85 protein-coding genes and 4 pseudogenes (2 of these 89 only partly in view) are annotated in these 115,343 nt (G+C 47.1%); 64 read left to right on the plus strand and 25 right to left on the minus strand.

Features of this window, described 5'->3' with window-relative positions:
* From C0638_RS11355 to C0638_RS11375, 5 genes are all read left to right on the plus strand, one after another.
* Nucleotides 1-939, plus strand: the end of a protein-coding gene (locus C0638_RS11355; protein ID WP_058711373.1) for a non-ribosomal peptide synthetase. Its footprint begins 2,370 nt before the window's first position; the window shows 939 of its 3,309 coding nt (coding positions 2,371-3,309); its start codon lies beyond the left edge, outside the window; it ends in the stop codon at nt 937-939.
* Nucleotides 929-2,755: an ABC transporter ATP-binding protein gene (locus tag C0638_RS11360; RefSeq protein ID WP_058711374.1), complete on the plus strand. Its 1,827-nt coding sequence runs from the start codon at nt 929-931 to the stop codon at nt 2,753-2,755. The genes C0638_RS11355 and C0638_RS11360 overlap by 11 nt, the downstream gene beginning before the upstream one ends.
* Complete coding sequence (locus tag C0638_RS11365; RefSeq protein ID WP_013373222.1) at nt 2,752-4,485, plus strand: ABC transporter ATP-binding protein; 1,734 nt, start codon at nt 2,752-2,754, stop codon at nt 4,483-4,485. Before C0638_RS11360 ends, C0638_RS11365 begins: the two co-directional genes overlap by 4 nt.
* Nucleotides 4,486-4,715: 230 nt before the next feature.
* The gene (locus C0638_RS11370; protein ID WP_058711375.1) at nt 4,716-23,654 is read left to right on the plus strand and encodes a non-ribosomal peptide synthetase; all 18,939 of its coding nucleotides are present in this window, start codon (nt 4,716-4,718) and stop codon (nt 23,652-23,654) included.
* Nucleotides 23,655-24,087: 433 nt separating this feature from the next.
* The gene (locus tag C0638_RS11375) at nt 24,088-24,480 is read left to right on the plus strand and encodes a DUF1216 domain-containing protein (RefSeq protein ID WP_153008822.1); all 393 of its coding nucleotides are present in this window, start codon (nt 24,088-24,090) and stop codon (nt 24,478-24,480) included.
* A gap of 612 nt (nt 24,481-25,092) precedes the next feature.
* Here the strand turns inward: C0638_RS11375 and C0638_RS11380 are convergent.
* Complete coding sequence (locus C0638_RS11380) at nt 25,093-26,136, minus strand: LacI family DNA-binding transcriptional regulator (protein ID WP_102163493.1); 1,044 nt, start codon at nt 26,134-26,136, stop codon at nt 25,093-25,095.
* A gap of 393 nt (nt 26,137-26,529) precedes the next feature.
* Here C0638_RS11380 and leuB point away from each other — a divergent pair, with 393 nt between their 5' ends.
* From leuB to C0638_RS11410, 6 genes are all read left to right on the plus strand, one after another.
* Complete coding sequence (gene leuB, locus C0638_RS11385; protein WP_058712446.1) at nt 26,530-27,630, plus strand: 3-isopropylmalate dehydrogenase; 1,101 nt, start codon at nt 26,530-26,532, stop codon at nt 27,628-27,630.
* A 1-nt stretch (nt 27,631) separates the two neighbouring features.
* The gene (locus C0638_RS11390) at nt 27,632-28,774 is read left to right on the plus strand and encodes an aconitase family protein (protein WP_058712447.1); all 1,143 of its coding nucleotides are present in this window, start codon (nt 27,632-27,634) and stop codon (nt 28,772-28,774) included.
* Between the two features lie 10 nt (nt 28,775-28,784).
* Complete coding sequence (locus tag C0638_RS11395) at nt 28,785-29,294, plus strand: LeuD/DmdB family oxidoreductase small subunit (protein WP_058712448.1); 510 nt, start codon at nt 28,785-28,787, stop codon at nt 29,292-29,294.
* A gap of 7 nt (nt 29,295-29,301) precedes the next feature.
* On the plus strand, nt 29,302-30,570 hold the full coding sequence (locus tag C0638_RS11400; protein WP_058712449.1) for an aconitase/3-isopropylmalate dehydratase large subunit family protein: 1,269 nt from the start codon (nt 29,302-29,304) through the stop codon (nt 30,568-30,570).
* 17 nt (nt 30,571-30,587) lie between these two features.
* Entirely contained in the window at nt 30,588-31,934 is a 1,347-nt protein-coding gene (locus C0638_RS11405) for a 2-hydroxycarboxylate transporter family protein (RefSeq protein ID WP_058712450.1), read from the plus strand.
* Between the two features lie 144 nt (nt 31,935-32,078).
* The gene (locus C0638_RS11410; RefSeq protein ID WP_058712590.1) at nt 32,079-33,068 is read left to right on the plus strand and encodes a D-isomer specific 2-hydroxyacid dehydrogenase family protein; all 990 of its coding nucleotides are present in this window, start codon (nt 32,079-32,081) and stop codon (nt 33,066-33,068) included.
* A 165-nt stretch (nt 33,069-33,233) separates the two neighbouring features.
* Here the strand turns inward: C0638_RS11410 and C0638_RS11415 are convergent.
* The 4 genes and pseudogenes from C0638_RS11415 to C0638_RS11430 form a co-directional block, all read right to left on the minus strand.
* A pseudogene (locus C0638_RS11415) lies at nt 33,234-33,421 on the minus strand (family 16 glycosylhydrolase); the annotation flags it as partial.
* A gap of 153 nt (nt 33,422-33,574) precedes the next feature.
* Nucleotides 33,575-34,675, minus strand: coding sequence for a sensor histidine kinase (locus tag C0638_RS11420; RefSeq protein WP_058712591.1), 1,101 nt, complete (start codon nt 34,673-34,675; stop codon nt 33,575-33,577).
* Entirely contained in the window at nt 34,668-35,348 is a 681-nt protein-coding gene (locus tag C0638_RS11425) for a response regulator transcription factor (protein ID WP_058712592.1), read from the minus strand. The genes C0638_RS11420 and C0638_RS11425 overlap by 8 nt, the downstream gene beginning before the upstream one ends.
* Before the next feature lie 72 nt (nt 35,349-35,420).
* Nucleotides 35,421-35,987: a class I SAM-dependent methyltransferase gene (locus C0638_RS11430; RefSeq protein WP_082689695.1), complete on the minus strand. Its 567-nt coding sequence runs from the start codon at nt 35,985-35,987 to the stop codon at nt 35,421-35,423.
* A 220-nt stretch (nt 35,988-36,207) separates the two neighbouring features.
* Here C0638_RS11430 and C0638_RS11435 point away from each other — a divergent pair, with 220 nt between their 5' ends.
* The 3 genes from C0638_RS11435 to C0638_RS11445 are packed head-to-tail and all read left to right on the plus strand — an operon-like array spanning nt 36,208 to nt 38,737.
* A complete protein-coding gene (locus C0638_RS11435) occupies nt 36,208-36,789 on the plus strand; it encodes a DedA family protein (protein ID WP_058712430.1) in 582 nt (193 codons plus the stop codon).
* Between the two features lie 39 nt (nt 36,790-36,828).
* Complete coding sequence (locus tag C0638_RS11440; RefSeq protein ID WP_058712429.1) at nt 36,829-37,998, plus strand: MGDG synthase family glycosyltransferase; 1,170 nt, start codon at nt 36,829-36,831, stop codon at nt 37,996-37,998.
* Nucleotides 37,999-38,044: 46 nt separating this feature from the next.
* Nucleotides 38,045-38,737, plus strand: a complete 693-nt coding sequence (locus tag C0638_RS11445; protein ID WP_058712428.1) for a polysaccharide deacetylase family protein — start codon at nt 38,045-38,047, stop codon at nt 38,735-38,737.
* Nucleotides 38,738-38,846: 109 nt separating this feature from the next.
* Here the strand turns inward: C0638_RS11445 and C0638_RS11450 are convergent, their stop codons facing one another.
* Together C0638_RS11450 and C0638_RS11455 are read right to left on the minus strand one after the other, a co-directional pair.
* Nucleotides 38,847-39,173 carry a response regulator gene (locus tag C0638_RS11450; RefSeq protein ID WP_102163496.1) on the minus strand — a complete coding sequence of 109 codons (327 nt, stop codon included), beginning with the start codon at nt 39,171-39,173 and terminating at the stop codon, nt 38,847-38,849.
* Nucleotides 39,148-39,741 (minus strand): class I SAM-dependent methyltransferase, encoded by a 594-nt coding sequence (locus C0638_RS11455; protein WP_102163498.1) that lies wholly within the window; start codon nt 39,739-39,741, stop codon nt 39,148-39,150. The genes C0638_RS11450 and C0638_RS11455 overlap by 26 nt, the downstream gene beginning before the upstream one ends.
* 361 nt (nt 39,742-40,102) lie before the next feature.
* Here C0638_RS11455 and C0638_RS11460 point away from each other — a divergent pair, with 361 nt between their 5' ends.
* From C0638_RS11460 to C0638_RS11485, 6 genes are all read left to right on the plus strand, one after another.
* On the plus strand, nt 40,103-40,741 hold the full coding sequence (locus C0638_RS11460; RefSeq protein WP_013373220.1) for a glycoside hydrolase family 11 protein: 639 nt from the start codon (nt 40,103-40,105) through the stop codon (nt 40,739-40,741).
* Between the two features lie 350 nt (nt 40,742-41,091).
* Nucleotides 41,092-42,096, plus strand: coding sequence for a LacI family DNA-binding transcriptional regulator (locus tag C0638_RS11465; RefSeq protein WP_081275952.1), 1,005 nt, complete (start codon nt 41,092-41,094; stop codon nt 42,094-42,096).
* Nucleotides 42,097-42,260: 164 nt separating this feature from the next.
* Nucleotides 42,261-43,586: an ABC transporter substrate-binding protein gene (locus tag C0638_RS11470; RefSeq protein ID WP_058712288.1), complete on the plus strand. Its 1,326-nt coding sequence runs from the start codon at nt 42,261-42,263 to the stop codon at nt 43,584-43,586.
* 61 nt (nt 43,587-43,647) lie between these two features.
* Nucleotides 43,648-44,532, plus strand: coding sequence for a carbohydrate ABC transporter permease (locus C0638_RS11475; protein WP_013373216.1), 885 nt, complete (start codon nt 43,648-43,650; stop codon nt 44,530-44,532).
* Nucleotides 44,532-45,359, plus strand: a complete 828-nt coding sequence (locus C0638_RS11480; protein ID WP_025674651.1) for a carbohydrate ABC transporter permease — start codon at nt 44,532-44,534, stop codon at nt 45,357-45,359. The genes C0638_RS11475 and C0638_RS11480 overlap by 1 nt, the downstream gene beginning before the upstream one ends.
* A gap of 83 nt (nt 45,360-45,442) precedes the next feature.
* The gene (locus C0638_RS11485; protein ID WP_058712289.1) at nt 45,443-46,858 is read left to right on the plus strand and encodes a glycoside hydrolase family 32 protein; all 1,416 of its coding nucleotides are present in this window, start codon (nt 45,443-45,445) and stop codon (nt 46,856-46,858) included.
* A 76-nt stretch (nt 46,859-46,934) separates the two neighbouring features.
* On the opposite strand, the gene C0638_RS11490 is transcribed toward C0638_RS11485, so the two are convergent.
* Nucleotides 46,935-48,134 carry a macrolide family glycosyltransferase gene (locus tag C0638_RS11490; protein ID WP_058712290.1) on the minus strand — a complete coding sequence of 400 codons (1,200 nt, stop codon included), beginning with the start codon at nt 48,132-48,134 and terminating at the stop codon, nt 46,935-46,937.
* Nucleotides 48,135-48,374: 240 nt separating this feature from the next.
* On the opposite strand from C0638_RS11490, the gene C0638_RS11495 reads away from it, so the two are divergent.
* The 8 genes from C0638_RS11495 to C0638_RS11525 all read left to right on the plus strand — a co-directional run bounded on the left by C0638_RS11495 (nt 48,375) and on the right by C0638_RS11525 (nt 57,241).
* Nucleotides 48,375-48,569, plus strand: coding sequence for an H-type small acid-soluble spore protein (locus tag C0638_RS11495; RefSeq protein ID WP_058712291.1), 195 nt, complete (start codon nt 48,375-48,377; stop codon nt 48,567-48,569).
* An 18-nt stretch (nt 48,570-48,587) separates the two neighbouring features.
* Nucleotides 48,588-48,758, plus strand: a complete 171-nt coding sequence (locus C0638_RS25350) for a hypothetical protein (protein ID WP_013373210.1) — start codon at nt 48,588-48,590, stop codon at nt 48,756-48,758.
* A gap of 249 nt (nt 48,759-49,007) precedes the next feature.
* The gene (locus tag C0638_RS11500) at nt 49,008-50,252 is read left to right on the plus strand and encodes a sensor histidine kinase (protein WP_058712292.1); all 1,245 of its coding nucleotides are present in this window, start codon (nt 49,008-49,010) and stop codon (nt 50,250-50,252) included.
* Entirely contained in the window at nt 50,249-50,899 is a 651-nt protein-coding gene (locus tag C0638_RS11505) for a response regulator (RefSeq protein WP_025674660.1), read from the plus strand. The genes C0638_RS11500 and C0638_RS11505 overlap by 4 nt, the downstream gene beginning before the upstream one ends.
* A gap of 173 nt (nt 50,900-51,072) precedes the next feature.
* Complete coding sequence (locus C0638_RS11510; RefSeq protein WP_043886145.1) at nt 51,073-52,494, plus strand: efflux RND transporter periplasmic adaptor subunit; 1,422 nt, start codon at nt 51,073-51,075, stop codon at nt 52,492-52,494.
* Nucleotides 52,491-55,601, plus strand: coding sequence for an efflux RND transporter permease subunit (locus tag C0638_RS11515; RefSeq protein WP_058712293.1), 3,111 nt, complete (start codon nt 52,491-52,493; stop codon nt 55,599-55,601). The genes C0638_RS11510 and C0638_RS11515 overlap by 4 nt, the downstream gene beginning before the upstream one ends.
* 154 nt (nt 55,602-55,755) lie before the next feature.
* The gene (locus C0638_RS11520; RefSeq protein ID WP_013373204.1) at nt 55,756-56,217 is read left to right on the plus strand and encodes a MarR family winged helix-turn-helix transcriptional regulator; all 462 of its coding nucleotides are present in this window, start codon (nt 55,756-55,758) and stop codon (nt 56,215-56,217) included.
* Nucleotides 56,204-57,241: a threonine aldolase family protein gene (locus C0638_RS11525; protein ID WP_040102809.1), complete on the plus strand. Its 1,038-nt coding sequence runs from the start codon at nt 56,204-56,206 to the stop codon at nt 57,239-57,241. Before C0638_RS11520 ends, C0638_RS11525 begins: the two co-directional genes overlap by 14 nt.
* A gap of 227 nt (nt 57,242-57,468) precedes the next feature.
* Here the strand turns inward: C0638_RS11525 and C0638_RS11530 are convergent, their stop codons facing one another.
* Nucleotides 57,469-58,308: a helix-turn-helix transcriptional regulator gene (locus C0638_RS11530; RefSeq protein ID WP_013373202.1), complete on the minus strand. Its 840-nt coding sequence runs from the start codon at nt 58,306-58,308 to the stop codon at nt 57,469-57,471.
* A gap of 187 nt (nt 58,309-58,495) precedes the next feature.
* Between C0638_RS11530 and C0638_RS11535 the strand changes: the two genes are divergently transcribed.
* Both C0638_RS11535 and C0638_RS11540 read left to right on the plus strand, forming a co-directional pair.
* Nucleotides 58,496-61,804: a pectinesterase family protein gene (locus tag C0638_RS11535; protein WP_058712294.1), complete on the plus strand. Its 3,309-nt coding sequence runs from the start codon at nt 58,496-58,498 to the stop codon at nt 61,802-61,804.
* A 276-nt stretch (nt 61,805-62,080) separates the two neighbouring features.
* Nucleotides 62,081-63,298, plus strand: coding sequence for a macrolide family glycosyltransferase (locus C0638_RS11540; RefSeq protein ID WP_058712295.1), 1,218 nt, complete (start codon nt 62,081-62,083; stop codon nt 63,296-63,298).
* Nucleotides 63,299-63,444: 146 nt separating this feature from the next.
* Here the strand turns inward: C0638_RS11540 and C0638_RS11545 are convergent, their stop codons facing one another.
* The 3 genes from C0638_RS11545 to C0638_RS11555 all read right to left on the minus strand — a co-directional run bounded on the left by C0638_RS11545 (nt 63,445) and on the right by C0638_RS11555 (nt 66,088).
* Nucleotides 63,445-64,671 (minus strand): sugar efflux transporter, encoded by a 1,227-nt coding sequence (locus C0638_RS11545; protein ID WP_040102812.1) that lies wholly within the window; start codon nt 64,669-64,671, stop codon nt 63,445-63,447.
* A 105-nt stretch (nt 64,672-64,776) separates the two neighbouring features.
* Complete coding sequence (locus tag C0638_RS11550; RefSeq protein ID WP_058712373.1) at nt 64,777-65,559, minus strand: alpha/beta fold hydrolase; 783 nt, start codon at nt 65,557-65,559, stop codon at nt 64,777-64,779.
* Nucleotides 65,516-66,088: a class I SAM-dependent methyltransferase gene (locus tag C0638_RS11555; RefSeq protein ID WP_233902310.1), complete on the minus strand. Its 573-nt coding sequence runs from the start codon at nt 66,086-66,088 to the stop codon at nt 65,516-65,518. Before C0638_RS11555 ends, C0638_RS11550 begins: the two co-directional genes overlap by 44 nt.
* Nucleotides 66,089-66,318: 230 nt before the next feature.
* On the opposite strand from C0638_RS11555, the gene C0638_RS11560 reads away from it, so the two are divergent.
* The 3 genes from C0638_RS11560 (at nt 66,319) to C0638_RS11570 (ending at nt 70,772) form a co-directional block, all read left to right on the plus strand.
* Nucleotides 66,319-67,908, plus strand: a complete 1,590-nt coding sequence (locus C0638_RS11560; RefSeq protein WP_058712371.1) for an alkaline phosphatase family protein — start codon at nt 66,319-66,321, stop codon at nt 67,906-67,908.
* A gap of 232 nt (nt 67,909-68,140) precedes the next feature.
* A complete protein-coding gene (locus tag C0638_RS11565) occupies nt 68,141-69,430 on the plus strand; it encodes an arsenical efflux pump membrane protein ArsB (RefSeq protein WP_043886059.1) in 1,290 nt (429 codons plus the stop codon).
* Between the two features lie 166 nt (nt 69,431-69,596).
* Entirely contained in the window at nt 69,597-70,772 is a 1,176-nt protein-coding gene (locus tag C0638_RS11570; RefSeq protein WP_058712460.1) for an alanyl-tRNA editing protein, read from the plus strand.
* Between the two features lie 12 nt (nt 70,773-70,784).
* Here C0638_RS11570 and C0638_RS11575 read toward each other — a convergent pair whose 3' ends face one another.
* A complete protein-coding gene (locus tag C0638_RS11575) occupies nt 70,785-71,486 on the minus strand; it encodes a YoaK family protein (protein WP_058712459.1) in 702 nt (233 codons plus the stop codon).
* A gap of 192 nt (nt 71,487-71,678) precedes the next feature.
* On the minus strand, nt 71,679-72,197 hold the full coding sequence (locus C0638_RS11580; protein WP_058712458.1) for a DJ-1/PfpI family protein: 519 nt from the start codon (nt 72,195-72,197) through the stop codon (nt 71,679-71,681).
* 149 nt (nt 72,198-72,346) lie between these two features.
* Here C0638_RS11580 and C0638_RS11585 point away from each other — a divergent pair, with 149 nt between their 5' ends.
* Entirely contained in the window at nt 72,347-72,739 is a 393-nt protein-coding gene (locus C0638_RS11585) for a winged helix-turn-helix transcriptional regulator (protein ID WP_058712457.1), read from the plus strand.
* Between the two features lie 116 nt (nt 72,740-72,855).
* Here C0638_RS11585 and C0638_RS11590 read toward each other — a convergent pair whose 3' ends face one another.
* Nucleotides 72,856-73,191, minus strand: coding sequence for a winged helix-turn-helix transcriptional regulator (locus C0638_RS11590; protein WP_013312049.1), 336 nt, complete (start codon nt 73,189-73,191; stop codon nt 72,856-72,858).
* Between the two features lie 256 nt (nt 73,192-73,447).
* Between C0638_RS11590 and C0638_RS11595 the strand changes: the two genes are divergently transcribed.
* The 3 genes from C0638_RS11595 (at nt 73,448) to ribD (ending at nt 76,490) form a co-directional block, all read left to right on the plus strand.
* Nucleotides 73,448-74,545, plus strand: coding sequence for an FAD-dependent monooxygenase (locus C0638_RS11595; RefSeq protein WP_058712456.1), 1,098 nt, complete (start codon nt 73,448-73,450; stop codon nt 74,543-74,545).
* Between the two features lie 83 nt (nt 74,546-74,628).
* Nucleotides 74,629-75,393 (plus strand): GTP cyclohydrolase II, encoded by a 765-nt coding sequence (locus tag C0638_RS11600; protein WP_040102821.1) that lies wholly within the window; start codon nt 74,629-74,631, stop codon nt 75,391-75,393.
* Entirely contained in the window at nt 75,390-76,490 is a 1,101-nt protein-coding gene (ribD, locus tag C0638_RS11605) for a bifunctional diaminohydroxyphosphoribosylaminopyrimidine deaminase/5-amino-6-(5-phosphoribosylamino)uracil reductase RibD (protein WP_058712455.1), read from the plus strand. The genes C0638_RS11600 and ribD overlap by 4 nt, the downstream gene beginning before the upstream one ends.
* Nucleotides 76,491-77,526: 1,036 nt before the next feature.
* Here ribD and C0638_RS11610 read toward each other — a convergent pair.
* On the minus strand, nt 77,527-77,976 hold the full coding sequence (locus C0638_RS11610; RefSeq protein ID WP_058712605.1) for an Lrp/AsnC family transcriptional regulator: 450 nt from the start codon (nt 77,974-77,976) through the stop codon (nt 77,527-77,529).
* A 122-nt stretch (nt 77,977-78,098) separates the two neighbouring features.
* Between C0638_RS11610 and C0638_RS11615 the strand changes: the two genes are divergently transcribed.
* From C0638_RS11615 to C0638_RS11630, 4 genes are all read left to right on the plus strand, one after another.
* Nucleotides 78,099-78,506 (plus strand): carboxymuconolactone decarboxylase family protein, encoded by a 408-nt coding sequence (locus C0638_RS11615; RefSeq protein WP_058712606.1) that lies wholly within the window; start codon nt 78,099-78,101, stop codon nt 78,504-78,506.
* 622 nt (nt 78,507-79,128) lie between these two features.
* Entirely contained in the window at nt 79,129-79,689 is a 561-nt protein-coding gene (locus tag C0638_RS11620; RefSeq protein ID WP_233902311.1) for a sigma-70 family RNA polymerase sigma factor, read from the plus strand.
* Nucleotides 79,680-81,833 (plus strand): YcdB/YcdC domain-containing protein, encoded by a 2,154-nt coding sequence (locus tag C0638_RS11625; RefSeq protein WP_058711527.1) that lies wholly within the window; start codon nt 79,680-79,682, stop codon nt 81,831-81,833. The genes C0638_RS11620 and C0638_RS11625 overlap by 10 nt, the downstream gene beginning before the upstream one ends.
* 69 nt (nt 81,834-81,902) lie before the next feature.
* A complete protein-coding gene (locus C0638_RS11630; protein WP_058711526.1) occupies nt 81,903-82,532 on the plus strand; it encodes a class I SAM-dependent methyltransferase in 630 nt (209 codons plus the stop codon).
* A gap of 192 nt (nt 82,533-82,724) precedes the next feature.
* On the opposite strand, the gene C0638_RS25185 is transcribed toward C0638_RS11630, so the two are convergent.
* Nucleotides 82,725-83,096, minus strand: a complete 372-nt coding sequence (locus C0638_RS25185) for a hypothetical protein (RefSeq protein WP_058711525.1) — start codon at nt 83,094-83,096, stop codon at nt 82,725-82,727.
* Between the two features lie 120 nt (nt 83,097-83,216).
* Between C0638_RS25185 and C0638_RS11640 the strand changes: the two genes are divergently transcribed.
* Nucleotides 83,217-84,335 (plus strand): slipin family protein, encoded by a 1,119-nt coding sequence (locus C0638_RS11640; RefSeq protein WP_058711524.1) that lies wholly within the window; start codon nt 83,217-83,219, stop codon nt 84,333-84,335.
* A gap of 60 nt (nt 84,336-84,395) precedes the next feature.
* Here the strand turns inward: C0638_RS11640 and C0638_RS11645 are convergent, their stop codons facing one another.
* Nucleotides 84,396-84,809, minus strand: a complete 414-nt coding sequence (locus C0638_RS11645; protein ID WP_040102825.1) for a chemotaxis protein CheW — start codon at nt 84,807-84,809, stop codon at nt 84,396-84,398.
* Nucleotides 84,810-85,084: 275 nt separating this feature from the next.
* On the opposite strand from C0638_RS11645, the gene C0638_RS11650 reads away from it, so the two are divergent.
* The 15 genes from C0638_RS11650 (at nt 85,085) to C0638_RS11715 (ending at nt 99,013) form a co-directional block, all read left to right on the plus strand.
* The gene (locus C0638_RS11650; RefSeq protein ID WP_025674699.1) at nt 85,085-86,020 is read left to right on the plus strand and encodes a DNA-binding transcriptional repressor DeoR; all 936 of its coding nucleotides are present in this window, start codon (nt 85,085-85,087) and stop codon (nt 86,018-86,020) included.
* Between the two features lie 209 nt (nt 86,021-86,229).
* Nucleotides 86,230-86,892, plus strand: coding sequence for a deoxyribose-phosphate aldolase (deoC, locus tag C0638_RS11655; RefSeq protein WP_013373177.1), 663 nt, complete (start codon nt 86,230-86,232; stop codon nt 86,890-86,892).
* 30 nt (nt 86,893-86,922) lie between these two features.
* Nucleotides 86,923-87,318: a cytidine deaminase gene (locus C0638_RS11660; protein WP_058711523.1), complete on the plus strand. Its 396-nt coding sequence runs from the start codon at nt 86,923-86,925 to the stop codon at nt 87,316-87,318.
* A gap of 75 nt (nt 87,319-87,393) precedes the next feature.
* Nucleotides 87,394-88,572 (plus strand): NupC/NupG family nucleoside CNT transporter, encoded by a 1,179-nt coding sequence (locus tag C0638_RS11665; RefSeq protein WP_025674702.1) that lies wholly within the window; start codon nt 87,394-87,396, stop codon nt 88,570-88,572.
* 32 nt (nt 88,573-88,604) lie between these two features.
* Nucleotides 88,605-89,786 carry a phosphopentomutase gene (deoB, locus tag C0638_RS11670; protein ID WP_058711522.1) on the plus strand — a complete coding sequence of 394 codons (1,182 nt, stop codon included), beginning with the start codon at nt 88,605-88,607 and terminating at the stop codon, nt 89,784-89,786.
* Nucleotides 89,787-89,878: 92 nt separating this feature from the next.
* Nucleotides 89,879-90,586 carry a purine-nucleoside phosphorylase gene (gene deoD, locus C0638_RS11675; RefSeq protein WP_013373173.1) on the plus strand — a complete coding sequence of 236 codons (708 nt, stop codon included), beginning with the start codon at nt 89,879-89,881 and terminating at the stop codon, nt 90,584-90,586.
* 32 nt (nt 90,587-90,618) lie between these two features.
* Nucleotides 90,619-91,920 carry a pyrimidine-nucleoside phosphorylase gene (locus C0638_RS11680; protein ID WP_058711521.1) on the plus strand — a complete coding sequence of 434 codons (1,302 nt, stop codon included), beginning with the start codon at nt 90,619-90,621 and terminating at the stop codon, nt 91,918-91,920.
* A 154-nt stretch (nt 91,921-92,074) separates the two neighbouring features.
* Nucleotides 92,075-92,269 carry a hypothetical protein gene (locus C0638_RS25675; RefSeq protein ID WP_233902312.1) on the plus strand — a complete coding sequence of 65 codons (195 nt, stop codon included), beginning with the start codon at nt 92,075-92,077 and terminating at the stop codon, nt 92,267-92,269.
* 142 nt (nt 92,270-92,411) lie between these two features.
* Nucleotides 92,412-93,050 (plus strand): leucine-rich repeat domain-containing protein, encoded by a 639-nt coding sequence (locus C0638_RS11685; RefSeq protein ID WP_233902313.1) that lies wholly within the window; start codon nt 92,412-92,414, stop codon nt 93,048-93,050.
* 47 nt (nt 93,051-93,097) lie between these two features.
* The gene (locus tag C0638_RS11690) at nt 93,098-93,595 is read left to right on the plus strand and encodes a hypothetical protein (protein WP_058711520.1); all 498 of its coding nucleotides are present in this window, start codon (nt 93,098-93,100) and stop codon (nt 93,593-93,595) included.
* 116 nt (nt 93,596-93,711) lie between these two features.
* Nucleotides 93,712-94,392 carry a hypothetical protein gene (locus tag C0638_RS11695; RefSeq protein ID WP_013373169.1) on the plus strand — a complete coding sequence of 227 codons (681 nt, stop codon included), beginning with the start codon at nt 93,712-93,714 and terminating at the stop codon, nt 94,390-94,392.
* Nucleotides 94,393-94,779: 387 nt separating this feature from the next.
* A complete protein-coding gene (locus C0638_RS11700; RefSeq protein ID WP_058711519.1) occupies nt 94,780-95,844 on the plus strand; it encodes a sulfate ABC transporter substrate-binding protein in 1,065 nt (354 codons plus the stop codon).
* Between the two features lie 79 nt (nt 95,845-95,923).
* Nucleotides 95,924-96,757, plus strand: a complete 834-nt coding sequence (cysT, locus tag C0638_RS11705) for a sulfate ABC transporter permease subunit CysT (protein WP_058711518.1) — start codon at nt 95,924-95,926, stop codon at nt 96,755-96,757.
* 87 nt (nt 96,758-96,844) lie between these two features.
* The gene (cysW, locus tag C0638_RS11710) at nt 96,845-97,720 is read left to right on the plus strand and encodes a sulfate ABC transporter permease subunit CysW (RefSeq protein ID WP_040102832.1); all 876 of its coding nucleotides are present in this window, start codon (nt 96,845-96,847) and stop codon (nt 97,718-97,720) included.
* 162 nt (nt 97,721-97,882) lie between these two features.
* Complete coding sequence (locus C0638_RS11715; protein ID WP_040102833.1) at nt 97,883-99,013, plus strand: aminotransferase class V-fold PLP-dependent enzyme; 1,131 nt, start codon at nt 97,883-97,885, stop codon at nt 99,011-99,013.
* A gap of 85 nt (nt 99,014-99,098) precedes the next feature.
* On the opposite strand, the gene phnE (C0638_RS11720) is transcribed toward C0638_RS11715, so the two are convergent.
* The 4 genes from phnE (C0638_RS11720) to C0638_RS11735 all read right to left on the minus strand — a co-directional run bounded on the left by phnE (C0638_RS11720) (nt 99,099) and on the right by C0638_RS11735 (nt 102,584).
* The gene (gene phnE, locus C0638_RS11720) at nt 99,099-99,896 is read right to left on the minus strand and encodes a phosphonate ABC transporter, permease protein PhnE (RefSeq protein WP_025674718.1); all 798 of its coding nucleotides are present in this window, start codon (nt 99,894-99,896) and stop codon (nt 99,099-99,101) included.
* Nucleotides 99,893-100,747, minus strand: a complete 855-nt coding sequence (phnE, locus tag C0638_RS11725) for a phosphonate ABC transporter, permease protein PhnE (protein WP_040102834.1) — start codon at nt 100,745-100,747, stop codon at nt 99,893-99,895. The genes phnE (C0638_RS11720) and phnE (C0638_RS11725) overlap by 4 nt, the downstream gene beginning before the upstream one ends.
* Nucleotides 100,744-101,514: a phosphonate ABC transporter ATP-binding protein gene (phnC, locus tag C0638_RS11730; protein ID WP_029514360.1), complete on the minus strand. Its 771-nt coding sequence runs from the start codon at nt 101,512-101,514 to the stop codon at nt 100,744-100,746. The genes phnE (C0638_RS11725) and phnC overlap by 4 nt, the downstream gene beginning before the upstream one ends.
* A gap of 101 nt (nt 101,515-101,615) precedes the next feature.
* Nucleotides 101,616-102,584, minus strand: coding sequence for a phosphate/phosphite/phosphonate ABC transporter substrate-binding protein (locus C0638_RS11735; RefSeq protein WP_013373161.1), 969 nt, complete (start codon nt 102,582-102,584; stop codon nt 101,616-101,618).
* A 254-nt stretch (nt 102,585-102,838) separates the two neighbouring features.
* Between C0638_RS11735 and C0638_RS11740 the strand changes: the two genes are divergently transcribed.
* The 4 genes from C0638_RS11740 (at nt 102,839) to C0638_RS11755 (ending at nt 109,319) form a co-directional block, all read left to right on the plus strand.
* Nucleotides 102,839-104,740: a bifunctional 2',3'-cyclic-nucleotide 2'-phosphodiesterase/3'-nucleotidase gene (locus tag C0638_RS11740; protein WP_040102835.1), complete on the plus strand. Its 1,902-nt coding sequence runs from the start codon at nt 102,839-102,841 to the stop codon at nt 104,738-104,740.
* Nucleotides 104,741-104,992: 252 nt separating this feature from the next.
* A complete protein-coding gene (locus tag C0638_RS11745) occupies nt 104,993-106,399 on the plus strand; it encodes a hypothetical protein (RefSeq protein WP_058711516.1) in 1,407 nt (468 codons plus the stop codon).
* A 197-nt stretch (nt 106,400-106,596) separates the two neighbouring features.
* On the plus strand, nt 106,597-107,406 hold the full coding sequence (thiD, locus tag C0638_RS11750; protein WP_058711515.1) for a bifunctional hydroxymethylpyrimidine kinase/phosphomethylpyrimidine kinase: 810 nt from the start codon (nt 106,597-106,599) through the stop codon (nt 107,404-107,406).
* A gap of 215 nt (nt 107,407-107,621) precedes the next feature.
* Nucleotides 107,622-109,319 (plus strand): M3 family oligoendopeptidase, encoded by a 1,698-nt coding sequence (locus tag C0638_RS11755; protein WP_058711514.1) that lies wholly within the window; start codon nt 107,622-107,624, stop codon nt 109,317-109,319.
* A 159-nt stretch (nt 109,320-109,478) separates the two neighbouring features.
* Here C0638_RS11755 and C0638_RS11760 read toward each other — a convergent pair whose 3' ends face one another.
* Complete coding sequence (locus tag C0638_RS11760; RefSeq protein WP_013373156.1) at nt 109,479-110,453, minus strand: ring-cleaving dioxygenase; 975 nt, start codon at nt 110,451-110,453, stop codon at nt 109,479-109,481.
* A 262-nt stretch (nt 110,454-110,715) separates the two neighbouring features.
* Between C0638_RS11760 and C0638_RS11765 the strand changes: the two are divergent.
* The 3 pseudogenes from C0638_RS11765 to C0638_RS11775 form a co-directional block, all read left to right on the plus strand.
* Nucleotides 110,716-111,081: pseudogene (locus C0638_RS11765) on the plus strand (GNAT family N-acetyltransferase); the annotation flags it as partial.
* A 51-nt stretch (nt 111,082-111,132) separates the two neighbouring features.
* Nucleotides 111,133-111,896: pseudogene (locus C0638_RS11770) on the plus strand (IS5 family transposase).
* 15 nt (nt 111,897-111,911) lie between these two features.
* Nucleotides 111,912-112,079, plus strand: a pseudogene (locus C0638_RS11775) (GNAT family N-acetyltransferase); the annotation flags it as partial.
* A 109-nt stretch (nt 112,080-112,188) separates the two neighbouring features.
* Here the strand turns inward: C0638_RS11775 and C0638_RS11780 are convergent.
* Nucleotides 112,189-114,732: an ABC transporter permease gene (locus C0638_RS11780; RefSeq protein ID WP_058711513.1), complete on the minus strand. Its 2,544-nt coding sequence runs from the start codon at nt 114,730-114,732 to the stop codon at nt 112,189-112,191.
* Nucleotides 114,729-115,343 carry the 3' portion of an ABC transporter ATP-binding protein gene (locus C0638_RS11785; RefSeq protein ID WP_058711512.1) on the minus strand. The gene runs 63 nt beyond the window's last position, so the window shows 615 of its 678 coding nt (coding positions 64-678); its start codon lies off the right edge, out of view; its stop codon occupies nt 114,729-114,731. Before C0638_RS11785 ends, C0638_RS11780 begins: the two co-directional genes overlap by 4 nt.

Genomic DNA, 115,343 nt, shown 5'->3' on the forward strand with positions numbered 1-115,343 from the left:
TGGCAGGATACGCTTGGCGTTCCGCAGGTCGGCGTAAAGGATAACTTTTTTGAGTTGGGTGGCAATTCGTTAAGTCTGATGAGGCTCGTTCAAGCCGTTTACGATGAAACGGGCATCGAGATACCTTTGAACCGCCAATTCCACAATGTAACAGTTGAAGCCATGGCTTTCGGCGAGTCGGATCTCGGCCTGGATAAAGGGGGAGACTCCTTCATTAAGCTGAATAAAGCAGGAGATCTGAACGTGTTCTGCTTCCCTCCGGGCAGCGGTTTCGGCATCGGTTACCGAGAGCTCGCAAGCAGGCTTGACGGCCGGTTCGTGCTCTACGGCATTGATTTTATCGACGATGCCGTCGATTACGAGGCCATGCTGAACCGTTATGTGGACGAGATCGTCCACATCCAGCCGGAAGGACCTTACGTGCTGCTCGGCTACTGCTTCGGAGGCAACCTGACGTTCGAGGTAGCCAAAACGATGGAGAAAAGAGGGTATTCCGTAACGGACGTGCTCATGGTGGACTCGTGGATTAAGGACACGCTGACGCCTTCCGAAACGTCAGAGAAAGAGCTTGAAGAAATGCTTGCGGATTTCGACGAAGAAGAGAAGGAATTAATGAGCAACCCGCTCGTGCGGGAGCGGGTTCATCGGAAGGTCAAAGCGACCTTGGCGTACGAAGCGCAGCTTATTAATTCCGGTACGATCCCGGCCAGGATTTACGAACTGATTGCGAAGGACAGCGAAGCGTTCCGCCTGGAGCACCAATTGCCTTCCTGGCGGGGGGCAACGACGCAAGCTTACGCCGATTACCGGCTGGAGGGTGCGCACGAGGAATTGCTGGAACTCGCGCGCGTGGAAGAAACGGCCGTCGTCATCCGGGACATCTTAGAGCAAGTCAAGCGGCAGATCGAAGCGGAGGCCGGGGTACTGCATGGAAGCTGACCGCCAGCCGTCTGTTCTAGAACAAGGCACAGCGGCGCCTTCCAAACGCCAAACCGCTTACGCCGCCTGGAAAGCGTTCCGCTGGCTGATGTCCTATGTAAGCCGTCACAAAGGCTGGATGATCGTCGGTGTCTTGTCCGCGATTGCCGCCGCCGTTATTGAGATATGGACGGGAAGTTTGATCGAGCAGCTGACCACCCAGGCCGAGAAGGGGGCAGGGCCAATCGTTCTGCAAATCGTGTACGCGGTCTTTGTGGTCATCTTGATCGGTGTGCCGGCGAAGTTTTTCATGAGCTTCGGCGTGGAGCGAAGCAGCGCCTCTGCGGTGCAGGATATCCGCAACCATGTCATGCGTCATATCGGCAAACTCCCGGTCTCCTATTTGGAAAAGCAGCACTCTGGCGACGTATTGTCGCGGATCAGCAACGACCTGCAGCTCATCCAGCAGTTTATGATTCGGGACCTCGCCCAGTGGTTTTATCATCCGCTGTTGTTCATCGGCTGTTTCGCTTATTTGATCTACCTCCAATGGGAGCTGATGCTGTACAGCCTGCTGTTATTTCCTGTAGCGCTGCTGGTTTCCCAATGGATCGGCAAGCAGTTGGAGCGGTTGACGGAGGAAGCCCAGGCGAACATGGGGCGAATGAACGTCAACCTCCAGGATACGCTTGGGGGTATGCCTATTGTAAAAAGCTACCTGCTATCCGGCATGTTATCTCGCTCCTACCAAGTGCTGCTGCAATTGACGGCCCAAAAAAAGTTGGCCGTGAAAAAGCGGGAAGCTTGGGTCAACCCGCTGCTTTCGACGCTGATGATCAGCCCGATCATTTTCGCCGTGAGTTACGGAAGCTATTTGATCTACAAAGGGCAGCTAGGCGCGGGAGAGCTGATCGCCTTCCTGTACTTGCTGAATCTGTGTCTGGAGCCGCTGGAGCATATTCCCGAGCTCATCACGCGGACGTTCGAAATGGCCGGTGCCCTGAGAAGGGTCTCTGAAATCGTCGAGCAGCCGACCGAAACGGAAAATGGCCGTTCGCTTCCGAAAGCGAGCGCCGCCCCCATCGAGTTTCAGAACGTAACCTTCGGGTATGAGGAGAGCTCCCCGATCCTACGGAATGTTAGCTTCTCGGTGCCGGAAGGGAAGACGATCGCGCTTGTCGGAGCGAGCGGCGGAGGGAAGAGCACGGTGTTTAAGCTTGTATGCGGCTTTTATCCGCTTCCGGAGGACCAGGGCGAGATCCGCGTGTTCGGCAGCCTGATCCACGGCGCCGATCCGGAGCAGCTTCGGTCGCATTTTTCCGTGGTAACCCAGGATTCATATTTGTTTAGCGGCACGATCGCTGAAAATATCGGCTACGGGCGGGAAGGAGCGTCGATGGACGAGATTATCGAAGCCGCCAAAGCCGCTCAGGCGCATTCCTTCATTATGCAGCTTCCCGACGGCTACCAGACATATGTCGGAGAGCGCGGAGGCTTTTTGTCCGGCGGGCAGCGCCAGCGCATTGCAATGGCCCGGGCTTTTCTGAAAGATGCTCCCGTTCTGCTGCTGGACGAGCCAACGTCGGCTCTTGATCCGGAGTCGGAAAGCGCGGTTCAGGAAGCGCTGGGCGTATTGATGAAGCAGAGAACGACGATGGTTATTGCCCACCGGCTTTCTACAGTACAAAACGCCGATGAAATTTGGGTCATGGAACAGGGGAGTATTGTTGAAAAGGGCACTCATGAACAATTGCTGAAGATGAAGGGACTGTACGCCCAGTCGTACTATCAGGAATTTACCGAGTCTGCCGAACGTAGGGAGGTGGCGTACACATGAAAAAGGGCGGATGGCTCTCGCAAGTGAAAGAACTCGGCTACTTGCTGATGTTTATGAACCGAAAGCGCAAAACCCAGTACGCCATTGGCCTGGCCGTGACGGCGCTCACCCAGACATTGTTCCTGATCGCCTTCAGCTTGGTCGTACATAACTTGGTTGATTTCGCCGTGTCCCGAGATACGTCCCTGATGGTGGAAGCCTTTATTATTTTGGGCGCGGCCTTGTTCCTGGAAAATGTGATTTCTCCCTGGTTCATTTACTTATACCAGCGCAGTGTCGAGCTGACTGTGCTGAATATCCGCGAGCGTCTTTATGACAAGCTGTGCCGGGTGCGGCCGAGATTCCTGGAGCAGACGCACCATGGGGACTTGCTGTCGCGGGTGAACAACGACGTAACGACCGTTGAGTTTACATTCTCGCAGGTTTACTTCGTTTTGCTGCTTCAAGTTGTCTTTTGCATCGGCTCCATTGTCTCCATGGTGTTGATCGATTGGCGGTTTGCCGGCGTATCCTGCGTCATTCTGCTGCTGTCCTCCGTGGTCAGTCTGAAATTTGCGCGGGATATTCGCGCTTTGTCCGAACAAGGCTTGCAAACGCTCGGTAAAATGACCGAAAAATTCAAAGATTTTATGGGCGGCATTCAAATTGTGAAGCTGTTCCGCATCCGCACGATTTACGGCCAGTACGAGGCGTTGAACGAACAAATGACGCAGACGCTTCGGCAAACCGCGCAGAAGAACGGCATGCAGGCTGCGGTGAATCATTTTATCAGCTACGTCACGTTCTGCGGCATCATCGTCATCGGCAGTCTTCTTTATGCCTACGGACTGATGGGAATGGGAAGTGTCGCCGCCCTGGCGGTTCTGCAAGTGAATCTGACGCACGCCTTGTTGAACTTGGGGATGGTTCTGTCGATGACCCAAAATTCGCTCGCGGGCGCTCACCGGATTCAAGAGGTACTAAGAGAGGAAGAGGAACCGGATCGTTTGGGATCTCCTCACAGCGAGCTCGTGTCGGAGGCTGCGGTGGAGTTTCGCGATGTGGAATTTTCCTATCAGGCGGATAAAAAGGTGCTTGTCGACATCTCCATGCAGGTGTTTCCCGGCCAGGTCGCCGCTATCGTGGGGGCCAGCGGCAGCGGCAAAAGTACGCTGATCAAGCTGCTGCTCGGCTTTTATCCTGTGGACAGCGGAGAAATCCTGCTCCAAGGCAAACCGTTCGGCCATTACACGCTGGACGAAATCCGCAGGCAGATTGCATACGTTCCGCAGGAGCCGTTCTTGTTTACCGGCACGATTGAGGAAAACATCCGCTACGGCAACCCGGATGCAACGGATGAAGAAGTGATCGAAGCGGCCAAAGCGGCGTACGCTCACCATTTCATTCAGGAACTTCCTGAACAGTATAAAACGCCGGTGGGAGAGAGAGGAGCGTCGTTGTCGGGCGGACAAAGGCAGCGAATTGCGATCGCCCGGGCGATTCTCAAAAACGCCCCGATTCTGCTTCTGGACGAAGCGACTTCCGCACTGGATAACGAATCCCAGCATTGGGTACAGCAAGCCCTGAACGTATTGATGAAGGGGCGCACCACCATTCTGATCGCCCACCGCCTCAGCACCGTGGAACATGCGGATTTAATTACCGTCATGAACCAAGGGACGGTCGTCGAGCGGGGCCGCCATCAGGACCTGCTGGCGCTCGGGGGTTATTACGCCCGGCTGTACGGCTAGACCCGCTTTACGGCGGGCGGCTTCCTGCTTGCGAATGCGACAGAGTCTTTTAGTAATCCAAGGTATGACTTTATAACCGGTAGTTACCAGAAAACGTAGACACGAAAAAGGAGGAAGAGTCCGAAGGAGCCGTTCCGGGAGTGGCCTGCGCGGTTCTTCTAAGAGTGACTAAGTGACATCTAGGTACAAAGCCTATCTATAAAGAATCTCTAAACCGGGAGTGTGTCGATGTGAGAGAGAATACCAACGAGAAATATGGATTAACGCAAGCCCAGCGCCGAATATGGTTCATGGAAATTATGAATCCGGGAACGTCCATCACGATGCTTTCCGCGACCTACCAGATTACGGGCGAGATCAACACACAGCTTCTGGAGCAAGCGGCGGCAGAGATCGTCAAAACCTATGACGTTTTCCGAATCCGCATTAGCGGGGATTTGCAAAATCCAACGCAGTGGTTCGAAGAGCCGGAGAATGTCCAAGCTAGGATAAGCCGCCTCGAAATAGGCACAACCGAACAATTCTATGCTTGGGTGAAAGAAGTAAGCGAAAAACCGGCCAGCGTGTTCGACGAACACCTCCACCAATTTACGATTATCCATTTTGCGAACGGCCAAGTATGGCTCAATTTGACGGTAAATCATATTATCGCCGACGGCTTGTCCGTCAATGCTTTGCTGCATGCGGTGATGGAAAAATACCTGGAACTGCGCAAAGGCACCTACAGCAGTTACCAGGCCCCTTCCTATCTGGATTATATTTCTGCGGAGCGTGAATATGAGCAATCGCAGCGTTATCAAAAAGGCAAGGAATACTGGCTGACGAAGTATAACACTTTGCCTGAAACGACCGGCATTAAATCGTATCCGCCATTCTCGATCGGCAGCGAATCCAATAAACTGGCCATCACTTTGGACGGTTCCCGGTATGAACGCATTCTGGCCTTCAGCGAACAATATCAGGTCAGCTTATATACGTTATTTCTGTCTGCCATGTACGTCTTATTGTACAAGCTGACTGACAGCACCGATGTTCCGGTCGGCACGGTTTTCGCCAATCGCACCAGCAAGAAGGAAAAAGAAACGATCGGCATGTTCGTCAGCACCGTGGCTACGCGGATTCGTCTGAATCCGGACAGGCACGTGCTTTCCTTGATCCAAACGGTTTCCAAGGAGAATACGGCGGATCTGCGGTATCAGAAATACCCTTATAACCAATTGATCCAGGATTTACGCGAACAACACGGCCGCAACGATCTTTCGGGGCTGTTCCGTACGTCTCTGGAATATCTGCCTTTAAAAATCGTGGAGTACGAAGAAATCAAGGTACGCCTGGAGGCTCACTTCGCTAGGCACGAGATGGACGATTTGCTGCTGCGCTTCGACCATATGCTGAATGAAGGCCATGTAATTCTCCATGCTTCCTATCGTACCGGCCTGTTCGAGACGGCCGAGATTGATCGGATTATGGAACAGTATGTAACCGTTCTGGACCAGTTTCTTCAGACTCCCGAACTGCCGGTACGCGAGATTTCTCTGCTGAGCGATGAGGAGAGACACCGCATTCTCAACGTTTTTAACCCGCCGGTTGCAGGGCTTAGCGAGGGAGAAGCGTTTCATCGGTATGTTGAGAAGTTTGCCCGGGAAATTCCAGATCATCCGGCAGTCGTCTACATGGACAAACAGCTGACCTACGGCGAATTGAACGAACGCGCCGAGCGGCTGGCTTCTCTCCTTCGCGAACAGGGCGTGGGAAGGGAGACGATTACGGGGATCTGGGCGGAGCGTTCGGTGGAACTGCTGGTCGGAGTGCTCGCCGTTTGGAAAGCCGGCGGAGCCTATGTACCGCTGGATCCCGATTATCCGGCGGAGCGGATTGAGTACATGCTCAGCGATAGCGATGCATCGGTGCTGCTTACGCAGCGTCATCTGTTGGAGCGGGCCAGAGGTTGGTTGGCCGATGACCGGCTGAAGCTTCAAGCTGTCTATGCCATGGACGATGAACAGATTTATAACGGGGATGCCTTAGCCGTGGAATTTGAGTCTGTCGGCAGCGCCCCGCAAGACTTGGCTTATGTGATTTACACCTCGGGTACGACGGGACGCCCGAAAGGCGTCATGATCGAGCACGGTAGTCTCGTGAATACGGCGGATGCGTACCGTCGCGAGTACCGGTTGGATCAGTTTCCGGTGCGGCTGCTGCAGCTGGCCAGCTTCTCGTTTGACGTGTTCGTCGGAGACATCGCGCGGACGCTGTATAACGGAGGCACGATGGTGATTGTGCCGAAGGATGACCGGATTGATCCGAACCTCTTATACGGCTGGATTCGGGACCAAAACATTACGGTATTCGAATCGACGCCTGCGCTCATCCTGCCGTTCATGCAGCATATTTATGAAGAAGGGCTGGACATTAGCTCCATGCAGTTGCTGATTACCAGCTCGGATGCTTGCAGTGTCACCGATTACCGACTGCTGCAGGAAAGATTCGGCGGACAATTCCGCATCATCAACAGCTATGGCGTTACCGAAGCGGCCATTGACAGCAGTTTTTACGGTGAGCCTCTGGATAAGCTGCCGCCGTCAGGTCATGTGCCGATCGGCAAAGCTTGGCTGAACGCCCGGTTTTACATTGTCGATGCCGCATTAAAGCCGGTTCCTGTAGGGGTTCCGGGCGAGCTTGTCATCGGCGGCGCCGGGGTGGCGCGCGGGTACTGGAACCGTCCGGACCTAACCGCCGAGAAGTTTGTGGACAGCCCGTTTGTGCCGGGCGAACGTCTGTACCGGACAGGCGATTTGGCCCGCTGGCTGGAAGACGGCAACGTCGACTTCATCGGCCGGATCGACTATCAGGTGAAAATTCGCGGGTTCCGGATCGAACTCGGCGAAATTGAAACGGCCCTGCTGCGTTTCCCGGGCGTCAAGCAGGCTGTGGTGACCGACCGTACAGATGAGCAGGGGCAAAAGTATTTGTGCGGCTACGTGGCGGCGGATGCTTCCTTGCAGCTGAGCGATCTGCTGTCCCAATTGAAGCAAGAGCTGCCGGCCCATATGGTCCCGGCCCGGTTGGTGTCTCTTGATAAGCTTCCGCTCACGCCGAACGGCAAAATTGACCGTAAAGCGCTGCCTGAACCGACCGGAGAGGTAGAAGCAGGCCGTGAGTATGTGGCTCCTCGCACAACGCTTGAAACAAGACTTGCTCTCATTTGGCAGCAGGTGCTGGGTATTGCGCGAGTTGGAGTCCAAGACGATTTCTTTGACTTGGGTGGTCATTCCTTGAGGGCCTCCACGCTGGTTTCCAAGATTCGGAAAGAGCTACAAGTCGAGGTTCCGCTGCGGGAAGTTTTCCGCTACACCACGATCGAACAGCTGGCCCAAAGAATCGGCGGTTTAAGGCAGCAGGAGACGTATGAGATTACAAAGGCGGCTGAGGCTGAGTACTATCCGGTTTCATCCGAGCAAAAGCGTCTGTACATCCTACGCCAGCTTGACGGGGCCGAGCGCAGCTACAATATGTCGGCGGCGCTTCTTCTCGAAGGCAAGCTGGACCGCACGCGCGTCGAGCACGCGTTCCGGGCGCTGATTCAGCGCCATGAGACGCTGCGTACCGGGATCGAGCAGGTTCAAGGCGAGCTTGTTCAGCGCATCTATGATGAGGTGGAGTTTGCTGTCGATTATTTCCAGGCGAGCGAGCGGGAAGTGGACCAAGTGGTGGAAGCTTACTATCACCCGTTTGATGTAACCAAGCCGCCACTTCTCCGTATCGGCCTGATCGAAGTCGCCGAGGATCGCCACATTCTGCTGTTCGATATGCACCATATCGTCTCGGACGGCATTTCGACAGCGCTGCTCTTCGATGAGTTCAGCCGCCTGTATCGGGGCGAGGAGCTGGCCCCGATACGCATTCAATACAAAGATTATGCCGTTTGGCAGCATTCCGAAGCTTACGGGCAGATGCTCCAGCCGCAGAAGGAATACTGGCTGGAACAGCTGTCGGGCGAGCTGCCGGTCTTGGAGCTGCCGACGGACTTCCCGCGGCCTGCGGTACAAAGCTTTGACGGCCGGACCGTGAAGTTTTATATCGGGAAAGAGCGGACGGAGAAGCTGAAAGAGCTGGCGGCGCGGACGGGGACGACCCTGTACATGGTGCTACTGTCAGCTTACTCCATCCTTATGCATAAATATTCGGGTCAGGAAGATCTGATTGTCGGAACGCCGATTGCCGGAAGAACGCAGGAAGAAGTGCAGCCGATCGTGGGGATGTTTGTCAACACGCTGGCCATTCGCAGCCGTCCGGAGCGTTCCAAGCCGTACCTTTCGTACCTGGAAGAAATCAAGGACATCACGCTCGGGGCTTTCGAACACCCAAATTATTTGTTCGAAGACTTGGTGGAAAGTCTTCACATTCCACGCGCGACCGGCCGGAATCCGCTCTTTGATACGTTCTTCGCCCTGCAAAATACGGAAAACGAGCAAATTGTCATCGAGGGGCTGGAGCAATCGTTTTATCCGCTGGAAAACCGAACATCCAAGTTCGAGCTGCTCCTGGACATTTCGGAGCTGGACGGTCAGCTCGAATGCCGGTTGGATTACGCTACGGCTTTGTATAAACAGGAGACCGCGGAGCGGTTCACCAGACATTATGACAAGCTGCTGGAAACCATCGCAGCAGCGCCGGACGGGGATATTGCCTCGCTGGAAATGCTCAAGGAGGAGGAAATCCGCGAGCTGGTGCGCGGTTTCAACGATTCGGAGGCGGACTACCCGCGGCAGCAGACGATTCACGGCTTGTTCGAAGAGCAGGCGGAGCTTTACCCGGACAACGTGGCCGCCGTCATGAACGAGCGGCAGCTGACATACCGCGAGCTGAACGAGCGATCCAACCGCCTTGCACGGAAGCTGCGGGAGACGGGAGTAGAAGCGGACCAGCTGGTAGCGATTCTGGCTGAACGCTCGCTTGATATGGTTGTCGGCATTCTGGCGATTCTCAAAGCGGGCGGAGCATACGTGCCTGTCGATCCCGACTACCCGGAGGAGCGCATCCGCTTCATGATCGAGGATTCGGGCGCGTCGTTATTGCTGATTCAAAAGCATCTGCACGAGAAGACCGACTTCGCAGGAACGCGCCTCGAATTGGACGATTACGTTTGGGGCGACAGAGGGGCGGACTCCGCCGATGCGCTGGACGCTTCGAACCTGGAGCCGATTTCCGGGCCGGGCAACCTGGCCTATGTCATCTACACGTCGGGAACGACCGGCAGACCGAAAGGAACGCTGATCGAGCATAAGAACGTCGTGCGGCTCCTGTTCAACGACAAGAACCTGTTCGACTTCGGGCCGTCCGACACGTGGACGCTGTTCCACTCGTTCTGCTTCGATTTCTCCGTCTGGGAAATGTATGGAGCGCTGCTGAACGGAGGCAAGCTGGTCATCGTACCGCCGCTCACGGCGAAAAATCCGGCCGATTTCCTGGCGCTGCTGGGCCGCGAACAGGTCACGATTTTGAACCAGACACCAACGTACTTCTATCAGCTGCTGCGTGAGGTCTTGGCGGACCATCCGTACGATCTGCGGATTCGCAACGTCATCTTCGGGGGCGAAGCGCTGAGTCCGCTGCAGCTCAAGGGCTTCAAGACGAAGTACCCGGAGACAAAGCTGATCAATATGTACGGCATTACCGAGACGACGGTTCACGTGACGTATAAGGAAATCACGTGGGTCGAAATGGAGGCGGCGAAGAGCAATATCGGCAAGCCGATCCCGACGCTGAGGGTGTACATCCTTGATGAAAACCGCCGCCCTGTGCCGATCGGTGTAGCGGGCGAAATGTACGTGGCCGGGGAAGGCCTTGCGAGAGGATACCTGAACCGTCCGGATCTGACGGCGGAGAAGTTCGTCGATTCCCCGTTTGCGGAGGGGGAGAAGCTGTACCGCTCGGGCGACTTGGCAGCTTGGCTGCCGGACGGCAACATCGAATACCTGGGCCGGATCGACCACCAGGTCAAAATCCGCGGCTACCGGATCGAGTTGGACGAAATCGAGACGCAGCTTCTGAACGTCGAGGGCGTGGAAGAAACGGTGGTGCTCGCCCGTCAGGACGGCGGGGGCGAGAAGGCGCTTGTCGCCTACTTTGTGGCGGACCGGACGCTGACGGTCAGTGAAATGAGAACCTCGCTGGCCCAGGGAATGCCGGGGTACATGATCCCGTCGTACTTTGTGCAGTTGGAGCGCATGCCGCTGACGACCAACGGCAAAGTGGACCGCAAAGCGCTGCCGGAGCCGCAAGGTGGCTTACAAACGGGCGTCGAATACGTAGCGCCGCGTAACCGGACGGAGTCCCAGCTTGTGAAGATCTGGGAGGAAGTGCTGGGCTACTCCGGCATTGGAGTCTTGGACAATTTCTTCGAGCTCGGCGGCCACTCCTTGCGGGCGACGAACCTTGTCAGCAAGATTCGGAAGGAAATGAACGTCGAACTTCCGTTGCACGATGTGTTCCGCTGTATGACGGTAGAGTCGATGGCCGGGGCTATTGCCAGCTTGGAAGAAACGCGGCACAGCTCGATTCCGAAAGCGGAAGAGAAAGCGTACTATCCGGTTTCCTCCGCGCAAAAAAGGCTGTACGTCCTGCACCAGCTGGATGGCTCGGAGCTGAATTACAACCTCCCAAGCGCCTTGCAATTGGAAGGGGCTTTGAACGAGGCCAAAGTGGAAAAGGCGCTGACTACTTTGGTGGCCCGGCACGATATGCTGCGCACCGGTTTTGAAATCGTGAATGGGGAGCCGGTTCAGCGTATTCATTCGCTCGTAGCTTTCAAAGTCGAGAAGCTTCAAGCAAGCGAAGATCAGGTTGCGGCCATTCTTGAAGGCTTCATTCAGCCTTTTGACTTGACCCAGCCGCCTTTGCTGCGCGCCCTGCTGATCGAACTGGAGAAAGAGAAATTTCTGCTCGCGCTGGATATTCATCATATTGGTTCCGACGGCCTTTCCATGGACGTGCTGCTGCGCGAATTCGTGCGGCTTTACAATGGGGAGGAATTGCCGGAGCTGCGGATTCAATACAAGGATTACGCCGTTTGGCAGCAATCCGAGGAGCAGCGCCAGCGCATCAAACGGCAGGAGGAATACTGGCGTGGGGTATTCAGCTCCGAGCTTCCGGTTCTTGAGCTGCCTCTCGACTTCTCCCGCCCGGCCGTTCAGCAGTTTGACGGTCAAACGCTCACGTTTACGCTGGATGCGGAGAAAAGCGAAGCTCTCAAACGGCTTGCCGGCGATTCGGGGGCGACGCTGTACATGCTTCTGCTAGCTGCGTACTCCGTATTGCTTCATAAATACGCGGGACAGGAAGATATAGTGGTTGGCACTCCGATTGCCGCCCGTTCTCACGCCGACCTGCAGCCGATTATCGGCATGTTCGTCAATACGCTGGCCCTTCGCTTGGCTCCGGTGGCGGAGCGGACGTTCCTGGATTACTTGCAGGAAGTGAAGGAAACGACGCTTGGAGCCTACGAGCACCAGGACTATCCGTTCGAGGAGCTGGTGGAAGCTCTTCAGGTGAGCCGGGATTTAAGCCGGAATCCTCTGTTTGACACCATGTTTTCTTTGCAAAAGCACGAAAGCTTGGATTTAACCCTGGAAGGTTTGCAATGGTCGCTGTTCGACATCGAGGAAAAGACGGCAAAGTTTGATCTTAGCTTTGATATCGTGGAAGCCGATAACGAGCTGGTTTGCAAGATCGAGTACGCTACCTCGTTGTTTAGACAGGAAACGATGGTACGGCTGGCGGGTCATTACGAGCAGCTTTTGGCGTCGATCCTGGCTCAGCCGGATGCGCGGATTTCGGATTTGGATATCTTGACGGACAGCGAAAAGCATGATTTGCTGGTCGGGTTTGACGTGTCGTCTTCGGCTTTTGCGAAGCAACCCGCCGCAGAGGGTACAGGTTTGGAAGCGGATGAGTCGTGGAGAGAGAGAACGTTCCACGAGCTGTTCGAGGAGCAGGCGGAGCGCACTCCGGGAGCGCTGGCGGTTGTCTACGAAGACAGCAAGCTGACGTATGCGGAGCTGAACGCCAAAGCGAATCGTCTGGCGTATGCACTGCGGGCGCGCGGGGTGAAGCCGGAGCAGGTGGTCGGCATTCTGGCCAGCCGTTCGGCGGAGCTGTTGATCGGGGTGCTCGCCGTATGGAAAGCGGGTGGCGCTTATGTGCCGCTCGACCCGGACTATCCGGCGGAGCGGATCGAGTATATGCTCGCGGACAGCGGGGCGTCGGTGCTGCTCACGCAGACCCGCCTGCTGGAGCAGGCGGAAGCTTGGTGCAGCGACGGAGCTCTAGTGCTGCAAACGGTGCTTGCGCTTGACGACGCCGCGACGTACAGCCTCGGAGCGGCGGAAGCGGCTGTGGGCGTACAAGCTTTGGGCGAAGCAGGCGCAGAGGCGGAGGCTTTGGCGCAAGCGGAAACGGCTGCTGCCGAAAAGTCCGCCACGGCAGAAGCCGAGAAGAACGTACTAGCGGCGGATCTCGCATCGAATCCGGCGAATGTGAACAAGCCGCGCGATTTGGCTTACGTGATCTATACGTCGGGAACGACGGGCAAGCCGAAGGGCGTGATGATCGAGCACCGCAGCCTGGTGAACACGGCGGCGGGCTACCGACGGGAATACCGCCTGGATCAGTTCCCGATCCGGCTGCTGCAGCTCGCCAGCTTCTCGTTCGACGTGTTCGTCGGCGACATTGCGCGGACGCTGTACAACGGCGGCACCATGGTCATCGTGCCGAAGGACGACCGGATTGATCCAACCCGCCTCTACGGCTGGATTCGCGACTACGCTGTGACGGTGTTCGAATCGACTCCGGCGCTGATCGTGCCGTTCATGGAGCATGTGCATGCCGAGGATCTGGACCTCAGCTCGATGCAGCTGCTGATCACAAGCTCGGATACGTGCAGCGTAGCGGATTACCGCACCTTGCAGGAGCGCTTCGGCTCGCAGTTCCGTATTATTAACAGCTACGGCGTAACGGAAGCGGCGATTGACTCCAGCTTCTATGACGAGCCGCTGAAGAAGCTGCCGAAGACGGGTAGCGTGCCGATCGGCAAAGCGTGGCTGAACGCCAAGTTCTACATCGTGGATGCGAATCTGAAGCCGGTGCCGATCGGGGTGTTGGGCGAGCTGGTTATCGGCGGAGCGGGTGTGGCCCGCGGTTACTTGAACCGCCCGGATTTGACGGCGGAGAAATTCGTAGACAGCCCGTTCGCCGCTGGGGAGCGGCTGTACCGGACGGGCGACCTGGCGCGCTGGATGCCGGACGGCAACGTGGACTTCATCGGCCGGATCGACAACCAGGTGAAAATTCGCGGCTATCGGATCGAGCTTGGTGAAATTGAAGCAGCCATGAAAAATTTTGCCGGCGTGCGTCAAGCGCTTGTCATCGACCGGACGGACGAGCGGGGGCAGAAATATTTGTGCGGGTATGTCGTAGCGGATTCCAGCTTCGATCTGGAAGGGCTTGTGGCCCATCTGGACGCCGCGCTGCCTTCCCATATGGTGCCTTCGCGCATCATGCGCCTGGATCAATTGCCGCTTACGCCGAACGGGAAGATCGACCGTAAAGCGCTGCCTGTACCGGAAGGAAGCATTCGTGCCGAGGCTGCATACACGGCACCTCGTACTCCTGCCGAGCAAGCACTTGCGTCGGTCTGGCAGTCGGTGCTGGGCGTAGATCAGGTCGGCACGATGGACAATTTCTTTGCGCTCGGCGGCGATTCGATCAAGGCCTTGCAGGTATCGTCCCGTCTTTTGCAAACGGGGTACAAGCTGGTCATGAAAGATTTGTTCCATTACCCGACGATTTCCGCCCTTAGTTTGCAGCTGCAAACGGCGGAGAGAACGGCAAGCCAGGCCGAAGTGGCGGGAGAGGTCATGTTGACCCCGATTCAGCGCTGGTTCTTTGAACAAAATCCGGCTGACGTGCATCACAGCAACCAGGCGTTCATGCAGTTCTCCAAGCAAGGCTTTGATGAAGAAGCTTTACGCCAAGCGGTGCGTCAGCTTGTCGTGCATCACGATGCTCTCCGTACGGTTTACCGCCAAACCGAGAACGGCTATACCGCCTGGAACCGCGGCGCCGGGGAGAACGAAGCGCTGTTCGATCTGGAAGTTGTCGATTTCAAGGGAGTCGGCGACGTGAAAGAAGCGGTAGAGGCTAAGGCAAATGACATTCAAGCGAGCATCGATCTGGAAAACGGTCCGCTGGTGAAGCTCGGCTTGTTCCGCTGCGACGACGGCGACCACCTGCTCATCGCGATCCATCACTTGGTCGTAGACGGCGTATCCTGGCGGATTCTGCTTGAGGATTTTGCTGCCGGCTATGAGCAGGCGCTGCAAGGGCAGCCGATCCGTCTGCCGCTCAAAACGGATTCATTCCAAACGTGGGCGAAACAGCTCGCTGATTATGCGAACGGTCCGGCGATGGAAAGCGAGAGAGAGTATTGGCAGCATATCGAGCAATTGACCTATGAGCCGCTTCCGAAAGATTTTGAACAAGGCAGATCCAAGCTGAAGGACAGCGGGCTCGTGACCGTTCGCTGGACGGCGGAGGAAACCGAACAGCTGCTGAAGCAGGCACACCGTGCTTACCATACGGAAATGAATGATTTGCTGCTTGCCGCGCTTGGCCTCGCGATACAAGCTTGGAGCGGCCGGGAACGCGTGCTGGTGAATCTCGAAGGCCACGGCCGGGAAGATATTTTGCCGGATGTGGACATTACGCGCACGGTAGGCTGGTTTACAAGCCAATTCCCTGTCGTTCTGGAGCCGGGTCACGCTCAGGCGCTCGGTCATCAGGTGAAACAGGTTAAAGAAAGCTTGCGCCGCATTCCGAACAAAGGAATCGGCTACGGCATCCTGCGTTATTTGTCGGCGCCGCGTGACGGCGAGCGCTTCGCTTTGGAGCCGGAGATCAGCTTTAACTATTTGGGTCAGTTCGACCAGGATTACGAAAGCAGCGGCTCGCGGCCGTCTCCGTTCAGCCCGGGCTCCGATTCAAGTCCGAATGCAGTGATGGATTATGTCCTCGATATCAACGGTATGGTGTCGGAAGGAGTGCAGGAACTCACGATCCGTTATGGGGAAACCCAGTATAAACGGGAAACGGTAGAGCGCCTGGGCACCCTGCTTCATTCGAGCTTGCGTGAAGTCATCAGCCATTGCGTATCGAAAGAGCGGTCGGAGCTTACGCCTAGCGACGTACTGCTTCAAGATGTGACGGTGGAGGAACTGGAGCGGCTGGCCGAACATACGGCGGCGCTCGGCGAACTGGAGAATGTATACACCCTGACTCCGCTGCAAAAAGGGATGTTGTTCCACAGCCTGCTGGATGCCGATTCGGAAGCTTACTTCGAACAGGTGACCTTCGATCTGTACGGAAGCCTGAATGTCGAAGCCTTCACCCAAGGATTGGATACGCTGGTGCAGCGGAATGAGGCGCTACGGACCAACTTTATTACCGGCTGGAGAGACGAGCCGATTCAAGTGGTATTCCGCGAGCGAAAGTGTGAAGTGTACTTCGAAGATATTCGCTCGGTAAGCGATGAAGACCCGGAGAAGACGATAGCCGATTTCGTCAGCGCGGATAAAGCGAACAAGTTCGATTTGGCCCGAGGCTCTCTTATGCGCGTGACAGTTTTGCGCACGGGCGACGAGTCCTACCATGTGATCTGGAGTCACCATCACATTTTGATGGACGGCTGGTGCATGTCCTTCATGATCAAGGAAGTGTTCGACACCTACTTCGCGTTCCAGGAGAAGCAGACGCTGGAGCTTCCTCCGGCTACCTCGTATTCCCGGTATATCGAATGGCTGGAAGCTCAAGATGCCGCGAAAGCTTCGCGTTACTGGTCCGAGTATTTGGCGGGTTACGATCAGCAGACCAAGCTGCCCCAGAAGAAAACGCAGCTGAAGCAGGGCCATTTTGAAGCGGCTGAAATCGATGTGGAACTCAGCAAGGAACTGACCGGGCAAATCGAGCGGGTGGCGCGCCAGCAGCAGGTGACGCTCAATACGTTCATGCAGACCGTATGGGGACTGGTTTTGCAGGTATACAACAACAGCGAGGATGTCGTATTCGGCTCCGTCGTATCCGGGCGTCCAGCGGAAATTCCGGGCATCGAAAGCATGATCGGCCTGTTTATTAATACGATCCCGGTCCGTATTCAAGGCAAAGCCGAGGAGACGGTAGCCGATATCTTGAGAAAAACCCAGGATCAAGCGCTGGCATCGGGAGCTTACGAAACGTTCCCGCTGTTCGAAATTCAGTCGCTGAGCGAGCAAAAGCGAGACTTGATCAACCATATTATGGTCTTTGAAAATTATCCGATGGAAGAACAGATTGAGCAGGTCGTCGGCGGAGACCAAGAAGCGCTGAAAATCGCTAATATCCAGTCGCCGGAGCAAACGAACTACGACCTGGATATTACCGTCATTCCGGAAGAGCATATTTTGCTGCGGTTTACGTACAATGCGCTGACGTTCAGAGAGGAAGACATCAGGCTGATCCACGGTCATTTTGCCCAAGCACTGGAGAAGGTTGCGGCTAACCCGAACATCCGCGTGAATCAGTTGGAGCTTTTGACGGCGGCGGAAAAAGAGCAAATTCTTGGCGCGTTTAATCCGGCGCAGCCGGAAGCGGCTCCTGCGGCCGCGTTCCACCGGCTGTTCGAGGAACAGGCGGAGCGCACGCCGGAAGAGGCGGCCGTCGTGTACGAGAACGACCGGCTGACGTATGCGGAGCTGAACGAGCGGGCGAACCGCTTGGCGGCTACGCTGCGCGCAAGCGGCATCGGCCGGGAGAAGATCGTCGGCATTCTCGCCGAGCGTTCGGTGGACTTGCTGGTGGCCGTGCTGGCCGTCTGGAAAGCGGGCGGGGCGTATGTGCCGCTCGATCCGGATTATCCGGCGGAGCGCGTGCGGTTCATGCTCGAAGACAGCGGAGCGAAGGTACTGCTGACGCAAACGGCGCTGCGAGAGCGTGCTGAAGCCTGGCTTGGCGAAGAGGAGCTGGCGCTGGCGGCGGTGCTGTACCTGGACGACGAAGCGTCGTACAGCGAGGAGCGGGCGAATGCGCCGATTGGCTCGGGCATGGTCTCCGGCAAGCTGACGGATGCTGTGGACGACGGCGATGAGAGCCATCAGAATATTGGCACCGACAGCTTCCATGAAGCCCGTCCGGAGGATCTGGCGTACGTGATCTATACGTCGGGAACGACGGGCAAGCCGAAGGGCGTGATGATCGAGCACCGCAGCCTGGTGAACACGGCGGCGGGCTACCGGAGGGAATACCGGTTGGATCAGTTCCCGGTGCGGCTACTGCAGCTGGCAAGCTTCTCGTTTGACGTGTTCGTGGGAGATATCGCGCGGACGCTGTACAACGGAGGCACGATGGTGATTGTGCCGAAGGACGACCGGATCGATCCGTCTCGTCTGCACCACTGGATTGAGCGGGAACGGGTCACCATCTTCGAATCGACGCCGGCGCTGATCGTGCCGTTCCTGCAGTACGTGCACGAGCAGCAACTGGATATGAGTCGGTTGGAGCTGTTGATCACGAGCTCGGACAGCTGCAGCGTGGCGGATTACCGGACCTTGCAGGAACGCTTCGGCTCGTTGTTCCGGATCATCAACGCTTACGGCGTGACGGAAGCGGCGATCGACTCCAGCTTCTACGACGAGGAGCTGGCGAAGCTGCCGCAGACAGGCAATGTGCCGATCGGCAAAGCGTGGCTGAATGCGAAATTCTACATCGTGGATGCGCACCTGAATCCGGTGCCGGTCGGGGTGCTGGGCGAGCTGGTTATCGGCGGAGTCGGAGTGGCGCGCGGGTACTTGAACCGTCCGGAGCTGACGGAAGAGAAGTTCGTAGACAGCCCGTTCGCCGCGGGCGAGCGGTTGTACCGCACGGGAGACTTGGCGCGGTGGATGGAGGACGGGAACGTGGACTTCATCGGTCGGATCGACAACCAGGCGAAAATCCGGGGGTACCGGATTGAGACGGGCGAAGTCGAAGCGAAGCTGCTGAGTGTAGGTGGCGTGAAGGAAGCGGTCGTCGTCGTCAGGGAAGATCAAGAAGGTCAGAAAGCTTTGTGCGCTTATTATACAGCGGAAGAAGGCTTGACGGCGTTGGACCTGAAGCGGGCGATTGCCAGCGAGCTGCCGGGGTACATGATCCCGTCGTACTTCGTGGAGCTGGAGCGCCTGCCTCTGACGCCGAACGGAAAGATCGACCGGAAGGCGCTGCCGGCACCGGAAGGGGGAGCAGACGGAGGCCGCGAATACGTGGCGCCGCGCACCGAACTGGAGGCGAAGCTGGTCGCCATTTGGCAGGATGTGCTTGTTCGGGAGAAGGCGGTAGGCGTAACGGACAACTTCTTCGACCTCGGCGGACACTCCCTGCGGGCGACGACGCTTGTCAGCAAAATGCATAAGGAGCTAGGCGTTGAATTCCCGCTTCGCGACGTATTCCGCTACTCGACGGTTGGGGAAATGGCCGCGGCTATGGAACGGCTGGAGATCGGCTCGTTCACGGCTATTCCGGCTGCGGAACCTAGCGAGTATTATCCGCTCTCTTCCGCTCAGAAACGTCTCTATATCTTGAACCAGTTGGAAGGAGCCGAGCTGAGCTACAACATACCGGGAGCTATGCTGCTCGAAGGGGAGCTCGACCGGCAGCGGTTTGAAGAAGCGTTCCGTGGGCTCGTAGCTCGTCATGAAACGCTGCGTACCGGCTTTGAGATGGTAAAAGGCGAAGCGGTTCAGCGAATTTACGAAGAAGCCGCCTTCCAGGTGGAATATGTGCAGATCAGCGGGGAGCAGGCGGAAGAAACGGTGCGCCAATTCGTTCGTCCGTTTGATCTAGCGAAGCCGCCACTTTTGCGGGTAGGCCTTGCCGAACTGGCGCCGGACCGGCACATTCTAATGTTCGATACGCATCATATCGTATCTGACGGCGTTTCGATTGACGTACTGATCGAAGAGTTCGTCCGCTTGTACAGCGGGGAACAGTTGGAGCCGCTCCGCATTCAATACAAAGATTATGCGGTATGGCAGCAATCAGACGAGCAGAAAGCTCAGCTTGCCAAGCAGGAAGCCTACTGGCTCGACATGTTCCGCGGAGAGCTGCCGGTTTTGGAATTGCCGACGGACTATCCGCGCCCGTCTATGCAGAGCTACGAGGGCCGCACGCTGCAATTGTTTATGGATAGCGAGAAAAGCGAGGGTCTGAAACGGCTTGCAGCCGAGAACGGCGCAACGCTTTACATGGTTCTGCTTGCTGGTTATACAATATTATTGCATAAGTATACAGGGCAAGAAGACGTGGTGGTCGGTACGCCGATTGCGGGAAGAAATCACAGCGACGTTCAGCCGCTGATCGGGATGTTCGTCAATACCCTGGCCATCCGCAGTTATCCGGCTGCCGGTAAGACATTCCTTGACTACTTGAAGGAAATTAAGGAGACGACGCTGGGCGCATTTGAACATCAGAATTATCCGTTTGAGGAACTGGTGGATAAAGTGAACGTGGCTCGAGATTTACGCCGCAATCCGCTGTTCGATACGATGTTTGCTTTGCAGAATACAGAGAATTTGGAAATCCAGCTTCCCGGACTCCATTTGTCGACGTATGCCAGCGAAGAAATTGTTTCTAAATTCGATCTCAGCTTGGACGTCACGGAGATCGAGGAAGGCTTGGAATATCTGTTTGAATACGCCACTGCTCTTTATAAAACCGAAACGGTGGAGAAATTGGCCGCTCACTACTTGCAGCTGCTTGAATCCATTCTCCGCAACCCGTCGGCGACTATTGCCGAGCTGGGCATTTTGACACCGGCGGAAAAAGAGCAAATTCTCTGCGCGTTTAACCCGGCGCAGCCGGAAGCGGCTCCTGCGGCCGCGTTCCACCGACTGTTTGAGGAACAGGCAGAGCGCACGCCGGAAGAGGCGGCCGTCGTGTACGAGAACGACCGGCTGACGTATGCGGAGCTGAACGAGCGGGCGAACCGCTTGGCGGCTACGCTGCGCGCAAGCGGCATCGGCCGGGAGAAGATCGTCGGCATTCTCGCCGAGCGTTCGGTGGACTTGCTGGTGGCCGTGCTGGCCGTCTGGAAAGCGGGCGGGGCGTATGTGCCGCTGGACCCGGATTATCCGGCGGAGCGCGTGCGGTTCATGCTCGAAGACAGCGGAGCGAAGGTGCTGCTGACGCAAACGCCGCTGCGAGAGCGCGCCGAAGCCTGGCTCGGCGAAGAGGAGCTGGCGCTGGCGGCGGTGCTGTACCTGGACGACGAAGCGTCGTACAGCGAGGAGCGGGCGAATGCGCCGATTGGCTCGGGCATGGTCTCCGGCAAGCTGACGGATGCTGTGGACGACGGCGATGAGAGCCATCAGCATGTTGGCACCGACAGCTTCCATGAAGCCCGTCCGGAGGGTCTGGCTTACGTGATCTATACGTCGGGAACGACGGGCAAGCCGAAGGGCGTGATGATCGAGCACCGCAGCTTGGTGAACACGGCGGCGGGTTACCGGCGGGAATACCGGTTGGATCAGTTCCCGGTACGGCTGCTGCAGCTTGCAAGCTTCTCATTCGACGTGTTCGTGGGAGATATCGCGCGGACGCTGTACAACGGAGGCACGATGGTGATTGTGCCGAAGGACGACCGGATCGATCCGTCTCGTCTGCACCACTGGATTGAGCGGGAGCAGGTCACCATCTTCGAATCGACGCCGGCGCTGATCGTGCCGTTCCTGGAGTACGTGCACGAGCAGGGGCTGGATATGAGTCGGTTGGAGCTGTTGATCACGAGCTCGGACAGCTGCAGCGTGGCGGATTACCGGACCTTGCAGGAACGCTTTGGCTCGTGGTTCCGGATCATCAACGCATACGGCGTGACGGAAGCGGCGATCGACTCCAGTTTCTACGACGAGGAGCTGGCGAAGCTGCCGCAGACAGGCAATGTGCCGATCGGCAAAGCGTGGCTGAATGCGAAATTCTACATCGTGGACGCGCACCTGAATCCGGTGCCGGTCGGGGTGCTGGGCGAGCTGGTTATCGGCGGAGTCGGGGTAGCTCGCGGGTACTTGAACCGTCCGGAGCTGACAGAAGAGAAGTTCGTAGACAGCCCGTTCACCGCGGGCGAGCGGCTGTACCGCACGGGAGACTTGGCGCGGTGGATGGAGGACGGCAACGTGGACTTCATCGGCCGGATCGACAACCAGGCGAAAATCCGGGGGTACCGGATCGAGACGGGCGAAGTCGAGGCGAAGCTGCTGAGTGTAGGTGGCGTGAAGGAAGCGGTCGTCGTCGTCAGGGAAGATCAAGAAGGTCAGAAAGCTTTGTGCGCTTATTATACAGCGGAAGAAGGCTTGACGGCGTTGGACCTGAAGCGGGCGATTGCCAGCGAGCTGCCGGGGTACATGATCCCGTCGTACTTCGTGGAGATGGAGCGCCTGCCTCTGACGCCGAACGGAAAGATCGACCGGAAGGCGCTGCCGGCGCCGGAAAGGGGAGCAAGCGCAGGCCGCGAATATGTGGCGCCGCGCACCGAACTGGAGGCGAAACTGGTCGCCATCTGGCAGGACGTGCTCGGGTCGGTCACGATTGGCGTGACGGACAACTTCTTCGACCTCGGCGGGCACTCCCTGCGGGCGACGACGCTGGTCAGCAAGGTGCACAAGGAGCTGAGCGTGGACCTGCCGCTGCGCGATGTGTTCCGGCACTCGACCATCGAAGCGATGGCCGAAGCGATCAGCCAATTGGAGCGGCAGGAACACCTCTCCATTCCGGTTCTGGATAAGAGGGATTACTATCCGCTTTCCTCCGTGCAAAAACGGCTGTACATCCAGCAGCAGATGGAAGGCGCCGAGCTTAGCTACAACATGTCCGGCATGACGGTTCTCGTCGGGCGCTTGGAACGGAATCAATTCGAGGGGGCGCTCAAAGGATTGATAGCTCGTCACGAAATTTTGCGAACTGGCTTCGAAATGGTCGACGGCGAACCGGTACAACGGATTTATCCGGACTTGAAGTTTGCCGTCGAGTATACGAAAGCGACGGAAAGTGAAACGAAGAGCATCGTAGACGGCTTTGTGCGCGTCTTTGATTTGGAGCGGCCGCCGCTGCTACGTGTGGGCTTAGTCGAATGGGAAGCGGAACGGCATCTGCTCATGCTGGACATTCATCATATCGTCACGGATGGCATGTCGATGGGCATCTTCGTCGAAGAGCTGCTGCGCCTGTATAACGGCGAGACTCTGGAACCGCTTCGGATTCAATACAAGGAATTCGCCGCTTGGCAGCAGTCCGAACCTGTAAAAGAGCGGCTGAAACGTCAGGAAGCCTACTGGCTGGACGTGCTGGAAGGCGAACTGCCGACGCTTGAACTGCCTACGGATTTTGTCAGACCTGCCGCTCGTAGCTTTGAGGGAGATGTGCTGCCTTTCAGCATCGACAAGCAGATGACCGACAGCTTGCAGCGCATCGCCGATGAGAACGGTGCCACCCTTTATATGGTGTTATTGGCGGCCTATTCAATCCTGCTCAGCAAGTACTCGGGACAAGAAGACTTCATTGTAGGCACGCCGGCTTCGGGCCGCACACATGCCGACCTGGAGCCGCTCATCGGAATGTTTGTCAACACTTTGGCGATTCGCCATTATCCGTCCGGGGAGAAGACGTTCCTCGCTTACTTGAACGAAGTCAAAGAAACGATGCTGGGGGCCTACGACCACCAGGATTATCCGTTCGAGGAGCTTGTGAAAAAGCTGCAGGCGCCGCGAGATCAAAGCCGCAATCCTGTATTCGATGTCATGTTTGTTCTGGAAACCAAGGAAGATAACGTTCAAAGCTTTGGGGATATCAAGATCGAATCTTATCCGGAAACTCATACGGTTTCCCAATTTGATCTTACCTTGGTCATTTCGTTGCTGGATGAGGGAATGAACGGGCAGTTTGAATATGCAACCAAGTTGTTTACGTGCAATCTGATCGACAATTTCGCTCAGGACCTGCTCGTGATCATCACCCAAATTTGCGAACAGCCTTCGGTGCTGTTGAAGGATATTTCCCTGAACGGGCAATCCGAACAGGAGCAAGATGTGCTAGAGGCCATTGATATTATTTTCTAATCCCTTACCCGGTTTGGGTGTATGCCGTATTTCTATCGGTACACATCCTGCCGGGTGTTTTTTTCCAAATGAAAGGGGAAATCCACCACAGGAATCTCAACAGAAATCGTAGTTTACCTTTGGCATACTAAGAATCAAACCATTTAAACAGAGATAATTCCACCATAGAATCCGAATACCCGAAAAACGAAAAGAAGTAATTGCCGATCGTTGCAGACGAGTTTAATCTTTTGACTATGACACCAGAACAACAAAAGGCACACGAAGACTACAGGAAGAAATACAGATGCTTAAAACGTGCGCCGCGGCTACGTTTACTACTACCTCTTAGGGGAAGAGTTCCGAAATAAAATGGCTGAAATAGGCCGCAGGAAGGGCTGAGAGAGATAGCCGACGACGTTCTAAGTAAGGAATTTTAACAGGAATGCTAGGCTTGAATCGAGCTCACCGGCACAATTATGCCGTAAGCATATTCATACCGAAACGTTTTTTTTCAGTATTAGAATCAGGAGGCTGGAATAGTAATCTACCTTCCATAAGTTCACTATTTAAAGAATTAAGTAAAATCAAGCTATCATTCGAACAAAAAAAGAGAATTAATAAACTAGCTAGAGATATAATGGCTTCATTGAAAGAAGTGAATAATGAATTAGTAAGAGATTTGATAGAAGAATTTAAAAAAATAAAAATACATAATAACCTAACTTTAGTTCAAAAAGAGCATCTGAAGACAGCACTTCTTGAACTCTCACGAACTACAGGGCGGTTAGTTCAAATATATGGACAAAGGACTAAAGATGGACAGTTATCAGAGATAATTCTTTGAAAATAAAATTGATCATTTAAGCACGTTATATGCGACATTCAGTATATTGAGGAAATGGTTATGAAAATTATATTATCGCAATAGTACAAGTTTCCAACTTCCTCTTTGTGGTAATTTGTGGGAGTTGCAGACTTTTTATTTTTTATGTTTATCACGTGCTCTGGCAAACGCAGTAAAATCAACAAAATTGGTTCACGACTTTTTTATCACCTGACACAAAGCCCGATGAGCAAGTATCATCGGGCTTTTAAGTTAGGCATTTCAGACGATGGGTTGGATCAACAAGGAAGTTTTTTAGCCGGATACGACGCGACACAAGCCGTTATAGCCGTCGTCAAAAGCGGGATACAAAGTTGTAGACGGTGTAATTGTCTGCTTACAGACTTCTTTCTAAGCATTACTCTAACCATTGTGTTGTATATGGATTAATAGATAGGCTTACCACGAAAAAAACACTTCCAAGGATATGCCATATCTTACGACATGGTTGCATTCTTGAAGGTGTTCTTCAGTCTCATTATATGGGGACAGTTCTGTATTTCTTAAATGTAAAGTGGAAATCGCCAAAATCTAGGAACGGGCATATGATCAGCCTTTCATCTCCTCGGAAAGTTACAGATTATCATCCGGCGGTAAAGGAAATGATGCTCGAATGTAAGTTGTTGGAGCTATTTTTTGATGAACAGGCAACAACCTGTCATGTAGGTTCTTCTGGGATAACGATTTAGAAAGTATAGATATAGCTGCAGCGGCTATTTGCTCGGATGGTATATCGATGGCCGTAATAGGCGGTGTAGAATATTGGGTAGCATCCGGTCCGGTCATCCCGATCGATATGATAGCAACTTCCTCAGGGATTTTAATTTTCAAACGGTTTAATTCATGGATCATTCCCATAACGATAGTATCCGATTCACAGAATATCGTTTTAGGTCTATCCGTCAATTGAAGATATCTCCCTGCGGCTGTGACTCCTCCAGCAAGCGAATTCGGTGCTGTTATAATGTGTGATTGATCAACCACAATATGCTGCTTTCTGCATTCTTCAAGAAAAGCGTTTATACGCTGGTTGGAAGCCACATAAGGACTTTCTACTGCCACTACTCCGATTTGTTGTACCGATTGTTTAGTAAGCAAAGAAACCGCCTCTATTGCAACTTCGCTGGAGTCAACATAAACTGTGGAGAATTTTTTAGACTGGCGATTAATCAAAACGATTGGCATGCGGGGCGACAATGACTCCAAATACGCCAGATCTGCCTCGGAAGTAGCACCAATAATAATTCCATTATACGTATTATTCATGATCTCTTTAGCGTCTTTAGCGATTTGATCATTCGTATAAATACGTATAACAAGCTCGAAATCGAATTGTTTTTTTTCTATTTCAGATTGAATCCCCGCCAACAGTGCCGTCAGCATATTCGTCCGGGTATCTAAAGTCCAATATAAGGCGATGATTGGCTTGGCCCGATCTAAATTGCGTAAACGTCTTGCACTTACATTCGGCTGATACCCTAATTCATCTATGGCTTTCATGACTTTATTGTAAGTTTTCGAGGGAATATTCCGTTCCTTAGTTTTGCCGTTAATGACAATGGAAACCGTCGAAACAGATACCTCAGCTAATTTAGCAACATCCTTCAGTGTAACCATTTTAAGGTCTCCAATCTAATTATTAATTGGTCATACTTTCCTTAAATATAATCATAATCTAATTTTCTGTAAATGTGAACAATTGTGAAAAATAGAACATGCTCTTGATTTGCTTATTTTATTGATATAAAATAAATTTGTCAATTAGTACAACGTTCTACTAAAACGTTGTACTAAAACTTAATTCCAACATGCGCCGAAGCTTTAAAAGGAGGATAGTGAGTGCCTTGTGTGTAATGGATAGTTAATGATGTTGTTTTTTAGTACAACGTTGTACTCAATTGCGTAATCGTAATTATTTTTATGTTTCGGCAAATCCAAGGAATATAACGGTGATCCCCTTGGATGATTACAAATATTATTCCGTAATATTAAAAAGAGAAGATGAGGTAGATGGCATACAATATCTCGGTAATTTATGGAGATGGTATCGGAAAAGAAATCGTTGACCAAGCGATCAAAGTGATGAATGAAGTCGGCAACGTATTTCATCATACCTTTCATTTTGAACGATGTGAAGCTGGAACCGAGGCTGTTCAAAAGTACGGCGAACCCCTTCCTGATAAGAGCCTAAAGCAATGTCAAGAAAGCGACGCGATATTACTCGGAAGCCTGTGGCTCGACAAATATCCGGAATTGCCACAAGAGAAGCGTCCAAGCTATGTTCTTTCTCTACTTAGGAAAAAGCTAGAGCTTACGATAAACCTGCGGCCGATCTCCGTGTATAAATCATTGGCGGAATTGAGCCCATTGAAAAACAGTATCATTGGCGAGGGGTTTAATATTCTTATGCTTCGTGATCTGGCGGGCGGCATGCTCATGTCCAAAAGATACCGGGGATTCGGAGATCACGGCAAAGAAGCACTCGATAAAGAGTACTATAACGAAGAAATGATCAAAACGAATGCTTGCGCCGCGTTTGAAATTGCTCGTGGGCGCAGCAAGAAGGTCACAAGTTTGGATAAGGCGGTTATCTTGGAGAGTTCGAAGTTGTGGCGTGAAGTTGTCCAGGAGGTTAGTACAGATTATCGGGATGTAACTCTGGTGAATCAGTACATTGATGATGCCGCTGCACAGGTCATTACCAATCCTCATAACTATGACGTCATTCTAACGTCTGGTATGTTCGGAGATATTCTTTCGGATGAAATATCCGCATTGGCAGGAACACCGAATGTACTTCCGTCAGCGGAGCTCAATCGTCAGGGCAAAGGTCTGTTTACACCTAACCAAATACACAATAAAGATTACTCCATTGTAGGCAAGGATATCGCCAATCCAATCGGATCTATTTTATCCGGTGCGATGATGCTACGTTTTGCTTTTGGTCTGGAAGAAGAAAGCCAAGCCATCGAGGAAGCGGTTAGACGGGTACTAGATGAAAATTACGCAACAAAGGACATCTACTTACCAGGAAGTAAACGGATTGGGACAAGCGAGATGGGGGCTATCATATCCGAAAAGATAAGAGAAATTGGGAAGGAGCTAGTTTGATATGACGATAATCGAATCCATGTTGAACGAAAAGTCTGGAGTTGCCACAGTTATTGAACCGAACTATATCGTTTTAAGTGACAGTTTACCATTGGAAATTGTAAATGAATTAGAAAATATAAAGCGGCTTGAAGCGCCTGAGCGGGTGATCGTAATGCTCTATTTCGATACTCCTGCTGGGAATTTCATATCGGCTGAAATACAGAAGAAACTCATCCAATTTGCTCGCAAGCACGAACTGAAATTTGTCCAATCCCAAGGCATCGGATATCACGTTCTGCTGAACCAATATGTAAAACCTGGTGACATTATTGTTTCGCCAGGCAAGCATAACAGCATTTTCGGTGTAGAGCAGGCTCTTGGGTTGCATGTGAATCCATCCGAATTGCTTCATGTGTGTGCAAGCGGCAAGATGAATTTAGTGGTTCCGGAAACCGTGTACATGGAACTTACGGGTCAACTAAAACCAGAAGCGTCCATCAAAGATTTCGCAATTTCTTTTTTAGCATCGGAAGAACTTAAATACGCTGGCAAAGCTATCGAGTTTTATGGCAAGGGCTTAAATTCCTTATCTCCGAAAGAAACAACAGATCTTTGCCAATTGGCTTCGAGAAGCGGCGCTGTGACAGCTTTTCTCCATACAGATTATCAAGGACCGGGCCAAGAAAGCTATGATCTAGGAGATGTGCAACCAATGGTTGCTCTGCCGGGGTCGATCCATCAATCCCAACCTGCAGCTGAATTGGAAGGCACTCCACTGTCGGCATGTTTCATTGGCGGATGCACAGGCGGCAGTATTGAGGATTTGAGAACAGCAGCAGTGATTCTGAAAGGAAAACGGATTCCCATTACTATGCGGTTATCGATTGGACCACAAACTAATGAAGTTTACAAGCAGGCTATTTCCGAAGGATTAATTCAGACCTTTATCGATAGTGGTGCGCAAATCCTGAGCACAGGCTGTGCCAGCTGTGTGACAACCTCAAAAGGTGTAATTGCTGAAGGTGAAACGATGCTATCGGCTAGTTGCTGGAATTATAAGGGATGCAACGGCTCAAAGGACTCGCTGGTTTACCTCGCTTCCGCAGAATCCGTTGCCAACTCCGCGTTGAAGGGCTGTATTACATTAAATTCGAAGGGATGAGAAGATTTTTATGGAAAAGAAATTTAGCGGCAAGATATGGAAACTCCCGGACGATGTCGATACAGATACTATTATTGCAGGCCGGCACGGAGTTATTCTCGATAAAAAGGAAATGGGTTCGCACTGCCTTGAAACCCTTCGCCCCGAATTTGCATCTCAGGTACAACCGGGAGACATTATTGTAGCTGGCAAAAATTTTGGCTGCGGATCATCACGGGAAATGGCCGCCGAAGCGATCAATGTACATGGTGTTTACTGCATCATCGCTAAATCCTTTGCCCGCATTTTCTTTAGAAATGCGATCAATAACGGCATGCTGCTGATTGAAAATGCAGAAATATCTGAGCACTGCGAAGAAGGAGATATCCTGACCGTCGAAGTGAACCAGTCAGTTACAGTCAACGGCAAGAGCTTCAGCATTCCCAAGGTGTCCAATAATTTGTTTGAAATTATTCAAGATGGCGGACTAATCCCCAACATCATTAAACGAATGGAAAAAGCCGAGGCAGAAGGGAGATAACAAAACAATGGGACATACACTGGCTGAAAAACTATTAATGAAGAATACGGGAGAACAAAGTCTGGCCCCTGGTGACATGGTAATCGCTCGGCCCGATCGATATATGATCCATGATATTTACACCTCGTTCCTAAAGCGCGCGTTAAAGGACATGCATGTAACCAAAGCGATCTATCCGGACCGCGGAGTAATCATCTTTGACCATCTGATGCCGACCAACCAGGCGGATACCGACCCTGCCCATTTTGTGGATGGACTTGAGTTGGCTGAAAAATTTCAAATTAAAAATGTTCATAAGGGCGAGGGAATCTGCCACTCTCTGATGCATGAACTGAGATACGCAAGACCAGGTGAAATCGTCGTAGCGACAGATAGCCATACAACGACTTATGGCGGGGCAGGCTGTTTCTGTACTGGCATTGGACATACCGAGATGGCAGCAGTTGTGGCAACGGGCGAGATCTGGCTCAAAGTTCCTTCGGCCATCAAGATTGTGCTTGATGGTGAGTTTCCGAAAGGTGTCGGAGCAAAAGATATTATTTTAAGAATCCTTGGTGACATCAAATCGGACGGCGGCCAGTACAAGTCGATGGAATTTACAGGAGCTGCTGTGCGCAGCATGAGTATGCAGTCACGATTCACCATCGCCAACATGGCCCTGGAAGCCGGTGCAAAAGTAGGATTATTCGAAGCGGATGAAAAAACAGCCGAGTATTACGACATGGACTACAATGATATTTCCTGGCTGAAAGTAGACGAAGACGCCAAGTATGAACAAGTTCTTCATTACGATGTCAGTAAGCTTGAGCCCCAATTGTCATGTCCGCAAGGCGTTGATAATGTTCATCCTATTTCCGAAATAGAAGGAACGAAACTGAATCAGGTTTATATTGGTTCTTGCACCAACGGTAGCATTGAAGATATGGAGACGGCAGCCAAAATTCTTGAAGGTAAAAAAATTGCTCCTTTCCTGAAAATGATCGTGATTCCGGCAACCATCAATGTTTACAAAGAAGCGATGGAACGCGGTTATATTCAAACCTTCATCGATGCCGGCGCCAGTGTATCGCACTCTTGCTGCGGATTATGTTGCGGGCAACCATATGGTCTAATGAGTGACGATGAGGTGGTATTAGGTACTAACAACCGCAACTTTATTGGCAGAATGGGAACCAAGAAGTCGCTGATTTATTTGTCTTCCCCGGCAGTGGCCGCGGCATCCGCATTAACGGGGGTCATCACTCATCCAGCTAAACAATTTGCGCTACAACAATAATTAGATGGGAGTTTACTATGGATAAGCAAATTGGGGTTACCGCCATTCCTCCGGAATCGAATTTCATAGCTCAATTTAAAAAAATAAAGATTTCAGGATTGTCGCTAAAATACTATATTCCCTTTTCTATCATCATATTGCTTGCAGTCTATACGGGAAATTTGAATAAAGATATTATCGGTTCGATTGCATTTCTCTTGATGGCTGGTGGTTTATTCTCATATCTTGGAGGCGTCATTCCCATTTTCGGCAGTTGGATGGGAGGGGCGATCCTCCTGCCGTTATTCGGTGGTTCCGCACTCGTGTATTTTGGTCTGATCCCGGATTACGTGCAGACGAATATTTCTGGTTTGATCGGATCGGGTTTTGTCAATTTATTTTTGGCGGCAATTATCATCGGTTCGATCCTTAGTATGGATCGGAAGGTGCTCGTCTCCATTTCATTACGGCTATTACCGTGTATTATTGGTGCTCTGGCCTTTGTATTCATCTTCTTAATTCTTGGATCGCTCCTAACGGGTTCAACGCTGCTGGAAGGTCTATTTATGATCGGTTTGCCGAATTATTCCGGAGGCTCTTCTGGTGCAATCGCCGTTGTTCCGTCCATTTACAGTCCGATTTTTCACAAGCCAGCAGGGACTTTTTCGGGGCAGTTCCTTGTATACATGAACATTTCGAATCTGATTTGCGTCATTTTCGCTGGTTTGCTGCATAAACTTGGCAAGCGCTATCCTTCGCTAACAGGTAACGGCGAATTACTAAAGAATGTGCGCAAAAATGCAGACCAACCCGCAGAAGAAAAAGCTAAAGCCTCGAGTGATTTGAAGAAAGATATTACAAAGTTAGGTACAGGTTTGTTTGTTTCGGTTATTTTTATAATCGCCGGTAACATTTTGCAGAGTCTTATACCACAGCTTAACTTTATAGCTTGGGCTGTAATTTTGGTTATTATTGTGAAAGCAACTGGATTCTTGGATGATACCTTGTGCCAATCTAGTGACTACTGGCAAGGGTTTATGGTTCGAAACTTTTTACCGTTCTTAATCACGGGGATTGGGATTGCATCGCTTGATTTGAGCCAAGTGTCCTCCTATTTTACAGTTTCAAATTTTATCATTATCATTTTTGGGGTTATCGGTTCTGTGGTAGGTTCATTAATTGTCGGCAAGCTTATGAAATTCCACCCCATTGATTCGATGATCGCCGTAGGTCTTAATTTAGGAAATCTGGGAGGAACCGGTGCTATCGGGGTATTGTCAACTTCGGAGCGGATGGGGATGATGCCATTTGCAACGATCGCCAACCGGATCGGCGGAGCTATAATGGTTATTGTTATCAGTTTGTTGTTGCCATACTTCTTATAATACACCACTTTAAAATGCTTACACTATTCGGCTGACGCTGGATGATATACGAGCAGCACAATGTGAATATATTCACATTGTGCTGCCCGGTAACGTATTTCCATTTTCCATGTGAAGCCGTATCACCGAAAGGGGTTTTCAACCTTGAATAAAATCGTAGTTTACCAAGCGCGTCCAGATGAAGCGATATACTTTGATAAATTTAGGAAAGAGTTTGATTTGGATATCAAATACGTGGTCCAAGAATTAAACGCGGAGACTGCAATTCAGGCGCAAGATGCTGAGGCTGTAACGATACAAGGGAGCAATAAAGTGGACCGGGCAACTTTGCAAGCCTTAAGTAAGGTTGGGGTCAAGTATCTCGCATTAAGAAGCGCCGGATACAATTATGTAGATAGAGCTGCAGCTAAAGAGTATGGCATTCGCTTTTCCAATGTTACCTACTCGCCCAATAGTGTCGCGGATTTTACCACGATGTTAATTCTAATGTGTGAACGTAAAGCACAACAGATTTTAGCGCGAGGCACCGTACAGGATTACACTTTGGCAGGTATTCAAGGTAGAGAAATCAGAAACTTAACTGTGGGAATTATAGGTACCGGTCAAATTGGAGCTACTGTTGCCAGAAATCTTTCTGGATTTGGATGCAACATTATAGGTTACGATATTTACGAAAATGATAATCTAAGGGATTTGATAGAGTATGTTTCGCTGGAAAAGCTAATCTCCACTAGTGATGTGATCAGCCTGCATGCACCATTATTCGATAGCAACTACCATATGATCAATCGCGAAAGCATTGCTAAAATGAAGGATGGTGTCTGCATCGTGAATTGTGGGCGGGGACCACTAATCGATACCGAAGCGTTGATTTATGGCATCGAGACAGGCAAAGTAGGGGCTGCAGGACTGGATGTCATTGAAGATGAATTGGGTATATTTCATGAGGATCACCGTTTGAATGTTTTGAACAATCACCAACTGGCCATTTTAAAGGCATTCCCCAATGTAATTGTAACGCCGCATATGGCATTTTATACTGATCAAGCGGTGAGTGATATGGTAGAAATTGCGCTAAAATCGCTCAATTCTTTTATGAATAATGGCACGAGTCCGTGGGAAATACAATCCTAACGTATGTGTTAAACCGGAGACTTATTGACCACCTGATTATATTCAAGCTGGACATTGGTAGTTGCCAGCTTTGAATAGGCTTCAGCGATTTTCCTTACGATCGGAACATAGCTGAATCAATGCATTCAAAAAAGCAGCCACTACAGGCTGCTTTTATACTACAGGCTAATTACTCGTATATCTTCCCAATTGTATTCGGCGTATAGCGGATTCGCTCCGTTATATGGATCTAGTCAGTCGTCGACACCAGTGCCATTCCATAAATTCATCATAATCTTGCCTGGCGTGCTTGGGATGTTTGTAGTTGCTCTATGCTTTAGAACCCCGTCAACATACCACTTAATGAATTCTGGATAAATATAAATGAATCCCATATTTGGCATTTTCATTGTGACCTGAATTTGAGGCGTACATCATGAAGGTGCCTTTTGATGGTTTACAGGTAGAGACATGAAAAAAGCGACTTCAATGATGGCAGTCGCTTTTTTCATGCTTTTTAGCGCTTATTAACTGGAGCTTTTCTCTGTAGGCAAGTTCAGCTGAAATATAAAGGTGTTATTGGTATGATTGAGTGTTAAGGTGCCTTGATGTAACTCAGCAATATTTCTTGCTATGGAAAGCCCCAGTCCTGCTCCTGTTTGGATACCTTCGCTGCTTCTTGAATGGTCAACCTTATAAAAACGATCAAACAGCTTCTCTTTTTGATCTTGCGTGAGAGGAGCTCCTTTGTTTTCGACCTCAATCGTAATTTGCTCAGGAGTCGTTTTTAGTCGAATGCAAATGCCTCCCGGCTTTACGGAATACTTTAAGGCGTTCATAAGGAGATTATCGATTGCTCTGGCCATTTTATCGCTGTCAACGGAGGTAAAGATCGGGGAGTCACTGATTTCCTTCACGATATATACACCGTTTTCCTGAGCAATGGTTTCGAACTCGAATAGCAATTGATCCAAAAGTTGAAATAAATTGATCCTTCTCAGATTTAAGTGGGTATCGACCGAAGTGAGCCGTGTATATTCAAACAAGTCATCCAGCAACTTCTTCAAATGAATCGCTTTGTTATAGGTGTTCTGAACAAAGCGCGTATATTCATCTTTATCTTGATAGGATTCTGTTCTTAACAGCTCGATATAGCCAATAATGCTGGTCAGAGGCGTACGCAAGTCATGTGAAATACCAGTGATCAGCTCCATCTTGGATTTTTCTATTTCACGTTCTCTTACAATCTGTTGCTCTAAACGTTCTGTCATTCGGTTGATGTTGAGCGCGACCCGTCCAAGTTCATCTTGTCGAACAACAGGTACCCGATAATTTAGATTGCCTTCGGAAATAATCTGAAGCCCTTGCTCCAATGTAATTAAGTCTCTTACAATTCGTCGTGTCAAAACTAAAAAAGTGAAAATAAACGTTACCATAAACAAGGGGGTAAGAAGATAAGGAAAAAAATTGCGAAACCAATGCCATTCCATAACACTGCTAATTTTCAAGAAAAGTAGAATGAGAATATTATTTATAGCAGTGGCGATAATAAAGCTCAGCACCATTCTAAATAAAATGTTGACCTGAATGCGTTTTTTTCGTTTTGGCTTTTGTATATGTTCATTCAATTTTGTAGCCAACTCCCCACACTGTTTTAATATATTGTGGATCTCTTGGGAATTGCTCTAATTTTTCTCGTAAATTACGAATATGAACCATCACCGTATTGTCAGAGAACCCGTATGGCGCTTTCCATACATTTTCGTAAATGTGCTCTGAACTAAAAACCTGTCCAGGGTGGCTGGCAAGTAAGATCAGGATAGAAAACTCTAGAGGAGTCAGCGAAATTTCATTCCCCTTTAACTTTACGGAATGTTTACTCTTATCAATCACCAGGTCTTTAATAAGAATAAGGGAATTAAATTCTTCTTTTCCTATTAATGATTGACGCCGGAGCTGTGCTTTTACGCGAGCAAGCAATTCTAACGGATTAAACGGTTTGATCATGTAGTCATCGGCTCCAGTAGTCAGCCCATTGATTTTATCAATATCTTCTTCTTTGGCTGACAGCATGATAATCGGAATATTCGAGATTTCCCTTATTTTAAGACATGCTTTGATCCCGTCCATTCGTGGCATCATGACGTCTAGAATAACCAGATGAATTGATGTTGTCTTTATAGCATTCAGAGCTTCCTCCCCGTCAGCCGCTTCAATCACCTGGTATCCTTCATTGCGTAGATATACATGAATAACATCTCGAATCTCGGAATCATCATCCACAACAAGGATTGTATTCATTACCGATGCTCCTTTTTTTTGACTTGGTAGAATTAAGGTATTTAAGGTGCCTAATTAAAGTGTCATCAACATCTACATGGTTTCCTTTTTGCGACAGACGTAAACGAAAGCAGGAGGGATATTGAGAGGCACCCAATTAATTTTTTCGATGATAAATCTTTCGGAAAGCTGCTTTTTCATTTGAAGCGAATATTGAAAGGCGATAAATAAGCCTCCAGGTTTGAGTGCTTTATAAATTTGTTCAACCAAGGTATCTCTCAATTCTCGCTCAAAATTAAAAAAAGGTAGCCCGCTAAAAATACAATCCAACTGTTGAATGTTCTCTTGTTTCATCGCTTCTACTAAGCGTGCAGCGTTCGGATGACAGGAGAAGTCTGGATATTCTGTCTGTAAATTATCCCTCATCGTCTCATCCATCTCAAATAATAACACTTTCGTTGCCTCACTTACCTGGGTGTTGATAAAACGTGTGATGGCACCAGTACCCGAACCGAGCTCTGCGACTGCCTTAACCTCGTTCCAAGGCGCTTGTTTAACCATTTTGGTCGCCAGAAACCGGGAGCTTGGTATAACACTTCCCACATTTTTCGGACTGTGAATAAAGCTCCGCAAAAATAAAAGATTTTCATTGAGTTTCAACTGATTATCCTCCATTACGGTTTATGTACACAAATCATAATGAAAAAAACTAAGGAATTTATGAGTATATTTCTAAAGAAAATCTAAAGAATTCATCTATGGAAGGCTCAAAGTCTAGGTCATTCATTCCATACTTCAGAATTTCTTTAGAAATATCCCTATAATCTCCTAAGATTTTTATACTAATATACTCTCATCGACATAACGAGGAGGTTAGAACATGATTAGCGATATCGTCTTACAGCTAGTCGATCATTATGGATATTTGTTTTTTTTCCTAGCCTTCTGCCTAGGTCCATTCGGGATCCCCGTTCCTAATGAGTTAACCATACTAACAGGTGGAATTTTGAGTAACAACGGAGTTTTAAACCCGTGGATTGTATACATGGTTATTCTCGCTGGTTTGTTTATAGCAATTACATTTGCTTATTTTGCGGGCAAAGTCTTTGGAGAAAAATTCAAACCAAGGTTTCAAAACAACTGTCATTTCCGGAAAGCAGAGAAACTTTTTGAACAACACGGAGATACTGCAATGTGTCTTGGAATGTTAATTCCAGTCGTTCGGTATATTCTGCCTGTATTTGTTGGTCTAAACGGTGTCTCGTACAAGAAGTTTGCTTTGATTTCGTATTCGGGCGCGTTTGTTTGGACCACTACGTTCTTTGCTTTTGGCAAGTTCTTTGGACATCATATATTACATTTGCTAGATATAATCGATCCTAAATTAGCCGTGGCTACCCTAATAATAGCCGTTGGCACTTTTATCATAACGAAGTGGTTCAAGTTGATCTTTACTGCATGAGGCGATTTTTTGAAACGATATAAAGGAGAACTGTAATCAATGAAAAAAGTAAACAAAGAAAAAATATTGATTCTTACCGGAAATTATGGAGATGGCCATATTCAAGTAGCCCAAGCCCTACAAGATGCAATGCAAATTCGATTTCCTCATATGGAACCTGTCGTTATTGATTTTATGGAATGGATTCATCCCTATGTGAATCATTTGAGTCGATTTGTTTATCTGCAAGCCGTAAAAAAATTCCCTCAGGTGTATGGATATCTATATCAGAAAACACGAAGACAAAACGCTCTATCCCCTATCATAAAGACTGTTTTTTCTACAGGAATCGGACGAATGATGAAATTAATTAGTAAAGTACAACCTGCTATTGTAGTAAGTACATTCCCTTTGGCAGCAGGCGTGATGTCGAAGCTGAAATCATATGGTTTAATCGATATTCCTACTGTTACTACCATTACCGATCATACCGATCATAGCTCATGGATTTATCCCTATACCGATCAATATATCGTTGGGTCCACAATTGTTCGTGATTCTTTGATTCAACTAGGCGTTGAAGAGGTGCGGATTGCGGATACTGGAATCCCCATTCGTCCGCAATTTTCTCAGTCTATGGAAAGAGAGGAAACAGCCAAGAAGTATGGTTTAGATCCTCATATGCCTACTGTACTTGTGATGGGAGGAGGGGGCGGCATGATTGGCGATGGAAGCTCTACTGTTCAGGAACTTGATCAATTGCCACAACCTGCACAATTCATCATTGTGTGTGGGCATAATGGAAAACTTCGAATGGAATTGAGTGAGAAGCTGAAAAGTTCCAAACATCGCATCTATTTAACAGGTTATATTCATGATGTTCATGAGTTAATGGCTGTATCTGATCTTATGATTACCAAACCTGGAGGAGTCACGACTTTTGAGGCGATTGCTATGGAACTGCCGATGCTACTTTGTAAGCCAATCCCTGGTCAAGAACAAGATAATGCCGAATTTTTAGTTCGTTCTGGGGTAGCCATTCATGCAGAGACATCTCGGGGTCTAACAGAGCGTCTATCGCAATTACTAGATGATACAAAACTTCTTCAGAGTATGAAAGAAAATACTAAACGGTTCCATCCTAAAGAGTCCGCGTTTGCATCCTTAGAAGTTATTTTTGCAACCTTTGAAATGAATAATAGAACCAGTGGACTAAATATATGCTCCTAGAAGACAGGCAAGTATTGATTCCCTACTGTTAAAAAGGAGCAGGACCATGGAGCAGACATTAATAATTATCATCAGTGTATTACTCGTTTACACGATTATTCCGACCCTTATGGTTCGACTATTTGGAATAGGGGTTTATAAAAAAGGAACAGGCGACCAGCCCATTGCCTTGACTTTTGATGACGGTCCAGACCCAGAATATACGCCTCTTTTGCTTGATTTATTAAAGAAGCACAACATAAAGGGGACCTTTTTTGTCCTTGGTCGAAAAGCAGAGAAATATCCCGATCTAATCCAACGAATGCACAATGAGGGACATCTTGTTGGGATCCACAATTACGTGCATTGGTCAAATGCTTTGATGAGTCCTAAGAGGGTCCGCGAGCAGGTTAACAAAACGGCCAAGGTTATTGATCGTATTATTGGAGAAAAAACTTTCTACTATCGCCCCCCATGGGGGGTTATCAACCTATTTGACTTTTTTTTGATGAAGAAATTTCGTATGATTCTTTGGTCTGTTATTGTAGGTGACTGGAAAAGCTCCGGCGGCAAGCAAAAAATTAAGCAAAGGCTGCTGTCCAAGCTAAAGGGCGGAGCTGTTATTGTTCTTCATGATAGTGGGCAAACCTTCGGAGCAGACAGGGGGGCACCTGCATATATGTTGGAGGCACTAAATGAATTTATCACTGAAGCATTATATACAGGGTATTCCTTTCATAGAGTGGACGCTGATCGATGAACAAGTTAAATATATGGGTTCGGGGAAATTTGAATTAGAAGGTTCTAAGATAAAACTTAAGCCAGGAGCGCACTTTGTCCGGGCTTAAGCTTTTTTATTTATACATCATTTATAAAAGACCGAAGAGTTTATTTTCTTGTTCTTGCGTTAGGGGGCCCTTCAGTATAACGGAATATTTAGTCTTATCCAGAACAAGATCTTTGATAAGGATCATCGGGGTGTTAAACAATTCCCATATTTTAATGCATGCTTGGATACTATCCGTTCGTAGCATCCTATCATCTAGAATGACCAGTTCGAAAGAGATTGATTTCACTAGGCCTAGCGCTTCCAGACCATCTGTAACTTCTACGACAAAGTATCCCTCATTGCGCAAATATGCGTGAAAAATGTCTTGGATCTCTGAATCGTCAGCTACAACAAGTATTGAGTCCATTACATGGCACCCCTTTTTTGCGGCAGATATATACAAAAGCTGGAGGGAAATTGAAGGGCACGAACTCAATTTTTTCAATAGTTAAGTTTTCGGCAAATTTTTTTTTCATTTGGAGTGAGTACTGAAAAGCGATAAAGATTCCTCCTGGTTTTAGTGCCTGAATAATCTGATTAAGTAAATTCCCTCGCATTTCACTCGTAAAATTAAAAAATGGTAATGCGCTAATAATACAGTCCAACTGGCCGATGTCATCTTGATTTAATTTTTTAACTAATTGGCAAGCATTTGAATGGCACGCGAAATCCGGGTATTTTGTCTTCAGATTCTCTCTCATTTTCCTATCTCTTTCGAACAATAACACTTTTGTTGATCCAGTTAATTGTGTCTTCATGAAACGTGTGATAGCACCTGTACCTGATCCAAGCTCTGCGACTGCCTTTACCTCATCCCAGGCTACAGACTCAACTACTTTAGCTGCCAGAAATCGAGAGCTAGGTATAAGGCTTCCCACTCGTTGTGGATTTGTGAGGAATCCTTGCAAAAAAAGTAGATATTCATTGAAATTCAACTGTTTTTCCCCCGTGATTTATTTTTTCCTGCTTTATTGTTTCAATATAAAAATAGTAACGAAAAAATCTAAGGATTTTACGAGGATATATCTAAAGAAAATCTGAAGATATGTAGACTAGTTCGAGTTCGAAATAAACCCTCGATGGGCTCTATAAAACTCAGGGAAATCTAAACATAGTAAAGTTTAATATTTAATTTGCCAAGTGGTTGTGTGATCACTATTATTATATAATTTTACATATAAAGGAGGTGAAAGTAAGAAAACACGGAATATGGTTCACATGAGTGATGCACTGCAACAGAGAATCGACCGACAAGCAGGTGTAGAATGCAAATATAAAAATTGTAGGAGGTAAAGTATGTTTAAGTTTAGTAAGAAAATGTTAACGGTAGTTCTTGCAGCTTCCATGAGTTTTGGAGTGTTTGCAACAACCTCAAGTGCAGCGACAGACTACTGGCAAAATTGGACCGATGGCGGCGGGACCGTCAATGCTGTTAATGGATCAGGCGGTAATTACAGCGTAACATGGAAGGATACCGGGAATTTTGTTGTCGGCAAAGGCTGGACTACTGGATCGCCCAACAGAACGATTAACTACAATGCCGGTGTCTGGGCGCCGTCCGGTAATGGATATTTGGCTCTCTACGGGTGGACGAGAAACGCACTCATCGAATATTACGTCGTTGATAGCTGGGGTACTTATCGACCTACCGGAACGTATAAAGGTACAGTGACCAGTGATGGGGGCACATATGACATCTACACAACAATGCGATACGACGCACCTTCCATTGAAGGCCAAAAAACGACGTTTATTCAGTACTGGAGTGTTCGACAGACGAAGAGACCGACCGGGGGCAACTCCACGATCACTTTCAGCAATCACGTGAAGGCATGGGCGAGCAAAGGAATGCATCTGGGGAACAACTGGTCTTACCAGGTGTTAGCAACAGAAGGATATCAGAGTAGTGGGAGCTCTAACGTAACGGTGTGGTAACCACTCAACTGCAAACTGTTCAACGAACGGGAGCGATTGGCATTTCTTCACGGGGAAAGCAGGATGAGGGCTTAAAACCGTATTACAACATAAACAAGGAAATAACGCCGGAGACAAATACTTATCTGGAAACTGTATACGAAAACCCAACGAGTTAGGAATTTACGATATGTCTGGCAATATAAGAGAATGATGCTGGGGATTGTTACGGAGACTAAAGGGATACGGTAGTTAATGAAACAGCGACAGTTGAGGACGAGTTCTCGTCTACGGCTGTCGCTGTTTTATGTATGGGTTAACATAATACCCAAGGTTGTCGAAATGGTGAGGAGAGGGTATAGTTTATATGTATGTATTTTGTTCGGGAAGAGGTTCATATGGCAACAATTCACGATGTGGCGTTAAAAGCGGGCGTGTCGGTCACTACAGTATCCCGTGTAATGAATAACCGGGGCTATATCAGCGAAACTACACGCAAAAAAGTATTCGATGCAATGGAAGAGCTTAATTATCAACCGAATGAAATAGCACGATCCCTGCTACGCAAGCAGTCCAATATTATCGGCCTTATTATTCCCAATGTCTCGCATCCTTTCTTTAGTGAGCTTGCTAATCAGGTGGAGTACTATGCCTATCAGCAGGGGTGCAAGGTTCTACTCTGCAATTCACATATGGATCCCGTGAAGGAAAAAGTGTATATCGATATGTTGAAACGAAACCGAGTAGACGGCATCATTATGGGGAGTCATACCCTGGAGGTAGAAGAGTACCGACATTTGAATTCACCGATTGTGACATTTGACAGGCAGATTGACCCGTATATTCCGTACATATCTTCGGACAATTATCGCGGAGGCGAGCTGGCCACGGAGCTGCTCATTCGCAAAGGGTGCCGGAAAATTGCACATATATGTGGAAATCTGGAGCTGAACATGCTGTCCAATGAGCGGACTAAAGCATTCAAAGATGTTGTGGACAGGCATAGTATCGAGCATGTGATCGTTCAAACGGACTTGAATGTGTTCGACCAAAAGGAGTACGAGCGAATGATCTCCAAACTCGTTCATGAACATCCGGATGTGGATGGGGTGTTTGCTACAAGCGATATTATTGCCGCTTTTGCATTGAAAGAATATATCCGCGCCGGACGGCATGTGCCGGAGAATGTGCGTATTGTAGGCTTTGATGACGTAAGCGCTGCTTCCTGGCTGACGCCTGAACTTACATCGGTAAGACAGCCGATTGCTGAGATAGGCAGGCTGGCGGTCGAGCTGATTCGTAAGCAGGCAGAGGGCGAGCAGGTACAGCCTGTCAATCTGCTGCCTGTTGAATTGATTGAGCGTGCAACGACCTGAATGAAATCTGTTCCTCTAACAAGGGGAACAGATTTTTTTTAGTAAATGTTAAAGGTTTAACATGTCAAACGATTGACATAAGTTGAATCTTTGACATATAATCCGTTTGTAAGCGTTTTATTTAAGTGTACAGCAGCCATTATAGAAATAGGGGGATGACAACAGTGAGGAAATTCAAAAGAGTTCAATGGATGGTAATGCTGCTTCTTTTGGTTATGGTGGTGTCTGCATGCGGCGGCTCCGGAGGAGAAGGTAATTCGGCTTCTGGAGGGGGATCAGCGGATGCGGGAAATGTGAAAGTTACACTTTTGAACTCCAAAGGTGAAATCCTTTCACAGCTGGAGGATGCCGCTAAGGCGTTCCAGAAAGACAATCCCGGCATCACTGTTGAAATCCAGCCGGTTCCGACCGGTGGCTCGCCTTTTGAGCGTGCCTCTGCATTGTATGCATCTGGGAACCCGCCAACCATGACCATGCTAGATACAGGTGATGTGGAGAAATTCAAGGACCGTATCCTCGACTTAAGCGGAGAGAAGTGGAATAAGGACATTGTTGAAAACGCTACCACAGCTACGACGGTTGACGGTAAAAATTACGCGTTTCCGCTGGCTGTTGAAGGCTACGGATTCATTTATAACAAAGCGGTTGTTGATAAAGCGGTAGGCGGAAGCTTCGATCCCACCACAATTAAAACTCGAAATGACCTTGAAAAACTGTTTCAACAAATCGAGGCATCCGGGAAGAAAGCATTGGTGATTTCGCCAATGGACTGGTCCCTAGGTGCTCATTATTTGCCACTTGCTTATGCAGGCCAGAACAAGGACATGGCTGAAGTGGACAAATTCATAGCATCACTGAAAGCGGGCCAGGCTAACTTGGCTACCAATCCAGTATTTAACGGACTTATGGATACATTCGACGTCATGATGAAATACAATATCGATCAGGCTTCCCCACTGGCAGGTGCTTATGAGCGTGGACCGGAGTTGCTCGGCAAAGGCGAGGTTGGCATTTGGTTCATGGGCAACTGGGCATGGCCGCAAATCAGCGGTTTTGATACCGCTAACAAAGAATATGGTTTCTTGCCTGTACCCATCAGCAACAATGCCGATGACTATGGCAATCAGGAAATTTCATCTGCTGTTTCCAAACGTATTGTCATTGACAAGGAGAAGAGTACGCCGGAACAGCAAGAGGCAGCGAAGAAGTTCCTGAACTGGATCGTCTATGATGCGAAAGGTCAGGATTTCCTCGTGAACAAAGCGAACATTATCCCGGCGTTCAAAAATATTACACTGCCTGCGGCCGATCCACTTGGCAAATCCATTCAGGATTATATTGCAAAAGGCAAGTCAGAGCAGTCGATGAGCTTGCTGCCTGCCGACCACTGGTCTAAGCTAGGATCTTCCATGCAAAAATATCTGGCGAAGCAGGGCGATCGCGCAACACTGGCTAAGGAAATCGAAGACTACTGGAAAACCGTAAAATAAGACTTATTGTCAAATTACCCGGAAATAGAGAGAGAAATCCGAAACAAAGAGAGGGATCACCATGATTGCGGAAAAAGGAGTATGGAACCGGCTACGGACACGGCTGCTGTTCACCGGGCCAACCTTGTTTGCCTTCATAACGGTAATGATCATTCCATTCTTGTACGGCATTTATTTGACGTTCACAAACTGGGATGGTATTTCCACGACACTATCGCTGGTTGGCATCCAAAACTATCTGGCCGTTTTTCGGGATATTGAGTTTTGGAAATCGTTCGCCTTGACGCTCAAATATGTATTTTATACCGTTGTTCTTATCAATGTTATCGCTTTTATGCTGGCTTATGTGCTGACTAAAGGGTTAAAAGGACAGAGCATTTTCCGGGCAGGATTTTTCCTGCCCAACCTTGTCGGCGGCATTGTACTCGGTTTTATATGGCAGTTTATCTTCAACAACGTGCTTGTCTATTTGGGACAACATGCCGACATTCAGGCGCTCAGCACGACTTGGCTGGCTGATCCTGACAAAGCGTTCTGGACACTCGTGATTGTAACCGTGTGGCAGAACGCGGGTTACATGATGGTCATTTATATTGCAGGATTGACGGGTGTACCGAATGATATTATGGAGGCTGCAAGCATTGATGGGGCGAACAGCTGGACCAGACTGCGAAAAATGGTGCTGCCCTTGATGGTTCCTTCTTTCATCGTATGTATATTTTTGTCCCTGCAGCGTGGGTTTATGGTCTATGACGTCAACCTCGCGCTCACGAAAGGCGGACCGTTCAGTAGTACTCAAATGGTGTCGATGCATGTGTATGAAAAGGCATTCCTTTCCCGTGATTATGGTGTGGGACAGGCAGAAGCATTCGTGCTGTTCCTGATGGTTGCTCTCATCACTCTGCTTCAGGTTTATTTTAGCAAGAAGTTGGAGGTGGAGGCGTAATGGCAAGCAAAAGAATCGCTTCCTCCATGATCAAATTCATTGTGCTGACCGTTATACTCATATTGTTCATCGTACCGTTCGTCTTTCTGCTGATCAATTCGTTCAAGGAAAATATGGCCATCACTTCGAATCCGTTATCGCTTCCAGAGAGTTTTGATATGAGCAACTATATGAATGCATTCGATAAAATGAATTATATCGCTGCTTTCACCAACTCATTGGTTATAACGGTGTTAAGTGTCTTGTTCATCTCACTGTTCGCGGCGATGACGGCTCATTATTTTGTCAGAAACAACACCAAGTTCAACCAATATACATTTATGCTGATGGTAGCTTCCATGATCATCCCATTCCAGGCCATCATGATTCCATTGGTGAAAATTTACGGCTCACTTGATCTACTGAACAGCAAGTGGTCGCTGATTTACATGTATATCGGTTTTGGCAGCTCGCTGGCTGTTTTCATTTATCATGGATTCGTAAAGAGTATTCCGAAGGAACTGGAGGAAGCGGCGCTAATTGACGGCTGCACACGGATTCAGACATTCTTCAGGATCGTGTTTCCGGTATTGATGCCCACGACTGCCACTATTTCTATTCTCAATGTACTGTGGATCTGGAATGATTTTCTGCTGCCTTCCCTCATTCTGGTTGATCCTGAGCAGAGGACACTTCCGTTGTCCACGTACAACTTTTATGGGACCTATACAGTGGACTATGGTCCATTGATGGCAAGTTTGGTACTGACGATATTTCCGATCATTATCATCTATTTGTTCGCCCAAAAATATATTATTCAGGGTGTTATGCAAGGTTCGATTAAATAACTGTAGGAGTAGGATGCCTTATCAAACATACTAGAGTATATACGAGAGAGAATGCAGATCAATTTATTTCCCAATCCAGGCATATGCTGCGGCCGGATTATCGGCTGAACTACCATTTAATGGCTGAATTTGGCTGGATGAATGACCCGAACGGTTTCATTCAATATAACGGGCAGTATCACTTGTTCTATCAACATTACCCGTATAAATCGGTGTGGGGACCGATGCACTGGGGACACGCAGTCAGCCGCGATCTTATGAAGTGGGACTATCTGCCGGTCGCTTTGGCTCCGGACGGTGAGTTCGACCGGGACGGCTGCTTCTCCGGCAGTGCGGTTGAGCAGGACGGTAAGCTTGTCCTGATGTATACCGGACATGTTGTAACCGGGCCTGACAAGGATCAGGATTACAAGCAGTCACAGGGAATTGCAGTATCGGAAGACGGGGTGACATTCGAAAAGTGGGAGGGCAATCCGGTCATCGGTTATGACGCCATACCGGACAGGGTCAGCCGCAAAGATTTCCGTGATCCTAAGGTGTTCAGGCACGAAGATCAATACTACGTCGTTCTTGGCTCTAATGATGCCCAAGGGAACGGGCTTGTACTGCTTTACAGATCTGAAGACCTGAGAAACTGGACGTATGTCAATGTGCTGGCTGTGAGTGACGGACGCTACGGCGATAATTGGGAGTGTCCGGATTTGTTCCCGCTTGGCGGTCGGCACGTATTCATGCTGTCTCCACAGCGCATGCCTGCTCAGGGAGAAGCATACCGTAATCTGCATTCCACCATGTACGGTATAGGTGATTTCAATGCGGAGGCTGGAACATTTAGGGCAGAGCAGTATGCTCAGGTAGATCACGGATTCGATTTCTATGCCCCGCAGTCAACCTTGGACGATAAAGGGCGGCGTATCATCATCGGATGGATGGATATGTGGGAGTCGGAGATGCCAACCCAGCAGGGACACCACTGGGCTGGTGCGATGAGTCTTCCGCGGGAAGCGGTGATCGACCACGACAGATTGCTGTTCCGTCCGCTTGAAGAGGTGGAAAATTACCGATCCAATCTGTTCGAACAGCGGGATATCTTGCTGACAGGCGAGCAGATCATGGAGACGTTCGGAGATAGCTACGAACTGAAGGCGGTATTTGAGTTCGAGGCTGGTAACACTGATGAATTCGGCTTGAAGCTGCGGGTGGGCGGCGAAGAGGAGACTGTACTCTCGTATCGTCCCGATGACGGTCTGTTCCGTTTTAACCGTGAGCGTGCAGGTATCGGACCGGGCGGAGAGAGAAGAGTGCCCTTAGGCTTACAAGAGGGACGTCTAGAGCTGCGGATCTTCGTCGATAAGAGCTCTGTGGAAATATTCATCGGCGACGGTGAATATGTTCTCACCGGAAGAGTGTATCCCGGAATGGAATCAACAGGTATTCATGCGTTTGCGAGCGGAAAATGTACGATTGTCTCGTTCCAGAAGTGGGATATCCTCGCATAGAATCGCACCACAAACAGGAACCTGACCGTGGATGGTCAGATTCCTGTTTTTTTGTGGCCATTTTGCTCGTGTGATTTTAGGCGCGCTTATGTTGCAGATAAGCATCAAGATAAGCATCAATTTTTGCGAGAGCTTCTTTGGTACCGCCGGATTGCTGGAAGCTGTCATTTATTTTTTGTACGCCCTCTTTATACGCTGCGTTTGACATGACCTCATGTACGCCATCTCTTAACGTTTGTGTATTGATTTGATCCTTAGTTATTCGATAGCCAGCTTGAAGTTCCGTTAACCGTTGCGCGACCATGGGCTGATCCTTGTCCTGAGGCAGCACGACCAAGGGTACATTAAAGTGAATTCCTTCATTCACGCTGTTCATTCCACCATGAGTAATAAATACATCTGAATGACGTAATACCTCCAATTGAGGTACATAGGGTGAGATGATAAAGTGCTCAGGGGCCGGGTTAATTTTCGTAAAGTCAGCTTTCTCGCCAGCTGCAATCACGACGATGCCTTCAAAATCGGAAAAAGCCTCAATGCAGGTGTTAAAAAAGTCTTCAGTGTGGTCCAGAACAGTTCCCATCGAAATATACAAAACCTTTTTATCCTGTAGTCTGTCCAGCGGGAATGAATTTTCTCCTTTACGCTCCGGAAAGCTGGGACCAATAAAAAGATGCTCATCCCCAAATTGTTCACCATTCGGTTGAAAATATCTGCTCGTATACACAACATTCAAAGCCCCTGAATTGTTCATAAATTGAACCATTTCTTTGGGAGCAACACCGAATCTTTCTTTCATGAGATGCAGTGAAGTCGTGACTTGTTCATCAGGCTGAAACGGTACTTTAGCGTCGGAGCGGAAGAGATTGGCAGCCATCAGATGATTTGAAATGAGAAAAGATGGGGATGAAGAAATGCCTGGAATATTCAAATAATCTCTTACTAATTCACCAGCTCCGAATCGATCATAGAACACCAAGTCAAATTGAATACGCTCGGACAGCTCCTGGGTGATGGCTAAGATGTCCATCGAAGTCTGGATATGAATATTCAAAAATGCGTTCAGTCCTGCCGGAGTGTTGGTATCAATGGAAGCAGTCCTGACCAGATCAGGATGCAGGTGAACCTTCGCTCCAACTGCTTCGAGTCTATTCTTGTATTTCTCAGTTGTAATGTAATGAACCTGGTCCCCTCGTGCTGCAAAGGCTTGCGTGATCCCAAGCGTGGGGTTTACATGTCCTTCTGCCGGAAAATTAATCATTAATACGTTTAACATCCATCCTTGCTCCTTTCCTTCTCTTTCATTTAAGATGCAGTTTTAACTGAATCTCTCAATCCATAATAACAATAATATTTATTTTTTCAAATGATATCCTTTCATGATTGTGTTTTAAAACTCGGTCAACATCATTCTAAAGAATAACGTAAGGACATGTTGGCATGAAATGTGTATAACAAATATTTACCTCGTGCATAGTAAAGACGAACGCTATTTAGCAAGGGAGGTTTTTTCTAAATGAATGTTCAAAGAGCACAAGAAATAGCGTCCTCTCCCATCATGGCAAATGTGTTGTGCGATGGGTTGCCCATCTATATTCAGCATGTGAACGAACAACGTGAGACGGCACGGATCTATGCGCTGAACAACCCGGAAGAGGAACGGGAAGTGCCTTTGTACACGTTGACAGAACGTGATCTGACCCTTGAATAGAAAGGAGCGACCTGGAAAATGAAACCCAACCAACAGAAAGAAATCGAGGCAGATCGTTTGAATTTTCGTGATCAGACGGATGATGTGGTCAGAGAAGTACCGGCTACCACGGATGCCAGCGAAGCTGTCGCAGCAATGACCTCGCATATCAATAAATATGATGTGCCAGATGAGTTGGAAGAAGAATAGAGAGTGGTCAAGCGCGCACAGGATAACCTGCTGCGTGCTTTTTATATGACGCCATAATGGATAGTATCGAACAAAAGTACTCAATGCCCAAACGTACAAGTGAAACTGCCCATGTGTACGTTTTTTTTCTTTCGTTTTTTTGTAAAATGATATATAAATGATTTTTGTTCAAACGAAATAGACCAGGCTGTCATAGCGGCATGTCTCTAATAAGTTGAAAAGCTGAATTCAGAATTGCAGGAGGGAATTATGAACGATGAATACAATGTACAGGTTCAAAATCTAGATCCGGAAATAAGTGAAAGTGAAGTTGAAGGTGAAGTAGAGACCAAGGACATTTCGAAAGTGCTGACCATAATATGGATTTTTATAATCTATAGTGAGTCTGTCATTCTTCAACATTTGTTCGATGGTTTATACCTGATGCAAAGTTCCTTATTCACTGTAATCATCATATTGCATATCCTCTTGTACTTGCATGCTCATAGAGTAGCAAAACACTTTTCATGGGCTTATTTTGTTGTACAAGGGGGCTTGATCTTTGCAAGTGCATTTCTTCTACCTGAAAGTTTCTCCATAGTACTAGTGGGTTTAATGCCCGTTTTGGTGGGTCAGAGTATAGGTATTTATTATAAGCCGCTGAAGGTCATTCTTGTATTTTTGATCTCCTACGTTCTTTTTTGTGTGGCTGTGGTCTCTCACAATGACGGCAGGCAATTTGTGCTGTTCATCCCGCTATTTTTTCTAATTGTCGTTGTTATAGTAGCCTATGCGGTTCTTTTTCTCAAACAAGTCAAAGCACGAATCCGCACGCAAAACGTTTTGAAAGAACTTGAAATCGCACATCAAAAGGTAGAAGAACTTACAATTGCTAACGAACGGCAACGCATGGCCCGTGATCTGCATGATACGCTGGCTCAAGGGCTCGCTGGGTTAATCATGCAGCTGGAAGCGATTGATGCTCATCTGACCAAAGGAAGTACGCAAAGAGCTCAGGAGATTGTCCAACAATCGATGTCACAAGTACGGAGGACACTGTCTGATTCGAGGCGAGCCATAGACAATTTGCGTTCAAAAACCATCTCGGAAGTTGATTTTGCAGAAGCGGTGGAGGAAGAAATACAGCGATTTACAATGGCTACGAGCATTCGTGTCATACGCAACATCAAAATTAAAGCTTCAGTCCCCAGACTGCTGTTCGAGCATGGACTATTTATTATAAGCGAATGTTTAACCAATGTAGCGAAGCATTCACATGCGAATACCGTATGGATTAATATCTTAGATAACGAAGGCAAGATTAAAATTGAGATTCGTGATGATGGAAAAGGATTTGATACGAATATTATTGCCAAGCAAACAGGACATTACGGAATAATAGGGATCCATGAACGTGTACGGATGCTGGGTGGAAACATAAATATCAACAGTATATTGCAAGCAGGTACAGCTATAAAAATAGAGGCGCCTCTTACTAAAGGAGACCTATCATGAAATACAAGATTTTAATCGTCGACGATCATTGGGTCGTTAGAGAAGGGTTAAAACTGGTGTTGGAGACCAATGACAGCTATGAAGTTATTGGTGAGGCCGGAGAAGGTGCAACTGCTCTTAAACTGATCGAGGAGCTTCAACCGGATGTCATATTGCTAGATTTATATATGCCACAAATGAGTGGTTTGGAAACAATGAAAGCCCTCAGAGAAAAACAAAATGAAACGCCTGTCATTATCCTGACTACCTATAACGAAGATGATTTAATGATTAAGGGACTTTCTTTGGGGGCAAAAGGATATTTATTGAAAGATACCAGCCGGGAAAACCTGTTTCGCACGATTGAGTCAGCGCTAAGGGGTGAAACGTTGCTTCAGCCAGAAATAACAGCAAGGGTGTTCGCTGCAACGAATAAGAAAGAAGCCAAGCTAGAATCCCGCGAGAGCAGCTTAGTTCTTACGGATAAGGAAAGGCATATATTAAAGTCTGTTGCACACGGTTTTAAAAGCAAGGAAATAGCATTTGATATGGGGATTTCCGAGCGTACCGTCAAAGCGCATTTAACGAATATTTATAATAAGCTTGGTGTTGATTCTAGATCTGAAGCCGTTGCTGTTTCGTTGGAACGTGGGATTTTACAGCTTTAGAGATGTTAACTGAATAGATGTTTTTCATTGCCCAGTCGTACATAAGGTGCTTGCCCCTTTGTACGATTTTTTTGTGTGTTCATTGTTATAACATGAAAAAAGCAATGAAAAAAGTTTACATGACCCACGGGTTGCTGATAGCACCTTTAGAAGAGAGAATCAGGGAGGATGACATGAAGTTGAAGAAAAAAGGAATCAGGATCATGATTACGGGGATTGCATTAGCTATAGTAGCTTCCGGTTGCTCCAGTGCAACGGAGAACTCTGTAACACAGGCAAGTCATCCGGTAAAAGTAGAGAAGCTTGTAATGAAACCTTTGGCCAATGATTTTAATCTGGCGGGAACATTGCAGGCAAGTAATGAAGCTAGTGTTTCCTTTGAAGCGGATGGACGTATATTGAACACTATGGTTGAGGTAGGGGACTCCGTAGAAAAAGGGAGCGTCCTTGCGAAGTTAGATACATCTGTCTACCAGCTGCAGCTGGATCGGGCGAAGGCAACCATGGAAAAGGCAAAAGCCGGTCTTAGCCAAGCGGAGGCTTCTGTTCAATCGGCACAGGCGGGTATTCATAGTTCACAATCCCAGGTCGATGCGGCCCAATCGAAATTGCAGGAATTGAACAATGGCGCCAAAAAGCAGGAAATTGCACAGTCACAAAATGCGGTTACTGCAGCCACCAATGCTTACAATAAGAAAAAAGCGGATGCCGCACGGACGCAAAGTCTGTTCCAGGCAGGTGCAGCATCATTGTCGGAAAATGAGAATGCACAGCTGGAATTAACGAATGCACAAAAAAGTTTAAGTGACGCACAAGAGCAGTTGTCTCTCTTGCTTGCGGGAGCCTCACAGGAACAACGTGCCCAGGCTTCAGCTGGTGTAGAGCAGGCCAGAGCAGGGCTGGAGACCGCTATGGCTACGAAGCAGCAAGGGCTAGCCAGTAAAGCTCAGGCGCAGGCTACCTACGAGGATGCATTGGCTGCTTATGAACAGTCATCCTTGTCACTTAAAAAAGCTACTTTAACCTCCCCGATCGCTGGCGTAGTCATTGAAAAAAAGGTGTCTGATGGTCAACTGGGCTCCAGTGGGAGTGAGGCATTTGTCGTCGGGAATATTAAGACCTTAAAAGTACTTCTTCCCGTACCGGACAGCGAAATCTTATCATGGAAGAAAAACCAAAAAGTAAATATATCACTCTACAATGAGATTAGAATAGGGACCGTTACTCAGATCTACCCATCAACGAATGCGAAAACGGGCAGTATTAATGTGGAAGTCAGCCTGCCTAACCCTGAACTGGATTGGAAACCTGGACAAGTCATCAGCGCATCTAAAAGTGTGAATCAAGCGGAAGCCCTGTTAGTGCCTGTAGAATCCGTGATTAGCACGGGAAGTGACCCTTATATTTTTAAAGCTGTGAATGGTAAGGCCGTTAAAACCACAATTAAAGTGGGAAAAGTAACGAATAATCAATTCGAAGTTCTCTCCGGACTACAGGCAGGCGATCAAATTGTTACACAAGGAGCAGGAACCTTGTTTAATGGCGATTTAATTGGGAATGATGTGCTTGGGAAATCGGAGGAGTCATCCGAATGATTAAATATATCGTTAAAAAACAGAAAATTACGCTCATTTTCTTTGGTATGTGCATACTGCTAGGGCTCTTTAATTTTACATCGTTGCCCAAACAGGAGCAGCCTGATGTTATTCCTATGTCAGCCAGTGTTACAACCATCTATCCGGGTGCCTCACCTGAAAGAATCGAGCAAACCATTACTAAGGTCATGGAACAGAAAATTAAAGCTATACAAGGTGTCAAAACGATTTCCTCTACTTCATCGAAAGGCCAATCCAGTATTATCATAGAAGCTTTGAATGATGCGGATCCGACAAAAGTATGGGCTGATCTTCGTACGAAGGTGCAGGATGCACAATCCGAGCTTCCAGACGATGCGATGCAGCCTATAATCAATGATAGCATGACTAGCTCTTTCATTGGTTCATATGCGATCACCTCTGATAAGGTTGAGGATTTATACTCATTAAATGAATTAATGAACAAATGGAAAGATCAATTAAAAACAGTCCACGGTATTTCGCAGGTTAATATTCAAGGAATACCTGAGCAAGAGGTACGAGTTAGCTTAGACACGCAAAAGATGCAACAATATAACATCTCCTGGGAGCAGGTTGTTCAAGCGATCAAGGATGAGAATGACAGAGTGCCTACAGGAAGTATGGATTTCAATGAGCGTACTTATCAGCTGACGGTGAATGCCTCAACGGATCCATCGATTCTAAATAACGTCCAGATTTCAAGCAATGACGATGGATTTCCGATATCTCTGAAGGATATAGGTACTGCCTCACTTGTTTTTAAAAAAGCAGCTAGTTATACGTATGTGAATACCAAGCCTGCTATTTCGATCAGTGTAAGCGGAGATATAGGAACAGATGTGCCAACGGTATCCAAAGCAACAACAGCCAAAATCAATCAACTTGCGAGCAGTTTGCCGAAGAATGTACATTTTGAGCTGCTTTTTGCACAAAATGATCGAGTGAGTGAAATATTTGGAAACCTGACCAAAGAGATGATTATCGCTATTTTATCGGTTATTGTGATATGTACTTTAGGCTTGAATTTGCTAACTTCTGCATTTGTGGCGTTGGCCATTCCTGTTTCCATCGCCATCGGCTTTATTTTCTTGCCCATGACAGGAACTACGCTGAATCAAATTTCAGTCATCGGACTCATCATCGTGCTAGGGATATTGGTTGATGATGCCGTCGTGGTCAATGACAACATTGAACGCCGACGCTCTGAATTTGGGGAAAATGCTACGGAGGCAGCTATTAAAGGAACCAAAGAGGTATCCTTATCGATCATTACAGCTACGCTAGCTACGGTTGCAGCATTTGCTCCGTTGTTATTCCTGCCGGGTAATATCGGAGACTTTATTAAACCGATCCCTACCGTTATTTCGTTAACGATGCTAGCTTCCATGATTATGTCGTTAACAATTATTCCTATTTTTCGTCAATGGTATGATCAACGCCGTAAAGGGAAACAGAGTAACCAAGCGGTTAAGCCGCCCGGGCTTCTGGGTCATCAAATCCAGTCTCTATCCAATGTGTACTCTAAAAACTGGATGCCAAGAATACTGCAACGCCCGCTTTTAACAGCGCTGATTGGTCTTATGATTGGTACGGCAGCTTATGGATTACTTGCGGTTGTTCCCATTCAATTATTCCCAGAATCCGACCAGGCGGATGCCACGATCAACGTAACGATGCCGGAAGGAACATCGTTACAGGCAACCAATCGGGTAATTAACGAGATTGGGCTGTGGGTCAAAAAACAACCAGAAACAGAGCGGCTGTCGGCAACGGCGGGTGGAGGAGCGCCTCAGATGTACAGCGATGTTGCAGGCGGTCACGGCTCTGGGGGAGCGGTCAACGGTCAACTTGCTGTCGTTGGAAACGAGGGACTATTCGATCTCCAGAAAACAGTGGATAGCTGGACTCATACGTTGCAAGCCAAATATCCATCTGCATTGATCAGCATTCGGGTTCCTCAATTAGGTATTCCGGTCGGCAGTGCGGTGTCTATCCGGATGAAGGGAGAAGACATTGATAAACTGCAAAACATGACAGCTAAAGTCAAAGAAATGGTTGCGGGTACCCCCGGAGCTGTAGACGTGACCGATAATATGGGGATGCAAAGCTATAATCTGAATTTCCAAGTCAACCCACAAGCCTTGGATAAATATCGGGTTAGCTATTCCAATTTGACGCGTACTCTGCTGTTAATGGGTGACGGGGTCAATGTAACGGATTTTGATACAGGTAAGGAATTGCTGGATATAAATATATACATGAATAAACCAAACGATGATCCTGAGGTATTATTCCAACAATTAAGTGTAACCAATGCGGCAAAAGAGCAAATTCCATTATCCCAGTTAGTCACGATGAAACCGGACTTTTCCATTCAGCAAATCCACCGTTATGATTTGGAACGAACGGTAACGATTTCAGCCAATGCGAATGGGCGTACAGCTACAGAACTCACTAATGACATCCGTAGCAAACTAACCCATACACAATTTGAACCAGGCTACACCTGGGAGATGGGAGGAGAAACATCCGCGCAATCTGATATTTTTACAGATTTGGGCAAACTAGCCATTATCGTTGTTTTTCTCATCCTGCTCTTGATCACGATGCAGTTTTACTCCGTCTCCACACCGCTTATTATTATGACCACTGTGTATCTGGCAGCGGCAGGCGGAATTCTTGGAAGCTTTATTTCAGGCATGCCAATTGGATTCATGAGTATTATGGGGATCATTTCACTGGCTGGTATCGTTGTGCGTAACGGTATTGTATTGATAGAATTTATTGAAGATGCGCGGCGTGAAGGAGCTGAACTGACAGACGCGATCCTTATGGCATGTTCTGCCCGTTTCCGTCCGATCTTGCTTACTTCGTTAACTGCGATTGTGGGGATGATCCCTATCGCCACCATAGGAGAAATTCTCTTCAAACCGTTGGCAACGACCATTATCTTTGGCCTGATCTTTTCGACCATTTTAACCTTGTTTGTCGTTCCGACGCTGTATATGGTCGTAGCTCATCTGAAGCTGAAGCGGAAGCAGAAGCAGGAAAAGACTATAAACACCGATAGCTCATTGACCTTGTAGGTAAATACAGAAAAACAATATACTTCAATATTTCTTTTAGAATACGGATTGTACATGAGGCGAAGGTCTTCATGTACGATCTTTTTATTTGTTGACATAGTCAACAAATATCATTACTATAATTGTTGCAAAAGTCCACTAAATAGGGGGAGTTATGGTCAATATAGATGCTAATATCATAGCGGATATGAGGCGTTTTAACCGGTTCTATACGAATTTACTTGGTGTTTTAGATAGACATGTGCTGGATAGCGGATATTCCTTTACCGAGGCACGTGTCATTATAGAGATCGGGTTGATCGAGCCATGTATTGCGAATACGCTGGTCGAATCTCTTAAAATTGATCGCAGCTATATGAGCAGGATCATTGCTAAATTTTGCAAAGAGGGCTTTCTTGTTAAGGAAAATTCAACGGTGGATAATAGAACAAATCTAATTCGTCTGACACCTAAAGGAAAAACGTTCTACAACCAATTGAATGAAAGGTCTGATGAGCAAATTCTAAGATTAGTTCAAGGACTTTCAGAAATAGAGATTGAAGAATTACATGCTTCTATGTTGTTAATTCAGAAGAAATTGGATATTTCGGAGAGGATACAGAATGATACGATTTGAATGCGACTATACCGAAGGTGCCCATGAACGTATATTACAGCGACTACTGGAAACGAATGAGGAACAAACGCCAGGCTATGGTATGGACGATCATTGTGAAAAAGCCAGAGCTTATATTAAAAAGGCGTGTGACTCCGAAAATGCGGATGTACACTTTTTGGTTGGAGGTACACAGACCAATACAACGGTCATTTCTTCGATTTTGCGTCCGCATCAAGGTGTGATTGCGGCAACTTCTGGACATATTGCTGTGCATGAGACCGGAGCAATTGAGGCTATTGGACATAAAGTACTGACATTGCCAAGCGAGGATGGGAAAATCCGGGGTGAGCAGGTAAAGGAACTATACGACGCTCACTGGAGTGATTCTGCTCCTGAGCACTGTGTACAACCCGGGATGGTTTATATTTCTCAACCGACCGAGAATGGAACGATCTATAGCCGATCGGAGCTGGAAGTGTTAAGTAAAGTCTGTCGTGAATATGGTTTACCGCTGTTTATAGATGGAGCCCGCTTAGGCTATGGTTTGGTTGCAGAGGATAGCGATGTATCATTAGCAGATATAGCAATGCTGTGCGATGTGTTTTATATTGGCGGCACTAAAATTGGAGCAATGATGGGAGAAGCCGTCGTTATCCTAAATGATGCTTTGAAAAAAGACTTTAGATATATGATCAAGCAAAAAGGAGGACTGCTGGCTAAGGGCAGAATGCTGGGCATTCAGTTTGAAACGCTGTTTGAGGACGGTTTATACTTTGAGATTTCCAAACACGCCATAGATATGGCCATGTTGCTGCAAAAAGGATTATCCGAGCAAGGATTTTCTTTCCTATATCATTCTACAACCAATCAGCAGTTTCCGATTATATCGGATCGTATATTACAGGCGTTGAGTGAAAAATATACTTACTCCTTTTGGGAAAAGGTTGATGATACACATACTGCTGTTCGATTCTGCACCAGTTGGGCCACAAAGAAAGAAAATATTGAAATGCTGCTTCAGGATATCAAAGCATTACAATAGAGGTCACGGATAAACGATGAGTATCATCTTGAAGAGGTAAAATGAATACTGGAATAGGCCATACCTCGTTGCACACATTGCAGCGAAGTATGGCTTTTTTGTCGTGTAAATTACCTAATCCAGGCGGCTCGTCTTTAGTTCCATGAAAGAGCAAGTAGATATAAAAATGGAAAAACAAGACAAGAGCGAATGTATAAAATTAGCGCCTAATTATTTACACTGAATACCTATCGAACCTGTTTACGGTATTGAAGAGGGGAGAGCCCGGTTATTTTTTTAAAGATTTTATTAAAATGGGAGGCATGACCGAAGCCGACATCCTCCGCAATGCTCTGGATTTTGTCTTTGGTGGTTCGCAGTCTGGTTTGAGCCGCCCTAACCCTCACGACGCGGATGTATTCGCTGAAATGAAAGCCAGTCAATTTTAGAAAGATGCGGCTTAGGTAGGCTGGACTAATAAAAAAGCAGGCGGCCACTTGTTCGAGAGTTAACGGCTCATTGAAATGATCCTGAATAAAAGACGAAATTTCTGTGATTTTCTGATGCATGGGATGAGATGAAATAAGTTCACTACGCTCGGCCGCTTCCGATCGGTGCACCAGGATAAGCATTTCCAGCAGCAAATGCTGTACACAACGGTCATGCAGAGGCTGCTTGTTCCTACATTCGCTATTCATTTGCAGGAACAGTCGTTCAACTTCGACTTGTTCTCTAGCCGGTAAGCGAAGCAACGCGGATTGCTGATACGGCGGTAGATCCAGAATGTCACGATCCTGCGGTGGGAGAAACGTCGGAGAAAAATGAATCAAAATGCGTTCTGTTTCCTCCAATTGCGTGCTGGCGGTAGAGTGTAAGTCATGAGGGAGGATGAATATCAGATCGCCCTTGCGAGCGGTGTATACCTTGCCGTTCATAAAGTAGATGCGTTCGCCCTGCAGCAAAAAATACAGCTCATAGTTCTCATGAACATGAGGTCTGGGCATAACTGTGAAGCCGGTACGGTAGATGTGATGAATGGAGAATTGTTGTTCTCCGATGATATATTTGTCTTCCTTCATTTCATTCATGTGCTTCTTCCTTTGCAAATTAAGATAAGTAAGCGCATTCATATATCTATAGTATATATGACACCTGCCCACGGTAAAAGCAGAAAAGATTGATGAAAGGAGGTGAAAACACTTCTGAACGTCTCGGATCATTCTTTTATAAAAGTATGCGCTGGTGTGAAAGAAAATCTTAGGGAGGAAACAGAATATGAGCAAGCAGCGTACATGGAGAAAGGTGCTATGTAATGTGGTTGTGGGTTCATTGTTGTTGACCTTGTGCCCACCACTGATTCAAGCAGAGACTGCGGTCGGGACAGAGATGGCAAAAGTCGAAAAAATAGCGACGAATATTCCGGCGTTTCCGGGGGCTGAAGGTGGCGGTAAATATGTTACCGGTGGACGCGGAGGTGAAGTTTACGAAGTTACCACGCTGGAGGATTACGGCATAGGTGAGCAGGTGATCCCCGGATCTCTTCGTGCAGCGGTCAGCTCCGATAATCGGACGGTCGTATTCCGGGTGGGTGGAACCATTCATCTTAAGGAGCCACTTAAAATCCTGGGCAACAACCTGACGGTTGCGGGTCAGACAGCTCCTGGCGATGGTATAACTGTAAGCGATTACACGACAGGGATTGATGCAGATAACGTCATTCTCCGTTACCTGCGTTTTCGATTAACCGACCGTTACCCCAGTGAGGATGACGCATTAGGATCCAGATATCATAAAAACATTATGATTGATCACTGTTCCTTTAGCTGGTCTGTGGATGAGGTACTGAGTCTGTACGATAACGTAAATACGACGGTACAATGGTCCATTGCGTCCGAAAGTATGCTAATGACCACGCACCAAAAAGGTCGCCACGGCTATGGCGGCATATGGGGTGGTCGAAATTCCACCTATCATCATAACTTGTTGGCACACAATGCAAGCCGCAACCCGCGTTTCCCAACCGATAAAAAACAAATCGACGCTGTGGAAATGACCAATAATGTCATTTATAACTGGGGATTTTTCTCTTCATACGGTGGTGGTGAAGGATCGTATAATGTGCTGAATAACTATTATAAGTATGGCCCCAACACATATAAGGATGTTCGCGGTCAAATCTTTGTAGACGTGGGTAGTAAAAAATATAAAACACGCATGTTTATTGGTGGCAACTACATGTACGGCAACGAATCGGTTACTAAGGACAACTGGCAGCTTGGAACATCGATTGGATCGATTATTGACCCTTCCACTCGTTTGGCAGAGCCGATTGAAGTCAGAGGGGAATACGACAACGGGATTTCACAGGATGCGTATGGTCCATATCAAGCGACAGATGCACAGACCGCATACACTGAGGTGCTTGCCGGTTCAGGAGCCACGCTGCCAAGAAGAGATGCGGTGGACGCCCGCATTATGAATGATGTGAAGAATGGAACGGGTGCGTTTATCAACTCCCCGCGTGAGGCAGGATGGATTTACGATGATTATAGCGTAACCAACACGGAACTTACTGACAGTGATCATGATGGCATGCCGGATGAATGGGAACGTGCCCATGGGCTGGACCCCAAAAATGCAGACGACCGCAACGGTCAGGAGCTTGCCGGCACAGGCGAGTATGCTCATTTTGCCAAGGGCTATACGAATCTGGAAGTCTATTTAAATGATCTCATTGAGAAGCTGTCCAATGGAAGTGAGGTAGATAATCCGGAGGCCGTCGTTCAGGTGTCGGATGAAGGCGGACGTTCACTGAAGCATAACGATATTTTGGAAGCCGGACGTGATGCGACCATAACTGCAACGGCCAAGGACCAAGATGGCATTGCCCACGTTGAATTTATCATTGACGGCAAACTTGCTGGAAAAGTAGAGAATGCGCCTTATCAAATCAGCTGGAATCATGTGACGGACGGCACCCATTACATTATTGCACGGGTGACAGACCGCAAGGGAACTGCTGCATTTTCCAATCCTGTCACTATCCACGTCAACACGACTGTACCAACGGGAAGCTGGCTCAGCGAAGAGGTTGGCTCTGAGGGCAACGATGGCCATATCAAAGGGCATACTCAGGTATTAAAAGAAGATGCAAACGGCAGCAGCATACGACTAAAATCGGCGGGGGACATTGACGGTCAGGCTGACCTTTTCCATTATGCTTATCAGAAATGGGAGGGAGACGGTGAAATTACAGCCCGTGTGGAGAAGATTACTCCTGTGGATGATAATGCCGAAGCAGGTGTAATGATTCGTGAATCACTGAAGCCTGGATCAAAAATGGTCTTTATGTCTTTAGCATTTGTTAAATATGGTAAACAGGGGACTCTTATTAGTCGTGATCAAACAGATGGTAAAACCAAGCGCGCGTCAATGGAAACATTTATTACAACGCCATATTCGGTTCGTCTGGTGAGACAAGGGCAAAAGCTGACCGGATGGATATCCGCCGATGGTCTAACAAATTGGGACAAAGTGGGTGAAGCAGTCGTGGACTTTCCAGAGAATCAACCCTTACTGTTCGGGCTAGCTACCGATGCATCCAAACAACAAAACGATGTATGGAATTACAATACGTCGGAATTCAGCAATGTTAAGGTCCGCAAGCTAACAGACTCAGGAGGAACCTCTCCCACTAGTGTGGTTGTATCGACCTATGGCCCTGCTGACTATACATCTCTCCAGGCAGCTATTGATGCAGTCCCTGACAACAGCAACACAAGGACTATGATCCATCTCAAAAACGGTACCTACCGTGAAAAAATAAAGGTGAATTCCTCCAAAAAAAATCTGAGCATTATCGGAGAAGATCGGGACAAAACGATCATTGCTTTTGATGATACAGCCAAGACCATAGTGGACGGGAAAGAATTAGGAACGAGCAACAGCTATACCATGCGTGTGCAAAGTCCTGACTTTGTGATGGAAAATGTGACGGTCGCCAACACAGAAGGGACCGGGCAGGTGCAGGCTGTAGCGTTATATGCCGAAGGTGATCGTGGCAAGTATCATAATGTCAAAATTACCGGCCTACAGGATACTTTGCTCGTAAACCGTGGCAGACAGTATTTTAAGGACAGCTACATCAGTGGCAGTGTGGATTTTATATTTGGCAATGCACCTGCTGTGTTTGATAATTCGATCATACACAGCCTGCGTGCCGGATACGTAACCGCAGCTTCAACAGAAGAGAACCAGCCAGGTTTTGTATTTACTCAGTGTCGTTTGACAACCGAAGCTGGCTTGACAGGCAAGGTGGATCTTGGGCGACCATGGCGTCCTTACGCTCATGTTACTTTTTTGAAGACCTATATGGATGACCATATCAAGCCGGGTGGTTGGAACAATTGGGGTAAGGAATCCAATGAGCAGACCGCAAGATTTGGAGAGTTCGACAACTTTGGACCAGGTGCAGGAAGTAGCGGGCGTGTACCTTGGGCCAAACAGCTTACAGCTGACGAAGCAAACCAGTACACTGTTGAAGCTGTTCTGAGCGGGACAGATCATTGGAATTGGCGTCTATAAATTTGATGTTCAATCGATAAGCGGGGGGATACGCTTTAAGCGTTTCCTCCGCTTATGTGCGTGTTTGTGAGCAAACTTGGATGTGGTACATACATAATCTAAAATTGAAACCATTTGTTATTATGGTAAATATTTTATATATTGAATATGAGATGTATTTTTAGGCGCATAACAGGTGGTAATAAACTCGAGGCTAATGTATATCTTGTTCGTAATCATCATGAAAAACCCTACAATTATTTTGAGTTGAACATATTATTATGTTGGAGGTGTAGGATGGCACGTGTGTTGGTTATGATCACGCCTGCTGAAGGCCATGTTAATCCGTCCTTAGGATTAGTGAAGCAGCTGGTTGACAGAGGTGAAGAAGTGGATTATGTGTGTTCAGAGGAATTTGGTACGAGAATTCAACAAACAGGAGCAAAACTGATCACCTATCCATTTAGTGTGGATGCATTTATTCACAATCCTGTATTAAAGCCGGCTGAATATAAACATCATTATCAATTCGTGAATATGATCGTTAAAGGTTTGATTGAACCGATTATTCCAAAGGTTATGAAAGAAATTGAAAATAAGGAGTATGATTATTTGATTTATGACTATTTGATGGGTTGGGGAGGCAAAATTATAGCAGAGAGGCTGGGAATACCTGCGGTATGCACGATCTGTTCGTTTGCTTTCGTAGAGCCTCTGGGATCTGATCAAGGCTGGGATGATGATGACATAAAAGTGAGAGAGCTTTATGATGACACCATGAAAGTAGTACATCAATTAGCTGAGGAGTTTCAGGTTTCCGTTCCCGCTATTGATGAACTCGATTCACATTCCCACATCCTAAAGGTCGTGTATACAAGCCGTTATTTTCAACCGCAAGCTGAAAAGCTGGATGATAGTTATATTTTTGCAGGTCCATCTATTGTACCTCGTAAAGATGCACCCTCTTTTCCGTTCGAACAGCTTCGTGCTTTGTATCCGCAGGTTGTTTATATATCATTGGGAACTATTCTTAATAGAGATTTGGAGTTTTACAAGCTTTGCTTTGAAGCATTTCGCGATTTGCCTGTGCAATTTGTACTTTCATCAGGCCAATATGCGGAGATGGAGTTATTGGCAGACAATATCCCGGACAATTTTATGATCAAGCCCTATATTCCGCAGCTGGAAATGCTTCAGCGTGTAGATGCCTTTATTACACATGGGGGAATGAACAGTGCAAGCGAAGCCTTGTATTACAACGTGCCAATGGTTCTGGTTCCCATGACATCGGATCAACCGATCGTGGCCAATCGGGTACAAGAGCTGGGAGCGGGTATTGCTGTGAATAAAAATGAGCTTACAGCCGCTATCTTAAAAGCTGCTTTGGTAGAGGTTTTAAATCAAGCCATCTATAAACAACAGGCGCATGTAATTGGCCAATCACTACGTCAGGCTGGCGGTTATACGTATGCGACTGATGCAATTATGAGTCGTTTCTCTACTATAAGAAAATAGGATGCGAGAAAAATAGGGTGCGTGTGCGGAGGCTTACGATGTAACCAATCTGGACCATGCATGGCATGATAGCATAACAAAGCAGCACGTAAACGGACTTCAGGTTCTCGTCCAGATTACGTGCTGCTTTTTGTATTGGTGCTGTCCTATAGACTGTGATTTCTTTCTTGTAGAGCAGCCGAGTTGTGAAACTCTAATTTTTTTGAAATCGCGAGCAGACCAAGGCAACAGAGGATCAGGAATAAGCATACCCAATAGGAGTTTCGATAACCCATCCATTGAGCGAACAATCCGCCCATCAAGCTCCCCGCCAGTCTTCCGATTGTTGTCGCATTGGAATACAGTGTCGAGGCATATCCGGGCAGAGATGGCAATAAATCCTGCATGTAGCTGATACCAATGGCTGATATCACTGCAACAAAGAAGGCTAGAAGAAGCTGTCCCACGAATAGCTGCCACATCTCCGTAGACATAAGGACGAGGAGATAATAGACAACGCCTGTTAGAGCCCCTAAAAATATAAGCAAACGGTTGGAGTATTTGGCCGCTAGTACGCCCAGCATGAGCATCAAGGGTATCTCTAAGATTGCGCAAATACTGGATACTAGGGCAACGTCATTCGTGTCACCTTTTAAATTGTGGATGATGAACAAGGAAATGTTCAAACTATTCATCCAGTGAGACGTATAAAGCAGAGTAAGAACTAGAAAAGGAATCAGAATTTTAATATTTTTATGTAATGTAATGTGATGAAGTGAAAGTTGATCCTTATTTTTAGCTTGAACAGGAGGCTGCTTGATAAAAAAGAATAGAAGAACGGCAATAAGTACAAAAATAGAGGTCGTACCGACAAAAATACCTTTAAAGCTCGTATGTGCAATCAAGAAGGAACCAAAGAGCGGTCCGGTAATAAAGCCAAGAGAAAACATAGAACGAAGCGTTGAATTCGCAAAGGCATGATCCGCAGATTTACTGCGATCTACCGCCTCACGTGCACTGGCAAATAACTGTGGCATCCCAGGGGCGCCAATCGCCGTAAAGACAGTCATATAAATAAAAAGCACATAAAAATTTTGGATTACAAGATATCCAGCAAAGGCTACAGCATTAAATAACGTACAAATCACTAAAATTTGTTTGCGATCTAACCCGGTATCGGAGCGTTTGGCAATAAGGGAGCTTATCCATATACCACAAATCAAAGTCACCGCTGTAAACACACCAAAGGTTCCAACAGATACGCCAAGTGTACTTGTAAAATATACAGCTAAAAAAGGTGCACTTATAGAAATAGCCATGCCTTGCAATAACATACAGATCATAAATAGCGGGTAGTTAGGGATAAAGAAAAGATTTTGAATACGCTTTAGCATTTCATTTTTACACCCCTTTAGGTTTAGAAGCAGAACTTACATACCTATCCAACCTAAACTATATATGACTTTAGCATAATTTGTATATTTACATTGTATAAAATATTATAAATTATTTTCACTGAAGCGTTCTATGAACTGCTTGATCAGTTCATTCAATGTTCCAGCGGCCTTCGTAGGGAGGCGGTGATCGGCTTTTTTAATGAAAACAAGCTCACTCTTCGGTATTTGCTGATGCAATATGTTGGCATAAGGATGAAAGTGTTTATCCTCTTCACCATAAACGAGCAGGACAGGAAGATGGATTTCCCCGAGCCGTGAGGTACAGTTATACTTCAAGCTGTAACGATAATATTGTTCGACATTCCCGGGATGGCTCTGCTTCGCATCGTTGAATAACTTACGGAACAAAGATAGCTGTTTCGTTTGTGACCAAGCAATCGAAAGCGCAATCGTACCGACTGCGCCGATTTTGGAAAGAGCAGTGCCCCAAGAAATTTTGTTTCTTAGGCGCCAATCGTTTACTTCCGACATTCCACTAATAACAATGCCTCCCCATGCCCGATCTGGATAAGTCAGGAGGAATTCAAGTACTATCGAGCCACCGGTAGAATATCCACACAAAAATACTTTATCTAAGCTCAACCGATCCATCAAATGCTTAATATCCTGGGCGATGAGAGGGTAAGTAACCGTTTGTTCGGAAGGCTGACTTTTACCGTGTCCTCTGATATCAAAAGCTACAGTTCGAAAATCGGGCGATAGTCCTTGGATTTGGTATGTGAAATTTAAACTTGTGAGTACTGGAGGGTGGATAAATAGGATGGCCATTCCTTCACCGGAATCAATATAGTGCATCGAGTATCCGTTTATGCTTGTAGTAGTCATTGTTATTTTCCCCTCCCATTGAAGATATTGGTTTTACTGAAAAAAACAACTCGTGATATAAAAAACATTTTCGGAATCGTTTTAAGACCCTACATTCATAATCCTGATCTCTAAACAATTGAATATATTCTTTTTCATTACGAATATACTCTCCGTTGTCGTACCATTTCATAAACCAGTTACATAGCGGTTTTTTCTTGGATAAACATGGTTCCATAACGACAATGGTTCCGTTAGGCTTTAGGATTCTTTGGAATTCCTTCATGTAGCTAGATATTTCATCCGAAGAAATGTGGTGTAATACAGCGATAATAAGTATGTAGTCGAACGACTCATTATCAAATGGCAAATTATTACTATTAAATACTTGAAATGCATGGTGGCTATATAATCGCTTTGCATAATCAATTCGTTGGGCGTCAGGATCAATTCCAACATAATACAACGGGTTAAACATGGAGCAATTTGCCCCAGTACCACAGCCAAAATCCAGTACAGTTTGGCTATCAAAGGAAAAATGGGAATGCACATGATCATGGATATATTTTTTAGTAAACCACTTTGGACGGACAAACCAATGATACAGTCTAGGTGAGAACGGGATGTTAATGGGAGTTCACCAGCTTTCTAATTATTCGAGTCACTAGAAGTAATTTGGCATATTAGATTAAAAAAATTCATTTCGGAATAATTTTTTTTAGTGTAAGCAAAAATAAAAAAATCAAGGGAATTGTGTTTTTCAAAGAAAGGGATACACAAATGGGAATAAAGTATAAAATCACGATTGTACTAGTGCTAAGTTTAAGTTTACTAATCGTCGGTTGCAGGGCGGACTCCAGTCAACAGCTAAATCAACAAAGCATCAAGTCTCATATCCCAGTGAATAATAAGGCCAAACCGGTCATATTCATCATGATTGATTCTTTAATGGATAAGCCTTTGCAGGATGCGATTCAAGAAGGCCGTGCTCCGGCAATGCAATATCTCCTTCATCAAGGGCAATATTTCCCACATGTAGTGAGTTCATTTCCCACGATGTCTGTGACCATCGACAGTACCTTATTAACGGGGACGTATGCAGACCAACATCATGTGCCCGGACTTGTGTGGTACAGCGACTCAAGGAAACGCATGATTTTCTACGGAAATGGTGCCAAGGAAGCCCTAAAGATAGACCAACTGCAAGTATTTTTAGATGCCATTTACCAATTAAACCAAGTTCATCTGAACAAAAAAACGAAAACCATCCATGAGGAATTGGCTGACAAAGGGAAAGAATCCGCGTCCATCAATGCTATTGTTTTTAGAGGAAGAACGAAACATGCCCTCAAAGTACCTGACTTCATAGCGAATAGCAGTAGAGTACCAGAAAAAATGATAGTCACAGGACCTAAATGGTTATCCTATGCAGCTCTGGCACAATTGAATCCGAAAAATAGCTGGAACACTCCTGTGTGGAAAAAATTTGGGATGAACAACGAATTTTCCGCAAAGGATACCGCTTTTTTAATCAGCCAGAAAAAACTTCCAGATGTAACTATCGCCTACTTCCCAGAGAATGATAATTTGGCGCATAGAAAGGGTCCCACTCAACTAAAGGGAATTGAAAAAGCGGACCAAGCACTGCAAACTGTGTTGAACGCATACGGTTCGTGGGAAGAGGCTGTAAACAGTGCGATATGGATTGTCATGGGCGACAGTGCGCAAAGCGCTGTATATGATGATCGACAGGCAGCGACTGTTGATTTAAGGTCTCTTTTAAGCCATTACCGTATTGCAAAATTAAATCAACCCGTAAGAAGTGATGACCAGATCGTGATTGCCGCTAATGAACGGATGGCCTATATCTATGCAATAAACGATAACGTAGAGTTATCCGATGTGGTGAAGTCTTTACAAAAGGAGAACAAGCTCGACATTATCGCTATGAAAGATGGTACAAACCATATTCATGTTACAAAAGGCAAAAAGGGTAAATTGTTTTCTTATCGTCCCGGTGGAAAATATATGGATGAATATGGACAATCGTGGACATTATCGGGCGAAGAGGACCTTGTGGATATTACGGTAAATAATAACCGGATCAAATATGGAAAATATCCAGATATTTTGGCGAGGCTACACGGGGCAATGAATTCGCATGAGGGAAGATATGTTGTCGTCACGGTCCAACCGGGATACGAACTCGTCAGCGAAAGTTCCCCTACCCACATCGGAGGGGGAGCCCATGGATCGCTGCACGAAAAAGATTCCCTTGTTCCACTAATTATTTCTGGAACGAATACACGGCCCAAAACTCTGCGAATTGTAGATATAAAAGATTGGATTCTGCAATTGGTGAACAAATAAGGATTGAGCGTTCTTGATATTAAAATTGAGCACTATTAGTATGTAAGCATTAGTTATATAATCGAAAGGGGTCACACCTTGGATCAACTAGGTTTGTAGCCGATTGCATTTTGTGGGCCGGATTCCTCAGCCTGTTCATGCTAAAGACTGTTCCGTTTATCTTTCTCAAGGGATAAACGGTTTTTATATAAGTATATATTTATAAGGTAATGTAATGGAGGTTTTTAGAACATTGATTTTTTTGGCATGCATTATATTCTTAGTCACTTTAGTATTGGTCATCTGGCAGCCTAAACATCTGTCCATTGGGTGGTCTGCGTGCGGCGGTGCCATACTCGCCTTGCTGGTGGGGGTAGTGGATTTGCATGATGTTTGGGAAGTTACTCGAATGGTCTGGAATGCAACACTAGCTTTTGTCGCCATTATACTGATTTCATTAGTCCTTGATAAAATTGGTTTCTTCGAATGGGCAGCACTTCACATGGCACGGCTAGCCCGTGGAAGCGGAACCCGGATGTTTGTCTATGTGAGCCTGCTGGGTGCCGTAGTTGCTGCCTTTTTTGCCAATGACGGCGCGGCTTTAATTTTGACACCAATTGTACTGGCGATGGTTCGGGCACTGAAATTGGATGAGAAAATGGTATTTCCTTTTATCATAGCGAGCGGATTTATTGCAGATACGACATCGCTTCCGCTTGTAGTCAGCAACCTCGTTAATATTGTGTCAGCCGATTTCTTTGGAATCAGTTTTATGGAATATGCGAGTCGTATGATTGTACCAAATCTGTTTTCCTTAGCGGCTAGTATCGTGGTACTGTATCTCTTTTTTCGCAAAAAAATTCCTAAAACGTTTGATGCGACACAGTTAATCACGCCTGCAAATGCGATAAAAGATCCAAAGATGTTCCGTATGTCCTGGGTCGTTCTCACAATATTGTTGGTTGGCTACTTTGCATGCGAATTTTTTGACATTCCCGTCTCGGTGGTGGCTGGTATCATTGCCATCCTTTTCTTGCTGATGGCTAGAAGAAGCCCTGTGGTACCCATGAAAGAAGTCATCAAGGGAGCTCCATGGGCCATCGTATTTTTCTCTATAGGGATGTATGTGGTGGTGTATGGTCTGCGTAATGCCGGTTTGACGGATTTGCTGTCCCATGTGATTCAAGCGGCTGCTGATCAAGGTATGTTTGTAGCCACCATGGCCATGGGTTTTATTGCGGCGATTATCTCGTCGAGTATGAATAACTTGCCCACGGTCATGATTGATGCACTTGCCATTAATGCCACTCATGCAACCAGTATGGTCAAAGAGGCACTGATTTATGCTAACGTTATTGGGTCGGATCTTGGACCAAAAATAACTCCAATCGGTTCATTAGCCACATTGTTGTGGCTACATGTACTTCGTTCCAAAAACGTAAAAATTTCTTGGGGCACTTATTTCAAAACAGGCATCGTCTTAACTATTCCTACACTTTTTATTACCCTGCTGGGCTTATACCTATGGTTAATCATTTCATAATAGAGCATTAAAGAATTTATATATCTATGCGAGGGGAAAGAGATCACCGATTTGTATCGCTAAAGGTTCAAGCTATTCACTACATTGATATTTAGAATGATGTGCTTGATAATAAGTGATTATCGGACGAGACAAGACAAAGATACCCAAAAGTGAGGGACCTGAAATGGCGACAAAATTATATTACACCGCTCCAAATTTGACGGAGTGGGACACTCATATTACACAGAGCATGGAAAGAGACGGAGCATTTTTTGTTATGCTTGAGGAAACGGCCTTTTATCCGCATGGCGGAGGTCAGCCGTGTGATACAGGAACGATTCAGGGCATCCGTGTATTAGATGTTGTTCTGGAGGATGGGGACATTTGGCATCAGGTAGAACGTTTGCCGGACGAGGAAAAAGTGGCCTGCCAATTGGATTGGGAGCGCAGATTTGATCATATGCAGCAGCATAGCGGACAGCATTTGCTGTCAGCAGTTTGCCTGGAGCTGTTGGGTGCGCGTACAGAAAGCTTTCATTTGGGACAAGAGTACGCCACAATTGATGTCAACTGTTCGGAAGTAACATCTGCGCAGCTATTGGCAATCGAACAGGAAGTAAATCAGCAAATCTACAATAACCGCAGTATAAAAAGTTATTTTGTTACCCATGAGCAATTGAAGGACATTCCGCTTGTGAAAATGCCTAAAGTGACGGAAAATATTCGGATTGTTGAGATCGAAGGCATTGAATATAATGCTTGCGGTGGTACACATGTGGCTCAGACCGGGGAAATTGGAATGATTAAATGCTTGAAATGGGAAAAGCAAAAAGGGATGGCGAGAATCCATTTCAAATGTGGTGCTCGCGCACTCCACGACTTTAATGATAGTGTTCGGATTTTGGACGTGTTATCTGCGAAGTTCAATACTGGGCGAAAGGATATTTTGACTCGATTCGAAAAGTGGGAGCAGGAGCATAAGCAGCTCAAGGCGCAAGTAGAGCTCCTACAAGAGGAAAATGCATCGTACCAGGCGAAAGAGTTGCTGTCTGCTGTACAAGGGCATGTTCTTGCTCATGTGTTTGAACAAAAATCCATTCAGGAGATGCAGCAATTGGCTACCAAGTTGACCGCTGAGCATGATTTGCTTGTTTTATTTGCCACAACGGCCGAAAATAAAATCATTCTGGCACATAACGGTACCCAATCTGTTAGCTGCGGAGCGTTTTTGAAAGAGAATCTGGGCGCGTTTCAGGGCAAGGGGGGCGGTAGCAACCAATCTGCTCAGGCAGCATTTTCGTCCCGCGAGAACCTCTTGAATTTCTTTGAAACGGCCCAGCGGCAGTTCATTCAGGGATGATGTAATGGAGGATTAGTGACGCAGCGGCAGCTTCCACTTTTCCTCTTCTGTAAATAAAATAAAAGAAAAAATAAGTGCAACAACAGCGCCCCAAACGGCTTTATCCCCAATCGTCAAAGTCAGAAATCCCCCCAGCAAGGCTCCTAGCAAGAAGGCTGCCAGGATGACACCATAACGCATCGCTCGAATGGCAGCGTTCGTGTCCTTGGTCGTTATGGCGACATACATAGCCTCTGTAGCTGATCGGAGATTACCGGTGCTGACCGTGGAGGTGTACGGCACATCAATGAGCTTGCGGAAGGAAGTCATTTGCACGGAAGCGACGAACGAGACGATCACCACCACTACCGTATTGGGAACTCCTTGCGGAATCAATCCCACGATGAAAAAAATCGCAATTTCCAGTAAAAGAATTGCGCGGGTCCAGTCCGGAGTTAAACGGTGGGTTGATTTTCGTTTAATCCCTTCGGCAACAAAAACCCCCAGTGAAAAGGCGATCAGGGGCGGGATATAGGATAACGCCTGAATCCAGTGCCCCTGAATGACCTTGACAGCCAGCAGCACGATATTGCCTGTCTGTGCGTTGGCGAAAACACCGCCTCTTCCAACAAAGGTATATGTGTCCAAAAAGCCCCCTACTAATGATAGTAAGGCGCCCAGTCGCAACGATTCGGACGTTACCTGATGTAAATGGATTTTGCCTTTCATAAACACGGCATATAAGCCTCCTATGCTAAACGTCGGTTCTTTAAAGCTAACACGAAAATCCAGGACCATACAATTAAATTAATCACTTAAGCATGAAAATGACACAAAAAAGCCACATCAGGTCCCATACAATAGAAAGGACGTGATGCGGCTTGTTGGAGTGCTGTTTAAAGTGCCATCTGAACTTCGAGAATATGCTTATTGCAGAGCTTGAACGAGGACTTTACCAAACTCCTGAGCTCCATCTGGGCCATCGGCTGTAATAATATCGCTATGCGCAACGACATGCTGAGCGACATATTCGGCTTGATGCGCTTGGAGCTGATCCTTTTGTACATCCACTGGATAGCATGTAGCTGTTCTTCCAGAGAGTAGTCCGGTTTGAGCCACGGCCACAGAGCCTGCACAAATGCCGCCCACTAAAGTCTTTTGCTTATGAGCTTGTTTCAGCAGAGCTTGGAGATCTGCATTATTCCACAGATGATCATTCGTTCCTGATCCGCCGATTACAGATACCAGATCATAGTCAGCCAGTACAGCGTCTGTAAAAACAAGATCAGCCGTCGCTTTACCATTGTAGTCACCCACGATTTCGCCTGTTTTTGTACTCGCTAGTGTCACGGTAACACCTGCTTGCTCTAGCGCTTCCTTTGGTTTAAACAATTCATCCTCATTAAAGCGCTCTGGGGGTATAATAAAAAGAGCCTTTTTACTCATACTCTATTCCTCCTTGAATGTGTAACGTTATTTACTATTGTAGGGTGGCTTCGTCAGGCTGTGAAGAATGCACTTTCAAGTACGGAGGTTACCTGCAGGTTACTGTTAATGTGAAAGATCATGATGATTTAGAAGGAGTTAATTGATATATGTCTGATACGCTGAGAGACGAAATACGGGAGAAAATTATAAATGGAGACTACAACTGCGAAAAGGAACTAACGCTATCTGTGCTAAGCGGGAAATGGAAGGTCGTTATTTTATGGCATTTGGGTGTGGAAGGGCCGCACCGGTTCAGTGACCTGCAAAGGTTGTTTCCGAAGCTGTCGCATAAAGTGCTGACCAACCAACTGCGGGAGTTGATGGAGGACGGTATTGTGCACCGGGAAGTGTATCCCGAAGTGCCCCCAAAGGTGGAGTATTCGATGACTGCGCTGGGGATGACGATTTTACCGATTGTGGAAATGATGTATGAGTGGGGGAAAAAACGGGTGCAATCGATCCGTGAGGAAATGCAACGCAGCAGTGAGGGAAACGTTTAAATTCTGAAAGCGATCTAAGAAGGACCTTTAACGCTCCGTCATATGAAAAATAGAACGCCTTGCACGATAAGTACGAATTGTACCTAGGGCAAAGGCGTTCTTTGCTTCAATATGAATCATTGCTGTTCAAGTGCTGGTAGAACCTCAATCCAGCGTGTAGCCCAAGTACCGATATGGTCAAATAAAGGAGCTAAATCGCGTCCCTTATCCGTAAGGGAGTATTCAATCCGTACAGGCTTCTCAGGATAAACCATACGTTGTATGATTCCTTCTTCCTCCAGCTCTTTCAAACGGTCCGAAAGGACCTTTCCACTTAAATTAGGAATTGAATTCTCAATAGCGACGAAACGTTGCGGACCATTCGTTAATTGAAATACGATCAACACCGTCCAACGCTTGCTCAGTAGCTCCATAGCCTTTTCAAACCGTGGGCACATCTGCGGAATGTTCATGTGATCACCTCATACTCCTATTATTAACGATTCACTGTTAAAAGTAAATGATTTTACTTTACATAAATTTATTACTTGACGAAATGGTATGATATAAATATACTTTGTTACATAAAGTAACTTATTGGTTTTGCTACGGAGCTTAAGATATTAATACTTAAAATTTGAACTTAATTTGATATTATTAAAGACGTAATTAAATGAACAGATACGAACTAATCGTTGAGGTTATGGTTTGGGCGCAGGGGGAAGTCGGATGAAGCTGGAATGTGAAGTATGCGTAGTTGGAGGGGGACCCGCAGGGACTTTGTTATCCTGTCTACTGGCGGAGCAGGGTGTTTCGACGATATTGGTTGAGCGGCAGAGTGTGCCCGGAGAGGCTTTCCGCGGTGAAATTTTAAACGATGAGGGTCAGGAAGTGATCCAAAAGCATAAGCTGCTCGAACAAATTCATGAGGATCATATTCTCGCCTCCACAAGAATCGAATATTGGCAGCATCAGCAGCAGATCAAAACGGTCGAGCCAGCTTCAATCCATGGTAATGTGGGAGTGCATATTCCACAACCTCGATTTTTAGAGGCGCTGCTCAAGCAGGCGTCCACCTACGAGTCCTTCCGTTACCTGGCAGGTACAACTGTGACTGCGTTGGAAAGTGACAGCGAGCAGGGATACACGGGCTTGACCGCCCGCGATAAGAACGGTCATGAGATTACGATTCACAGTTCTTTGATTGTGGGAGCAGACGGACGCTATTCGACCGTACGCAAGCTGGCCGAGATGCCTGTGACGAACATTCGCCACGGCTATGATCTGCTATGGGCTAAAATCGCGGCACCTGCCGGGTGGGAGCCCGTCACTCGTCTGGCACTGGTCAACGGAGGCCAGTTGGCTTTATTTTCACAGGCTGAGGGTTATATTCAAATTGGCTGGAATGTGGAGGAGGGCAGTTTTCTCACCCTGTTTAAGCAATCTTTTGAACCATTTATACAATTGTTTACGGAGGCTTTTCCGGATTTGAAGCATAGTGTGCATGATCACATTCGTTCATGGAAGGACTTCGTACCGTTGGATATTTTCAGCAGCCGCAGTGACACATGGGCACAGAACGGACTGGTCCTGATTGGAGATGCAGCGCATACCATGACACCCACGGGAGCTTTTGGCTTGAACGCTGCTTTGAAGGATGCCGATGTGCTGGCCAGTGAGCTTCTTCGTTTACGCCAGCAGGTATATACCGCAGAAGACCTAAAGGTTTTCGAAGACGGACGACGACAGGCTGTCACCGAGCTTCAGGAGCGTCAACTGACCATGGAATCCACGTTTCATGAACATTTCTTACACATAGTTCAATGATGTAACACCCTGACAACAACGATTAGCCTGAGAAATACAGGATATTTCATATATAAAGTTTATATAAAGGATGGTGCAGAGGGATGAACCAAAAAGATGTAGCTACGCTACTTAACGATAAAATTCAAACTATTCGTGGAAAGCAATCTTCGACGATTTTGGTAGGACCGATCAAGCTGCCAGTTAATTTGGAAGGGGAAACGATTGTTTTTCAATGGTATTGCTGGTTGCCTGTACGGGATGAGGAAGATCGTCAGGACTTACTGAATGCCAATGCTGAGACGATTGTGAAGCGATTGTCCACACTGAATTTGGCGGAGGGACAACAATCAAGTGTATTGGTGTACGGTGATCTCGAGCAGTCAGAAAATGCATTAGTTCGCATGCATAGTATTTGCCATACTGGAGATATTTTTGGTAGCAAGCGCTGTGACTGCGGATTTCAACTCCACCAGTCGATGAAAATGATTGTGGAACATGGAACAGGTGCATTGTTCTATCTAGCAAATCATGAAGGTCGCGGGATCGGTTTGTTTAGTAAAGCCATGGCTTATATTCTGCAAGAAGAAGGTATGGATACCGTCGAAGCCAACCATCAGTTGGGTTTTGAAGATGATACACGCAATTATGCGGATGCCATTAGTGTGCTTCAGCACTTGAGACAAAAACCAGTAACTCTGATTACAAATAACCCTAAAAAGCTGGATGCCTTGAAGAAGTCAGGTATGAATGTGGCGGGACGTATGCCGCTCTGGGGCGATGTGTCGCAATATAATGAACGGTATTTGAATACAAAAGTAGAACGATCCGGCCATTTGCGGGATTCCGATCTCAGGGAGGTTCTATGAACACTCACGAAAAATATATGCGTCTGGCACTGGAAAATGCCAGAAGTGCCAAAGGGCAAACAGAGCCGAATCCGCTGGTTGGATCAGTCATTGTCAATAATGGCCGTATCGTTGGGATCGGCGCTCATTTGAAGCCTGGCGAGCCCCATGCCGAGATTCATGCATTGCGTATGGCAGGGGAACATGCTCAGGGAGCGACGATTTATGTAACGCTGGAGCCATGTTCCCATCACGGCCGGACAGGCCCGTGTGCGGAAGCGATTGTGAAGGCTGGCATTCGTCGGGTGGTGATTGCAGCACTGGACCCGAACCCGCTGGTTTCTGGCAGAGGGGTACAAATTTTGAAAGATGCAGGCATTGAGGTCATAGTCGGAGTATGTGAGCAGGAATCCATCCGTATGAATGAAGTGTTCAATCAATATATCGTGAACAAGCGTCCTTTTATTACGATCAAATCGGCAGTAACGCTGGACGGTAAAATTGCAACGCGAACCTCTGAAAGCAAGTGGATCACATCTGAGGCTGCACGGGAGGATGTGCATCGTCTTCGTCACGAGCATGTAGGCATCCTGGTCGGTGTACAGACCGTGATTCATGATAATCCTCAGCTTACGACTCGTCTACCAGAAGGACGGAATCCGATTCGTATCATTCTGGATAGTAAGCTTCGTATTCCATTGGATGCTCGTGTTATTACAGATGGAGAGGCGCCTACCTGGATATTCACAGGGCGGACTTACGATGAAGGCAAGCGAAGCCAGCTAGAACAGCTTGGTGTGAAGGTATATCCGACACAGGATGAATATAGTGATCGGGTCAACCTACCGCAAATGCTGGACATTCTGGGGGCGGCGGAGGTCTCATCGGTATTCGTGGAAGGCGGGGCCGAGGTGAACGCTTCGTTCGTGCAGCAAGGATTGGCAGACAAGCTGGTGTTGTATATAGCGCCGAAGCTGGTTGGAGGGAGCTCCGCCCCGGGCTTTCTCGGGGGAGAGGGCGTGTCTGCGATGAGCGACGCGGTGGCATTGCAGGACTTGAGCGTGACGCAGGTTGGCGTGGACTGGAAAATAGAAGGGTATTTTGGGCGAGGGAAATGAGTGAGTTGTTTCGGGTGGAGAAGGAGGCTCCGCGAAGGGGTTGATCTTCCGATCGCTGTTGCAGTAGGATTCATCGGATTGTATTAGAGATTTAAAGGTAAGAATCCCACAGCAAAGGCGAACGCTACCGCTTCTCCAGATTCAACCCCTCCGCTCCGCTGCTACCCACCGCAAAGTCACTCATTTTTCGAAATGGTGTGTGGAGCATGGGAAGGGCAAAAGGACTTGAAAACTCAAAAGCTAAAATACTTAAAGAACAGAGGATCTGAAGGGCTAAAAGGCCTGGAGGGTCTTTTTTTATAGACTAAATGTTTATTAGGGTGAATGGTTAATGGGGTGAATAACTCATACGGTGAACGTCTTATGGGATGAAATCAAAATAGCATCATTACATAATACTTGGGTTTTTCGTCCTGGTTCCTTGTATATTATTTGGATATTTTCACCTTTTAAACGAAAAAATCTATTTTACAGTGGCTGCCTTGTCTGACAATACAACGACCCTTTCGTATCCAAATCGATATCTAGAAGGGTAATGTTTGTACTTCATTTATATGAAGTCCTTATCCTAGTATGTGACTTACAATGGTAGTGTCCCGTTCCTGGTTATCTTCGTAGCAGGATAGGTGCCTTTTACTGGTTCAGGTTGCCTGCCATAATCGTAACATATCTTAAGACCTGCTAACTTTTAGCAGGTCTTTTTTTGCTAGGTCTTAACTTCATAAGTCACGTATGGCTAAAATTCTCTAACCCAAGTTCACGGCTATTTCTCCTAAATATTACTACGAATGACCTTGTTTTTTTCGTAATTCACGGACACGTTGTCCTACTAATCGTAGTACAGGTTCGTGCTACACCTCTAATTTAGTCTAACCAATGCGAAACCCTCGAAACACAATTGTAAGATAACAAGAACTAACCGCGTATCTGCGGTCTTTTTTTGTTTTAATGATATATGCTCTTGACATATGAATTATCAATAACGAGGTTCGCTTATATCATTACTACATTGTTAATTAAGCTATGATTTCTCATTCTATTTAGTCAGCTGCTGCTTGGTACTTGTAAGATTGTTTACCTCGGAAAAAATGATATGGGTCAAAGGGGATGCGTATGAGGCAATACTGTCTACAAAGTCCTGAATCTCCTCTAAGCTGGCAGCACAAAGCTTGACAAAATAACAGGCCTGGCCGGCAGTTCTCCAGCAACCCAGAACGCGTGGATGGTTCTGCACAAACGTTTTTAGCTTTTTGTAGTCTCCATTTCTAACCGTGATTTCCATGATACATTCCAATCCGAAGCCGAGTTTTTTTCGATCAATCCCGATCGTATACCCGGTGATTATCCCTTCATTTTCAAGCTTCCGGACACGTTCTGTTACAGATGGGGGGGACAGGTTTATAATTTTCCCCAATTCTCTCATGGACAATCGAGAATCTCGTGCCAGTTCATCAATAATAAGCAGATCTATGCTATCAAATTTCATATTGAACCTCCAATTTAAAAATAAATATTATATGTTAATGAATAGTACATATTTCTTTTCGAATGTAAAGGACTATCATGAAATTTAAACTTATAATTTTGGATAAGGAAGGAGAGGATTGTGTGGTTAGATTACCGTATTCGAACATAGGGAACACGAAGTTTCAACGGCTGCTCGGGCACAACGAGGAAATTTTAAAGCATTGGAGTAATCTGGAGGATGCTTTCTATGAGCATGGAAATTTAAGTGCTGAGCTGAAAGAACAGGTTCGTCGTACGCTCGCTTTTGGTAATAAGTGCAAATACTGTCAGGCTAAAGGAAAGCCGGAACAGAATATAGAGGATTCGAGAGTCAGTCTGGCTGTTGCCTTCGCTGATTTATTTCTGAAAAGTCGCGATTCCATTAATCAGGGGACATTCGATATGTTGCGAAGGGAATTTACAGATGCTGAAATCGCAGAGTTATGCTCTTATATATGTTTTACCACAGGGAATCAAATGTTTGGTGCTTTGATGGATTTAGAGCCTTAGTGAAGGATATCAATTGTACGATTTTGCCGGAATCCTCCAGCGTTTTTTTCGTTTCGTTCAGCCTTAGAGGACTCTGCGTATCTAAAAGGTGTATCAATGAACGACATGCATGAATACGGTCAAAGGACGCCCTGTTTACCAATCGTGATTACAGTGTTAGCGCATGGTCAATGGGGAGATCGTCGATTATTCCTGGCACGACCATGACGGCGATGAATATGGACATGGACCCGTTCGAGCGGATGCCCATACCAATCATAATCAAGCCGTACCTCATTTCGCATGAAACGCGTCAGAGGATGTTTATTCCTGAGTTGGAGATGATAGTGCTGGTCAATCAATAACGAGGTTATTCATTTTTCTTTCACGTTTTATTTATTCACCATCTATCCAAATTTTTAAATAAAAAGTATTTGAAAACTTTTTACATGTTGAAACCGCGCATTTCGCGGTTTTTTTACTTCGATAGCCTAATTATTGGAGGAGCATAAACTAAATGCTGAAATATATCGTGAAATGGTTGCTACTGAAAATGAGGAACGTTAGGAATTTACTGTGACGATTTGCCTTCACATGGATCAAATACATATCTGCAGCTTATTGGGTAAGGGGGATTTACATTGTGTATGCGGAGATGAAGAAAAATAGCCAGCTCTCACATATGACTAGGAATACCGCTCTGGAAATTATGATGAATGACTACGGTGACAGTGTGTTGTCACTCGTTTTCCTGATTGTTAAGGACCGGACGATGGCCGAAGATATTACGCAGGAGGTATTTTTAAAGGCATTTCGCGGCTGGGACTCCTTTCGGCAAGAGAGCAGCATGAAAACATGGTTATACCGGATAGCGATTAATGAATCCAAAAAGTATTTGCGTTCATGGTCGTTCCGTAAAATTTTCTCTACCTTGAAGAAAGAGACGCCCATTGAAACACCCAGGGAACCATCCGCTGAAGATGCTCTAATGGGGAAAATTGCAAAAGAGGACGTTGCTCGCCAATTGATGGCGGCTTCCGTTCGCTACAGGGAAATTCTTATACTTCACTATTATGAGGATTTGAGCATCAAGGAAGTATCTCAGGTGCTCGGGATATCCGTGAAGGCGGTACGAACTCGTCTATACCGGGCAAGACAGCATTTTAAAGCGATACTGAAGAGGGAGGGTATACCATGGACGTAGATCAACAGCTGCGTGAAACTGTCCGTAAGATCAGCCGCCAATCAGCTAACCATATATCATTTCATTATCCTTTGGAGGAGCGGATACGCCAAAAAGCAGCCCGTTATACACAACGGCGTATGCGGCGCTCTTGGATGGCCGTGGTATCGGTAACCGCAGCGGTAATCATAGGATTTTTGGTATGGCAATCAGCCCTGATGAATTCAGTTCCCACTACCATGTCTTCGAACTCCGAGGCTGTAGAACAGCCACTTATGAAGCGGGTAGAGCAAGCCCTAACGCCAATGTTTCAGGCTGTTCCGGAGCTTAAGACTTACCAATTAAGCATCAAAAACAGCCCAGATGACTGGGTCCTGGCTGAACTTACAGGCCAAGGAAACACCAGGGCAACCGTCTATGTGAACGAAGAGAGCGGTGAGTTGGAGCAATTTAACTGGTTTACCGCAGAGGACCGTGATCATGCTCCCTCCTTACGTGTAGCGAAGGAGAAGGCGGAGAATTTTGTTCACATACTGGCTGGGGATAATTACATGCTCTCCGACGCGCACGAAATCCGTAAGCCTGAATTTGGTTTCATGAAGCTTGATATTACAGGTATTAATGTGACGTTTCGAGAGCAATCATCCTCACCGCAGAGGCATACTGACCTTTCTGTGTGGGTGGATGGCTCGGGACGGATTGTGGCTTATAACAGACTCATTCCCGCTGAGCAGGCACTCATAGACCAGTTGGGTGGCTTTATTCCACAGATGGACTCCAGCCTTGTATTGGAGAATAAAAATATCTCTGCAAACGAGCGTTCCTTGACGTTCAGCAGCAAGGAGTCCCCTGGAAAGATCATGATGGTGGCTTCCCAAGAAAAGGGCACAGCTCTTACGGGTTATTCTATAGAACAAGCAGGGGAAACCTCCGTGATAAAAGCACCGAGCCAAGCTCTGGCTGTAAAGCAGGCTAATCAATTTCTGGATCAGGTATTACAGCAGGATCGGAAAAACTATCAAATCGTTAATTTTGAGCAAGATGTTCAGTATATAAGATATTACAAGGGTCTGCCTGTTCTTGGAGATACGATCCATGTCACCGTTAATAGCGGAGGTGAAGTGACACAGTTCCGAAAAGATGCAGCCTATTATAGGCTTGCAGACCTGCCGGACCCCTCCAAAGCACTAAGTCTGACGGATGCCAAGGCCAAACTGGTCAGCCAAATGAAGCTTCGTTATATTGAGCAGCCATCGACTGGTCAGTCTCAGCCATTTCTTGATTACACACCGGCGGTGGGTGAAACCTATAATCGCTATTCTTCTATGACACTGCCTTTCTGGTATATCGACGCCGTATCCGGTGAAATGCAATACAGCTATGGAAACAACGGCTTTGATTACGACGGACTCATTGCCTCCAGAGGGGTTCAGACCATTTCTATGGACGGAAAAGAACCAGCATCCATTGTCCGCAACTCATACGATGCCCAAAAGCTGTTAGAGGAGCAAGCTGGTTCGCCATTAAAAGGGTTGGCCTACTCCTGCAATAAAGATGCGTCCAACCATCTTATCCAGTATAGCTGGGAAGAAGCAAACGGTAGGCGCTATCGCTTAACGGTTGATAATTATACAGGGCAAGTAAGGGAAATCTTAATACCACGCGCCCCAAACACAAGGCTGGTTGTCACAGAGCAGCAGGCATCTGATGAGGCACTTCGATTTCTAAAAAAATGGATTGATCCCGAAGTTAATGAAGTTCAGCTCAGTCAAATAGCCAGTCCGGCTGTTCCTTCTCCGGTAGCCTCAGGGGACTGGGAGTTCGAATATGTGCGGAGCTACAAGGGGATACCTGTTCTAAGTGATAAGGCAAATGAAGCTTATATCGTAACGGTTGATCCGTATACAGGCAAGGCGAATGGATTTATAAACCGCCGATCCATACGTGAACACTCTCTCCTTCCGGAGCCGAAAGGCACGGCCACAGTACAGGAGGCGACCGAGACATATCTACAATATCGGCCGTTAATGCTTGCCTATGCCCTGTCAAATCGAAACGGGGATCAAACTGGGCCAAGACTGGTCTACCTATCCCAAACGGTCTCGCTTTACAGTGGAAAACAGATTAACATTGATGCATTAACGGGGAAAGCCATCGTTCAATAATTTGGGCTATGTTAAAGGGCTTCCTCCTATACAAAACTTTGGATATGATAAATATAGAGGAGAACAGGTATGACAGAATTTTGGGAATCCAGTTTTATAGAAAATCAGATGATGTGGGGCTTTGAACCTTCAGACTCAGCAATCCTGACAAAGGACTTTTTTCTTGCAAACAACGTTAAGGATATATTGATACCTGGTATTGGATATGGTAGAAATGCCAAGGTTTTTGTTGATAACGGAATAGATGTAACAGGTATTGAGATTTCAAAAACAGCGATTGATTTGGCGAGACAAAAAGAGCTTAATATTAGTATTTTTCATGGCTCCGTAACGGATATGCCTTTTGATAACAAGCTTTATGACGGTATATTTTGTTATGCACTTATTCATTTGTTGAATAAGCGTGAGAGAGATAAGTTTATTAGAGATTGCTATCGTCAACTAAAGCCAAACGGATATATGATTTTTACTACGATTTCAAAAGAAGCTCCAATGTATGGAAAGGGAAAACAACTGGATAAAGACTATTTCGAGATCATGGAAGGGGTAAAAATGTTTTTTTATGATTCTGACTCAATAAAACAAGAATTCGGAAAATATGGACTAATAGAAATTTCCGAAATTGTTGAGCCACATAAAAATATGGAAAGTAAACCTCCATTCAAATTTATCATGGTAAAATGTCAAAAAGAGCTATAAGGTGAATGGTAAGAGAACGACACGAGGGAAGCAGTTATGCTTCCTCCGTGTCTTTTTTTGTTTTTTATGGGGTCGTAATACTTTCGCCATGTTCGTGAATGCAAGGGTGCGTAATAATGATAAAGGCTGATGCAGGAAGATATTACCGAGGTGAGGATTTCCAATGGTCCCGCAGTGCCTGCCCTGATCGGGTCAGGTATCCTGTAAATCTGATGCATCCACCAACATTAAGGGTTCGATTCCCAATCGCCTTCCACGCGACTTCTGGTAGAGTATTCGAATGATCGAATAAAACAATGAAAAGACCCCAATAAGAGCATCCCATGTCTGGTCTTGATGACAGATACCGGGGCGATGGCTATGCGGCCAGCGGATACCGGAGAGAGTAAGCGCCGACAGGACCCGAGGCTTCGGGAATACGGATTCACAGTCGATGTTGGGCTGGTGAATTCCATCCCCGGAACACAGGAACAGGCGGCCCCTTTCTTTTTCCTTAAGCTTGGCCCCGTCCTCCACACCGGAGGGATGCTCTGCAAGGGTCACTAATCCTACTACAACAAACAAAAATGGAGAAATCCTCATTTTAAAAATATGTTTTGACTCAACGTGCGAATAAGCGAAGCCGCCATACATACGAAGAAGCCTATTTTTAAGTTGAGGATTATTAATACTAGGAGTGATATGATGTTTAAGAAGATAACGATTAAATCCGATGAGCGCGGCCTGCTGTTCAAAAAAGGAAGCTACCACAAGTTGCTGCACCCAGGGACTTACCTATTGAAGACATTTCAGCAGGAAGCCGTTGAAATTTTGAATGTAGCTGAATCATTTTTTGTACCAGATCATGATATTCGTCTGTTTTTGACAGATCCTCTATTGCTGGAGCAATTGACTGTCATTGATGTAGAGGACCATGAATATGTGTTGCATTATGAGGACAATCGGTTTGTGGAACTGCTGACAGCAGGGAAATATGCATTTTGGAACATGCTCAAGGAGCATCGTTTTGTTCGTGCAGATACACGGCAGCCTGCAATTGATAAGGCTTTGGGGCAAGCCTTCTTGTCCAAGACACCGGGCTTCTGGAAAGCCCTTCAGGTGGCCAGTCATGAATTGGGCTTTTTGTATTACGATAATGTGCTGCAAGGTGAACTAAAACCGGGCAAATATTATTTTTGGTTGTCCACGGTGAATACAGAGATCAAAACACTAGATATGCGACAGCAGCAGATGGACCTGATGGGTCAGGAAATCATGACAGAGGACAAAATCACGCTGCGCCTTAACTTTGTCTGTCAGTACCGTATCATCGACCCGCTGCGGGCATTGGAATTTCGGGCATACGAGGAGCAAATGTACATTACGCTTCAACTGTTGTTGCGTGAATATGTAGGCACAATGAAGCTGGATGATTTGCTCAAAATGAAGCAGGAAATTGCGGAATATGTCTTGACTCGACTAAATGAACAGAGCGACGAATATGGAGTGACTTTTACGTCAGCAGGGGTGAAGGATATTATTTTGCCGGGGGATATCAAGGATATCCTGAATACGGTGCTGTTGGCAGAGAAGAAGGCGCAAGCTAACCTCATCACACGACGTGAAGAGACGGCATCCACTCGTAGTCTGCTCAATACGGCCAAGCTGATGGACGAAAACGCCACCCTTTATCGTCTCAAAGAGCTGGAATTCATGGAAAAAATCTGCGAGAAGATTGGTACGATATCGCTGACTGGTGGAAATACGCTGCTGGAGCAGCTGAACACGTTGGTTCATATGAAAGAGGGGCAAGGGCTCCAATAACGAAAAATACTCCCGAACGATGAGTGCAAGCTGGCTCAAGGTTCGGGAGTATTTTTTATTTTAGTTCGTCTTGGTGGATGCGAGAAAAGCGTCCATATCGATCACCGGAATGAGAGAACCCCGATGCTCCATCACAGTAGGAAACAATTCGCGTTGCCATTCTTCCTCGTTGCTTTGTAGCTGACTGTCTTCAGCAGATGCCGTATCCTCCACCTGATCGACAAGCAGGGCAATCTTCGCACGACTGAGCAAAATCATTTTGTCCTCGGAGGAGTCGCTTGATGCGGGAAGAAGCAGTTTTTTGCGTAGATTAAGGATTGTAAATACATCGCCACGAATGGTCACCATTCCTTCATGCCATGCTTCGGAAAAGGGGAGCGGCGTCCCTTTTTTGGCATTCATGACTTCTTCTACTTCCAGAAAGTTTAACGCGAACTTCTTGTCCGCCAGACTGCACACAATAAATTCAGACATAGCAATTCTCCTTACATATTCAGATAAGTCCATCACAAGTTGTGAACTAGCGGTAAATTGGGTTAACTATTGCGTTTTGACAGATGGAACGATAAAGTGGAGGATGCGGTAAAATGGTTTTAGTTAATCACAGAATATCACAAACGAGCAGTTAAATCTTCCAAAATAACAGCCGAACGGACAAAGCGCGGCTTCGAGTTTCCCTACAGATATAGTGTTGGGGCTAAGGCTATGTCCGACGGCACTACATTTTAAGATAAGCGGGTTGAGGTAGAATGGATCATGAAAAGCAGCGATTAAGTATCGAGGCAGCCAGATTATACTATCTGAACGACTATAGCCAGCAGGATATCGCGGTCAGACTTGGGGTTTCACGTCCTACAGTATCGCGGTTACTTCAGGCTGCCAAGGAACAGGGATACGTGCGGATCAGTATTGTGGACCCGATGGAGGATATGGACGCGCTCGGAGAGCAGGTGAAAAAGAAATACGGGCTGGATACCGTGCAGGTCTGTTATTCGCCATTAAATGAATACCAGGAGATCAAGAAGCATATTAGCAAAAAAGCAGCCGATTATTTGCATGAAACGGTACAAGATGCTGATATTATTGGTGTGACATGGGGGACAACCATGCATGCGGTGGCGCTTCATCTTCAGCAAAAGCAGGTCAAGGGAGTTGAGGTGGTTCAGCTCAAAGGAGGCGTAAGCCATTCACATGTCAACACTTATGCCGTGGAAACTGTGAATTTGTTCGCAGAAGCCTTTAACACCATCGCTCGGTATTTGCCGCTGCCCGTGATTTTCGACAGTCAAGCTGTTAAGAGAATGGTCGAGAAGGATCGGCATATCCAGCGTATCATTCAACTTGGCAAGCAGGCGAACATTGCGGTGTTTACGGTGGGTACGGTCAAGGAGGATGCCCTGCTGTTTCGCTTAGGTTACTTTAACCATGAAGAGCAGAAGTTGCTGCAAAAGATTGGCAAGGGCGATATTTGCTCGCGCTTTTTTGACGATGAGGGCAACATATGCAGTCAGGAAATCAATAGTCGTACCGTTGGAATTGATTTACCTGAGCTGCGAAAGAAGGAGAAGTCCATCCTTGTAGCTGGAGGTCAGCGCAAAGTAGAGGCCATTCGGGCATCACTGCGTGGCAAGTATGCGAATATCTTGGTGACGGACCAGTTTACGGCACAAGCACTTTTGCAATAGAACATGTTGGCCTCAATTCAATTAAACATGGTTACGGCGTGTGCCTACAGGGTAACATGAATTGTAGGTGAACGGCCTGTGTACAAGCGTGAACATAATTTCAAAATGTGTTTTACATATGTTCAGAGCCGTGCTATGATGATCTCATCACAGAGAAATAAACGATTCATTTTCTTCACACTATTTATTAAATGAAGGAGCTTTTAGATATGAACATTGCAGCATTAATCGACCATACATTGTTGCGAGCAGATGCGATGAAGGATGAAATTACAAAACTGACTGCTGAGGCAAAAAAATACCAGTTTGCTTCCGTATGTGTGAATCCGGCGTGGGTAGCTTATGCAGCTGAACAGCTTGCAGGCACAAACGTGGCTATTTGTACGGTTATCGGGTTTCCACTGGGGGCCAATACATCGGCAACGAAAGCGTTTGAAACGAAAGATGCTATTGCTAACGGTGCAACTGAAATTGATATGGTTATTAACATAGGCGCTTTGAAGGCGCGCGATGTACAGCTCGTCGAGCAGGATATCCGTGCGGTTGTGGAAGCAGCTGCGGGTACACTGGTCAAAGTGATTATCGAAACCTGCCTGCTGACAGACGAAGAGAAGGTGCTGGCGTGTGAGCTGTCCGTCAAAGCTGGAGCGAATTTTGTGAAAACTTCGACGGGTTTCTCTACAGGTGGAGCTACTGTGGAAGACGTAGCCTTGATGCGCAAAACAGTAGGACCTGATATTGGTGTCAAAGCTTCTGGTGGCGTACGCAGCTTGGAGGATGTGCAAAAATTAGTAGAAGCTGGCGCAAGTCGGATCGGTGCAAGTTCCGGTGTGAAAATCATCGAGGGCGAGCAATCTACATCTTCCTATTAAGTTTATTTTAAAGTCATGGAGGGATTCGCAATGAAGGATCAATTGATTCAGAAAGCGCTTGAGGCGCGTAATCAGGCATATGTTCCGTATTCGAATTTTCAAGTGGGTGCTGCGGTCCTCGGAAGCGATGGCACGATTTATCACGGATGCAATGTGGAAAATGCCTCCTACGGCTTATGCAATTGTGCAGAGCGGACAGCGATTTTTAAAATGGTATCCGAAGGCTGCCGTCGAATTGATTCGATTGCGATAGTAGCGGATACGGAAGGACCTGTGTCTCCATGTGGGGCCTGTCGTCAGGTTATCTCCGAATTTGCTCATCAAGATACCAAAATTTATCTGACAAACCTTCATGGCAATACGGAAGAGTGGACGATGGAGCAGTTACTGCCGGGTGCTTTTCGACCTGCGGATTTGGGAAAATAAAAAAAAGAATGCCTCTTTGGGGCGCATTCTTTTTATGGTCAATGTAAGCGCTTAATGTAATGAGGAGGAATTGAAATGAAATATGTAATCGCGCTGGTGGGATTGCTCGTTGTATTTGCACTTACTTACGTTGCCAGCAGTGACAAACGTAAAATCAGGTATCGTCCGCTGGTGGTTATGGTTGTCTTGCAGGCAGCGCTAGCGTTTGTATTGCTGAACACAGGGATTGGTGAATTTTTGGTCAAGGGCTTTGCAGCTGGGTTCAACAGTCTCTTGGGATATGCAAGCGAAGGGATCAACTTTGTATTTGGCGGAATTGCCAATGAAGGGGCGGCACCGTTCTTTATCGGAGTACTGCTGCCAATTGTGTTCATTTCCGCGTTGATCGGGATCTTACAATATGTAAAAGTGCTGCCTTTCATTATTAAATATATCGGGCTTGTCTTGAGCAAAGTAAACGGAATGGGTAAACTGGAATCCTACAACGCTGTAGCTTCGGCTATCCTGGGTCAATCTGAAGTATTTATTTCCGTCAAAAAGCAAATTGGTCTGCTGCCGCAACATCGGCTGTATACGTTGTGTGCATCTGCGATGTCTACCGTATCCATGTCGATTGTGGGAGCTTACATGCAAATGCTGGACCCCAAATATGTGGTTACCGCATTGGTGCTGAACCTGTTTGGCGGCTTTATTATCGCTTCCATTATTAATCCGTACAAGATTGAGAAGGAAGACGATTTACTGGAGGTTCAAGAGGAAGAGAAGCAGTCCTTCTTCGAAATGCTCGGGGAATATATTATGGATGGTTTCAAGGTTGCTATTACGGTAGCTGCGATGCTGATCGGTTTTGTGGCGCTGATTGCCATGGTTAACGGCATTTTCTCCTGGTTGTTCGGAATCAGCTTTCAGGCGCTGCTGGGCTATGTGTTTGCACCGTTCGCCTTTGTTATGGGGATTCCGTGGAACGAGGCAGTGCAGGCAGGCAGCATTATGGCTACCAAGCTCGTATCCAACGAATTTGTGGCCATGCTGGATCTGACCAAGCAAACAGGCTTGTCCGAGCGTACGATCGGGATCGTATCGGTATTCCTCGTATCCTTTGCAAACTTCTCGTCCATCGGTATCATTTCCGGGGCTGTGAAGGGTCTGCATGAAAAACAGGGAAATGTAGTGGCCCGTTTTGGTCTGAAGCTGTTGTACGGGGCGACGCTGGTTAGCGTGCTGTCGGCAACGATTGCAGGGTTGTTTTTGTAAAAAAAACAGCGAGTCAGGAAAGGATTTTTATAATGTCTAAATTTAAACGGATTCACTTGGTCGTTATGGACTCGGTTGGTATCGGCGAAGCACCGGATGCTGCCCAGTTTGATGATTATGATGTAGATACACTTGGTCATATTGCACGCGAACGCGGCGGTCTGAACATGCCGAATATGGGTAAGCTTGGTCTGTCCAACATTCGTTCCATAGAAGGTGTGCCAGCGGCCGATAAGCCACTCGCGTATTACACCAAAATGCAGGAAGCCTCCAACGGCAAGGATACGATGACAGGTCATTGGGAAATCATGGGCTTAAATATTGCAGTTCCTTTCCGTGTATTCCCGGATGGGTTTCCAGATGAGCTGATTCAGCGCATTGAGGAGCATACAGGCCGCAAAGTTATTGGCAACAAGCCAGCCAGCGGCACGGAAATCATTGATGAGCTGGGCGAAGAACATGTAAAAACAGGCGCACTCATCATCTATACCTCAGCGGATTCAGTACTGCAAATTGCAGCGCATGAGGAAGTTGTACCTTTGAAGGAGCTCTATGAGATCTGTGAGTTCTGCCGTAAAATCACGCTGGAAGATCCGTACATGCTGGGTCGCATTATTGCCCGTCCGTTCGTAGGTGAGGCAGGGAACTTCTCTCGTACCTCCAATCGACATGACTATGCGCTCAAGCCATTTGGTCGCACCACAATGAATGAATTGAAGGATGCAGGCCTGGATGTAATCGCCTTGGGTAAAATCTCTGACATTTATGACGGCGAGGGTGTAACGAAGGCAGTGCGCACAGTGTCCAATATGGATGGCATGGATAAGCTGGTGGCTACGCTGGACGAGGAATTCACCGGATTAAGCTTCTTGAATTTGGTGGACTTTGATGCTGTATACGGCCACCGTCGTGATCCGCAGGGATATGGTCAAGCCTTGGACGATTACGATGCCCGTCTGCCCGAGGTATTCGCCAAAATGACTGATGACGATCTGCTGATCATCACCGCGGATCATGGGAATGACCCAACCTATCGCGGAACGGATCATACCCGCGAATATGTGCCTTTGCTGGCTTATTCCCCTCGTTTTGTAGCTGGAGGCAAGGAACTGGCAGTTCGCAAGACGTTTGCGGATATTGGAGCGACAGTAGCGGATAACTTTGGTGTAAAACTGCCTGAGCATGGAACTAGCTTTTTAGCAGAACTTCAGTAATCTAGACGCTAGCAACGAAGGCAGTCAAGATTATTGGTAACGAAATGAATAACGATATTAGCATGGACAAATGGGACGGAGGAATAAAAAACATGAGTGTACACATTGGAGCCAAACCTGGAGAGATTGCAGAAACAATTTTGCTGCCAGGAGATCCGCTACGGGCGAAATTTATCGCTGAAACGTATCTGGAGGACGTGACCTGCTACAACGAGGTGCGCGGAATGCTCGGATTCACGGGAACGTACCAAGGCAAACGCCTGTCTGTACAGGGAACCGGGATGGGGCTGCCCTCCATCAGTATTTATGTCAACGAACTGATTAGCGAGTATGGGGTGAAAAACTTGTTCCGCGTGGGTACATGTGGCGGAATGAAGGAGCATGTGCACGTTCGTGACGTCATTTTGGCACAGGCATCCTGTACAGATTCCGGCATGAACCGCCATATCTTTGGCGGCTACGATTTCTCCCCGATTGCCAGCTTTCCTCTCTTGAAGGGCGCTTATGATCGCGGGGTTGCCAAAGGCTTGAACATGCATGTCGGCAACGTATTCAGCTCAGACAGCTTCTACCGTGATGACAAATCAGTGGTACAAAAGTTGATGGAATACGGTGTGTTGGGTGTGGAGATGGAGACTTCGGCTTTATACACGCTGGCAGCCAAGTTTGGCGTAAACGCACTGACCATTCTGACGGTAAGTGATCACTTGCTGACAGGCGAAGAAACGACAGCAGAGGAACGGCAAACCACGTTTAAAGAAATGATGGAAGTTGCACTGGATACAGCAGTATCCCTGTAAACGATCATACGCACAGTGAGGAGAAATGACATATGAGAATGGTAGACTTGATTGAAAAAAAACGTGATGGAAAAGAACTGAGCACTGAGGAAATTAACTTTATTATCCAAGGCTATACTCAGGGTGAAATTCCTGATTATCAGGTCAGTGCATTGGCGATGTCTATTTTCTTCAAAGATATGAACGAACGGGAACGTGCTGATTTGACCATGGCAATGGTTCATTCAGGAGATACGATTGACTTGTCCGCGATTGAAGGTGTAAAGGTCGATAAGCACTCCACTGGCGGTGTGGGTGATACGACAACACTGGTATTGGCTCCGCTTGTAGCCGCCTTAGACATTCCGGTAGCGAAAATGTCAGGTCGCGGCCTCGGGCACACGGGCGGAACGATCGACAAGCTGGAGGCCATTGCAGGCTTTCACGTAGAGATCACCAAGGATGAATTCGTAGATTTGGTGAATCGCAGCAAAATTGCGGTCGTCGGACAAAGCGGCAACCTGACACCTGCGGATAAAAAATTGTATGCCTTGCGTGACGTTACAGCAACGGTAAATTCGATTCCGTTGATTGCCAGCTCGATTATGAGTAAGAAAATCGCTGCCGGCTCTGATGCCATCGTACTGGATGTCAAGACAGGTGCGGGCGCATTCATGAAAACAGTAGAAGATGCCAAAGAGCTGGCACATGCCATGGTAAGTATCGGGAACAATGTGGGTCGCAAGACCATGGCAGTTATTTCCGACATGAGTCAACCGTTGGGGCTGGCTATCGGGAACTCACTGGAAGTTAAAGAAGCGATCGATACATTGCGCGGCGAAGGACCCAAAGATCTGGAAGAGCTGTGTATGGCTTTGGGCAGTCAGATGGTATTTTTGGCCGGAAAAGCAGACTCCCTCGAAAACGCCGAAGAGAAGCTTAAAGAGGTCATTCGTAACGGCAAAGCACTGGAGAAATTCAAAGAGTTTATTGCGAACCAGGGCGGCGACGCTTCTGTAGTGGATCATCCAGAACGCTTGCCACAAGCGCAGTATCTTATTGAAGTACCTGCAAAGCAGGACGGCGTGGTAGCTGAAATCGTGGCTGACGAAATCGGTACCGCTGCGATGCTGCTGGGAGCAGGCCGTGCGACCAAAGAGTCCGAGATCGATTTAGCTGTCGGCTTGATGCTGAACAAAAAAGTCGGCGATGCGGTTCAAAAAGGCGATTCACTGGTTACAATCCATGCGAACCGTGAAGACGTGGACCAAGTAATAGAGAAAATCTACGCGAACATCCGTATTGCGGATCATGCGGAAGCCCCCGTGCTGATCTACGGAACGGTGACAGAATAATATGTAAGCTGTATTTGCGGCTTATCTAGATAGAGAGCCATCGTATGGATTCCTTTGAACAAGTTTGAAAAATATGACAGCCAGACTCATAATAGATTATGAGTTTGGTTTTTTTTTATTGTCAGGGCGCAGGACAGCACAGAGGAGGAGAGACATGTTCCGATTATACAGCGATGTTCGTGGGACAGCTTATGAAAGACTGATTGATTATGCTATGGAACGGGCAGATACGTTTATGCTAGGCGTACATAAGTGGGTAACTGAGGATGAGAATGGAGTCACCAATAAGGGAGAATCATTCGATTGCCTACACACCGGGAACATTTTACCGGTACCAATGCACGCCTGAGGCTGGAAAAGTATTAAAGCAAGCGGCGTCCAGTCTGTTTTCCTGGGTACATCCGAAATTACCAGAAGATTTGTGTTTCCAGAATGCCGATGGAGAGGATTGGATCATTAACATAGCTCACGAACGAATCGGTAGATTGAACATGGATAAAGAAGATGCAGATGAATTAGAAAAGCTTATCCCCGGTGTGTTTATTCACAAACCTGAACATCATGGCAATATAGATATGTTTTTGAACGATGCTATTCGGCATCAACCGGATCGAGTGGAGCTCATGCGGTATGCTTTGACGGAGATCCCGGAACGGATTAGAGAATTGCGTTATCTGAAGCATTTGACTATCTTTGAACAGGATATACGAACACTACCGTCTGCTTTGTTTGAATTGGAATCATTGGAGTCACTGACGATTCAAGTAGCAGATTTGGAAGAGCTACCTGCTGACATTGCCAAGTTATCCCGACTCAAAAGCCTAAGAGTCAGCTGTGGATGCTATGATCGCCCGGCACCAGACTACAAGGTGATCCCCAAGGAGGAACTGGCATTCCGAAATGTACCTCCTGCAATCGGAGAGCTGCATCAACTGGAGTATCTGGATATCTCGTATAGTGGAATCCGTACGCTCCCCCCTGAGATACAAAACCTGAGGAATCTGCGTTCCTTGGACATTGTGAACGGATTGATTGAATCTGCACCCGAATTTATATATACCATGACCTGGCTGGATCGCTTTCTTATAGAAGATAAGCCGTTTCATCTGTGCAATCATGGTGACGACTGAATTCATACGGCGTAGCTTCAGCATATTTTGTGTAGGAGGGATATGAAATGGTGGAAAAATGGGTTTGGATGGGTGTGGCGGGGGTGATCGTAGGTTATGTCGCTTTTGCCAATATGAGAGTCCTCCCGTCATCAACCATCACAGAAGTAAATCAGAGTCATTCGACGGTTCCACTTAGTATACAGAGTGAGCAAGGAGAAGCAGCAAAACGCATTGTACATGATCAGGAGATGAATTTTGGAGGACAAGGACAAACAGAATTTAGATTTGAAGAGGGGCGTAAGCTGTACATCAGTATCAAGAATACAGGAAAGCAACCCGTACGATACAAGCTCAACAGTTCGAATGGATCAGACTTGCAAGGCACAACGAGCGGGTTTTCTAGCCGAACGTTACAGCCGGGAGAACGCCACGATCTGCTGTTTATCAAGCCAGAGGGGCAGAATGAAGCTGCAAATGGCTCCTTGAAAGAGCTGATTTTGAAAGTAAGTACGGACGATGGATCACGAGGAAGCGTTAAAACCTTCGCATATATTACACTGTAAGCTACTTCCAGAATGGGCACGACATGCGGTCATTAGTCTACTTATGTTACAATAGAACGGTTGAAGACTTAATGAACAGAATAGGTCAGAGTAGAAAGCAGAAAGGATGACCCGTTGTGCCCAAAAAACATGAATCCGATAATTACAAAATGTCACGGAGGCTGTCACTTACAGCCATTTTACTTACACTTACATTTGTAGCTCTTACAGGCTGCGGCCAGGATAATAATGCTGAACCGAGTGATGCTGGAAGCAGTACAAGCATGATCGAGAACAGTGCTGGAGGCAATCAGAACGGTTCAGCCCAAAGTGACAAAGCAGTTAAAGAGAGCAAGAGTGCAGAAAACAGCGGTACTGATGCGCAAAAGTCAGCTCCTTCCGCCCCAGCTACTTCATCAGATACATCTTCTCCTGCAGCGCCCAATGCATCTCAAAATCCTTTTGAGGTAGCAGGTATTCAAGATCCTAAAGCGTTTTTGGACACATTCAAAGCGTTGCAGAAGGCTGTTGCCGACAATGACAAGGAAAAGGTAGCCAATTATATTTTGTACCCTCTGCGTGTCAATGATAGTGAAAAGTCGCTAACGATTCCGAACAAGAAAGATTTTCTGGCTAAATATGATCAGATCTTTACGGACGCGATTCGTGAGGCGCTAGTGAATCAAAAGACAGATGATTTGTTTGTTAATTATCAGGGAGTTATGGTGGGATCGGGTGAGCTGTGGCTGAGAAGAGCTACGGACAATCCGAAGCAATTTGGAGTTTTTTCGATCAATCTTGAAACGGTAGCCAACTAAGTCGTATTCCACGTGTACCCATGCCCTCTAGGCGGTCGGGAACGTATACAATGTTTCTGACTGTCCCCCCCCCCTTGAAGAAAGCAAATTATTAGATCATCCCATACCAAAAAAAGGTTTGACATCCCTCATAAACTCTCGTATTATATCCCTATAACTCATTAAACAGGTAGGAATTAAAGAATTAAAGAATTAAAGTATGAAAGTATAACCTCGCCATTCTGGCGGAGAACCTCTAGGAACAGCAGGCAGACACTGTACACGCGACAGGTTTGACCTATCAGGGCTGCATCAGGGAATTCTCCGCCCTTTTTTTTGATTGTGTCTGTAAATAACAGGCGTAAATGAATGTGTATTTACAAATTACATAGAATGAGGGGTGTCTTGATGAAGAAGAAATACAAAATTCGGCTTATTCTCGGACTATCTTTGGTTTTAACAATGATGCTAAGTGCTTGTGGGGCAAGCAAGGAAGGGACGCAGGCGGATGGTAGCTCTGCTTCTGGCTCCAAGGAAGTGGAGTTGCTCAATGTTTCTTATGATCCGACCCGTGAGTTGTATGAAGCATATAATAAAGCGTTTGCGGCCCATTGGGAGAAGGAGAAAGGGCAGAAGGTCACGATCAAGCAATCCCACGGAGGATCTGGCAAGCAAAGCCGCTCTGTACAGGACGGACTGGATGCAGATGTAGTTACACTGGCCCTGGGCTATGATATTGATGCGTTACAGGAAAAAGGGCTTGTTAAAGAGGGATGGCAAAGTAAATATGAGCATAACAGTTCCCCGTACACATCAACCATCGTGTTATTGGTACGTAAAGGGAACCCGAAGGGGATCAAGGACTGGGACGATTTAACCCGCGGCGATGTACAGGTCATTACGCCAAATCCTAAAACATCGGGCGGAGCCCGCTGGAACTATCTTGCAGCCTGGGCCTATGCGCTCAAAAAGAACAATAACGATGAAGCCAAAGCCCAGCAGTTTGTACAGGAGCTGTATAAGCATGTGCCGGTACTGGATAGCGGAGCACGTGGAGCGACGACGACTTTCGTAGAGCGTGGAATTGGCGATGTGCTGATCGCTTGGGAAAATGAAGCACTGCTCTCTGTGAAGGAGCTAGGTGCAGATAAATTCGATATCGTGTACCCGTCGATCAGTATTTTGGCTGAACCTCCGGTAGCGGTAGTCGATAAGGTGGTAGATAAAAAAGGTACACGCGAGGTGGCGGACGCGTACCTGAAATATTTGTACAGTGAAGAAGGGCAGACCATTGCTGCCGAAAATTATTATCGCCCAACATTGGAGAGTGTGACGGCAAAGTTCAAGGATCAATTTCCTAAGCTGGAGCTCGTAACCTTGAAGGATGTATTTGGGACATGGAAAGAGACACAGCAAAAGCATTTTAGTGACAAGGGTATTTTTGACCAGATTTATGTACCTGGTAGTTCATAACATAAGTGAAGTGTAAAGGCGAGTGGATCGGTAGGCGCGAGTGCCATAGTCAAAGGATGCAGAGAGGGATGGACAGAACATGAGTCAAATGCAAGCCACCCGAAAACGCGTACTTCCCGGATTCGGGTTAACAATGGGTTATAGTGTACTGTATCTCAGTCTGGTGGTGTTGGTGCCATTATCAGCACTGCTCCTGAATTCAACCGGGCTGACGTGGGAGAAATTTTGGGACGTGGCGACTGATGCCAGGGTGCTAGCTTCCTACAAGGTGAGCTTTTTGTGTGCCGCAGCCGCGGCGCTGATCGATCTGTTTCTCGGTTTATTGATCGCCTGGGTACTGGTGCGTTATGAATTTCCGGGGAAACGAGTTTTTGATGCGGTCATTGATCTGCCCTTTGCTTTGCCCACGGCGGTGGCAGGGGTTGCGTTGACCGCTCTATATGCACAGAACGGCTGGATCGGCTCACTATTCGAACCGCTTGGGTGGAAAATGGCATACTCACAGACGGGGATTACGCTCGCGTTGATGTTTATTGGCATTCCGTTCGTCGTACGGACAGTTCAGCCGGTGCTGGAGGAGCTGGACAAGGATGAGGAGGAGGTGGCGGCTACGCTGGGAGCGGGCAGATGGCGTACCTTCCGCAGCGTTATTGTGCCGGAACTGGTACCGCCACTGCTGACGGGTTTTGCGCTTGCCTTTGCCCGCGGCATTGGCGAGTACGGCTCTGTCGTCTTCATTTCTGGCAATATGCCGATGAAGACCGAGATTGCTCCGCTGCTCATTATGTCCAAGTTAGAGCAAAATGACTACGCAGGAGCTACGGCGGTGGCGTTGATGCTGTTGGTCATTTCATTCGTGTTGTTATTCGTGATTAACAGTTTTCAGCGCTGGTCGCGGCGCCGTGCAGTCTAATGTAATTGTCTAATGTAACTGTCTAACGTTAGCATGCAGACAGCAGAGGCCTGCGCATTAAACCCCGTGTTCAAGGAGGGATACATCATGTCACAAGCGATAACTGGGCAAGAGCTTGCTTCTGCACCAGTGCCTTCATCCGCACCGCCCAATAGGGTTACAACTGAAGCCCCTTGGGTAAAGTGGACGCTCATTGGTGCTGCTTTTTTAGCTTTGCTCTGGGTGTTGGTATTGCCGCTAATCGTCGTGCTTACCGAAGCACTCAAGCAGGGATGGAGCGTATACATTGAGGCGCTACGGGACCCGGATGCTATGTCTGCATTACGGTTGACGCTGCTGGTGGCAGCGATAACGGTTCCGCTGAATACGGTATTTGGTGTAGCGGCCGCCTGGCTGATCACAAAATTCCATTTTCGCGGCAAAGGTGTGCTGGTCACCTTGATTGATTTGCCCTTTGCGATCTCGCCTGTCGTCGGAGGTCTAATGTATGTATTAGTGTTTGGCGCACAGGGCTGGCTTGGGCCGTGGCTGGACGAGCATGATATTAAAATTATATTTGCTTTGCCGGGCATTATTTTGGCAACGCTGTTCATTACATTTCCTTTTGTGGCGCGCGAGCTTATTCCGCTGATGGAAGATCAGGGGCAGCAGGAGGAGGAAGCGGCGGTCACGCTGGGTGCGCGCGGCTGGCGCATTTTCTGGAAAGTGACGCTGCCTAACATCAAGTGGGGTTTGCTGTATGGCATTATTCTGTGTAATGCGCGAGCCATGGGTGAGTTTGGTGCAGTGTCCGTCGTGTCGGGACATATTCGGGGAGAGACAAATACACTTCCGCTGCATGTGGAGATTTTGTATAACGAGTATCAGTTCTCGGCATCTTTTGCAGTGGCCTCGTTGTTGCTGCTACTTGCTTTGGCAACCTTGGTGCTTAAAAGCTGGTTTGGACGCAAACGCGTGCATTAATTAATAATTGTGTATATGATCCAACAGGGCCTCTCTTTGTGTCTATCGTCTGTTAACGGCGAGAAGATGGGAAGAGAGGCCCTTGTTCTAAGGTGGCTTATATGGATAATAAAATGATCATATCAAGGCACGTTGGTGTGCCCAGGAGGAGCGAAGGGAAATATGAAACATCCGTTTCAGTCCTACCGTCAGTTGTTTCCGGTGCTGTCCTCACATATCCATGTAGGGAGCTGTTCCCAGGGGGCGATATCGAGACCGGTTTCCGCTGCCATTGAGGAATATCATCGAAGCTTGCTGCAACACGGTCTTAACGGCGACCTATCTATGGCACGTTTGGAAGAAGCCAGAGGGCATTTTGCCAAGCTCATCGGGGCGGAGCCTGACGAAATTGCGGTGATGTCCTCAGCCTCTGAGGCGATTGCTGGTGTGGCTACTGCCCTTCCTTATGTACCGGGAAAAGAAGGGATTGTGTATGCAGATACCGACTTTCCGACGGTAGGACACATCTGGCAGGCACAGGAGATGTTTCGTGATCATATTTGCTGTATCCCTTCTACGGAGGGAGAAGTAACCATAGAGCAGTATGAGGAGCATGTTACGGAGAATACTGCACTTATTATGGTGTCCCATGTGAATTATACCAACGGATTTCAGCAAGATCTCAAATCCATTGCACATATAGCTCACCGAAATCAGGCGTTACTGTTCGTGGATGCCTATCAGTCTGCAGGAGTGATTCCGGTGGATGTAAAGGCGATGGGCATAGATATTCTGGTCGCGGGAGCACGCAAATATATGCTGGGGATACCGGGAGTGGCTTTTCTTTATATAAGCAAGGACCGAATAGAACGCTTCAAGCCTCGTCTTACGGGCTGGCTCGGACAGGAGCCCGCCTCCCGGTTTGATATTGCTCATCCGGTTCCGGCAGCGGGAGCCCGCCGCTTTGAGACAGGATTACCTTCCTTCATTAGCATTTTTGCCGCTAATGCAGCCTTAAAGCTACTGTTGGAAATTGGGGTCATGAACATTCAGACCTATATGAATGAACTGTTGGACTTTTCTGTTGAATATGGACGAAGCAAAGGGCTACACATACGTATACCTGATCGAGGAGGCACTTTACCAAGTCTGCTCGCTGTTGAAGTAGCCGATGTGTCGGCGGTAGAGAGGCGTTTGCGGAGCCGAAATATGATTGTGTCGGCACGAAAGGATATTATTCGTGTGGCTCCGCATTTTTACAATACGGCAGAGGAAGTCCGGCGGGTCATAGATGAATTAGCTGGGAGTTGTTGAACAGCAAAAGCCTCTTCCGAGTGAATGGGAGCATAGCAGGTCCCTTTTACACCGGAGAGGCTTTTGTTGATTTAGAGACTTTTAATTACACGATCCGTTTGCGCAACCAGCCGGATACCAGATCCGTCAAAATGATTAAGACTACAATGCCGAGTAAAATGACGCCTACACGGTTCCAGTTGCGCATTTGGAGTGCAAACAGCAGCGGAGTACCAATACCACCTGCACCAACCAAACCGAGCGTGGTTGCGGACCGGATGTTAATTTCAAAACGATAGAGCGAATAGGAAAGGAACTGTGGAATCACCTGCGGCAGCACGGCGAAGAAAATGACCTGCCAACGGTTGGCACCGCACGCGATCAGAGCTTCCTGCGGCCCGTGATCCACACTTTCAATCGTTTCTGAGAAAAGCTTGGCCAGCATGCCAATGGAGTGAATGCCGAGGGCAAGCACACCTGCAAACGAGCCGGGACCTACGGCTTTAATGAATAGAATGGCGACGATCATTTCGGGAAATACCCGAATGACACTAAGTACAAACTTCCCGCTACCTGATAAGGGGCGTAGACGGCTCATATTGCTGGATGCCCAAAAGGCAAACGGCAGGCAGACAAATGCGGACACGAAGGTTCCGAGCACTGAAATAACCAGTGTATCCAGCAACCCACGCAGCAAATCCTCCCCCTCAGGGATGTAGACAAACGACCAGTCGGGATGAAGGAAGCCGTCCAATATCGCGACAGAGACGCTTTTGGCCGTCCCCTGTAATCCTTCAAACTGCATCCCGCGAAAAGCCCAAATGTAAATGATAATTAGCAGAATAGCTAACGCCCAAAAGCGCAGGCGCGAGCCAATAGGTCTGCGAAGCGTAGGATCATTCATAATAACTTCCTCCGTAGCAGGTTACTGCCGTAATCAATCGCAAGGACGATGACGAGGGTCAGTAGAATAATAATGCTTGCCCGGTCATATCGAAACAATCCAAGGGAACGGTCAAGCAGCAGACCGATGCCGCCAGCGCCAACGAGACCCAGAACAGAAGCTGCGCGTACATTAACCTCAAAGGTGTACAGCAAGTACGACACAAAATAAGGCAATGCCTGCGGAACCACACCAAAGCTGATGACTTGGATGCGGCTCGCGCCAACAGCAGTCATGGCCTCCAGTGGACCGGGATCAATGGCTTCAATCGCCTCAAAGGTCAGCTTGGCTATGATCCCGAAGGAGAAGAAGAGCAGGGCAAGCATCCCTGCAAACGGTCCGATGCCGAATACAGCCACAAAGATCGAGGCAAACAGCAAATCGGGAATCGTCCGTACCAGGTTCAGGATCGTGCGCATCGGCAGCGAGATCAGCTTGCGCGGCATCACATTATAGGCGCACAGCAACGCGACAGGGATTGCTAATATGGCTCCCAGTGTCGTGCCGACAATAGCGATCTGGATCGTTTCCAGCATCGGTTTCCAGATGGTAGGCAGGTAACTCCAGTCTGGAGGAAACATTTCCTCCAGCAATTTGCCCATTTCCGGTAAGCCAACGATCAATTGGTAAGGCGTGGCATCTGTATGAATGGAGCAGGCTACCAGCACCACGATAAAAATCATCCAGGTGGCGTAACGCTTGTAGCGTCCTGGCAAAGGTGGCCCTGCGGGCGGCTTACTTGGCTGGGGCGGTCCAGCAGATGGTGACGGTTGCGTCGAAGAGAGCGGCTGGACAGTAGAGTCGGGCTTCATGATCCCACTCCCAGCAGTTCATCATGCTTGATGGCCCGGCCGTAGATCTCCGCAAAGGCTTCATCCGTAGCTTCCTCCGGTGTGCCGTCAAAGACGACCTCTCCAGCGCGTAATCCGATGATCCGTGTTGCATATTCGCGCGCCAGATCAATGAAATGCAGATTGACAATGGTCGTAATCTGCATTTCACGGTTGATTCGCTGGAGATCGTCCATCACCTGGCGGGTGGTCAGTGGATCAAGCGACGCGACAGGCTCGTCTGCCAGAATGATTTTAGCCTCCTGCGCCAGAGCACGCGCGATGGATACACGCTGCTGTTGGCCACCGGACAGCTCATCGGCTCGGCTGTAAGCTTTTTCCCGGATATTCACGCGTTCTAGCGCCGTTAGTGCCAGCTCGATATCTTCCTTCGGGAAGAGACCGAGAATGGTCCGCAGCGTCGAATGATAACCAACGCGGCCGGAAAGTACGTTGCGAAGCACCGTCGAACGCTTAACCAGATTGAAGCTTTGAAAGATCATGCCGATATCACGGCGAATACGCCGCAGCTCGCTGCTTCCGGCAGACGTAACAGACTTGCCGCCTACAACGATGTCCCCGGACGTGATGTCATGCAGTCGGTTAATGGAACGCAGCAGGGTGGACTTACCCGCACCGGATAAGCCGACAATGACGACCATTTCTCCCTCCTGAATCGTCAAATTAATATTATTCAACCCTTTGGTGCCGTTCGGGTATGTTTTCGATACGTTTCGAAATTCAATCATATGCTCCCAACTTTCTCCCCGATAGGGTGGAATGAAAACAACACCGCCATGAATACATGGACGGTGCTGCCCTGTCATTCGTAAAGCCTGTTTCGTACCTGTTACTTTACCGCTTGGCCGACAGCTTCGGCGTATTCACGCACAGAATCGAAGTTTTTATCGTCGCCCTTTTCATAACCTACATGGGTGTAAATTTCTTTAATGATTTCGCCGCCCTCAGGGTCGTTGGCAATGTCAATAAAGGCTTGGGCGATTTTGTCTCTCCATGTTTGATCCATATCAGAACGTACGCTGACGGTGTCATTTGGAATTTTAGCTGTGTAATGTATGACACGTGTTTTTTCAAATACGTCCGGGATTTCCTTCTTCACTGTGTTACGTGCATCCTGGAAGACAGCGACAGCATCAACCTGACCGTTCAGCAGCGCCAGAATAGCAGCGTCGTGGCCTTTGATCGTCACACCCTGCACATCTGTGTCCGGGTCCACGCCAGCTTTTTTCAGCTCTGCTGCGGGGTACACATAGCCTGCGGAGGAGGTTACATTTTGCCAGCCAACCTTCTTGCCTTTCAGATCAGCCAGACTTTGAATTGGAGAATCCTTTTTCACCACGATCATTGCTTTATAAAAGTTTACTTTTTCAGTCGTGTCCTTGCCTGTGGCATCTTCAATGCCATAGCGTTGAGCTTGCAGGAGCAAGTCGGCCGCTTTACGATTATCATGTGCCAGTACATAAGCATTAGGCGGAAGGAACCCTACATCTACCTGTTTGGAAGACATGGCTTCCACAATCGTATTGTAGTCAGGAGATACGGTTACTTTCACCGGGATTCCGAGCTTGTCCCCCAGCAGTTTTTCGAGCGGTTTAGCTTTGGCTTCGAGGGTATCTGCATTTTGAGAAGGAACGAATTGTACCTTTAACTCCTTAGGAACATAGGCTGTGCTTTCGTTTTTAGAGCCATCTGTACCCGGAGTGGAGGCGCTGTTGTTATTGCTTGCATTTGAGCCACAAGCGGCTAAACCCGCTGCCAGTGTGAAGGTCATGCACAAGGTCAGTGCTTTTTTGAACAAAATAATTTCCCCCTAAACATCGTAATAACGAAAATTTAAAAAACCTGTAAATTCAGTGACAAACCAAATCTTAACAGCTAGTCCCACAGGTAGGGTAAAAAGCACTCCTGACTTTGGTAAAAATGATGTAAAATTTATCATTTGCTAGAGGCCGTAGACTGTACTTAAGCGAATTGCTTATTTTAACATTCTCTTAACAGTGCTTTGTTAGACTTATTCAAGCTCTATGACCGAAGCTGAGGGAGAGAACAAGATTGGATATTTTGGACGTTAATGATAAGACAGGGCGGGAATATGCAGGTGCTGTGAAGGTGAAATTCCGCATTATGGTTACCACCGATCTGCATGTTAGCTTGTGGAATTATGATTATTATACAGATCAGGAAACACTGCATTACGGTCTGGCGCAAACCGCTAGTCTGATTCACACGGCTCGGGCAGAAGTGCCCAATCACCTGCTGCTGGATAACGGAGATGTGATTCAGGGGAATCCGATGGGAGATTATGCTGTACAGCGGCTCCAACGGGACCCAAGCGAGGTGCATCCCGTCTATAAAGCAATGAATCTGCTGGGGTATGAGGCAGGTAGTATTGGTAATCATGAATTTAACTATGGGTTGGAATATTTGCAGACTTGCCTTCGAGGAGCACAGTTTCCTTATGTGAATGCCAACATCTATATAGCGGGAGAGGAAGAACAAAACTACTTCACGCCTTATCTATTGCTGGATAAGACGGTAGAGGATGAAGCAGGCGGTAAGCATCTGCTGAAGGTGGGAGTCATCGGCTTTGTGCCTCCGCAAATTATGCAATGGGACAAGGCATGGTTGGAAGGAAAACTTATCGTCAAAGATATGCTGGAAGCCGCCAGACGGTTTATTCCAGAAATGCAGGCGGCTGGAGCCGACCTCATTATTGCTATGCCTCATGCAGGCTTTGAGGATATTCCCGAAACCCCCAATATGGAAAATGCGGTGCTGCATCTGAGCAGGGTGGAGGGGATCGATGCCATTGTGTTTGGTCATGCACATAAAGTATTTCCTGGCCCTTCGTTTATAGGTATGACAGGTGTTAATGCAGAGCAGGGCACCATTCATGGCATTCCAGCAGTAGAGCCGGGCTTCTGGGGAGATCATCTGGGTATCATTGATCTGGATCTGGCTCTTATTGGAGGAAAGTGGCAAGTGGCTGCATCTGCTGCCGAGGTACGCCCGGTGTATGACCCGATACGCAAGGAAGCACTCGTCCAACCAGATACTGCTATTCAGCAGGCGGTAGCAGATGAACATGCTGGAACCCTGGATTATATTCGTGCACCTGTAGGTCGAACGACGGTAGCAGTGAACAGCTTTTTTGCCCAGGTGATGGATGATGCTTCGGTTCAGCTTGTGAATGATGCACAAATTTGGTATGTGAAACAGCAGCTACAAGGGAGCGAGTATGAGGGGTTGCCCGTTCTGTCGGCAGCAGCTCCTTTTAAAACAGGGGGCAGATATGGTCCGGCGTATTATACCGATATTCCCGCAGGGACGATAGCGATCAAACATATCGCCGATCTGTACAATTTTCCGAATACGCTGCATGTCGTTCGACTGAGTGGGGCAGAAATTCGGGAATGGCTGGAGTGGTCTGCCGGTCAATTCCGGCAAATTGATCCTTCGGCAGAGGAGGAGCAAGAGCTGATTAATTCTGAGTTTCCAAGCTTTAATTTTGATATCATCGATGGCATTGAGTACCAGATTGATGTAACACAGCCAGCCAGATATGATGCTGCCGGGGAACTAAAGGACCTAGATGCGCACAGAATCATTCATATGTCTTTTGAAGGGGAACCGATGGATATGCAGCGGAGTTATCTGGTTGTTACGAATAACTATCGCGCGTTCTCCTCTGCGTTGGTTAATCCAGGTGGGGAGCGAATTGTACTGGCTTCACCGGATGAGAACCGGCATGTGCTGACTGAGTATGTGCGGCATATGAAGACGTTGACGACAAAGGCTGACGGTCACTGGTCCCTCGCCCCATGGTCGGGTCGTCCACATGTGACGTTCCTAACCTCGCCGCAAGCAACGCATGTTGCCAATGCTTATTCTGAATTGCTTTATGAAGGGTTGACGGTAGAAGGATACGCTAAGTTTGCTCTTGATTTTCGGTGATTCTAAATCATTTTGCAAGTTGTGATCTTCTAAGTCCACAGCATCAAAATAATAGAGAAAGACTGTCTCTCAGAGGACGGTCTTTTTTCATAAAACAGATTTAAAATCGTACGAAACTCGTGATTTTGTATGTCCTGAGTCGTGTTTAAAGTTATTGACCTCTCGTATAATTAGACATATACTTTGATTAAACAAATTTTGGTTTAAAAGGTAATGAAAAAGTCACCATCATTCGTTTGAGGGGGTGTCCCTTTGGAAAAAAACACCACGATCCGCGCACAGATAGAAAAGTATATTCAAAGTGAAGGTATTTCGATGCAATGTTTTGCAGATGCTTCCAAGGTAAATCCGGGTACACTTAGCGGTATACTTAACCGAAACCCACCACGGCCTATTTCAGTTAATCAGCTTGATCTGATTACTGAGGCGATGGGATTGGAAGAAGGATCTTTGTTCGAGATGTATGTAGATGAGTGTTTTATTCATTCCTTGCCCCACTGGAGAAGGTTGCGTCCATTTCTTCTTCGTTGCTCAGAGTTGAACAAGCTGGACTGTATACGCAGTGTGCTGGGCTATTTGATGGACGATTTATCGAATATTCCGGCTATTTTTGAGACTGCAGAAGCGATGTTTGAGGATGGCCGACATGAAGCCTCCATGCTTTTGTATGATTGTGTTATTGAGAGTGAGAAGTATACCCACTCCGAACGGTTGGCGATTAGCTATTTTCGCATATTCCAGATTCAGATTAAGGATAACCAACGGAACTTGAAGGCTGCTGTACAATTCCATTTATACCGTAGTCGTCTACCGGAAATTTATGCACTGGAAGGCTTACATATGCTATCTCAAGTGTTTGCTTTAAAAATGCAATGGTCCGAGATGGAAATGTATGCGGACGAGCTAAGAGAGCTGGCGCAGGCATTGTATCGCAATCGGAACCGTTTTGGAGATGAGCACCTGGAGCTGCTTAAGCCGCTCGTTTATTACTATGCTCAAGGGCATCTGCTCAAGGCCAGCTGCTATGAGTTTCAGGGTAGATATGAGGAATCCAAGCAATGGATTGAAGGTTATGCAGATTTGAGCTGGTTTGAGGGTTTGGACGAGGAAGGCTGGAAAGTAGTCAACCTGCATCGTGTATATGCACAGGGCAACCGACTTTGTATCGAAATCAAAATGGGTAACACCTCTGCAATCTATGAATATATTACTTACCTGCGCGAGCATCCGGATGAGACATTGGAAGGCTTGAATACATTGCTCGAATCAGCGAATCGGTTTGGTTATTTCGTGGATGCCGAGCTGGAGCTGTTCAGCCAGCAACTCAAGAGTTTCTGGGAGCTTGCACCGGAACAATGGGACACACATTATCGCAAGCACTTTAATGCATTTCGCTTTGCCTCCTTTTGTAAGGTGTATGCGGAATATTATTTTCGAAAAGGCGATTACCCCGAAGGGTTGGAACAAACACTACATTGCCTGCAACTGTCTGTCGATAACAGCTATACCGAGCATATCATTGGTTGTATGGCTTTATTTGAGCAGCACCGGAATTTTGCTACCCCAGGACAGCAGCAGTTGTATCAGAGTTTTTGCCTCGGCGTACGGGCAAATGAAAAAAATCATGCCTATGATCACAGTACGGGTGGGTATTTATAAGTCTAAAATTCATTCAAATTCTTCATATAACACGTACTTACGAGGATGTTCTCATTTCAAAGGGGGATATTCTCGTTTTTTAGCTGTTGCTGGTTCTTGTGACTTTTCGTATGGAAAGGACCGTTTTGCGCGTTGACAAGTTTCGCATGCAGGATTAGGATAAATGCAGCACAGAAAGTGAAGGAGAGCATGTACTAATGACGATTCCCAAAACACTAACGATAGCCGGCTCCGACACAAGCGGCGGAGCAGGTATTCAGGCGGACCTGAAAACCTTTCAGGAGCTTGGCGTATATGGCATGACTATATTGACTACCGTAGTTGCGATGGAACCTAAAACCTGGAACCATCTTGTATATCCTGTTGCGTTGGACGTGGTTGAGGCGCAGCTGCGTACTGTATTGGAAGGTATCGGTTTTGATGCAATGAAGACCGGGATGCTGGGTTCTGTAGATATCATCGAACTGGTTGCCAGCCATTTGAAAAAGCATGATCTGAAACGGATTGTGATTGACCCGGTTATGGTCTGCAAAGGCACGGATGAAGTGCTTCAACCGGAAAATACAGAGGCCATGCTGGAATTGTTGATTCCTGGCGCTGATCTGGTAACACCGAACTTGTTCGAGGCTTCGCAGCTGGCGAAGAAAGGACCGATCACGACACTGGAGCAGATGCAGGAAGCGGCTGCTATTATCCACGACCGTGGTGCTAAGCATGTGCTGATCAAGGACCGTGGCAAAATTCGCGCAGGTAAAGCGATGGATCTGCTGTATGACGGAATCACTTTTGACTGGTTTGAAGCGGATGTTGTACAAACCAACTTTACCCACGGTGCAGGCTGTACCACTTCGGCTGCGGTAACGGCTGGTTTGGCACAAGGGCTGACTGTACGTGAAGCTGTGGATCAGGCCAAGAAATTCATTACACAGGCCATTGAAGGTGGCTTCAAGCTAAATGAATTTGTCGGTCCGACCCTGCATGTGGCACATCGTTTGCAAAATCAATAAAGAGGACTTATAAATCTTCATTAGACTGTATATATATCAGGTTGGTATAGCCAACTATGTCTTCGTTATATAGCGTTAGATTAGGCTCAAAAGCCGCAATACATGGTATTGCGGCTTTTGAGGTTGTATTATTTTGGAATTCCAGCTTCCAGTTTGGTCTAATCGTACTGTATAATAGGCATCAGATTTATTACATTAAAGGGGGAAACGAAGCAATGACATTATTCAGCGAAATGGCTTACAGCCGACCAGAGCAACCTGAAATTGAACAGCGGTTTAAAACACTGTTGCAGCAGTTTCGTGAAGCAGACAATGTAGAACGTCAAAATGAAGTTATTCATGCGATTAACAAGCTGCGCAGTAACGTGGAAACGCAACTGCAATTGGTGGAAGTTCGGCACTCCATTGATACGGAAGATGCGTTCTACAAAGCGGAGCAAGAGTACGCTGATGATTTCATGCCGGTTATTCAGGAGTATGTAACCGATTATTACCGGGCGTTGGTGGATTCTCCATTTAGAGCGGAGTTGGAAAGCCAATGGGGGAGCCAGCTTTTCAGTATTGCCGAGGTGGCGCTCAAGTCGTTCCACCCGGATATCATTGAGGATTTGCAGCAGGAAAATAAGCTGACTTCGGAATATGCCCAATTAATTGCCTCAGCGAAGATCCCGTTCGAGGGGGAAGAACGCACATTGTCACAGCTCCTGCCATTTGAAATGGCAACCAACCGCGAGACACGCAAACAGGCCTCCGAGGCCAAGTATCAATTTATGAGTGAGCATGAGGACGAGCTGGATCGAATTTATGATGAATTGGTCAAGGTACGTACGCGCATGGCACACAAGCTGGGCTATGACAACTTCGTAGAATTGGGCTATGCCCGCTTGGGACGTACAGATTACAACGCAGAAATGGTAGCCAATTTCCGCGAGCAGGTGCTGAAGCACATCGTTCCTCTGTCAACCAAGCTGAAAGAGCGCCAACGCGAGCGGATCGGAGTAGATCAGCTCCGTTATTACGACGAGGGCTTCAACTTCTTGTCAGGCAATCCTACGCCAAAAGGTGACCCGGACTGGATTCTTCGTAATGGAGCGCGTATGTATGAAGAGCTATCACCGGAAACACATGAATTTTTCAGTTTTATGGTCGAGCGTGGACTGATGGATTTAATCAGTAAAAAAGGCAAGCAAAGCGGAGGCTACTGTACATTTTTGAGCGAATATGGCACGCCATTTATTTTCTCCAATTTTAATGGGACATCCGGTGATATCGACGTATTGACTCATGAGGCAGGTCATGCCTTCCAGGTCTATGAAAGCCGACATTTTGAAATTCCCGAGTACCACTGGCCAACCATGGAGGCGGCTGAAATTCATTCGATGAGTATGGAGTTTTTCGCATGGCCTTGGATGAAGCTGTTCTTCGAGGAAGACACGGACAAATATCACTTTGAACACCTATCTTCATCGTTGCTGTTCGTGCCTTACGGCGTAGCCGTAGACGAATTCCAGCATGCCGTATATGAACACCCGGATTGGACACCGGCCGAACGTAAAAGTGCATGGCGTTCCATTGAACGGAAGTATAAACCGCATCTGGATTATGAAGGCAACGAGTACCTCGAAAAGGGCGGATTCTGGCACAAGCAGGGACATATTTTTCAATCTCCGTTCTATTATATTGACTATACACTGGCACAATTGTGTGCATTCCAGTTCTGGAAACGCATGGGTGAAGGCCGCGCAGCAGCATGGAAAGATTATTTGAAGCTGTGTCGTGCCGGAGGAAGCCGATCCTTTACCGGATTGGTTGAGCTGGCTGGATTGATCTCGCCGTTCCAAGACGGCTGTATCGCCTCTGTGATCGGAGAAATCGAAGCATGGCTGAACAGCGTGGATGATAAAAAGCTATAAGCACAGCCCAAAAGGGTATTTCACTTACCTGTCTAGCTGAAAAGCTCGTAGATGAGATGCTTTTTTTAATGAAAGCAGAGCAGTTGCACGAAAAAAGCCGGGAACCTCTACATGATGTAGAAGTCCCGGCTTTGTGTTTATTTTAGAGTAAATATAACTTTATTCATGTTTGGTGTTGAGTGGTTTGAGATTGGCTTCAATTGATGCACGGCGCGGCTCCAAGAATGGAGGCAGTGCCAGAGATTCGCCCAGAAACTCCAGTTCCTCGTCGGTGTCAAAGCCAGGTCCATCGGTAGCCAATTCAAACAGAATGCCGTTCGGCTCACGGAAGTACAAGGAACGGAAGTAAAAGCGATCTACAAAACCAGAGTTGGAAATTTGCAGCTGACCAATACGCTCTACCCACTGTTTGAGCTCTTCCTCGGTTTCAACACGGAAAGCGACGTGATGCACACTGCCGCGTCCTGGTCGCTCTTGTGGCAGATCGTTGCGCTCTTCCAGATGAACTTCAGTTCCTGTACCGCCTTCACCTGTTTCGTAGATAACCACATCCGGTTGTCCGGCAACAGGGGAAGGGTAGGAGCCCTTTTTGCGGAAGCCCATAACCTGTTCAAGAATAAGAATGGTATTCTCCGCTTTGGGAATGGTCAGATGAACCGGACCAAGTCCAACGATGCCGTATTCCGCAGGGACAGGGCTTTTCTCCCAAGGCGTGCCGCCGCGCATTCCGTGATCATGCTCATCTGAAACGAGGAAGAAGCGTTGTCCTTCAAAATCCTCGAACGAAAGCGCCAAGCGTCCTGCTTGATCTATAATTTCGCCATGCTTCACATCCAGCTGCTCGAAGCGGTTTTTCCAATAATTCAGAGCCTTGTCGTTCGGTACCCGTAGGGAGAGCGCCGAAATACTGTTATTCCCTGTACGCGTTTGTCCAGCATGTGGAATTTCAAAGAAAGTGACTTCCGTACCCGCGGTTCCGCGCTCATCTCCGTAAAAGAGGTGATACACACTAACATCGTCCTGGTTCACCGTTTTCTTGATCAGCCGAAGTCCTAATACCTGAGTATAAAATTCAACATTTTTAGCCGCTGCTGCTGTAATCGCCGAAACGTGATGCAATCCTAACAATTTCATGTTATTTGCCTCCTTGGTTTTTATATGATTAGGTTTTTCAAAGCAAAATAAACCGTCGTTGTAAACTTTTCTTTATATTTATTATCTTGATATTAAGATATATTATTTTTGATTGTTTGTCAACATGAATTACGATCTTGCTACAATACAGTTTCATGACGGACAAAAATTGAAATTCGAAATAATGCAAAAGCAGATACAATAAAGCTCAATATAGCCAAAAGTAGATAGAATGAATTTTATTATAAAAGGAGTTTACTAAATGTATACGGATAAGGATTTAACGATTAGGCCCGTTAGAGAAGAAAACCTACATGCCCTTTGGACACTAACTTACAAGGAAGAAGCACCGGAATGGAAGCAATGGGATGCACCCTACTATGAACATAAGACGCTTACTTTTGAGGAGTATTTAAAAGAGAAGAATAAGCGAGTCGAACAAGATGATTTTTGGCTCATTGAGGTGGAAGGCAAGATCATTGGATCCGTGAGTTACTACTGGGAGCATAAGCCTTCGCTATGGCTTGAAATGGGGATAGGTATCTATGATTCGGGGTATTGGAGTGGTGGCTATGGTACGAGAGCACTTCGATTGTGGATCGACCATTTGTTTAATACATTGCCTCTAGGGCCTGTACGCAAACTGTACAACTCGTAGAAATCTAGTAAAATAAGGCACATGAGACGAAGATACGAGTTAACGGATGAAGAATGGAATATAGTTGACCCCCTGTTGCCCCCAGCCCGAAAAAAACAGGGAGGACGTCCGCCCAAGGATCGGCGCCAGATGCTCAATGCCGTGCTTTGGGTTGCTCGAACGGGCGCGCCATGGCGGGATTTACCGAGTTACTATGGCCCTTGGTCTTCAGCCTACAGCTTTTTCTGGCGGCTACAAAAAGCGAATATTTGGGGTGAAATACTGAAGCATGTCGCCATCGAGCCGGATTGGGAGCAGGTCATGGTCGATGCCACCATCGTCCGCGTCCATCAACATGGAGCGGGCGCAAAAGGGGGCAGGACCGGCAAGCAATCGGACGTTCGCGCGGAGGATTAACTACCAAAATTCATGCGATGGTGGATGCGCTCGGCTATCCGCTGCGTTTCGAATTGACGCCAGGACAAGACCACGATTCTGTCACCGGCTATCGCCTTCTTCATGAACTGGACTTCTGCCCGGGCGAAGTGTTGGCTGATCGCGCCTACGATACCAATGCCATTCTGGAGCTTTTGCAAAGCCGAGCGATCACTCCGGTTATCCCAAGCAAACGCAATCGGCGGGTAAAGCGCCCGTTAGATTCTGAAACGTATAAAGAGCGACACTTAATTGAATGCTTTTTCAACAAAGTAAAAAACTATCGACGCTTGGCCACTCGCTATGAAAAAACAGCGAACATGTTCATGGCTTTTTTGACGCTGCTTTCAATTCGTTTATGGCTCAAATAGGTTTGCGTACAGGCCCTAGTAAGAGTAGGCTTTACAACCTGGTCAGGAAACCATCGGATGATGAAGGTCGGGGAGAAGCTGGGCATGACCCTCGAAGCCAGGCTTCGCAAGTGCAGATATTATAATGGAAAGTATTATGATTCGATCCGAATGGGGCTACTGCGGGAAGAGTGGGAAGTGTAGGCGTTCAGACAAAAATACCTTTCTAGGCATAAAAAGATGACCTCTGAATGGATCAGGAGTCATCTTTTTTGGCGCTCATGGGTATTTTACTTTCATATTTTAAGTGCATCTACTCTGATTCTCGAAGTCGCTCTACAATACTTTGTTTGTTGTTCATAGAATAGACTGCTACTGGAATAAGTATCCCAAGCAATAACAGTAAAGGCAATGAGGCTAGAAGTGGCCAAAGTATAAAGTGATAGCTTAAAAGCCATAGCAAGCTGCAAAACGGTTTTACAATCAAAAGAGAAAATAAGACTGCCAATAGAATAGAGGTCAGGCTGGTGGCGCAAATATAATACAGTCCTTCATAAATCAGCATTCCCCGCAGCTGCCGTTTGGTCATGCCCATGCTCTGTAGCATAGCAAATTCTTTACGTCGGGTCAGTATGCTGGTTAAAATTGCATTAATAAAGTTCAGGATACCAATCAGACCAATAATCAAGCTAAGCGTGCCACCGATCAACTCAACAGTGGTTTGCATACCTGATAAAGCGTCCCTTGATGTAATTTTGGATTCGTAGTTCATCATCGGTTCGATTGCTTCAGTGTAGCGCTTCAAAAAGCTCTGCATTGACGCTTCCTGATTTGAGGATACATTAAAGGCGTAGCTCATCACAGCAGGCTCTTTTACAAGTGATTTGTATATTTCTGCCGGGAGGTAGAAGCTATTATAGCTCGAAAGGCGATTCGAATTGGTGGATTTGATACCGACATGGCCAAGTACTGTAAACTTATGTGCTATATCCTCTGTATTCAGTGGAGCATCTGCTGTTCCTGCATAACTATGCAATGTAACGTTCTCCCCCACTTTATGATGAATGCTTTCCATGTAAGGCTTGTCGTTGTCGTTCAGTTCGACTCCCTCCAGGATATACTTACCGGAAGCTAGTTTCTTAAAATCAAGCTCACCATCAATCAATTGCAGTCGATGTAGGGGCAAATCTTCCAGCCCATACACGTCTACAAGGAAGTTGCCGTGAGCGTCAGTGTTCTGGGTATCATCCGTAATTCCCTTTGTATTCTCAGCCGTGAAAGCTGTTGGGTCACCGTACAATCGGCCGCCTTCTTCAAAGCCTGGTTGTGCCTGTACAGCCTTAATAAAACTTTCGGTGGTCCCATTTTCTTGCCCACTAAAACTGCTGGGAACCTGGAAATATTCGGCATGAGCAATGAGAAAATCGGTATCATTAAATTTGGCTAAAAATTTATCCATATCAAAGCTCCGAGATAGTGTGAAGGCAGTGTTCAGAAGGACCAAGCTTAAAGAAAGACTTATAACCACTAAAACGGTGCGTTTTTTATTACGCCCCAAATTGGAACGAGCCATGAGGTGGATTTTTGCACCTCCGGTTGATTTTTTCAGCTTACCATTGTTCTTGTTTACTCCACCTGTGTATCTGACTGCTTCTACCGGCGATACGGACGAGGCAACTCTGCCTGGCTTGAAAGTGCTGATCATTACGGTAATGAGTGCGAACAAAGCCGATCCTATAAAAATCCATGGGTTGGGGGATACCGATACCTCGGTACCGTTATATATACTCATATTTATGATAAAAGGCACGAGCGATTTACCGACAAAAAAACCTGCTATCAATCCGATCGGGATTCCTAGCGCTGATAGAATCAGTGCTTGTCTGCGAATAATCCGGCGTATCTGCTTGCGGTTTGTACCGATCGTCTTTAAGAGACCGTAAAAACGGATATCTCGCATCACTGATATTTGGAAAATATTATATATAATCAAATAACCGGTAAACATGATCAGTAACAGGGCAGAAGTTAACGCTATGATTGTCTCTGTATCTAAACTAAAATTAGTCGAGATGTATGCCCAATTTACATTATTCGCGATATAGTTCGGTGCATCTTCGTCAAGTGAATAACCGCTTTCGGTAATCACTTTATTGAGCTTTCCTCGCAAATCAAGGCTGTTGTCGAACATCATATATGCACTAATGGTTCCTGTATGGAAGTGATCTTTTTTATAGTTGCTTTGTAATTCCTTGGCATGAGCATCCACATAGGATCTGGAGGCCAATATTTGTCCTGCGCTAAACACAGGATCGCTTTTCCACCAGCCAGAGAGGACAAAATCACGCTGTACTTCTTTACCTCGTATATCAAGCTTTAGCCTCAAAGGTGCTCCAATTTTCAGTGGAACATCCAATAGCTGCAACGTCTTGGAGTCTGCAATCACTTCGTTTTTCGCCACAGGCTTGTGCCCCGCATTAAGTTCAATTAAACCGAGCTTCAACCCTACATCATCGTAATACCAGAACTCTGTGTGACGTTTTAGAAATTTATCGTTTTTAACTCCGTCGCTTAATATACGGTTATAAGCAATTTCCTTGATCAATGGATGATCCTTGACATGATTAAATTCATCATCCGTTATATATTTAAGTACGGCATGTCCATCTCCACCGGACTGTCGCATAGTTGCCCGTTGTAAGTTTTCAACAGCACCGAGCCCCAAGGTGTACAACGTTGTAAATAACAATGAAGTGAGAGCTATGGCAACAATGGCAAAGAGGTTACGGGCTTTGTTTACTTTGAAGCTCTTATCTGCCAGATTACGGATCGTTTTTTTATTTCTAACCTGAATCATTTGCCTTCACCACCGACCATTTTACCGTCCTCAATCCGAATAATCCGGTCTGCCATTTGGGCAATTTCCTCGTTGTGCGTGATCATCACCATCGTTTGGCGGAACTGTTGACTGGATACTTTGATCAGCCCCATCACATCCAGACTGGTTTTACTGTCCAGGTTCCCGGTGGGTTCGTCTGCTAAAACAATTGCAGGTTTTGCTGCCAATGCTCTGGCGATAGCTACGCGCTGCTGCTGGCCCCCCGATAGATTGTTGGGCAGGTTATTCAACTTTTGGTCCAGACCCAAGGTATGTACAATTTTATCTATGTGGGTTTTGTCCGGTTCTTTACCATCCAGTTCAATCGGAAGCACAATATTTTCGTAGACATTTAAAACAGGCACTAGGTTGTAATTTTGAAATACGAAGCCAATTTTTCGTCTGCGAAATATAGTCAATTCTTCATCTTTCAATGTGAAAATATCTTTACCGTCAATCGTAACGTTTCCACTTGTCGGACGATCAAGTCCACCCAGCATATGGAGAAGGGTAGATTTGCCGCTCCCGGACGTACCGACAATGGCCACAAATTCTCCGCTTTCCACCTCCAGGTTCACTCCATCTAGGGC

The organism is Paenibacillus sp. lzh-N1 (assembly GCF_002872435.1).
GTDB lineage: Bacteria > Bacillota > Bacilli > Paenibacillales > Paenibacillaceae > Paenibacillus > Paenibacillus polymyxa_C.

Bases quoted from the DNA above. Each gene is read 5' to 3' on its own strand.
- C0638_RS11505 (WP_025674660.1), top strand. From the start codon at position 50,249: ATGAAATACAAGATTTTAATCGTCGACGATCATTGGGTCGTTAGAGAA.
- C0638_RS11515 (WP_058712293.1), top strand. From the start codon at position 52,491: ATGATTAAATATATCGTTAAAAAACAGAAAATTACGCTCATTTTCTTT.
- C0638_RS11480 (WP_025674651.1), top strand. From the start codon at position 44,532: ATGGCAAGCAAAAGAATCGCTTCCTCCATGATCAAATTCATTGTGCTG.
- C0638_RS11460 (WP_013373220.1), top strand. From the start codon at position 40,103: ATGTTTAAGTTTAGTAAGAAAATGTTAACGGTAGTTCTTGCAGCTTCC.
- thiD (WP_058711515.1), top strand. From the start codon at position 106,597: ATGACGATTCCCAAAACACTAACGATAGCCGGCTCCGACACAAGCGGC.
- C0638_RS11495 (WP_058712291.1), top strand. From the start codon at position 48,375: ATGAATGTTCAAAGAGCACAAGAAATAGCGTCCTCTCCCATCATGGCA.
- C0638_RS25675 (WP_233902312.1), top strand. From the start codon at position 92,075: ATGTTCCGATTATACAGCGATGTTCGTGGGACAGCTTATGAAAGACTG.
- C0638_RS11475 (WP_013373216.1), top strand. From the start codon at position 43,648: ATGATTGCGGAAAAAGGAGTATGGAACCGGCTACGGACACGGCTGCTG.
- C0638_RS11580 (WP_058712458.1), bottom strand. From the start codon at position 72,197: ATGAGTAAAAAGGCTCTTTTTATTATACCCCCAGAGCGCTTTAATGAG.
- C0638_RS11640 (WP_058711524.1), top strand. From the start codon at position 83,217: ATGTTTAAGAAGATAACGATTAAATCCGATGAGCGCGGCCTGCTGTTC.
- deoB (WP_058711522.1), top strand. From the start codon at position 88,605: ATGTCTAAATTTAAACGGATTCACTTGGTCGTTATGGACTCGGTTGGT.
- C0638_RS11435 (WP_058712430.1), top strand. From the start codon at position 36,208: ATGATTAGCGATATCGTCTTACAGCTAGTCGATCATTATGGATATTTG.
- C0638_RS11780 (WP_058711513.1), bottom strand. From the start codon at position 114,732: ATGATTCAGGTTAGAAATAAAAAAACGATCCGTAATCTGGCAGATAAG.
- C0638_RS11440 (WP_058712429.1), top strand. From the start codon at position 36,829: ATGAAAAAAGTAAACAAAGAAAAAATATTGATTCTTACCGGAAATTAT.
- C0638_RS25350 (WP_013373210.1), top strand. From the start codon at position 48,588: ATGAAACCCAACCAACAGAAAGAAATCGAGGCAGATCGTTTGAATTTT.
- C0638_RS11595 (WP_058712456.1), top strand. From the start codon at position 73,448: ATGAAGCTGGAATGTGAAGTATGCGTAGTTGGAGGGGGACCCGCAGGG.
- C0638_RS11700 (WP_058711519.1), top strand. From the start codon at position 94,780: ATGAAGAAGAAATACAAAATTCGGCTTATTCTCGGACTATCTTTGGTT.
- C0638_RS11365 (WP_013373222.1), top strand. From the start codon at position 2,752: ATGAAAAAGGGCGGATGGCTCTCGCAAGTGAAAGAACTCGGCTACTTG.
- C0638_RS11690 (WP_058711520.1), top strand. From the start codon at position 93,098: ATGGTGGAAAAATGGGTTTGGATGGGTGTGGCGGGGGTGATCGTAGGT.
- deoD (WP_013373173.1), top strand. From the start codon at position 89,879: ATGAGTGTACACATTGGAGCCAAACCTGGAGAGATTGCAGAAACAATT.
- C0638_RS11445 (WP_058712428.1), top strand. From the start codon at position 38,045: ATGGAGCAGACATTAATAATTATCATCAGTGTATTACTCGTTTACACG.
- C0638_RS11660 (WP_058711523.1), top strand. From the start codon at position 86,923: ATGAAGGATCAATTGATTCAGAAAGCGCTTGAGGCGCGTAATCAGGCA.
- C0638_RS11665 (WP_025674702.1), top strand. From the start codon at position 87,394: ATGAAATATGTAATCGCGCTGGTGGGATTGCTCGTTGTATTTGCACTT.
- C0638_RS11510 (WP_043886145.1), top strand. From the start codon at position 51,073: ATGAAGTTGAAGAAAAAAGGAATCAGGATCATGATTACGGGGATTGCA.
- C0638_RS11560 (WP_058712371.1), top strand. From the start codon at position 66,319: ATGGGAATAAAGTATAAAATCACGATTGTACTAGTGCTAAGTTTAAGT.
- C0638_RS11545 (WP_040102812.1), bottom strand. From the start codon at position 64,671: ATGCTAAAGCGTATTCAAAATCTTTTCTTTATCCCTAACTACCCGCTA.
- C0638_RS11680 (WP_058711521.1), top strand. From the start codon at position 90,619: ATGAGAATGGTAGACTTGATTGAAAAAAAACGTGATGGAAAAGAACTG.
- C0638_RS11755 (WP_058711514.1), top strand. From the start codon at position 107,622: ATGACATTATTCAGCGAAATGGCTTACAGCCGACCAGAGCAACCTGAA.
- C0638_RS11610 (WP_058712605.1), bottom strand. From the start codon at position 77,976: ATGAAATTTGATAGCATAGATCTGCTTATTATTGATGAACTGGCACGA.
- C0638_RS11400 (WP_058712449.1), top strand. From the start codon at position 29,302: ATGGGACATACACTGGCTGAAAAACTATTAATGAAGAATACGGGAGAA.
- C0638_RS11570 (WP_058712460.1), top strand. From the start codon at position 69,597: ATGGCGACAAAATTATATTACACCGCTCCAAATTTGACGGAGTGGGAC.
- C0638_RS11490 (WP_058712290.1), bottom strand. From the start codon at position 48,134: ATGTTAAACGTATTAATGATTAATTTTCCGGCAGAAGGACATGTAAAC.
- C0638_RS11715 (WP_040102833.1), top strand. From the start codon at position 97,883: ATGAAACATCCGTTTCAGTCCTACCGTCAGTTGTTTCCGGTGCTGTCC.
- cysT (WP_058711518.1), top strand. From the start codon at position 95,924: ATGAGTCAAATGCAAGCCACCCGAAAACGCGTACTTCCCGGATTCGGG.
- C0638_RS11630 (WP_058711526.1), top strand. From the start codon at position 81,903: ATGACAGAATTTTGGGAATCCAGTTTTATAGAAAATCAGATGATGTGG.
- C0638_RS11390 (WP_058712447.1), top strand. From the start codon at position 27,632: ATGACGATAATCGAATCCATGTTGAACGAAAAGTCTGGAGTTGCCACA.
- C0638_RS11550 (WP_058712373.1), bottom strand. From the start codon at position 65,559: ATGACTACTACAAGCATAAACGGATACTCGATGCACTATATTGATTCC.
- leuB (WP_058712446.1), top strand. From the start codon at position 26,530: ATGGCATACAATATCTCGGTAATTTATGGAGATGGTATCGGAAAAGAA.
- phnE (WP_025674718.1), bottom strand. From the start codon at position 99,896: ATGAATGATCCTACGCTTCGCAGACCTATTGGCTCGCGCCTGCGCTTT.
- C0638_RS11625 (WP_058711527.1), top strand. From the start codon at position 79,680: ATGGACGTAGATCAACAGCTGCGTGAAACTGTCCGTAAGATCAGCCGC.
- C0638_RS11585 (WP_058712457.1), top strand. From the start codon at position 72,347: ATGTCTGATACGCTGAGAGACGAAATACGGGAGAAAATTATAAATGGA.
- C0638_RS11360 (WP_058711374.1), top strand. From the start codon at position 929: ATGGAAGCTGACCGCCAGCCGTCTGTTCTAGAACAAGGCACAGCGGCG.
- C0638_RS11380 (WP_102163493.1), bottom strand. From the start codon at position 26,136: ATGGTTACACTGAAGGATGTTGCTAAATTAGCTGAGGTATCTGTTTCG.
- C0638_RS11450 (WP_102163496.1), bottom strand. From the start codon at position 39,173: ATGGACTCAATACTTGTTGTAGCTGACGATTCAGAGATCCAAGACATT.
- C0638_RS11395 (WP_058712448.1), top strand. From the start codon at position 28,785: ATGGAAAAGAAATTTAGCGGCAAGATATGGAAACTCCCGGACGATGTC.
- C0638_RS11760 (WP_013373156.1), bottom strand. From the start codon at position 110,453: ATGAAATTGTTAGGATTGCATCACGTTTCGGCGATTACAGCAGCAGCG.
- C0638_RS11685 (WP_233902313.1), top strand. From the start codon at position 92,412: ATGGATAAAGAAGATGCAGATGAATTAGAAAAGCTTATCCCCGGTGTG.
- C0638_RS11540 (WP_058712295.1), top strand. From the start codon at position 62,081: ATGGCACGTGTGTTGGTTATGATCACGCCTGCTGAAGGCCATGTTAAT.
- C0638_RS11650 (WP_025674699.1), top strand. From the start codon at position 85,085: ATGGATCATGAAAAGCAGCGATTAAGTATCGAGGCAGCCAGATTATAC.
- C0638_RS11525 (WP_040102809.1), top strand. From the start codon at position 56,204: ATGATACGATTTGAATGCGACTATACCGAAGGTGCCCATGAACGTATA.
- phnC (WP_029514360.1), bottom strand. From the start codon at position 101,514: ATGATTGAATTTCGAAACGTATCGAAAACATACCCGAACGGCACCAAA.
- C0638_RS11425 (WP_058712592.1), bottom strand. From the start codon at position 35,348: ATGAATACAATCCTTGTTGTGGATGATGATTCCGAGATTCGAGATGTT.
- phnE (WP_040102834.1), bottom strand. From the start codon at position 100,747: ATGAAGCCCGACTCTACTGTCCAGCCGCTCTCTTCGACGCAACCGTCA.
- C0638_RS11645 (WP_040102825.1), bottom strand. From the start codon at position 84,809: ATGTCTGAATTTATTGTGTGCAGTCTGGCGGACAAGAAGTTCGCGTTA.
- deoC (WP_013373177.1), top strand. From the start codon at position 86,230: ATGAACATTGCAGCATTAATCGACCATACATTGTTGCGAGCAGATGCG.
- C0638_RS11485 (WP_058712289.1), top strand. From the start codon at position 45,443: ATGCTGCGGCCGGATTATCGGCTGAACTACCATTTAATGGCTGAATTT.
- cysW (WP_040102832.1), top strand. From the start codon at position 96,845: ATGTCACAAGCGATAACTGGGCAAGAGCTTGCTTCTGCACCAGTGCCT.
- C0638_RS11590 (WP_013312049.1), bottom strand. From the start codon at position 73,191: ATGAACATTCCGCAGATGTGCCCACGGTTTGAAAAGGCTATGGAGCTA.
- C0638_RS11530 (WP_013373202.1), bottom strand. From the start codon at position 58,308: ATGAATGAAATGAAGGAAGACAAATATATCATCGGAGAACAACAATTC.
- C0638_RS11500 (WP_058712292.1), top strand. From the start codon at position 49,008: ATGAACGATGAATACAATGTACAGGTTCAAAATCTAGATCCGGAAATA.
- C0638_RS11600 (WP_040102821.1), top strand. From the start codon at position 74,629: ATGAACCAAAAAGATGTAGCTACGCTACTTAACGATAAAATTCAAACT.
- ribD (WP_058712455.1), top strand. From the start codon at position 75,390: ATGAACACTCACGAAAAATATATGCGTCTGGCACTGGAAAATGCCAGA.
- C0638_RS11535 (WP_058712294.1), top strand. From the start codon at position 58,496: ATGAGCAAGCAGCGTACATGGAGAAAGGTGCTATGTAATGTGGTTGTG.
- C0638_RS11465 (WP_081275952.1), top strand. From the start codon at position 41,092: ATGTATTTTGTTCGGGAAGAGGTTCATATGGCAACAATTCACGATGTG.
- C0638_RS11405 (WP_058712450.1), top strand. From the start codon at position 30,588: ATGGATAAGCAAATTGGGGTTACCGCCATTCCTCCGGAATCGAATTTC.
- C0638_RS11520 (WP_013373204.1), top strand. From the start codon at position 55,756: ATGGTCAATATAGATGCTAATATCATAGCGGATATGAGGCGTTTTAAC.